This window comes from Intrasporangium sp. Soil_C_50, from assembly GCF_057656595.1.
This window is the reverse complement of sequence record NZ_JBDGKB010000005.1, coordinates 56,270-168,842: the sequence shown is the minus strand read 5'-3', so window position 1 is coordinate 168,842 and position 112,573 is coordinate 56,270. Positions and strand designations below refer to the sequence as shown.

Annotated in this window: 106 protein-coding genes, 1 pseudogene and 1 riboswitch (2 of these 108 cut by a window edge); of the genes and pseudogenes, 57 read left to right on the top strand and 50 right to left on the bottom strand. The window is 73.1% G+C overall.

What is annotated here, in order from left to right; genetic code table 11:
- The 3 genes from AC3A5R_RS13900 to AC3A5R_RS13890 all read left to right on the top strand — a co-directional run.
- Nucleotides 1-876, top strand: the 3' portion of a protein-coding gene (locus AC3A5R_RS13900; RefSeq protein WP_487621356.1) for an ABC transporter substrate-binding protein. Its footprint begins 549 nt before the window's first position; the window shows 876 of its 1,425 coding nt (coding positions 550-1,425); its start codon lies off the left edge, out of view; the stop codon is at nt 874-876.
- Nucleotides 877-956: 80 nt separating this feature from the next.
- Nucleotides 957-1,883 carry a carbohydrate ABC transporter permease gene (locus tag AC3A5R_RS13895; RefSeq protein ID WP_487621355.1) on the top strand — a complete coding sequence of 309 codons (927 nt, stop codon included), beginning with the start codon at nt 957-959 and terminating at the stop codon, nt 1,881-1,883.
- Complete coding sequence (locus AC3A5R_RS13890) at nt 1,880-2,776, top strand: carbohydrate ABC transporter permease (RefSeq protein ID WP_487621354.1); 897 nt, start codon at nt 1,880-1,882, stop codon at nt 2,774-2,776. Before AC3A5R_RS13895 ends, AC3A5R_RS13890 begins: the two co-directional genes overlap by 4 nt.
- Here the strand turns inward: AC3A5R_RS13890 and AC3A5R_RS13885 are convergent.
- Nucleotides 2,769-3,641 carry a helix-turn-helix domain-containing protein gene (locus tag AC3A5R_RS13885; protein WP_487621353.1) on the bottom strand — a complete coding sequence of 291 codons (873 nt, stop codon included), beginning with the start codon at nt 3,639-3,641 and terminating at the stop codon, nt 2,769-2,771. The genes AC3A5R_RS13890 and AC3A5R_RS13885 overlap by 8 nt on opposite strands.
- Nucleotides 3,642-3,682: 41 nt before the next feature.
- Here AC3A5R_RS13885 and AC3A5R_RS13880 point away from each other — a divergent pair, with 41 nt between their 5' ends.
- Both AC3A5R_RS13880 and AC3A5R_RS13875 read left to right on the top strand, forming a co-directional pair.
- On the top strand, nt 3,683-4,633 hold the full coding sequence (locus AC3A5R_RS13880; protein WP_487621352.1) for a phytanoyl-CoA dioxygenase family protein: 951 nt from the start codon (nt 3,683-3,685) through the stop codon (nt 4,631-4,633).
- Between the two features lie 50 nt (nt 4,634-4,683).
- Nucleotides 4,684-6,867: an alpha-galactosidase gene (locus AC3A5R_RS13875; protein WP_487621351.1), complete on the top strand. Its 2,184-nt coding sequence runs from the start codon at nt 4,684-4,686 to the stop codon at nt 6,865-6,867.
- 7 nt (nt 6,868-6,874) lie between these two features.
- On the opposite strand, the gene AC3A5R_RS13870 is transcribed toward AC3A5R_RS13875, so the two are convergent.
- Together AC3A5R_RS13870 and AC3A5R_RS13865 are read right to left on the bottom strand one after the other, a co-directional pair.
- Nucleotides 6,875-8,251, bottom strand: coding sequence for an ATP-binding protein (locus tag AC3A5R_RS13870; protein ID WP_487621350.1), 1,377 nt, complete (start codon nt 8,249-8,251; stop codon nt 6,875-6,877).
- Nucleotides 8,252-8,328: 77 nt separating this feature from the next.
- Nucleotides 8,329-8,865 carry a Fur family transcriptional regulator gene (locus tag AC3A5R_RS13865; protein ID WP_487621349.1) on the bottom strand — a complete coding sequence of 179 codons (537 nt, stop codon included), beginning with the start codon at nt 8,863-8,865 and terminating at the stop codon, nt 8,329-8,331.
- 44 nt (nt 8,866-8,909) lie between these two features.
- Between AC3A5R_RS13865 and tdh the strand changes: the two genes are divergently transcribed.
- Together tdh and AC3A5R_RS13855 are read left to right on the top strand one after the other, a co-directional pair.
- On the top strand, nt 8,910-9,947 hold the full coding sequence (gene tdh / locus AC3A5R_RS13860; protein WP_487621348.1) for an L-threonine 3-dehydrogenase: 1,038 nt from the start codon (nt 8,910-8,912) through the stop codon (nt 9,945-9,947).
- Complete coding sequence (locus tag AC3A5R_RS13855; protein ID WP_487621347.1) at nt 9,944-10,645, top strand: alpha/beta fold hydrolase; 702 nt, start codon at nt 9,944-9,946, stop codon at nt 10,643-10,645. The genes tdh and AC3A5R_RS13855 overlap by 4 nt, the downstream gene beginning before the upstream one ends.
- Nucleotides 10,646-10,797: 152 nt before the next feature.
- Here AC3A5R_RS13855 and AC3A5R_RS13850 read toward each other — a convergent pair whose 3' ends face one another.
- The 4 genes from AC3A5R_RS13850 to AC3A5R_RS13835 form a co-directional block, all read right to left on the bottom strand.
- The gene (locus AC3A5R_RS13850; RefSeq protein WP_487621346.1) at nt 10,798-13,827 is read right to left on the bottom strand and encodes a CHAT domain-containing protein; all 3,030 of its coding nucleotides are present in this window, start codon (nt 13,825-13,827) and stop codon (nt 10,798-10,800) included.
- A 4-nt stretch (nt 13,828-13,831) separates the two neighbouring features.
- Nucleotides 13,832-14,656 (bottom strand): caspase family protein, encoded by an 825-nt coding sequence (locus AC3A5R_RS13845; protein ID WP_487621345.1) that lies wholly within the window; start codon nt 14,654-14,656, stop codon nt 13,832-13,834.
- A gap of 172 nt (nt 14,657-14,828) precedes the next feature.
- Entirely contained in the window at nt 14,829-15,566 is a 738-nt protein-coding gene (locus AC3A5R_RS13840; RefSeq protein ID WP_487621344.1) for a hypothetical protein, read from the bottom strand.
- A gap of 86 nt (nt 15,567-15,652) precedes the next feature.
- Entirely contained in the window at nt 15,653-16,036 is a 384-nt protein-coding gene (locus AC3A5R_RS13835; RefSeq protein WP_487621343.1) for a hypothetical protein, read from the bottom strand.
- Nucleotides 16,037-16,198: 162 nt separating this feature from the next.
- Here AC3A5R_RS13835 and AC3A5R_RS13830 point away from each other — a divergent pair, with 162 nt between their 5' ends.
- Nucleotides 16,199-16,756 carry a dihydrofolate reductase family protein gene (locus AC3A5R_RS13830; RefSeq protein WP_487621342.1) on the top strand — a complete coding sequence of 186 codons (558 nt, stop codon included), beginning with the start codon at nt 16,199-16,201 and terminating at the stop codon, nt 16,754-16,756.
- On the opposite strand, the gene AC3A5R_RS13825 is transcribed toward AC3A5R_RS13830, so the two are convergent.
- Nucleotides 16,741-17,187, bottom strand: coding sequence for a TIGR03668 family PPOX class F420-dependent oxidoreductase (locus AC3A5R_RS13825; protein WP_487621341.1), 447 nt, complete (start codon nt 17,185-17,187; stop codon nt 16,741-16,743). The two genes, AC3A5R_RS13830 and AC3A5R_RS13825, sit on opposite strands and share 16 nt — an antisense overlap.
- 75 nt (nt 17,188-17,262) lie before the next feature.
- On the opposite strand from AC3A5R_RS13825, the gene AC3A5R_RS13820 reads away from it, so the two are divergent.
- Nucleotides 17,263-18,456 carry a glycine C-acetyltransferase gene (locus AC3A5R_RS13820; protein ID WP_487621340.1) on the top strand — a complete coding sequence of 398 codons (1,194 nt, stop codon included), beginning with the start codon at nt 17,263-17,265 and terminating at the stop codon, nt 18,454-18,456.
- Nucleotides 18,457-18,527: 71 nt separating this feature from the next.
- Here the strand turns inward: AC3A5R_RS13820 and AC3A5R_RS13815 are convergent, their stop codons facing one another.
- Nucleotides 18,528-18,959 (bottom strand): pyridoxamine 5'-phosphate oxidase family protein, encoded by a 432-nt coding sequence (locus AC3A5R_RS13815; protein WP_487621339.1) that lies wholly within the window; start codon nt 18,957-18,959, stop codon nt 18,528-18,530.
- A gap of 136 nt (nt 18,960-19,095) precedes the next feature.
- On the opposite strand from AC3A5R_RS13815, the gene AC3A5R_RS13810 reads away from it, so the two are divergent.
- Entirely contained in the window at nt 19,096-21,150 is a 2,055-nt protein-coding gene (locus tag AC3A5R_RS13810) for an NAD(+) synthase (RefSeq protein WP_487621338.1), read from the top strand.
- A gap of 10 nt (nt 21,151-21,160) precedes the next feature.
- On the top strand, nt 21,161-21,673 hold the full coding sequence (locus AC3A5R_RS13805; RefSeq protein WP_487621337.1) for an N-acetyltransferase family protein: 513 nt from the start codon (nt 21,161-21,163) through the stop codon (nt 21,671-21,673).
- Between the two features lie 34 nt (nt 21,674-21,707).
- Here the strand turns inward: AC3A5R_RS13805 and AC3A5R_RS13800 are convergent, their stop codons facing one another.
- Together AC3A5R_RS13800 and AC3A5R_RS13795 are read right to left on the bottom strand one after the other, a co-directional pair.
- Nucleotides 21,708-22,769, bottom strand: coding sequence for a zinc-binding dehydrogenase (locus tag AC3A5R_RS13800; RefSeq protein ID WP_487621336.1), 1,062 nt, complete (start codon nt 22,767-22,769; stop codon nt 21,708-21,710).
- Nucleotides 22,770-22,774: 5 nt separating this feature from the next.
- On the bottom strand, nt 22,775-23,242 hold the full coding sequence (locus tag AC3A5R_RS13795) for an Hsp20/alpha crystallin family protein (RefSeq protein ID WP_487621335.1): 468 nt from the start codon (nt 23,240-23,242) through the stop codon (nt 22,775-22,777).
- Nucleotides 23,243-23,365: 123 nt separating this feature from the next.
- Between AC3A5R_RS13795 and acsA the strand changes: the two genes are divergently transcribed.
- The 5 genes from acsA (at nt 23,366) to AC3A5R_RS13770 (ending at nt 28,787) form a co-directional block, all read left to right on the top strand.
- Nucleotides 23,366-25,192: an acetate--CoA ligase gene (gene acsA / locus AC3A5R_RS13790; RefSeq protein ID WP_487621334.1), complete on the top strand. Its 1,827-nt coding sequence runs from the start codon at nt 23,366-23,368 to the stop codon at nt 25,190-25,192.
- Nucleotides 25,189-26,184, top strand: coding sequence for a pyruvate dehydrogenase (acetyl-transferring) E1 component subunit alpha (pdhA, locus tag AC3A5R_RS13785; protein WP_487621333.1), 996 nt, complete (start codon nt 25,189-25,191; stop codon nt 26,182-26,184). Before acsA ends, pdhA begins: the two co-directional genes overlap by 4 nt.
- Nucleotides 26,185-26,270: 86 nt before the next feature.
- Nucleotides 26,271-27,251, top strand: a complete 981-nt coding sequence (locus AC3A5R_RS13780) for an alpha-ketoacid dehydrogenase subunit beta (RefSeq protein WP_487621423.1) — start codon at nt 26,271-26,273, stop codon at nt 27,249-27,251.
- A complete protein-coding gene (locus tag AC3A5R_RS13775) occupies nt 27,244-28,467 on the top strand; it encodes a dihydrolipoamide acetyltransferase family protein (RefSeq protein ID WP_487621332.1) in 1,224 nt (407 codons plus the stop codon). Before AC3A5R_RS13780 ends, AC3A5R_RS13775 begins: the two co-directional genes overlap by 8 nt.
- Nucleotides 28,468-28,472: 5 nt before the next feature.
- Nucleotides 28,473-28,787, top strand: a complete 315-nt coding sequence (locus AC3A5R_RS13770) for an acyl carrier protein (protein WP_487621331.1) — start codon at nt 28,473-28,475, stop codon at nt 28,785-28,787.
- A gap of 32 nt (nt 28,788-28,819) precedes the next feature.
- Here AC3A5R_RS13770 and AC3A5R_RS13765 read toward each other — a convergent pair whose 3' ends face one another.
- Complete coding sequence (locus AC3A5R_RS13765; protein WP_487621330.1) at nt 28,820-31,021, bottom strand: DEAD/DEAH box helicase; 2,202 nt, start codon at nt 31,019-31,021, stop codon at nt 28,820-28,822.
- 278 nt (nt 31,022-31,299) lie between these two features.
- Nucleotides 31,300-32,043 (bottom strand): VIT1/CCC1 transporter family protein, encoded by a 744-nt coding sequence (locus AC3A5R_RS13760; protein WP_487621329.1) that lies wholly within the window; start codon nt 32,041-32,043, stop codon nt 31,300-31,302.
- 140 nt (nt 32,044-32,183) lie between these two features.
- Between AC3A5R_RS13760 and AC3A5R_RS13755 the strand changes: the two genes are divergently transcribed.
- The gene (locus AC3A5R_RS13755) at nt 32,184-35,411 is read left to right on the top strand and encodes a response regulator (RefSeq protein WP_487621328.1); all 3,228 of its coding nucleotides are present in this window, start codon (nt 32,184-32,186) and stop codon (nt 35,409-35,411) included.
- A gap of 51 nt (nt 35,412-35,462) precedes the next feature.
- On the opposite strand, the gene AC3A5R_RS13750 is transcribed toward AC3A5R_RS13755, so the two are convergent.
- Complete coding sequence (locus tag AC3A5R_RS13750; RefSeq protein WP_487621327.1) at nt 35,463-36,188, bottom strand: hypothetical protein; 726 nt, start codon at nt 36,186-36,188, stop codon at nt 35,463-35,465.
- Nucleotides 36,189-36,347: 159 nt separating this feature from the next.
- On the opposite strand from AC3A5R_RS13750, the gene AC3A5R_RS13745 reads away from it, so the two are divergent.
- The 4 genes from AC3A5R_RS13745 (at nt 36,348) to AC3A5R_RS13730 (ending at nt 41,656) form a co-directional block, all read left to right on the top strand.
- The gene (locus AC3A5R_RS13745) at nt 36,348-37,085 is read left to right on the top strand and encodes a response regulator transcription factor (protein ID WP_487621326.1); all 738 of its coding nucleotides are present in this window, start codon (nt 36,348-36,350) and stop codon (nt 37,083-37,085) included.
- A gap of 10 nt (nt 37,086-37,095) precedes the next feature.
- Nucleotides 37,096-38,850 carry a sensor histidine kinase gene (locus AC3A5R_RS13740; RefSeq protein WP_487621325.1) on the top strand — a complete coding sequence of 585 codons (1,755 nt, stop codon included), beginning with the start codon at nt 37,096-37,098 and terminating at the stop codon, nt 38,848-38,850.
- A gap of 189 nt (nt 38,851-39,039) precedes the next feature.
- Nucleotides 39,040-41,169: an ArnT family glycosyltransferase gene (locus AC3A5R_RS13735; protein ID WP_487621324.1), complete on the top strand. Its 2,130-nt coding sequence runs from the start codon at nt 39,040-39,042 to the stop codon at nt 41,167-41,169.
- Nucleotides 41,170-41,212: 43 nt separating this feature from the next.
- Nucleotides 41,213-41,656, top strand: a complete 444-nt coding sequence (locus tag AC3A5R_RS13730; RefSeq protein ID WP_487621323.1) for a GtrA family protein — start codon at nt 41,213-41,215, stop codon at nt 41,654-41,656.
- 4 nt (nt 41,657-41,660) lie between these two features.
- Here the strand turns inward: AC3A5R_RS13730 and AC3A5R_RS13725 are convergent, their stop codons facing one another.
- Both AC3A5R_RS13725 and AC3A5R_RS13720 read right to left on the bottom strand, forming a co-directional pair.
- Nucleotides 41,661-42,758 (bottom strand): MBL fold metallo-hydrolase, encoded by a 1,098-nt coding sequence (locus AC3A5R_RS13725; protein ID WP_487621322.1) that lies wholly within the window; start codon nt 42,756-42,758, stop codon nt 41,661-41,663.
- A 49-nt stretch (nt 42,759-42,807) separates the two neighbouring features.
- Nucleotides 42,808-44,124: an MBL fold metallo-hydrolase gene (locus AC3A5R_RS13720; protein ID WP_487621321.1), complete on the bottom strand. Its 1,317-nt coding sequence runs from the start codon at nt 44,122-44,124 to the stop codon at nt 42,808-42,810.
- Between the two features lie 186 nt (nt 44,125-44,310).
- On the opposite strand from AC3A5R_RS13720, the gene AC3A5R_RS13715 reads away from it, so the two are divergent.
- The 5 genes from AC3A5R_RS13715 to AC3A5R_RS13695 all read left to right on the top strand — a co-directional run bounded on the left by AC3A5R_RS13715 (nt 44,311) and on the right by AC3A5R_RS13695 (nt 47,257).
- On the top strand, nt 44,311-44,862 hold the full coding sequence (locus AC3A5R_RS13715; RefSeq protein WP_487621320.1) for a toxin-antitoxin system HicB family antitoxin: 552 nt from the start codon (nt 44,311-44,313) through the stop codon (nt 44,860-44,862).
- Between the two features lie 103 nt (nt 44,863-44,965).
- Nucleotides 44,966-45,832 (top strand): DUF4097 family beta strand repeat-containing protein, encoded by an 867-nt coding sequence (locus AC3A5R_RS13710; RefSeq protein WP_487621319.1) that lies wholly within the window; start codon nt 44,966-44,968, stop codon nt 45,830-45,832.
- A complete protein-coding gene (locus AC3A5R_RS13705; RefSeq protein ID WP_487621318.1) occupies nt 45,829-46,095 on the top strand; it encodes a hypothetical protein in 267 nt (88 codons plus the stop codon). The genes AC3A5R_RS13710 and AC3A5R_RS13705 overlap by 4 nt, the downstream gene beginning before the upstream one ends.
- Nucleotides 46,096-46,193: 98 nt before the next feature.
- Entirely contained in the window at nt 46,194-46,850 is a 657-nt protein-coding gene (locus tag AC3A5R_RS13700; protein ID WP_487621317.1) for an FMN-binding negative transcriptional regulator, read from the top strand.
- A gap of 80 nt (nt 46,851-46,930) precedes the next feature.
- Nucleotides 46,931-47,257 carry a hypothetical protein gene (locus AC3A5R_RS13695; RefSeq protein ID WP_487621316.1) on the top strand — a complete coding sequence of 109 codons (327 nt, stop codon included), beginning with the start codon at nt 46,931-46,933 and terminating at the stop codon, nt 47,255-47,257.
- On the opposite strand, the gene AC3A5R_RS13690 is transcribed toward AC3A5R_RS13695, so the two are convergent.
- The 3 genes from AC3A5R_RS13690 to AC3A5R_RS13680 are packed head-to-tail and all read right to left on the bottom strand — an operon-like array spanning nt 47,244 to nt 51,942.
- The gene (locus AC3A5R_RS13690; RefSeq protein ID WP_487621315.1) at nt 47,244-48,962 is read right to left on the bottom strand and encodes an NAD(P)/FAD-dependent oxidoreductase; all 1,719 of its coding nucleotides are present in this window, start codon (nt 48,960-48,962) and stop codon (nt 47,244-47,246) included. The genes AC3A5R_RS13695 and AC3A5R_RS13690 overlap by 14 nt on opposite strands.
- A 10-nt stretch (nt 48,963-48,972) precedes the next feature.
- The gene (locus tag AC3A5R_RS13685; protein WP_487621314.1) at nt 48,973-49,821 is read right to left on the bottom strand and encodes a phosphatase PAP2 family protein; all 849 of its coding nucleotides are present in this window, start codon (nt 49,819-49,821) and stop codon (nt 48,973-48,975) included.
- Nucleotides 49,822-49,830: 9 nt separating this feature from the next.
- Nucleotides 49,831-51,942 carry a glycogen debranching N-terminal domain-containing protein gene (locus AC3A5R_RS13680; protein WP_487621313.1) on the bottom strand — a complete coding sequence of 704 codons (2,112 nt, stop codon included), beginning with the start codon at nt 51,940-51,942 and terminating at the stop codon, nt 49,831-49,833.
- Nucleotides 51,943-52,158: 216 nt separating this feature from the next.
- On the opposite strand from AC3A5R_RS13680, the gene AC3A5R_RS13675 reads away from it, so the two are divergent.
- The 5 genes from AC3A5R_RS13675 to AC3A5R_RS13655 all read left to right on the top strand — a co-directional run bounded on the left by AC3A5R_RS13675 (nt 52,159) and on the right by AC3A5R_RS13655 (nt 57,153).
- Entirely contained in the window at nt 52,159-53,184 is a 1,026-nt protein-coding gene (locus AC3A5R_RS13675; RefSeq protein WP_487621312.1) for a LacI family DNA-binding transcriptional regulator, read from the top strand.
- A gap of 141 nt (nt 53,185-53,325) precedes the next feature.
- Nucleotides 53,326-54,585 (top strand): sugar ABC transporter substrate-binding protein, encoded by a 1,260-nt coding sequence (locus AC3A5R_RS13670; protein WP_487621311.1) that lies wholly within the window; start codon nt 53,326-53,328, stop codon nt 54,583-54,585.
- A gap of 133 nt (nt 54,586-54,718) precedes the next feature.
- On the top strand, nt 54,719-55,834 hold the full coding sequence (locus AC3A5R_RS13665) for a carbohydrate ABC transporter permease (RefSeq protein ID WP_487621310.1): 1,116 nt from the start codon (nt 54,719-54,721) through the stop codon (nt 55,832-55,834).
- Entirely contained in the window at nt 55,831-56,745 is a 915-nt protein-coding gene (locus AC3A5R_RS13660; RefSeq protein WP_487621309.1) for a carbohydrate ABC transporter permease, read from the top strand. Before AC3A5R_RS13665 ends, AC3A5R_RS13660 begins: the two co-directional genes overlap by 4 nt.
- Before the next feature lie 27 nt (nt 56,746-56,772).
- Nucleotides 56,773-57,153, top strand: coding sequence for a VOC family protein (locus AC3A5R_RS13655; protein ID WP_487621308.1), 381 nt, complete (start codon nt 56,773-56,775; stop codon nt 57,151-57,153).
- A gap of 25 nt (nt 57,154-57,178) precedes the next feature.
- Here AC3A5R_RS13655 and AC3A5R_RS13650 read toward each other — a convergent pair whose 3' ends face one another.
- Nucleotides 57,179-57,460, bottom strand: a complete 282-nt coding sequence (locus AC3A5R_RS13650; protein ID WP_487621307.1) for a hypothetical protein — start codon at nt 57,458-57,460, stop codon at nt 57,179-57,181.
- 57 nt (nt 57,461-57,517) lie between these two features.
- On the opposite strand from AC3A5R_RS13650, the gene AC3A5R_RS13645 reads away from it, so the two are divergent.
- Both AC3A5R_RS13645 and AC3A5R_RS13640 read left to right on the top strand, forming a co-directional pair.
- Nucleotides 57,518-58,096: a GNAT family N-acetyltransferase gene (locus AC3A5R_RS13645; protein WP_487621306.1), complete on the top strand. Its 579-nt coding sequence runs from the start codon at nt 57,518-57,520 to the stop codon at nt 58,094-58,096.
- 66 nt (nt 58,097-58,162) lie between these two features.
- Entirely contained in the window at nt 58,163-58,750 is a 588-nt protein-coding gene (locus tag AC3A5R_RS13640; RefSeq protein ID WP_487621305.1) for a DNA-3-methyladenine glycosylase I, read from the top strand.
- A 21-nt stretch (nt 58,751-58,771) separates the two neighbouring features.
- Here AC3A5R_RS13640 and AC3A5R_RS13635 read toward each other — a convergent pair whose 3' ends face one another.
- The gene (locus AC3A5R_RS13635; RefSeq protein ID WP_487621304.1) at nt 58,772-60,346 is read right to left on the bottom strand and encodes a phytoene desaturase family protein; all 1,575 of its coding nucleotides are present in this window, start codon (nt 60,344-60,346) and stop codon (nt 58,772-58,774) included.
- Nucleotides 60,347-60,478: 132 nt separating this feature from the next.
- Entirely contained in the window at nt 60,479-61,570 is a 1,092-nt protein-coding gene (locus tag AC3A5R_RS13630) for an SGNH/GDSL hydrolase family protein (RefSeq protein WP_487621303.1), read from the bottom strand.
- Between the two features lie 223 nt (nt 61,571-61,793).
- Between AC3A5R_RS13630 and AC3A5R_RS13625 the strand changes: the two genes are divergently transcribed.
- Nucleotides 61,794-62,486 (top strand): PH domain-containing protein, encoded by a 693-nt coding sequence (locus AC3A5R_RS13625; RefSeq protein ID WP_487621302.1) that lies wholly within the window; start codon nt 61,794-61,796, stop codon nt 62,484-62,486.
- Nucleotides 62,487-62,546: 60 nt separating this feature from the next.
- On the top strand, nt 62,547-64,289 hold the full coding sequence (locus AC3A5R_RS13620) for an AMP-binding protein (protein ID WP_487621301.1): 1,743 nt from the start codon (nt 62,547-62,549) through the stop codon (nt 64,287-64,289).
- 46 nt (nt 64,290-64,335) lie between these two features.
- Here AC3A5R_RS13620 and AC3A5R_RS13615 read toward each other — a convergent pair whose 3' ends face one another.
- Nucleotides 64,336-66,051: a metallophosphoesterase family protein gene (locus AC3A5R_RS13615; RefSeq protein WP_487621300.1), complete on the bottom strand. Its 1,716-nt coding sequence runs from the start codon at nt 66,049-66,051 to the stop codon at nt 64,336-64,338.
- A 164-nt stretch (nt 66,052-66,215) separates the two neighbouring features.
- On the opposite strand from AC3A5R_RS13615, the gene AC3A5R_RS13610 reads away from it, so the two are divergent.
- From AC3A5R_RS13610 to AC3A5R_RS13600, 3 genes are read left to right on the top strand one after another with little or no spacing between them, the layout of a single operon-like run.
- Nucleotides 66,216-66,413: a hypothetical protein gene (locus tag AC3A5R_RS13610; protein WP_487621299.1), complete on the top strand. Its 198-nt coding sequence runs from the start codon at nt 66,216-66,218 to the stop codon at nt 66,411-66,413.
- A gap of 31 nt (nt 66,414-66,444) precedes the next feature.
- Nucleotides 66,445-67,128 (top strand): histidine phosphatase family protein, encoded by a 684-nt coding sequence (locus AC3A5R_RS13605; RefSeq protein WP_487621298.1) that lies wholly within the window; start codon nt 66,445-66,447, stop codon nt 67,126-67,128.
- Between the two features lie 44 nt (nt 67,129-67,172).
- Nucleotides 67,173-67,652, top strand: coding sequence for an N-acetyltransferase family protein (locus AC3A5R_RS13600; RefSeq protein ID WP_487621297.1), 480 nt, complete (start codon nt 67,173-67,175; stop codon nt 67,650-67,652).
- Nucleotides 67,653-67,768: 116 nt separating this feature from the next.
- On the opposite strand, the gene AC3A5R_RS13595 is transcribed toward AC3A5R_RS13600, so the two are convergent.
- The 7 genes from AC3A5R_RS13595 to AC3A5R_RS13565 all read right to left on the bottom strand — a co-directional run bounded on the left by AC3A5R_RS13595 (nt 67,769) and on the right by AC3A5R_RS13565 (nt 75,367).
- Nucleotides 67,769-68,419 carry a bacterial proteasome activator family protein gene (locus AC3A5R_RS13595; protein WP_487621296.1) on the bottom strand — a complete coding sequence of 217 codons (651 nt, stop codon included), beginning with the start codon at nt 68,417-68,419 and terminating at the stop codon, nt 67,769-67,771.
- An 89-nt stretch (nt 68,420-68,508) separates the two neighbouring features.
- Nucleotides 68,509-71,388: an FtsX-like permease family protein gene (locus AC3A5R_RS13590; protein WP_487621295.1), complete on the bottom strand. Its 2,880-nt coding sequence runs from the start codon at nt 71,386-71,388 to the stop codon at nt 68,509-68,511.
- A 1-nt stretch (nt 71,389) separates the two neighbouring features.
- Nucleotides 71,390-72,118 (bottom strand): ABC transporter ATP-binding protein, encoded by a 729-nt coding sequence (locus AC3A5R_RS13585; RefSeq protein WP_487621294.1) that lies wholly within the window; start codon nt 72,116-72,118, stop codon nt 71,390-71,392.
- The gene (locus AC3A5R_RS13580; RefSeq protein WP_487621293.1) at nt 72,115-72,747 is read right to left on the bottom strand and encodes a PadR family transcriptional regulator; all 633 of its coding nucleotides are present in this window, start codon (nt 72,745-72,747) and stop codon (nt 72,115-72,117) included. Before AC3A5R_RS13580 ends, AC3A5R_RS13585 begins: the two co-directional genes overlap by 4 nt.
- A 90-nt stretch (nt 72,748-72,837) precedes the next feature.
- Nucleotides 72,838-73,449 (bottom strand): hypothetical protein, encoded by a 612-nt coding sequence (locus AC3A5R_RS13575; protein WP_487621292.1) that lies wholly within the window; start codon nt 73,447-73,449, stop codon nt 72,838-72,840.
- A 148-nt stretch (nt 73,450-73,597) separates the two neighbouring features.
- The gene (locus AC3A5R_RS13570) at nt 73,598-74,575 is read right to left on the bottom strand and encodes an NAD(P)H-quinone oxidoreductase (protein ID WP_487621291.1); all 978 of its coding nucleotides are present in this window, start codon (nt 74,573-74,575) and stop codon (nt 73,598-73,600) included.
- Between the two features lie 30 nt (nt 74,576-74,605).
- Entirely contained in the window at nt 74,606-75,367 is a 762-nt protein-coding gene (locus tag AC3A5R_RS13565) for an IclR family transcriptional regulator (protein WP_487621290.1), read from the bottom strand.
- A 113-nt stretch (nt 75,368-75,480) separates the two neighbouring features.
- On the opposite strand from AC3A5R_RS13565, the gene hutH reads away from it, so the two are divergent.
- Both hutH and hutU read left to right on the top strand, forming a co-directional pair.
- On the top strand, nt 75,481-77,076 hold the full coding sequence (gene hutH, locus AC3A5R_RS13560; RefSeq protein WP_487621289.1) for a histidine ammonia-lyase: 1,596 nt from the start codon (nt 75,481-75,483) through the stop codon (nt 77,074-77,076).
- 159 nt (nt 77,077-77,235) lie between these two features.
- The gene (hutU, locus tag AC3A5R_RS13555; protein WP_487621288.1) at nt 77,236-78,891 is read left to right on the top strand and encodes a urocanate hydratase; all 1,656 of its coding nucleotides are present in this window, start codon (nt 77,236-77,238) and stop codon (nt 78,889-78,891) included.
- Here hutU and AC3A5R_RS13550 read toward each other — a convergent pair.
- Both AC3A5R_RS13550 and AC3A5R_RS13545 read right to left on the bottom strand, forming a co-directional pair.
- Nucleotides 78,828-79,001 carry a hypothetical protein gene (locus AC3A5R_RS13550; RefSeq protein ID WP_487621287.1) on the bottom strand — a complete coding sequence of 58 codons (174 nt, stop codon included), beginning with the start codon at nt 78,999-79,001 and terminating at the stop codon, nt 78,828-78,830. The genes hutU and AC3A5R_RS13550 overlap by 64 nt on opposite strands.
- A 34-nt stretch (nt 79,002-79,035) precedes the next feature.
- Nucleotides 79,036-79,581 (bottom strand): aminoacyl-tRNA deacylase, encoded by a 546-nt coding sequence (locus tag AC3A5R_RS13545; RefSeq protein WP_487621286.1) that lies wholly within the window; start codon nt 79,579-79,581, stop codon nt 79,036-79,038.
- A gap of 79 nt (nt 79,582-79,660) precedes the next feature.
- Here AC3A5R_RS13545 and AC3A5R_RS13540 point away from each other — a divergent pair, with 79 nt between their 5' ends.
- The 3 genes from AC3A5R_RS13540 to hutI are packed head-to-tail and all read left to right on the top strand — an operon-like array spanning nt 79,661 to nt 83,459.
- A complete protein-coding gene (locus tag AC3A5R_RS13540; protein ID WP_487621285.1) occupies nt 79,661-80,902 on the top strand; it encodes an allantoate amidohydrolase in 1,242 nt (413 codons plus the stop codon).
- Complete coding sequence (locus tag AC3A5R_RS13535; protein ID WP_487621284.1) at nt 80,899-82,257, top strand: formimidoylglutamate deiminase; 1,359 nt, start codon at nt 80,899-80,901, stop codon at nt 82,255-82,257. Before AC3A5R_RS13540 ends, AC3A5R_RS13535 begins: the two co-directional genes overlap by 4 nt.
- Nucleotides 82,254-83,459: an imidazolonepropionase gene (gene hutI, locus AC3A5R_RS13530; RefSeq protein WP_487621283.1), complete on the top strand. Its 1,206-nt coding sequence runs from the start codon at nt 82,254-82,256 to the stop codon at nt 83,457-83,459. Before AC3A5R_RS13535 ends, hutI begins: the two co-directional genes overlap by 4 nt.
- Before the next feature lie 139 nt (nt 83,460-83,598).
- Here the strand turns inward: hutI and AC3A5R_RS13525 are convergent, their stop codons facing one another.
- On the bottom strand, nt 83,599-83,802 hold the full coding sequence (locus AC3A5R_RS13525) for a DUF1918 domain-containing protein (protein WP_323096268.1): 204 nt from the start codon (nt 83,800-83,802) through the stop codon (nt 83,599-83,601).
- 228 nt (nt 83,803-84,030) lie between these two features.
- Entirely contained in the window at nt 84,031-85,461 is a 1,431-nt protein-coding gene (locus tag AC3A5R_RS13520) for an MBL fold metallo-hydrolase RNA specificity domain-containing protein (RefSeq protein WP_487621282.1), read from the bottom strand.
- Between the two features lie 199 nt (nt 85,462-85,660).
- Between AC3A5R_RS13520 and AC3A5R_RS13515 the strand changes: the two genes are divergently transcribed.
- Nucleotides 85,661-86,935, top strand: coding sequence for a sensor histidine kinase (locus AC3A5R_RS13515; protein ID WP_487621281.1), 1,275 nt, complete (start codon nt 85,661-85,663; stop codon nt 86,933-86,935).
- Entirely contained in the window at nt 86,932-87,654 is a 723-nt protein-coding gene (locus AC3A5R_RS13510; RefSeq protein WP_487621280.1) for a response regulator, read from the top strand. The genes AC3A5R_RS13515 and AC3A5R_RS13510 overlap by 4 nt, the downstream gene beginning before the upstream one ends.
- Before the next feature lie 27 nt (nt 87,655-87,681).
- Here the strand turns inward: AC3A5R_RS13510 and AC3A5R_RS13505 are convergent, their stop codons facing one another.
- Complete coding sequence (locus AC3A5R_RS13505; protein WP_487621279.1) at nt 87,682-88,158, bottom strand: DUF4235 domain-containing protein; 477 nt, start codon at nt 88,156-88,158, stop codon at nt 87,682-87,684.
- Nucleotides 88,159-88,222: 64 nt separating this feature from the next.
- Nucleotides 88,223-88,338, top strand: a riboswitch (TPP riboswitch).
- 69 nt (nt 88,339-88,407) lie between these two features.
- Between AC3A5R_RS13505 and AC3A5R_RS13500 the strand changes: the two genes are divergently transcribed.
- The 7 genes from AC3A5R_RS13500 (at nt 88,408) to AC3A5R_RS13470 (ending at nt 96,453) form a co-directional block, all read left to right on the top strand.
- A complete protein-coding gene (locus AC3A5R_RS13500) occupies nt 88,408-89,022 on the top strand; it encodes an ECF transporter S component (RefSeq protein WP_487621278.1) in 615 nt (204 codons plus the stop codon).
- 107 nt (nt 89,023-89,129) lie between these two features.
- Complete coding sequence (locus AC3A5R_RS13495) at nt 89,130-91,385, top strand: ATP-binding cassette domain-containing protein (RefSeq protein WP_487621277.1); 2,256 nt, start codon at nt 89,130-89,132, stop codon at nt 91,383-91,385.
- 110 nt (nt 91,386-91,495) lie between these two features.
- Entirely contained in the window at nt 91,496-92,008 is a 513-nt protein-coding gene (locus AC3A5R_RS13490; RefSeq protein WP_487621276.1) for a hypothetical protein, read from the top strand.
- 1 nt (nt 92,009) lies between these two features.
- Nucleotides 92,010-92,606, top strand: coding sequence for a histidine phosphatase family protein (locus AC3A5R_RS13485; RefSeq protein ID WP_487621275.1), 597 nt, complete (start codon nt 92,010-92,012; stop codon nt 92,604-92,606).
- Nucleotides 92,599-94,314: a polyprenol phosphomannose-dependent alpha 1,6 mannosyltransferase MptB gene (mptB, locus tag AC3A5R_RS13480; RefSeq protein ID WP_487621274.1), complete on the top strand. Its 1,716-nt coding sequence runs from the start codon at nt 92,599-92,601 to the stop codon at nt 94,312-94,314. The genes AC3A5R_RS13485 and mptB overlap by 8 nt, the downstream gene beginning before the upstream one ends.
- 73 nt (nt 94,315-94,387) lie before the next feature.
- Nucleotides 94,388-94,960: a hypothetical protein gene (locus AC3A5R_RS13475; RefSeq protein WP_487621273.1), complete on the top strand. Its 573-nt coding sequence runs from the start codon at nt 94,388-94,390 to the stop codon at nt 94,958-94,960.
- Nucleotides 94,961-95,238: 278 nt separating this feature from the next.
- Nucleotides 95,239-96,453: a pyridoxal phosphate-dependent aminotransferase gene (locus tag AC3A5R_RS13470; RefSeq protein ID WP_487621272.1), complete on the top strand. Its 1,215-nt coding sequence runs from the start codon at nt 95,239-95,241 to the stop codon at nt 96,451-96,453.
- Between the two features lie 94 nt (nt 96,454-96,547).
- Here AC3A5R_RS13470 and AC3A5R_RS13465 read toward each other — a convergent pair whose 3' ends face one another.
- Entirely contained in the window at nt 96,548-96,853 is a 306-nt protein-coding gene (locus AC3A5R_RS13465; RefSeq protein WP_487621271.1) for a hypothetical protein, read from the bottom strand.
- A 24-nt stretch (nt 96,854-96,877) separates the two neighbouring features.
- On the opposite strand from AC3A5R_RS13465, the gene AC3A5R_RS13460 reads away from it, so the two are divergent.
- The 3 genes from AC3A5R_RS13460 (at nt 96,878) to AC3A5R_RS13450 (ending at nt 99,087) form a co-directional block, all read left to right on the top strand.
- Entirely contained in the window at nt 96,878-97,303 is a 426-nt protein-coding gene (locus tag AC3A5R_RS13460; RefSeq protein WP_487621270.1) for a hypothetical protein, read from the top strand.
- Nucleotides 97,304-97,549: 246 nt separating this feature from the next.
- On the top strand, nt 97,550-98,572 hold the full coding sequence (locus AC3A5R_RS13455) for an LLM class flavin-dependent oxidoreductase (RefSeq protein ID WP_487621269.1): 1,023 nt from the start codon (nt 97,550-97,552) through the stop codon (nt 98,570-98,572).
- 74 nt (nt 98,573-98,646) lie between these two features.
- Complete coding sequence (locus AC3A5R_RS13450) at nt 98,647-99,087, top strand: OsmC family protein (RefSeq protein ID WP_487621268.1); 441 nt, start codon at nt 98,647-98,649, stop codon at nt 99,085-99,087.
- 116 nt (nt 99,088-99,203) lie between these two features.
- On the opposite strand, the gene AC3A5R_RS13445 is transcribed toward AC3A5R_RS13450, so the two are convergent.
- The 6 genes and pseudogenes from AC3A5R_RS13445 to AC3A5R_RS13420 form a co-directional block, all read right to left on the bottom strand.
- Nucleotides 99,204-100,130: a helix-turn-helix transcriptional regulator gene (locus tag AC3A5R_RS13445; RefSeq protein WP_487621267.1), complete on the bottom strand. Its 927-nt coding sequence runs from the start codon at nt 100,128-100,130 to the stop codon at nt 99,204-99,206.
- A gap of 48 nt (nt 100,131-100,178) precedes the next feature.
- Entirely contained in the window at nt 100,179-101,339 is a 1,161-nt protein-coding gene (locus tag AC3A5R_RS13440) for a L,D-transpeptidase family protein (protein WP_487621266.1), read from the bottom strand.
- A gap of 167 nt (nt 101,340-101,506) precedes the next feature.
- Nucleotides 101,507-102,236: pseudogene (locus tag AC3A5R_RS13435) on the bottom strand (thioesterase family protein).
- Between the two features lie 123 nt (nt 102,237-102,359).
- A complete protein-coding gene (locus AC3A5R_RS13430; protein ID WP_487621265.1) occupies nt 102,360-103,031 on the bottom strand; it encodes a TetR/AcrR family transcriptional regulator in 672 nt (223 codons plus the stop codon).
- 73 nt (nt 103,032-103,104) lie between these two features.
- A complete protein-coding gene (locus AC3A5R_RS13425; RefSeq protein ID WP_487621264.1) occupies nt 103,105-104,253 on the bottom strand; it encodes a glycerophosphodiester phosphodiesterase family protein in 1,149 nt (382 codons plus the stop codon).
- Nucleotides 104,254-104,354: 101 nt separating this feature from the next.
- Entirely contained in the window at nt 104,355-105,377 is a 1,023-nt protein-coding gene (locus AC3A5R_RS13420) for an L-lactate dehydrogenase (RefSeq protein ID WP_487621263.1), read from the bottom strand.
- 124 nt (nt 105,378-105,501) lie between these two features.
- Between AC3A5R_RS13420 and AC3A5R_RS13415 the strand changes: the two genes are divergently transcribed.
- On the top strand, nt 105,502-106,263 hold the full coding sequence (locus AC3A5R_RS13415; protein WP_487621262.1) for an NAD-dependent deacylase: 762 nt from the start codon (nt 105,502-105,504) through the stop codon (nt 106,261-106,263).
- Between the two features lie 34 nt (nt 106,264-106,297).
- On the opposite strand, the gene AC3A5R_RS13410 is transcribed toward AC3A5R_RS13415, so the two are convergent.
- The 4 genes from AC3A5R_RS13410 to AC3A5R_RS13395 form a co-directional block, all read right to left on the bottom strand.
- Complete coding sequence (locus AC3A5R_RS13410) at nt 106,298-106,747, bottom strand: MarR family winged helix-turn-helix transcriptional regulator (RefSeq protein WP_487621261.1); 450 nt, start codon at nt 106,745-106,747, stop codon at nt 106,298-106,300.
- On the bottom strand, nt 106,744-107,181 hold the full coding sequence (locus AC3A5R_RS13405; RefSeq protein ID WP_487621260.1) for an EVE domain-containing protein: 438 nt from the start codon (nt 107,179-107,181) through the stop codon (nt 106,744-106,746). Before AC3A5R_RS13405 ends, AC3A5R_RS13410 begins: the two co-directional genes overlap by 4 nt.
- Entirely contained in the window at nt 107,178-107,627 is a 450-nt protein-coding gene (locus AC3A5R_RS13400; RefSeq protein ID WP_487621259.1) for an SRPBCC family protein, read from the bottom strand. The genes AC3A5R_RS13405 and AC3A5R_RS13400 overlap by 4 nt, the downstream gene beginning before the upstream one ends.
- Before the next feature lie 82 nt (nt 107,628-107,709).
- The gene (locus AC3A5R_RS13395) at nt 107,710-109,065 is read right to left on the bottom strand and encodes an aspartate aminotransferase family protein (RefSeq protein ID WP_487621258.1); all 1,356 of its coding nucleotides are present in this window, start codon (nt 109,063-109,065) and stop codon (nt 107,710-107,712) included.
- Nucleotides 109,066-109,215: 150 nt separating this feature from the next.
- On the opposite strand from AC3A5R_RS13395, the gene AC3A5R_RS13390 reads away from it, so the two are divergent.
- Nucleotides 109,216-110,601, top strand: a complete 1,386-nt coding sequence (locus AC3A5R_RS13390; protein ID WP_487621257.1) for an NAD(P)/FAD-dependent oxidoreductase — start codon at nt 109,216-109,218, stop codon at nt 110,599-110,601.
- 7 nt (nt 110,602-110,608) lie between these two features.
- Here AC3A5R_RS13390 and AC3A5R_RS13385 read toward each other — a convergent pair whose 3' ends face one another.
- The 4 genes from AC3A5R_RS13385 to AC3A5R_RS13370 all read right to left on the bottom strand — a co-directional run.
- Nucleotides 110,609-111,421 carry a 2-phosphosulfolactate phosphatase gene (locus AC3A5R_RS13385; RefSeq protein WP_487621256.1) on the bottom strand — a complete coding sequence of 271 codons (813 nt, stop codon included), beginning with the start codon at nt 111,419-111,421 and terminating at the stop codon, nt 110,609-110,611.
- Nucleotides 111,422-111,431: 10 nt separating this feature from the next.
- Nucleotides 111,432-111,677, bottom strand: coding sequence for a hypothetical protein (locus AC3A5R_RS13380; protein ID WP_487621255.1), 246 nt, complete (start codon nt 111,675-111,677; stop codon nt 111,432-111,434).
- A 96-nt stretch (nt 111,678-111,773) separates the two neighbouring features.
- Nucleotides 111,774-112,259 carry a CAP domain-containing protein gene (locus tag AC3A5R_RS13375; protein WP_487621254.1) on the bottom strand — a complete coding sequence of 162 codons (486 nt, stop codon included), beginning with the start codon at nt 112,257-112,259 and terminating at the stop codon, nt 111,774-111,776.
- 101 nt (nt 112,260-112,360) lie between these two features.
- Nucleotides 112,361-112,573 carry the 3' portion of an MmcQ/YjbR family DNA-binding protein gene (locus AC3A5R_RS13370; RefSeq protein WP_487621253.1) on the bottom strand. It continues 195 nt past the right edge of the window, so only the last 213 of its 408 coding nucleotides appear in the window; the start codon falls outside the window, past its right edge; the stop codon is at nt 112,361-112,363.

Genomic DNA, 112,573 nt, shown 5'->3' with positions numbered 1-112,573 from the left:
CAGGACACCGGGCCGATGGCGCTCTTCTACCGCAAGGACATCTTCGACGCCAACGGCATCAAGGTCCCCGCGACCTGGGACGAGTACGCCGCTGCGGCGGCCAAGCTGAAGGCCAAGGGCATCTACATCACCCACTTCCCCCAGCAGGACGCGAACTGGTTCAACGGGTTGCTCTGGCAGTCGGGTGCCAAGCTCTTCGAGACGACGGGCGACTCGGTCAAGGTCTCGCTCACCGACCCCAAGGCCCAGCAGGTGGCGACGTACTGGCAGAAGCTCATCGACGACAAGCTCGTCGCGACGAACCTGCAGGGCTTCTCGCCCGACCTGTACAAGGCCTGGAACGACGGCAAGGTCGCGACCTGGGTCTCGGCCGCGTGGGGATACTCGACGATCCGCGACAACGCGAAGGCCACCTCCGGCAAGTGGGCCGTCGCCCCGATGCCGCAGTGGACGGCCGGTGAGAAGGCGGCCGGCAACTGGGGTGGCTCGACCACGGCGGTCCTGGCGTCGAGCAAGCACCCGGCGGAGGCCGCGAAGTTCGCGCTGTGGCTCAACAGCGACCAGGCCGCGCTGGCCCTCGCCAACGAGAAGGGCGGCCTCTACCCGGCCAACAAGGACGGTCTCGAGCTGCCGGCGCTGACCCAGGGCGTGCCGTTCTACGGCAACCAGAAGATCTTCGACACCTTCAAGGAGGCGTCGGCGAACGTCGACACGAACTTCACGTGGGGTCCGATCATGACCGACACGAACCGGTTCCTCAGCGACGGCTTCACCAAGGCTCTCAACGGCCAGGGCACGCTCAACGAGGCCCTTCAGTCCGCCCAGACCCAGACGGTCGACGCCCTCAAGGCGCAGGGCATCTCGGTCACGCAGTGAGGTCTGCCCGTGCGCGGCGCCGACGGCGCCGCGCACGGGTCCCGACCCGCTCGGACCCACCGCACCCATCTGGAGGAGCCATGGCATCATCCCTCGACGCGGCGGCGGCGCCGCCGACCTCCGAGCGCGTGAGGAGGCGGCGGCCCTGGATCTGGTTCATGCTGCCCTTCCTCGTCCCGTTCGTGCTCTTCTACCTCGTGCCGATCGCCTACGCGATCTACCAGAGCCTGTTCAAGATCGAGCGCACGGGCGGGATCTTCGGCACGACCCAGCAGGTCTTCGCAGGCCTCTCGCAGTACGCCGCGGTCTTCACCGACGCGACGTTCCGCCAAGGCGTCCTCCGGGTGCTGCTCTTCGGCATCGTCCAGGTGCCGGTCATGCTCGGCATCGCCCTGGTCACCGCCCTGCTGCTCGACTCCGCGGTGGCCCGGCTCAAGCGGTTCTTCCGCATCGCCTTCTTCGTGCCCTACGGCATCCCGGGTGTCATCGCGGCGCTCATGTGGGCCTTCCTCTACAGCCCGCAGCTGTCGCCGATCGTGGCGCTGCTCGACAAGATCGGCACCGCGCCGGACTTCCTCGGCAGCAACCTCATCCTGTGGTCGATCGCCAACGTCACGACCTGGACCTACACCGGCTACAACATGCTCATCATCTTCGCCGCACTCCAGGCACTGCCGCAGGAGATCTTCGAGGCCAGCCGCATCGACGGTGCCGGCGGGATCCGCACCGCCTTCTCGATCAAGATCCCGCTCGTGCTGCCGGCCCTCGTCCTCACCACCGTCTTCTCCATCATCGGCACGCTCCAGCTGTTCACCGAACCGGTGGTCTTCCAGACCATCTCGACGAACGTGACGAGCGGCTACACGCCCAACATGCAGGCCTACGCGGTGGCCGCGTCGAACAACTACTCGTTCTCGGCCGCCCTGTCGGTCGTGCTCGCCGTGGCCACCTTCATCCTGTCCTTCGGATTCCTCCGGTTCACCCAACGACGAGGGGAGGCGCTGTGAGCGCGTCGACTCACCCGACCGGCACGTCCACCGCGACCGGGGGCCGCGGTCCACGAGAGGTGTCACGGACCGCCGTCGTCATCGCGGTGGTGTTCCTCGTGATCATGGCGGTGTACTTCCTGCTGCCCGTCTACTGGCTCGTCGTCAACTCGACGAAGACCCAGAGCGACCTCGTCACGACGAACGGGTTCTGGTTCTCCGGCTGGGCCCTCTGGGACAACCTCCAGGCGCTCTTCACCCGCGACGACGGCGTGTTCCTGCGCTGGGTGCTCAACTCGGTGCTCTACGCCGGGGTGGGTGCGGCGGTCGGCACGCTGCTGGCCGCCATGTGCGGGTACGCCCTCGCCAAGTACCGGTTCCGGGGGCGCGAGCTCATCTTCTCCGTCATCCTCGGCGGAGTCCTCGTGCCCGCGACGGCGCTGGCCCTGCCGCTGTTCCTGCTCTTCGCGAAGATCTCGCAGACCGACACGATGTGGTCCGTCTTCCTGCCGAGCGTCGTCAGTCCGTTCGGCGTCTACCTCTCGCGCATCTTCGCCGCCTCCGCGGTGCCGGACGAGATCATCGAGGCGGCCCGCATCGACGGGGCCGGCGAGCGTCGCATCTTCTTCGGCATCGCGTCCCGGCTGATGTCACCCGCACTGGTCACGATCTTCCTGTTCCAGTTCATCGCCATCTGGAACAACTTCCTCCTGCCCCGGATCATGCTCAACGACTCCAAGCTGTATCCGCTGACCTACGGTCTCTACTACTGGCAGACCCAGATCTCGCGCGATCCGCAGCTGCAGACCCTCGTCATCGTGGGCTCGCTGGTGTCCGTGATCCCGCTGATCGTCGTGTTCCTCAGCCTGCAGCGCTTCTGGCAGGCAGGCCTGGCGGCCGGGTCGGTCAAGTGAGGCTGGAGCGCACGAGCCGGCGGTAGGCCGCGGGGGCGAGGCCGACGTCGCGGACGAAGCGTTCGTAGAAGGAGCTGACCGAGCCGAAGCCGGCGCCGAGGGCGATGTCGCTCGTGGTGCCGTCCGTGGAGATGAGCAGGCGCTGGGCCTCTGCGGTGCGGCACTGCGCCAGGTACTCCCCGATGCTGACCCCGAGGTGCCGGCGGAAGGCCGCGGTCGCGGTGCTGGGGTGCACGTGGACGCTGCGCGCGACATCGGCGACCGTCACCGGCTCGCGGAAGTGCGTGCTGATCCACGCGGCCATGGCGGTCGCCAGCCGCTCGGACCGCGAGCTCGGTGGCGGTGGCGCCGTCTCCTGCGCACCTCCGGCCCGGGCTACCGCTCCGGAGGTGCGCAGGAGGCAGGCCTCGACCTCGCGTCGGGCTGCGGTCGCCAGCGTCGGGTCGGTGCCGATCTCGGCGGCCCACGTGGTCATCGACGCGGCCAGGTTCGGCGGGGCGCCCACCGTGAGCATCGTGCCGCGGAGCACCTCGGCGGTGAACGACCCGGGCATCGAGGCCCACGCGAGGACCTCGACGAGCGGGACGGTCACCCATGCCACCTGCACGCCCGCGGCCCCCACGGGCTGGGCCGTCGACGTCACCCGGTGCGGGACGCTCGCCCAGAAGACCGCGCACCGACCCTCCTCGACGAGGTGCGGGCGCCCGCCGTGCTCCATGACGAAACCACCGCCGAGCGCGAGGGCCATCTCGACGTCGTCGTGCCGGTGGGCGCGCGTCATGACGGGAGAGGCGCTCAGCCCGCAGGCGAAGCCGAACCGCTCGTCCCGCGGGGTGGCGTCGATCCCGGAAGTGACGGCTCGCATGGAGGAAGCATGCCTGATTCCACGCGCCTAGCGTCGTGGGCATGACCTCGTCACCCCTCCCCGCCGCCGTCGCTGCCGCCGGGACCCCAGGCTCCCCGTCCGCCTCGACCGACCCGTGGGCGCTGACCCCGGAGCAGGTCGAGTTCTTCGACGAGCACGGCTACCTCGTCCTGCGCGACCGCATCGACCCGGCCCTGCTCGAGCGCCTCCGCCGCGCCTCCGACCGCTGGATGGCCGACGGCCTCGACCCCGGGCGTGCGCGACCCGGCGACTGGCTCTTCGCCGACCGCCCGTCGGGCCGGGTCATGTACCGCGTCGACTACCTGCACGACAAGGGCGAGGTCGCCTCGCTCGAGCTGCTCGGCAGCCCGCGCGTGCTCGCGATCGCCGAGACCCTCGCCGGACCGGACTTCGTGCCCACCTACGAGTCGATGGTCTTCAAGTCGGCCGGCGACGGTGCCCCCATCCCGTGGCACCAGGACGCCGTCCACGCGCGGCGCCACCGCATCTTCAACATCGACGTGTACCTCGACGCCTCGGTGGCGGGGGAGGGTGCGCTCCACGTCGTGCCCGGGTCGCAGGGGCGCCGGACCGACGCGTGCGGGCTCGCCGACCGGCACGGCTGGAACCTGCCCGGCGCCGTCGAGGTCGAGATGCGCCCCGGGGACGTGCTCGTGCACGACGACATGATCGTGCACGGCTCGCCGCCCGGCCGGGGCAACGCCCTGCGGCGCACCATCTACCTCGAGTTCCGTTCCGCCCACAGCATTCTCGAGGACGGGCCGTGGTCTCCTGAATGGATCGACGCCCGCCTCCGCCTGCTTGCGCCGGCGCTGGCCGAGCACGCGCGCCACAGCCGTCCGGACGAGCGCTTCGAGTGGCGGGTGTCGGACGACCTGCGCCCGTCCACGTCGTCGGACCTGGACGCCGAGCTGCGGATCGTCCACGGCGTGCACACCCCGGGCGAGTGGTGCAGTGCGGGCACCGCGTGACCGGGTGAGACGACACGCCCACGTGCTCCGACGCTTTGCAACGATGAGCCATGCCTGAGACCAGTGCCGGAACGGTCGTCGTCGAGTCCGCGGGGACCGCGCTCGTCCTCGAGCCCCGCGCGGAGGGCCTGCCGGAGGTGCTGCACTGGGGCCCCGTCCTCGAGGGCGGGCCCGGCACCTATGCCGCCCTGTCCGCCCTGACGGTCGCCCCCGTCCCGCCGAGCGCTCTCGACGAGCCGTGGCCGCTCACCGTCCTGCCCGGCGAGGGCGACGGCTGGTCGGGCACGCCGGGATGGTCCGGGCACCGCGGCGGGTCCGCGGGCGCCGTGCGCTGGTCGGACGTCACGTGCGCGGCCGTGGGCGGCACCGTCGTGACCCGCGCGACCTCGGCGGACGGCATCCGCCTCGAGCTGCGGCACGCGCTCGACGCGCACGGTGTGCTCCGCGTCGACGCGTCGGTGACGAACGCGTCCGACGCCGACGCCCCGCTCGACGTGTCCGCGCTGCGCGCGATGCTGCCGCTGCCGCTGCGCGCCGACGAGGTGCTCGACCTCACCGGGCGCTGGTGCCGCGAGCGCTCGCCGCAGCGCAGCCGGCTCGACCACGGCACGCACCTGCGCGCGTCCCGACGCGGACGCACCGGCCACGACGCGACGCTCCTGCTCATGGCGGGCACCCGCGGGTTCGACTGGGGCTCGGGCGAGGTCTGGGCCGTGCACACGGCCTGGAGCGGCAACCACGAGCACCTCGTCGAGGCCCTGCCCGAGGGCGCCGGCCGCCACCACGCCGTCCTGGGCGGGGGAGAGCTGCTCGCGCCGGGCGAGGTGCGGCTCGCGCCGGGGGAGACCTACGCCGCCCCGACCGTCGTCTTCGTCCACTCGACCGATGGCCTCGACGGCCTGTCGCGCCGCCTCCACCGGGGCCTGCGCGCTCGTGCCGGTCATCCGTCGCGGCCGCGTCCGGTCGTCCTCAACACGTGGGAGGCCGTCTACTTCGAGACCGACCTCGCCCACCTGAAGTCCTTGGCCGACAAGGCTGCTCGAATCGGCGTCGAACGCTTCGTGCTCGACGACGGCTGGTTCGGCTCGCGCCGCCACGACCGCGCCGGCCTCGGCGACTGGGTCGTCTCGGCCGACGCCTGGCCCGACGGCCTGGCACCCCTCGTCGACCACGTCAAGGGCCTGGGCCTCGAGTTCGGGTTGTGGTTCGAGCCGGAGATGGTCAACGAGGACAGTGACCTCGTGCGGGCCCACCCCGAGTGGGCGCTCGGCCCGGCAGCCGGAGCTCCGCGCGAATGGCGCTGGCAGCAGCTGCTCGACCTCACGAACCCCGACGCGTACGCCCAGCTGCTCGAGCGGATCAGCGCGCTCGTCGCCGAGTACGGCATCGACTACATCAAGTGGGACCACAACCGCGACCTCCTCGAGGCCGTGCACACGGTGGACGGCCCCGGCGGTCGCCGGGTCGACGCCCCTGCGGTGCACGACCACACGCTCGCCTTCTACCGCCTGCTCGACGACCTCCGGGCGCGTCACCCGCGGCTCGAGATCGAGTCGTGCAGCAGCGGCGGCGGGCGCGTCGACCTCGGGGTGCTCGACCACACCGACCGCATCTGGACCAGCGACTGCAACGACGCCCTCGAGCGGGCGAGCATCCAGCGCTGGACGAGCCTGCTCGTGCCCGCCGAGCTCATGGGCACGCACGTCGGCCCGGCCACGGCGCACACGACGCACCGCACCGTCGACCTCGGGTTCCGCACGCTCATGGCGCTGCAGGGGCACGCGGGTCTCGAGTGGGACATCACGACGTGCTCGGACGACGAGCTCGAGGCGCTCACCGCGTGGACGGCGCTCGCCCGAGAGCTGCGGCCGCTGCTGCACACCGGCGACCTCGTCCGCTCGGAGAGCCCCGACGGCACCGTCCTCGTGACCGGCACCGTCGAGGCCGAACGCGGCCGGGCCGCCTACACGGTGGCCCGTCTCGTCACCGGTCGCGACGCCGTGACGGGCGCGCTCCCGCTGCCGGGCCTCGACCCCCAGCGCAGCTACGTCGTGCGGGTGCGGCCCGAGGCGGGGCAGCCTGCGGTCGTCCAGCACGGTGCGCCCTCGTGGTGGGAGCCGGCGCTCGGCGCTGACGGCGTCGTCGTGCCGGGCTCGGTGCTCGGCGTCGTCGGCCTGCCCGTGCCGGTCCTCGGCCCGGCCCAGGGCTACCTCCTCGACGTCCGGGCGGTCTGAGGCCTGCTCAGGCCAGCGGCACCGGCACGTCGATGCCGCCCTCGATCGTCAGCCGAGCACCCATGCGGCCGAACGAGGGAACCGGCACGAACGCACCGGCGAAGAGTGCCTCGCCCTGGTAGAAGTTCGGCGACGACGCCAGCATCGCCTCCGGCGCGAAGCCGAAGAGGCGCGAGAGGTCGGCGACGTCGGACGGCGAGTTCATCCGCATGAGCATGAGGTTGTCGCACTGCGAGACGACCTGCGGGTGGACCTTCGAGGGCCGCTGGGTCGAGAGCAGCAGCCACAGGCCGTACTTGCGCCCCTCGGCGGCGATCTGGATGAGCCGGTCGGTCACGGCGTGCTGCAGCGGGGTCGACGGGTCGGAGGGGCAGATGTTGTGCGACTCGTCGATGACGACGAGCGCCGGCTGCCGCTGCTCGCGCTCGGCCCACAGCCGGTCGAGCAGGTCGAGGGCGACGACGAGCTGCTCCTCGTGGCGGCCGAAGCCGGACACGTCGAGGACCGTCGTGCGGGCGGACCGCTCGTGCATCGGCACCGCGCCGGGCGTGTTGATGGGCCACACCTGCCAGCCCCCGATGCCGAGGTTCTCGACGCGCTGCGCGAAGGCCCGCTCGGACGCCGAGCCGACGGCCATGCGCGCGATGAGCTCGCCGAGGTCGATGCTCGTGTCGTTCGCGTCGATGTGCAGCCACTCGTTGAACTCCCCGCGGTCGGTGACCGGGTTGAGCTGCATCACCGACGCCTGGGCGGCCAGCGAGAGGTGACCGAACCGGACGCGCAGCGCGTCCGCGCCGTCGGCGTCGGCCCGCTGCACGTCGAGGGTGCCAGCGCTGGTGAGCCGGTCACCGGCCTCGGCCGGCGCGTCGTCGCGGGTCGTGCCGAGGTGCACGAAGTCGGCGTTCGGGTCGATGACGAACAGCCGCAGCCGCGTCTGGAGGATGAGCTGCTCGAGGACGACCCCCAGCGCGTACGTCTTGCCGGAGCCGCTCTGCCCGCAGACGAACGTGTGCCGGGCGAAGCCGGCGGGCCGCAGGCGCAGCGCGGCCTCGGCGGCACCGAGCTGCCACGTGCCGACCTCCATCGTGGCCCGTGTGGCCTCCTGCAGCTGCTCGGCCTCCTCGCGGTTCGCCGGGCGGATCGTCGCCTGGTCGAGCAGGTCGCGGCCCTGCGGGCGCACGAGCCGCCCGTCCTTGAGGTGCCCCAGGACGACGCCCGCCGCGACGGCCGGGTCGCCGGACCGGGCCCGCACCTGGGCCAGCAGGGCCTCGTGGTCGGACTCGATGACGGCGAGGTCGCCGGGGCTGAGTCGCTCGGTCGCCGCGACGAAGGTGCGCCCGTCGTCGGACCTGACGTCTGCGCCGAAAGTCGTGTCGTGCGTCATCATCGCCTCCACACCGTCGCCGAACCGCAAGCCTCTCCATGGTGGCCCGTGGACGCGGCCGCTGGCGGCGAATCGGGTCAATCGGCGGCGCAGTCGCGGCAGGTGCCGAGGAGGGCGGCGTGGCCGGTGTCGAGGACGAAACCGAGATCGGTCGCCAGGCGCGCCGCGACGTCGTCGAGGACGTCCGGAGGCACGTCGAGGACGCGTCCGCAGGCGTGGCACTGGACGTGCGCGTGGTCGTGGGCGCGGTCATGCGCGTCGTGCGCGTCGTGCGCGTCGTGGGAGTCGTCGTGGCCGGTCGGCGTCTCGTCCTCGGGCCCGGCGCCGAGGTGGTAGACCGTCGCGGACCCGCCGAGGTGCACGTGCGACAGCGCCCCGAGCTCGGTGAGCGCGGTGAGCGTCCGGTAGAGGGTGGCCCGGTGAACGGCCGGCTCGAGGTCGCCGACCCGCGCGCCGATCTGCTCGGCCGTCAGGTGCTCGCCCGCCGCGTCAGCCGCGTCGACGACCGTGAGCACGGCCCGGCGAGCCGGCGTCATCCGCTCGCCGACGGCGCGCAGCCGGGCGAGGACGTCGGCGACGCGCGGCGTCGGGGTCGTCGGCTGGGTCGGCGGCACGCCCTCATCATCCCGCGTCCGGCGGTGGGTGGCAGACTGCCCCCGTGCGTGCCCTCACGAAGCTGTCCGCCGGCCCCGGTCTCGAGCTCGTCGACCGACCCGAGCCCGAATGCGGCCCCACCGACGTCAAGATCCGCGTGCTCCGGGCGGGCATCTGCGGCACCGACCTGCACCTCGCGGGCTGGGACGAGTGGGCCGAGTCGACCGTCAAGCCGCCGCTCGTCATCGGCCACGAGTTCTACGGCGAGGTCGTCGAGGTCGGCGCGGACGTCACGAGCGTGTCCGTCGGCGACCGCGCGTCGGGCGAGGGCCACGTCGTCTGCGGCACCTGCCGCAACTGCCGCGCCGGCCGCCGTCACCTCTGCATCCGCACGCAGGGCATCGGCGTCAACCGCGACGGAGCCTTCGCCGACTTCGTCGTGCTGCCGGCGAGCAACGTCTGGGTGCAGCCGGCCGACCTCGACCCCGACCTCGGTGCCGTCTTCGACCCGCTCGGCAACGCCACGCACACGGCGCTGCAGTGGCCGATGGTCGGCGAGGACGTCGTCATCACCGGCGCCGGGCCGATCGGCGTCATGGCCGCCGGGATCGCCCGCCACGCCGGGGCCCGGTACGTCGTCGTCTCCGACGCGAGCGACTACCGCCTCTCCCTCGCCGAGCACGCCGGTGCCGACCTCACCATCAACGTGACGCGCGAGTCGCTCGCCGACGCCCAGCACCACCTCGGCATGAAGGAGGGCTTCGACATCGGTCTCGAGATGTCGGGGGCCGCGCCCGCCGTCACCGACATGATCGCCAACATGAACCACGGTGGTCGCATCGCGCTGCTCGGGCTGCCGCACCAGAGCTACGAGCTCGACTGGGGCAAGGTCATCACCCACATGCTGACCCTCAAGGGCATCTACGGCCGCGAGATGTACGACACCTGGTACGCGATGTCGCAGATGATCGCGACGTCCGAGCGCTTCCGGGCCGCGGTCTCCCAGGTCATCACGCACCGGTTCCCGGCCGAGCGCTGGGAGGAGGCCTTCGACACGGCGCGTTCGGGCCAGTGCGGCAAGGTCGTCCTCGACTGGTCATGACCCAGCCGGGGCCGCCCCGCCCGCCCCGCCCGCTCGTGCTGCTCCACGGCGTCGGGCAGTCGCCCATCGCGTGGCAGGACTTCGTGTCGGCGTTCGGCGCCGGTCGGCCGATGACCGCGCCGTGGATGCGCGGCCTGCGCCCCAAGGACCCCGTCGGCTTCGACCTCGACGCCGCGGCCTCGGGCGTCGCCGACGAGCTCGAGCTGCAGGGCGTCCGGAAGGCCGACCTCCTCGGGGTGTCAGTGGGGGCGAGCGTCGCGCTGCGCCTCGCCGTCCAGCGACCCGAGCTCGTCGGACGCCTCGTCGTGGCCGGCGCGCTCGTGCGCCCCTCGAAGGGTGCGCTGCGGATGCAGAAGCTCGCGATGCGCCTCGTGCCCGAGTCGAAGCTCGTCGACGCCGGGGTGTCGCGCCCGCGGATGCTCGCAGTGCTCGACGCGCTGCGCGAGTTCGACGGCACCGACGCGCTGCGACGCGTCGAGGCGCCGACGCTCGTCGTCGCGGGGTCGCGCGACCGCGCCGGGGTCGAGGCCGGGCGTCGCCTCGCCACAGACGTTCCCGGCGCGCGGCTGCACGTCGTCGACGGCGCGGGCGCGATGCTCAACACGGAGTCAGCGCGCGAGCTCGCCGACCTCACCCACGAGTTCCTCGACGCGCCAGCGCTCTCCAGCTCCTCCGAGCTCCCCGCGCCGGAGGCCTGACCACCCTCTCCGCGCCGGCCGCCACGCTCCCTCCTCTCTCGTCGAGTGAGCACTCAGTCACAGGGGTCTCAGGCGTCACGTGACGGGTGGGACGCAGTGCTCACTCGACGGGGGAGGGGGAGGGCAGGGCCGCACCGGTGCACTCGGTCGGCTCACCCGATGGCGTCGAGGCCCTCCTGGAGCGTGCGGAGGAAGGCCGCCTGTGGCGGGTGGTCGGAGTTCGCCATGTCGGAGAGCCAGTCGACCTGGTCGCGTACCTGGCGCAGCTGCTCCTCGCTGCCGATGAGGGCCGCCCGCTCGTAGCGGTCGACGGCCTTGGCGGCCTTGGAGCGCGTCGGCTCCGGCGCCCACAGCGCGGCGAGCGTCACGAGGTCGCCGACCACGGCCACGGTCCAGAACGAGGGGGAGTGGCGCGCCTCCTCGTCGGCCACCTCGGTCGCGTCGTGGAGCAGCCGGCGTGCGGTGTCCGGGTCGACGCCCGCGCGGTCGGGCACCGGGCGCCACGTCAGGGCCAGCTCGGCCGCGAGCCAGTTGGCGAGGGCCCCGTTGCTGCGCCGGTCGTGCGGGCCGGCGGCCTCGTGGGCGCGGCGGTACCAGTCGGCGGCGTCGACGAGGGCGTCCTTGGCGCGTGTCCAGTCGTCGGGTGCCGCCGCGGCGGCGGCCGCGGACCGGGCCGGGCACGTGACGAGGGCGAGCCGCTTGTACGCGCTGGCGACGCGCCACAGCCGGTCGATGCTCGGCGCGGGCGCACCCTCGGCCGCGGTGAGGACCGAGGGACCCGGGCCGCTGCCGAGGACGACCGAGCCGGGGTCGTCGATGAGGTGGCGCAGCGTCACGATCGAGGACTCGATCGTCGCGGCGGCGGTCTCGACGGCGTCGGCGCCGAGCAGGGCGATCCCCGACCCGCCGGGGGCGCCCGAGCCGTGCACCGCGTCGGTCGCCGCGGTGCGCACGGTCTGGTCGATCCACACCTCGAAGTCGCGGACCGTGAGCGCCGTGCCGCCCGAGGCGAGGGTGCGGCGGAAGTAGTCGCGGGCGAGGTCGAAGTTGCCGAACTTGTTGTACGTGCGGGCGATGAGCACCTGGAGCGCCCCGTCGGACAGGTCGCACGCGTCGAGCTGGGCCACGAGGGTGTGCAGCCGCCGCAGGCCGTAGTTCGTGTCGCGGCTGACGTCGACCGACTGGCCGAGGTTCTCGATCTCGACGCGGGCCTGCTCGGTGCTCGCGAGGCTTCGCGTCGGTCCGGCCGTCAGCTCGACGCCCTCGCGGGCCAGGCGGTAGTCGGGGTCGCCGTAGCACTGGTAGGCGCCCCACGTGTTGACGTCGGGGTGCAGGCTCCAGGTCTCCGCGCGGGCCCGGGTGACGGCGTCGCCGAAGGTCTCGCCGGCGAGGATCGCGTCGTAGAACGTCGTCGCGAACGTCGACGCCGCCTCGTCGTCGACGGCCCAGCCGCACGCGACGACGGCGCGGACGCCGATGTCGATGAGCTCGGTGGCGACGCTCGCGGCGAGCCGGTGGTAGCGGCCGCCGAGGGTCGGTGCGGCCGTGTCGCCCTCGGGCACCGCGCCGAGGTGGCAGCAGTTGACGAAGACGAGCTCGGGCACCTGGCGCAGCTGCCCGATCTCCCCGGCGGTGAGGAACATCCCACCGCCGAGGACGAGCCCGGTGACGCGTGCCGTCCCGTCGACGCCGTCGGTCCCGGCCGCCGGCACCGGCCAGTCGAAGACGCCGTGCCCCGCCAGGTGCACGATGCGGTAGGCGCCGTCGAAGAGGCCCTGCACCACCTGTGTACCCGACGCGGTGATGAGCGGGTCGCACTGGAATCCCTTGTCCTGCAGGGTCTTCGCAACAGCGCGGGCCTCGTTCTGGGCGGCGGGCAGCGGACCGAGGCCGCTCTCGGTGTCGCCGATGACGAACGCGCGGCCCGTCGTCGCCGACAGCACGTGGCTGCGCATCGTCGTGCCCTCGAGCTGGCGCACGAGGCCGCGCCGCACCCCGAGGGGTGTCCGGCGCTCGCCGTCCCCTGCGCCGATCCGGTCGGCGCCGTGGTCGTCGAGCAGCTCCCACGGGAAGTGCGCCGAGCCACGGTCCACGACGAGCACGATGTTGTCGGTGTCGGGTGCCTGCGCCTTGAGGTCGTTCGGGAAGAGCAGCTCGAAGAGGGTGTGGGCCGACACGGCGTCGGGCGAGGGCGTGTCGACGAGCGACTCGACGAGGCGGTCGACGAGGGCCCGCTGGGTGCCCACGGTGCGCGTCGGCGTGCCGGCCCGGCCCACCGACGCCTCGAAGGTGAGGGAGCCGTCGGAGTCGCTGCGCACCCGCACCTGCTGCCACCAGCCGTCGCGCTCGGTGAAGACGAGCCGTCGCTGTCGCCCCGGCATCTCACGCAGGCGCGGGTCGAGGACGAAGCACTCGGCGAGCTCGCCCGTCGACATCGACGCACTGACGGCGTCGAGGGCCTGGAGGGCGCGGTCCTGCCACAGCTCGATGACCTCGAGGTCGCTGATGTGCACGCCCATGCCGGTGTCGGCGAGGCGGTCGTTGGCCCGCTGGATGCCGGTGAGCAGCGCCTGGACGCTGTCGCGCACCGGCAGGCCGCCGGCGCCGGTGGCGATGAGCAGGCTCGAGAGTCGCATCTGCAGGACGCCGCCGGTGCGGCGGGATGCCTTGCGGGGCCGGGCGATCGACAGGTGGCCGAGGGCGGCGGTCAGGGCCGCGTGCGCCACAGCCCGGGCCAGGGACGCCGCGCTCAGCTGGCCGATGGGGCCCAGGCCCGCGACGACCGCACCGGGTGGCGTCGACCACTTGTCGGGGTCGGTGAACACCTGGCACGTCTCCAACGCGCCCGGGTAGATGCCGAGCATCGCTGCGCGGGAGAGCCGCCCGTCGAGCAGCTGGTCGAGGGCGGCCTCGCCGCCGACGAGGGTGCTGCCGGCGTAGTGGCCGACGATGAGGTGGTTGCGGGCGAAGCGCAGGTCGCCGTGGGCGACGTGGACGGTCGGCCGGGGTCGCGGGTCGGACGCATCGGATGCGGCGGACGCGTCGGACGCGTCGGGAGCGACGGACGCGTCGGGTGCACGGGACGGCGTGGACGGTGAACCGGTCGTGGAGGGGGCGGGCGGCGTCGGTGTCGCCGGGACGGTCCCCGGCGGCGTCGGGACGGGCCCGTCGAGCGGGGACACGACCTCACCCCGCGGGCGACAGGAACGGGGCGTCGAGGCGGACGCCGCGGCCCTCGAGCTGCGGCACCTGCGGGTAGGCGCCGCGCAGCCCGACCAGGGTGCGGCGGTGCACGTCGCGGTAGGACGCGGTCGGGTCCTCGCGCATCGCCTTGACGAGGTAGTACGTCAAGGCGCCGTTGTACGAGCCGTCGATGTGTGCGTCGGCCGAGGTCTGCGTGTCGCGGCAGCCGCTGACGAGGGTCTCGATGATGTCGACGTCGTGCACGTCTCCGTCCCGGCGCCGGCCGGCCCGACGCGGGGTGCCGGTGTGGGCGCCGCCGCGGTCCTCGTCGTCCGGGTTGGGCAGGAACCGGTCGACCACCTCCGGCTGCGGCATGCCCGGCGGCGGGAGCGGCTCGCGGGTGTTGGTGCCGGAGTGGCAGCAGTCCATGACGACGGTGAGGCTCGCGGCCGGGTCGAGGCGGTCGAAGGTGGTGCGCAGCCAGTCGTCGGTGAGCGGGTCGTCCCAGTCGAGGTCGTGCGGGCAGAGGATCTCGTCGCGGCCGTCGGCCTCGTCGCCGTTGGTGTCGGGCACGTTCGAGCCGTGACCGGAGTAGTGCAGGTAGAGGACGTCGCCCGGGGCGGCGCCGTCGACGAGGCCGGAGATCGCCTCCTGCATCGCCGCCTTGGTGGCCGCCGCGTCGGTGAGGAGCGTGACGGCGGCGTCGGGGAAGCCGTAGAGGTCGCGCAGGACGCCGGCGGCGAGCTCGACGTCGTTGACGCAGCCGCGGAGGTCGGCCCCCGGGATCGCGTACTGGTTGATGCCGATGAGCAGGGCGCGCCGGGCCATGAGGAGCTCCTTCCGCCGAGCGCACGGGGCAGGGTGGGGGCCCCACCTCCCAGAGTCCTCCTGCGCAGGCGGTGATACACCCGGTTCGGGCGTCTTGGGTGCTCACTCGGGCAGACGGCACCGCCCGGCCCGAAGGTGTGCCGGGCCGGGCGGTGCCGTGAGGTCCGCGCCGTCAGACGCGCTTGATGGTGTACGTGATCCACCACTCGTTGACGAGCTTGATGTCACCCTGGCTCGAGGAGGACCGGTAGATGGCCCCGCTGCCGGTCGTGACGCGCGGCGTGAAGTAGCCGCTCGGGTAGGTCACCGGGACGCCGACGGAGTAGACGAGGTTGCAGTCCGTCCGGTCGTCGGGAACGAGCTTGCTGCCCAGCCAGGCTCCGACCGCGACGTACACCTTCGCCGGCAGGGGGAGGCCGAGGACCTCCTTGAGGCCCGTGAACAGCTCGGGACGGTGGCACACCGTCGTGCCCACGGTCAGGGTGCCCCGGGTCAGCTTCTGGGCCAGCGTCGCGAAGCCGCGGACGTAACCCGACGCGAGGCCGATCGTCGTCCCGTTCCGGGTGAGGCCGTTGAAGTAGGGCGTCTCGTTGAACGGCGACATCGGGACCCACACCCCGTTGGACAGGCACGTGGTGACGACGAGGTCGGTGTGGCCGCCGTCCCAGTAGTAGTTCTTCTCACCCGTCCTCCGCGGCATTCCCCCACCGCTGTACTGCTCCGCATAGCGGTACTCGCGCACGGAGGCCGAGACACGGACCTTCTGGTTGTACTTGCAGACGAGCGCGTCCGCCTGCGGCGCGGCCACCGCGAGCGAGGTCGCGGCCACGAGCGAAGCGAGCACGGTCGTGCCGGTCAGGCGACGGAACCGGCGCGGCCGGGCAGGACGGAGCGAACGCAGAACCTTCATGTGAACCCCTGTTTGTCGTCGGTGGTGCGGACAGCGCGAGTCTGCACGGCCGGGCTCAGGGGTGTGACCGTTTTGGGCTGTTCAGCTCAGCAGAGGTTGATGCCGCCGGCGTCGAGGAGCTTGCCGGCCGTGGCGTCGTCGGGCACCAGGGGCACGAGCCAGTCGTCGCCCGAGATCGACTTGACGCCGGTCTTGCACTGGAAGGTGCTGACGGTGCGGTCGAGGTCGACGGCCTTGTCGTAGAAGGACGCCTCGACCTGCTGGCCCTTGGGACCGGTGCACGTCACCTTGTGGTCGTCGACCGATCCCCTGGCGTCGGAGTCGGGCGGGCAGACGACCTGGGCCACCGTGATCCACGCCGGGTGCGCGCCCGCGACCTCCTTCGTCGCGCTCGGGCCGCCGTCGCCGCAGGCGGTGAGGGCGAGAACGGTGGCCGCGGTGGCGCAGCTGAGGGCGAGTCGTCGATGCACGGGAGGTCCTGGCGTCCTGGTGGGAGGGCTGGTCCGGCGGGCCTCGTGGGCCGCGCAAACCCCGCCACTGTAGTGGCGCAAAGAGCTTCGCACCGACTCGAGCGGACGTCAGGGCGGTCTCTGCCGGGCCCGCTGAGCATGCCGGCGTGACATTGTCGACACATGGGACGCCTCGTCTACACGACCATCTGCTCCCTCGACGGCTACGTGGCCGACGCGTCGGGGAGCTTCGAGTGGGCCGCCCCCGACGCCGAGGTGCACGGCTTCGTCAACGACCTCGAGCGCGGCGTCGGCACCCACCTGTGCGGTCGGCGGCTCTACGAGGTGATGCGGTACTGGGACACCGCGCCGACGGAGGACCCCGAGGGGTCGGTCGCCGACGACTACGCCCGCGTGTGGCAGGCGAGCGACAAGGTCGTGTACTCGACGACGCTCGACGCGGTCTCCGCTCCTCGCACGCGCCTCGAGCGGTTCTTCGACCCCGAGGCGGCCAAGGCCTGGGTGCAGGAGCAGCCGCACGACGTCAGCATCGGCGGCCCGTCGCTCGCGGCCCAGGCCCTGCGGGCCGGCGTCGTCGACGAGGTCACCGTGTTCCGGGTGCCGCACGTCGTCGGGGGAGGCACGCCGATCCTGCCGACCGACGTGCGGATGCAGCTGCGCCTGTGCGACTCCCGCACGTTTGCCAACGGCACGACGTACGCCCGCTACGACGTGCTCTGACGCCCGGGTCGGCCGGCCGACCAGCCGCGCCACGCGTCGACGCCGACGGCGACGAACGGACCCGCGGGCGGGCGTTCGGCGTACTGGGGGTAGCGGGCCACCAGGGCGTCCCGGCCGGCACGCGTCGCAACGTCGGTGGCGTCGGTGGCGTCGAGGACGCGGGCGGTGCCGTCGGCGCGGACCCACCACAGCTGCGTCCAGTCGTCCTCGTAGTGGTCGACGAGGAGGCTGACGCGGGGGTGCGCGGCGATGTTGGCCAGGCGGCGCAGGGCCCGCGTCGACTTGGGCTTGTCGTCGACCGCCGACCACACGACGTCGCCGACGACGGCGAAGACGACCGGCACGAGGTGCGGCGACCCGTCGGGCGTGACCGTCGCGAGCCGGGCGACCCGCGCGGCGGCGAAGCGCGCCCTCGCCTCGTCCGCGTCCACCCGGCCCACGCTAGTCCGCCCGCGCGGCAATACGCTGGGGGACGCCACACGCCCGACCACGCGCGAAGGACGACCATGTACGGATCGGTCAAGGACGAGATCGCAGCGACCCTGCAGGAGATCGAGGACGCCGGCCTCTACAAGAACGAACGCGAGCTGACCTCACCCCAGTCGGCCCACGTCACCACCCTCAAGGCCGAGGCGCTCAACTTCTGCGCCAACAACTACCTCGGCCTGGCCGACGACCCCGCGATCGTCGCCGCCGCCAAGGCCGCGCTCGACGACTGGGGCTTCGGCATGGCGTCGGTCCGCTTCATCTGCGGCACGCAGACGCTGCACACCGACCTCGAGCGCACCATCAGCGAGTTCCTCGGCACCGAGGCCACGATCCTCTACTCCTCGTGCTTCGACGCGAACGGCGGCGTATTCGAGGTGCTCTTCGGCGCCGAGGACGCCATCATCAGCGACGAGCTCAACCACGCCTCGATCATCGACGGTGTGCGCCTGTCCAAGGCGATGCGCTACCGCTACAAGAACGCCGACATGACCGACCTGCGGGCCCAGCTCGAGGCCGCCGTCGCGGCCGGCGCCAAGCGCAAGGTCGTCGTCACCGACGGCGTCTTCTCGATGGACGGCTCGTACGCCCCGCTCGACGAGATCTGCGACCTCGCAGACGAGTTCGGCGCTCTCGTGTTCGTCGACGACTCGCACGCCGTCGGCTTCGTCGGCGACGGCGGCCGCGGCACGCCCGAGCTGTTCGGCGTCCAGGACCGCGTCGACATCATCACCGGCACGCTCGGCAAGGCCCTCGGCGGCGCGTCCGGCGGCTACGTGGCCAGCCACCGCGAGGTCGTCGACCTGCTGCGCCAGCGCTCGCGCCCGTACCTGTTCTCCAACTCCGTCGCGCCGGCCGTCGCGGCCGGCTCGAAGGCCGCCATCGAGCTCGTCGCGAGCTCGGCCGAGAAGCGCGAGCAGCTGCGCCGCAACACCGACCTGTTCCACTCGCTCATGACCGAGGCCGGCTTCGAGCTGCTGCCCGGCACGCACCCGATCCGCCCGGTCATGTTCCCGGGCGAGGACGGCGCCCGCCGCGCCGCGCAGGTCGCCGACCACATGCTCGGCAACGGCGTCTACGTCATCGCGTTCTCCTACCCGGTCGTGCCCAAGGGCAAGGCGCGCATCCGCGTCCAGCTCTCTGCCGCGCACTCCGAGGACGACGTCCGCGCCTGCGTCGACGCCTTCGTCAAGGGCCGCGACGCCGTCGGCTGACCCCCGCGTCGATGACCCGTCCCGCGACGCACTCCTGGAGGAAGTGCGCGTCCGTGGCCGGACGCCGTCGCTCAGACGTCGACGCGGGCGTGCAGCCAGGGGCGGTGCAGGTCGAAGCGGCGGCCGGTGATCTCGTCGACGACGATCTCGACGACGACCGTCTTCGGGGTGTTCACCCACGGGCGCAGGGGCAGCGACTCGGTGGCCCACGTCGTGTCGCCGGTCAGCTCGTGGGCGCGGCCGCGGCAGATGACGCTCGTCGCGTGCTCACCCTCGAGCTCGTCGACCTCGAAGGCGACGTCGCAGTTCATCGCGACGCCGAGCAGCTTGCTGCCCTCGGCCGTGAGGAACAGGAGCCGGTGGTCGACGACGGCGTAGTTGATGGGGACGAGGTGGACCTCGTCGGCGAGGTGGTAGGCGAGGCGGCCGAACTCACGGCCGTGGAGGAAGTCCCAGCTCTCCTCGGGGTGCAGCTCGTGCACGGGGCTGTCGGGCGTGTTCATCGTCGTCACCTCTCTCGGGTTCCCGGGTCGGTCGGGTCCCGCCTCGGACTACTACTGATTGTAGTAAGGACTGTGGCCGACGGACCCGCATCGTGGCGAGGCTCGCGTCACAGCCGCGGTGCGATTGACTGTGGCCATGGACTTCTGGAGTGCGTACGCCCAGGGCTTCGCGCGCGTGGCCGCCTGCACCCTCCCGATCACCGTCGCCGACCCCGCCCGCAACGCCGACGCCGTCCTCGAGCAGGTGCGCGACCTGCACGACGAGGGCGTGGCGCTCGCGGTGTTCCCCGAGCTGTGCCTGTCCGGCTACGCCATCGACGACCTCCTGCTGCAGGACCCCCTCCTCGACGCCGTCGACGACGCCATCGCGCGCATCGCCGAGGCCACGGCCGACCTGCGCCCGCTCGTCGTCGTCGGCGCACCGCTCGATCGTGACGGCCGCCTCTACAACTGCGCCGTCGTCATCCACGCCGGACGCGTCATCGGCGTCGCCCCGAAGTCGTACCTGCCGAACTACCGCGAGTTCTACGAACGGCGCCACTTCGGCGCCGGCGACGACCAGCGCGGCGGCACCATCGAGGTGGCCGGTGACCGAGTCCCCTTCGGCCCCGACCTGCTGTTCCGCGCCACCGACGTGCCCGGCCTCGTCGTGCACGTCGAGGTGTGCGAGGACATGTGGGTGCCCATCCCGCCGAGCCACGAGGCGGCGCTCGCGGGGGCCACGGTGCTCGCCAACATCTCCGGCTCTCCCATCACCGTGTCACGCGCGGACGACCGGAAGCTCTTGTGCCGCAGCGCATCCGCCCGCTGCCTCGCCGCCTACCTCTACGCCGCGGCCGGTGAGGGCGAGTCGTCGACCGACCTGTCGTGGGACGGCCAGACGCTCGTCTACGAGAACGGCGCCCTGCTCGCCGAGTCAGACCGGTTCCCCGAGGGGCCGCGCCGGTCCGTCGCCGACATCGACCTCGACCTGCTGCGGCAGGAGCGCCAGCGCCAGGGCACGTTCGACGACAACCGCCGCACCCACGCCGCCCGCACCGGCCAGTTCCGCACCGTCGAGGTCGAGCTCGCGCCCCCGACCGGCGACCTCGGCCTGCTCCGCAAGGTCGACCGGTTCCCGTTCGTCCCCGACGACCCCGAACGCCTCGCCCTCGACTGCTACGAGGCCTACAACATCCAGGTGTCCGGCCTCGAGCAGCGACTGCGCGCGATGTCGACGGACGGCTGGCGGCCCAAGGTCGTCATCGGCGTCAGCGGCGGCCTCGACTCGACCCACGCCCTCATCGTCGCCGCCAAGGCGATGGACCGCCTCGACCGGCCGCGCAGCGACATCCTCGCCTTCACGATGCCCGGCTTCGCCACGAGCGAGCACACCAAGCGCAACGCCGTCGCCCTCATGGAGGCGCTCGACGTCACGTGGGAGGAGCTCGACATCCGCCCGGCCGCCACGCAGATGCTCGACACCATGGGCCACCCGTTCGGGCGCGGCGAGGAGGTCTACGACGTCACCTTCGAGAACGTCCAGGCCGGCCTGCGCACCGACTTCCTCTTCCGCATCGCCAACCAGCGCGGCGGCATCGTCCTCGGCACCGGCGACCTGTCCGAGCTGGCCCTCGGCTGGTGCACGTACGGCGTCGGCGACCAGATGAGCCACTACGCCGTCAACACCGGCGTGCCCAAGACCCTCATCCAGCACCTCGTGCGGTGGGTCGTGTCGTCGGGCCAGTTCGAGGACCACGTCGACGAGACGCTCCTGTCGATCCTCGACACCGAGATCAGCCCCGAGCTCGTGCCGGCGAGGGAGGGCGAGGCGCCGCAGAGCACCCAGGCGAAGATCGGTCCCTACTCGCTGCAGGACTTCACGCTCTTCCACGTGCTGCGCCGCGGCTACCGGCCCTCGAAGATCGCCTACCTCGCCTGGAACGCGTGGCACGACCCCGAGGCCGGCGAGTGGCCGCCCGGCTTCCCCGACGCCGACCGCGTCGCCTACGACCTGTCGACGATCCGCCGCTGGCTCGAGGTGTTCGTGACCCGGTACTTCGCCAACCAGTTCAAGCGCTCGGCGCTGCCGAACGGCCCGAAGGTCCTCGCCGGCGGCTCGCTGTCCCCGCGCGGCGACTGGCGGATGCCGTCCGACGCCTCGGGCGCGGCGTGGCTGGACGAGCTCGACGCCAACGTGCCCGACGCGTGAGGCTGTGCCCGTGACCGAGCGTTCCCGAGCCGCCGTGATCGTCCGCGAGTACACCGATGCCGACTGGCCCGCCGTCTGGGCCGTCGTCGAGCAGGTGGTCCGCGCCGGCGACACCTTTCCCTACCCGGTCGACCTCGACGAGGCCACGGCCCGCACGATCTGGCTCGACAACGGCCCGGGCGGGCGGGCCACCGTGGCCGTCGCGGGTGACGAGCTGCTCGGCACGGCGAAGATGGGCCGCAACCGGCCCGGGCCCGGCTCGCACGTGGCGACGGCGAGCTACATGGTGACCGACGCGGCCCGCGGGCGTGGCGTCGGGCGGGCCCTCGTCGAGGACTCGCTCGCGTGGGCGCGCGAGGCCGGCTTCGCCGCGATGCAGTTCAACGCCGTCGTGGAGACGAACCGCGGCGCGGTCAGCCTCTACGAGAGCCTCGGCTTCACCATCATCGGCACGGTGCCCCGCGCCCACGAGATGCCCGACGGGACGCGCGTCGGCGCGCACGTCATGCACGTCGACCTCTGAGGGCCCACCGCCTCCGCCGGCTTGCTCAGCCTGCTCAGCCGGAGATGGCGACCTTCAGGGCGCCGGTGTCGGCCGCGCGGGCGAAGGTGTCGTACGCGTCGAGGAACTCACCCATCGCGAAGCGATGGGTCACGAACCTCGCCAGGTCGACCTGACGCGTCGAGAGCAGCTTGAGCAGCGTCGGCGTCGAGTACGTGTCGACGAGCCCGGTGGTGATGGTGACGTTCTTGATCCAGAGCTCCTCCAGGTGCAGCGTGGCCGGGCCGCCGTGCACGCCGACGTTCGCCACCCGGCCGCCCGGTCGCACGAGGGCAGCGCACTGCTCGAAGGTCGCCGCCACGCCCACGGCCTCGACGGCCACGTCGGCGCCGAGGCCGCCCGTCAGGCCGCGCAGCACCTCGACCGCGTCCTCACGAGCAGGGTTGACGGTGATGTCGGCCCCGAACTGCTTGGCCGCATCGAGTCGCGCATCGGCCAGGTCGATGGCCACGACATGGGAAGGACTGAAGAGCTTGGCACCCATGATGGCGGAGAGGCCGACCGGGCCGGCGCCCACCACCGCTACGACGTCACCGGGTGAGACCCGGCCGTTCAGCACACCGACCTCGTAGCCCGTGGGCCCGATGTCGGCGAGCATGAGCACCTCCTCGTCAGTCACGCCGTCGGGGACGGCGTAGGTCGAGGTGTCCGCGAAGGGCACCCGGACGTACTCCGCCTGGGTGCCGTCGATCTTGTGGCCGAGGATCCAGCCGCCACCGCCGACGCACTGGCCGTAGCTGCCGTCACGGCAGTAGCGGCACGACCCGCACGCGGTGATGCAGGAGACGAGCACGCGGTCGCCGGGGCGGACGTTCTTGACGCCCGACCCGACCTGCTCCACGGTGCCGACCGCCTCGTGGCCGAGGATCCGCCCGTCGGTGACGGCGGCGACGTCACCCTTGAGGATGTGCAGGTCGGTGCCGCAGATGGTGACGGTGTCGACCTTGACCACGGCGTCGGAGTCCTCGCGGAGGGTCGGCTTCGGCACCTCCTCCCAGGCCTTCCGGCCCGGACCGTGGTAGACGATGGCGCGCATGGTGCCTGCGTCGGTGGCCACGGTGATCAGCTGATCTCGATGTGGGTGGTCTTGGCCTCGCCCGCCTTGGGCATCGTCACGAGCAGGACGCCGTCGGACAGCGTCGCGGTGACGGCCTTGTCGTCGACCGGTACGGGCAGGATCGCCTCGTAGACGAAGCTGCCGGAGGTCCGCGTCGTGTGCCGCAGCGTCCCCTTGCCCTCCGTCTCGGTGGACTTCGTGCCGCGCACGCTGAGCCGGCGGCCGGAGAACTCGATCGTGACGTCCTTCTTGTCGACGCCGGGCAGGTCGAGCTCCAGGGTGAAGGCGTCGTCCGTCTCGCGCAGCTCGCCGCCGGGCGAGAAGTCGCTGCCGCCCAGTGCCGGTGACCACATCTGCTCGATGAGGTCCTGCATGCGACCGGCCCACGGCCCGAGCTCGCTCCACGGCAGCAGGTCTCCACGCGTCTGCGTCGGACGGCGCTCCGGGGCCTTGGCGCCCGAGTTCGTGCTCATCATTCCTCCTCAAGACCGCCGCAACGGGTCTGCGGCTCCCCAACCAGTGGATGCCGCCGAGCCGGACTGAAACAGGACCGTTGGTCCCTACCCGTGAAGACGCGGGGCCGCGACGGTGATCTCATGGCCGAGCCGGCGGTGCAGGGCGAGGCGCGAGGGCGCCCGATCGAGCACGTGCCGACCCTGGAGCCGCTCGTCGGCGACTACGACGCCCGGCGACACACCTTCGACTGGGAGCAGGCGCGGGCCTGGCTCCGCGGTGACGGCTCGGGCCACCTCAACATGGCGAGCGAGGCGGTGGACCGGCACGCGGCCGGCCCCCTCGCCGGCCGCGTCGCCCTCCGCTTCCTCGACCGCGGCGGCCCGGCGACCGAGCTGACCTACGCCGAGCTGAGCGAACGCAGCTCGGTCGTCGCCGTCTCGCTGCGCCGCCTGGGCATCGGGCTCGGCGACGGTGTCTGCACGCTGCTGCCCCGCTCGCCCGAGCTCTACCTCACGGTCCTCGGGACGCTCAAGGCCGGCGGCGTCTACTGCCCGCTCTTTCCCGCGTTCGGTCCGGTTCCCGTCGTCGAACGGCTTCGCCTGGGTCACATCCGGGTCCTCGTCACCGACGCGCTCTCCTACACGCGCAAGGTCGCCCCGCAGCGCGCGTCGCTGCCCGACCTGCGGCACGTCGTCGTCACCGACGCCGGCGCCGGGGTCGGTGACGGAGCCGGCCCCGGCGCCGTGCCCGAGGGGACGATCACGTGGGCGGAAGCGGTCGCCGCCGCGCGCGACGACGCGGCGACCTTCACCGTCGCACCGACCCGCCCCGAGGACCCGGCCCTGCTGCACTTCACGAGCGGCACCACCGGCACGCCGAAGGGCGCGGTGCACGTGCACGAGGCGGTCCTGGCCCACCACGTCACCTCCGAGTACGTGCTCGACCTGCGGCCCGGCGACACCTACTGGTGCACCGCCGACCCCGGGTGGGTCACCGGCACCTCCTACGGCATCCTCGGCCCGCTCAGCTGCGGGGTCACGGTGGTCACCGACGCCGCCGACTTCGACGCGAGGCGCTGGTACCGGATCCTGCAGGACGAGGACGTCAGCGTCTTCTACACCGCCCCGACCGCACTCCGCATGCTCATGCGCGCCGGCGTCGGGCTCGCCCGCGAGCACCACTTCGCGGCGCTGCGCCACGTCGTCAGCGTCGGCGAGCCACTCAACCCCGAGGCCGTCCTGTGGGGGATGGAGGCCTTCGGCCTGCCGATCCACGACACGTGGTGGCAGACCGAGACCGGCGCCATCATGGTCAGCAACTTCCCCGGGATGCCGGTGCGCCCGGGCTCCATGGGGCGTCCGGTCCCCGGCGTCGATCTGGCGGTCCTGCGGCAGGGCCCGGACGGCCGGGCGGAGGTCGTCGACGGTCGGGTCCGGGTGCTCGGCCCGGGTGAGGTCGGCGAGCTGGCCCTGCGTCGCGGCTGGCCCTCGATGTTCCGGGCCTATCTCGACGACCCCGACCGCTACGCCCGTGCGTTCGCCGACGGGTGGTACCTCAGCGGCGACCTGGCCCGGACGGACGCCGACGGCTACGTGTGGTTCGTCGGACGCGCCGACGACGTCATCAAGTCGGCGGGCCACCTCATCGGTCCCTTCGAGGTCGAGAGCGCGCTCATGGAGCACCCGGCCGTCGCCGAGGTCGGCGTCATCGGCAAGCCGGACCCGCTCGCCGGCGAGGTCGTCAAGGCGTTCGTCACCCTCAAGGTCGGGCACGAGCCGACGCCGGCCCTCGCCCGCGAGCTCATCGCCTTCGGGCGCCACCGCCTCGGGTCCGTCGCCCCGCGCGAGATCGCCTTCGACCCGGCGCTGCCCCACACCCGCAGCGGCAAGGTGATGCGGCGCCTCCTGCGGGCGCGCGAGCTCGGCCTCCCCGAGGGCGACCTGTCGACCGTGGAGACGCCGTCATGACCCCCGACGCGCGCCTCGACCACCGGACCGGGCTGCTCCGGCAGATGATCCGGATCCGGCGGTTCGAGGAGAAGTGCGCCGAGCTCTACAGCGCCACGAGGATCCGCGGCTTCCTGCACCTGTGCATCGGCGAGGAGGCCGTGGCCGTCGGCGTCGTCGGCGCGCTCTCGGAGGCGGACGCCGTCGTGTCGACCTACCGCGAGCACGGCCACGCGCTGGCGCGCGGTGTGCCGATGGAGTCGGTCATGGCCGAGATGTTCGGACGCGTGACGGGGTGCAGCGGCGGCCGCGGGGGCTCGATGCACCTCTTCGACGCGTCACGACGGTTCTTCGGCGGCAACGCGATCGTCGCGGGAGGGCTGCCCCTCGCCGTCGGTCTCGCCCTCGCCGACCACCTGACGGGCGACCGCGCGGTCACGGCCTGCCTCTTCGGCGACGGGGCCTTCGCCGAGGGCGAGTTCCACGAGAGCGCCAACCTCGCCGCCCTCTGGCACCTGCCCGTCCTCTTCGCCTGCGAGAACAACCGCTACGCCATGGGTACCGCGCTGGCCCGCGAGCACGCCGCCACCGACCTCGCCCTGCGCGCAGCCGGCTACGGCATGGTGTCGTGGGCGGTGGACGGGATGGACGTCCTCGCCGTGCGGGAGGCGAGCGAACGGGCCCTGGCCTACGTCCGCGACAGCGGCCGGCCTTGCTTCCTCGAGCTGCGCACGTACCGGTTCCGGGCCCACTCGATGTACGACCCCGACCGCTACCGCGCCAAGGCCGAGATCGACCAGTGGCGCCGGCGCGACCCGATCCCGGCGCTCGCGGGCCGGCTCGTCTCGGACGGCCTCCTGACCGCCGCCGAGGTGGAGCAGTGGCAGGCGCGGGCCGAGGCCGAGGTCGACGCGGAGATCGCGGCGGCCGTCGAGTCGGCGGAGGCCGCGCCGCTCGAACCGGTCGAGGACCTGGCCAGGTACGTCACGACCGAACCGGTGGGCGCGCCATGAGCCGGCGCACCGCCGCCACGGCGAGCCGGCCGCCTGCGGTGTCACCGGCGTCCCCGGAGACGGCGGACTCGGTGACGGCGGACTCGGTGACGACCACCTACCGGGAGGCGCTCCGGGAGGCCCACCGCGAGGCGCTCGCGAGCGACCCGCGGGTGCTCCTGCTCGGCGAGGACGTCGGGCGGTACGGCGGGTCCTTCGCCGTGAGCCTCGGGCTCCTCGAGGAGTTCGGCGAGGAGCGCATCCGCGACACGCCCCTGTCGGAGGCCGCGTTCACCGGCGCCGGCATCGGGGCCGCCCTGCGTGGGCTGCGCCCCATCGTCGAGATCATGACGGTCAACTTCAGCCTGCTGGCGCTCGACCAGATCCTCAACAACGCGGCGACCTTGCGGCACATGTCCGGTGGCCAGCTCTCGATCCCACTCGTCATCCGGATGACCACGGGTGCGGGGCGCCAGCTGGCCGCCCAGCACTCGCACAGCCTCGAGGGCTGGTACGCCTCGATCCCCGGCATCCGCGTACTGGCACCGGCGACGGTCGAGGACGCGCGGGGCATGCTCGCGCCGGCCCTGGCCGACCCCGACACCGTCGTCATCTTCGAGCACGGCTCGCTCTACAACCTCTCGGGCACCCTGCCCGCCGGGCCGGTGACGGTGGACATCGCCTCGGCCGCGGTCCGGCGCCCCGGCTCCGACGCCACCGTCATCGCGTACGGCGGCGGCCTCGGCAAGGCGCTCGACGCGGCCGAGCTCCTTGCAGCGGAGGGCATCTCGACCGAGGTCGTCGACCTGCGGGTGCTGCGCCCCCTCGACGACGCGACGGTCCTCGGCTCGGTCGCCCGCACCCACCGGGCGGTCGTCGTCGACGAGGCGTGGCGCACCGGCAGCCTCGCGGCGGAGGTCTCGGCCCGCATCGCCGAGCAGGCCTTCTACGAGCTCGATGCGCCGGTAGAGCGGGTCTGCGGCGCAGAGGTTCCCGTGCCCTACCCCCACCACCTCGAGGAGGCCGCGCTGCCCCAGGTCGCCGACGTCGCGGCAGCGGTCAGACGGGCGGTCGGGGCTCATGGGTGAGTTCCGGATGCCGTCGCTCGGCGCCGACATGGAGCAGGGCATCCTGCTCGAGTGGCTCGTCAAGGTCGGCGACCCGGTGCGTCGCGGCGACATCGTCGCCGTCGTCGAGACCCCGAAGTCGACCGTGGAGGTCGAGTGCTTCGAGACCGGGACGGTCGAGGAGCTTCTCGTCGAGGAGGGGCGCACCGTACCGGTCGGGACGGCGCTCGCGCGGCTCGGCGACGGCACGCCACCGGCAGCCGCGACCCCACCGGTCGTCACGCCCCCACCCGCCGTCGCGGTCCCACCCGCCGTCGCGCCCCCACCGGCGCCGACGGCCCTCGAGCCGGTGACACCCGGTCGAGCGCCCGTGCCTGCTCCCGGCACCCGCGTCCGGGTGTCACCGCTCGCGCGACGCGTCGCCGTGGAGCTGGGGGTCGACCTCGCGGCCGTCACCGGGACCGGCTTCGGCGGTGCCGTCCGCGTCGAGGACGTGCGTCGCGCCGCCGGCGCGGGGCCGGCTCCGCAGGAAGAGGGCGCCACCCGGCCAGAGACCAAGCCCGAGAGCCGGGCCGCTGCCGACATGCGGGCCGCCATCGCGCGCCTGATGAGCCGGTCCAACCGCGAGGTGCCGCACTACCACCTGACCCACACCGTGGACCTCTCCCGCAGCCTGCGGTGGATGAAGGAGCGCAACCGCGAGCTCGAGATGTCCGAGCGGCTCGTGCCGGCCGCGCTGCTGCTGGCCGCGACGGCCCGGGCGGCCGCCGCCGTGCCGGAGCTCAACGGCCACTGGGTCGACGACGCGTTCCGCCCGGCCGCCGACGTCGACCTCGGGCTCATCCTTTCGCTGCGCACCGGCGGCCTGCTCGTGCCGGTCATCGCCGGGGCGGACCGGCTCAGCGTCGAGGAGACGATGGCCCGGACCAAGGAGCTGACCCGGCGGTCCCGGTCCGGTCGGCTGCACGGCTCGGACCTCGCGACGCCGAGCATCACGGTCTCCAACCTCGGTGAACAGGGCGTCGAGAGCGTCCTCGGCGTCATCTACCCACCGCAGGTGGCCCTCGTCGGCTTCGGGGCGGTGCTCGACCGGCCGTGGGCGGTCGACGGCCTGATCGGGGTCCGCCCGCTGGTCACCGTGACGCTGGCCGGCGACCACCGGGCCACGGACGGTGCGACCGGCTCGCGGCTGCTCCGGACGATCGACCGCCTCCTGCAGATACCCGAGGAGCTCTGAGGCCCATGACCGACAACGCACCGACCGACAACGCACCGACCGACAACGCACCGACCGACAACGCACCGACCGACAGCGCACGCAGCATGCTCGAGAGCGTGCTCCGCGAGATCGTGCCCGACGCGAGCCTCGAGGGGGTGGCGGGCAGCACCGACCTGCGCGACGCCTTCGAGCTGGACTCGCTCGACGTCGTCGAGCTCGTCGAACGGCTCGGCAAGCGGGCCGGCATCCGCATCGAGGACGACGACGCCCGCGAGCTGCTCACCATCGACTCCGCGACGGCCTACCTCGACCGGCGCTCGCCGTCCGTGGGTCGCTGACGCGTCAGGCCCGACGCGTCAGGCCCGACGCGTCAGGCCCACGTCTGCGTGAGCGACTCGCGCAGCAGCGCGACGAGAGCGTCGCGCTGGAGCGTGTCGCCGGACGTGATCTCCTCGTCGCTGCCGTCGAGGGCCCGGGCGGCCAGGCCCTGCTTGGCGTCGATGAGCTCGGCGATCTTCGAGTCGATGGTGCCGGCGGCGAGGATGCGCCACGCGGTGACCGGCTCGTCCTGGCCGATGCGGTGCACGCGGTCGATGGCCTGCTGCTGCTCGGCCGCCGTCCACGACAGCTCGGCGAGCACGACGTTGGAGGCGGCGTGCAGGTTGAGCCCGACGCCTGCCGCGGTGAGCGAGCAGACGGCCACCGACACCTCGGGGTCCTTCTGGAACCCGTCGATGGCCTCCTGTCGCTGCTTGCCGGTCTGGTCGCCGCGCACCGACACGGTCGTGAGCCCCGCCGAGGCGAACACGGCCTCGGCGGCGTCCATGACGTCGATGTGCTTGGCGAAGAAGACGACCTTGCCGACCGAGTGCGACAGCTGCACCGCGTAGTCGGCGGCGAGCGTCGACTTGGCCTGGCCGATGCGCCGCACGAGGCTGAAGACGTTCTCGCCCTTCTCGCCGCCGTCCGACGCGTGCCGCAGCTCGGCCGCGGCGACCCGGCGCAGCAGCGCCTCGTCGGGCTCGCCGTCGTACTCGTGGCCCTCGCCCTCGGCGAGCAGTGCCCGGTAGCGCTGCGCGAGGCGTCGGCCCAGGGCCTGCTCGGCCTCGCGGATCGAGCGGCCGAGGTCGTCGTCGAGCTCGACGGTGATGTCGGCGATCCGCTTGTCGGGCAGGTCCTTGGCGACGTCGACCTTGCGACGGCGCACGATGCCCTGCTCGATGACGACCTTGCGCGCCTCCGGGTAGAAGCCACGGTCGGCCGGGGTCAGGCCGATGCCGTCGAGCTCGCGCAGGATCGGCGAGGCCGGCTTGCCGTCCTTGATCCAGCCGAGGAAGCGCCAGATGGCGTCGAAGTCCTTGACGTCGTTGATGAGCGGCGTGCCGGTGAGCGCGAGGAGCAGCGGGTCGCCGCCCGGCGTCGTGGCACGCAGCCGGTCGCCGAGCGCGAGCACCTGCTGGGAGCGCTGCGAGGAGAGGTTCTTGATGAAGTGCGCCTCGTCGACGACCATCGAGCGGAAGCCGAACGAGGACAGCCAGCCGAAGTGCCGGTCGAGGATCTCGTAGTTGACGACGAAGACGTCGGCGAAGGCGTCGACGTCGTCGCCGTCGCCGTGGATGACGGTGACCCGGCGCTGCGGCGTCCACCGCTCGACCTCCCGGGCCCAGTTGATCTTCACGACGTTCGGCACGACGGCGAGCATCGGGTAGGCGTTCGCGACCGACGCGGCGAGCACCGACTGCGCCGTCTTGCCGAGGCCCGGCTCGTCGGCGAGCAGGAAGGTGCGGTGCCCCTCCTGCACGGCCTGGAGGAACTGCGACTGGTGCACCATGAGCTGCTGGCCGGCCGGGGAGAACCGGTCGATGCGCGGCTTGGGCGGCAGGTCCATCGACGCGGCCTCGCCGCCCGCACCCTGCTCGAAGGCGCGGTAGAGCGGCGAGAGCAGCTCCCACCCGGCCAGGCGCGTCGGCAGGTACTGGCGGCGGGTCGCCGCCTCGACGTCGGGCACGAGGAACGGGTTGGCGCGGGCGCGGGCCGGCACCGAACGCGGCAGCACCTGGCGGGCCGCGATCTGCGGCGGGACGACCGGGCGGTCGGGCTCGGGTGCGGGCTCGGCGGGCTCGTCGGCCACCTCGGCGCCCGACTCGATCAGCCACTCGCGGCGCATCTGCTGCGCGGCCGGGCCGGGCTTGACGCCGGCGTCGAGAAGGGAGATGAGGCTGGTGTCGCGCGCGGCGATCTGGGCGAGGATGCCGGCGATGCCGTCGAGCCGCTTGAGCAGGTCGGCACGGGTGCCGGTCGGCAGCGTCGCGTCGTCGCGGACCCGGGCCCGCTCGGAGCGCATGAGGAGGGCGACGACGAGGAACTTGGTCCGGTTCGTCGGGCTCGCCTTGCCCTTGCCCGCCACGCGCGACTCGACCTCGCGGACGCGTCGGGCGAGGACGGGGATGAGCGGGGCCGGCTCGTCACGGCGGGAGCCGTTGGAGCCCGAGCTGTTCGAGCTCTTCGAAGCGGTCGATCCCTTCGAAGAGGTCGAGCCGTTGCCGGCCCGGGTGCGCACGCGCGTGGGCATGTTCCTCCTGGTGACGCGTCGGACGTCGTGACGACGACCTGACGATGCCGGGGCGATGCCGCAACGACCCGAACGGTGCGACCCGCCGGCCGTGACGGCCTCGACTCGAGTGCGGGGACGCGCACTCACGCGGCCCCGGTGACGTCCCGGTGGGCCCGAGCCGGAGCCCGTCGGAGGCGGGAGTCGGCGGGTCGGGCCGCGCCTCATCGGCGCGGGGACCCCTCGACTGTACAACGCCGCGGGGCGCGACGCGTCGTCGACGGGACAATACGGACGCGTCAGCCGACCTTGACGCCGACGAGGGCCCCGATCGCGTAGGTGACGCCCATCGCCACGAGGCCGCCGGCGACGTTGCGGGCCACCGCGCGGCCGACGTCGGCGCCGCCCATGCGGGCGCTGACCCAGCCGGTGACGGCGAGGGCCGCCGCGACGCTGGCCACCGTGACCCAGAGACGGGCGGCCTCGGGGCTGAACGAGATCGTCAGCAGCGGCAGGAGGGCGCCGACGAAGAAGGCCAGCATCGAGGCGCCCGCGGCGTGCCACGGGTTGGTCAGGGCCGAGGGGTCGATGCCGAGCTCGGCCTCGGCGTGCGCCGTGAGGGCGTCGTGGTCGGTCAGCTCGCGGGCCACCTGCTCGGCGAGCGGGCGGCTGATGCCCTTGGCCTCGTAGAGCTGCGTCAGCTCCTCGAGCTCGCCGTGGGGGTCCTCGTGCAGCTCGCGCCGCTCGAGGGCGATGAGCGCCCGCTCGGTGTCGCGCTGGGTGCTGACCGACACGTACTCGCCGGCCGCCATCGACAGCGCACCGGCGGACAGGGCGGCGATGCCGGCGACGATGATCGCCGTGCGGCTCGTCGTCGCGCCCGCGACCCCGACGACGACGCCGGCCGTGGAGACGATGCCGTCGTTGGCGCCGAGGACGCCGGCCCGCAGCCAGTTGAGGCGGGCCCCGACGCTGTCGTCGTGCGGCTCCTCGCGGTCGTGCCCGTTGTCGGCGAGGGGCTCGGGGTGCTCCGGCTGGCTCATGGGCCCGATCGTCGCACCGTGTCGCGGGCCTGTCACCGTAGGCGAGCCTCGCCTTTCCTCTGCGCGGAGACCGGAGCAGACTGGGACGGAATTCGCGAACTGCCCGGTACGACACCGGGCGATGGGGGAGGATTCGCACCATGTCGGACATTCCGGGCCTGGGAGACGCCGCCGCCGGCGACCTCGCCAGGTGGATCACCGCTGCGTCGCCGGACGGCCTCTGGCTGTTCGACGGCGAGGGGCGCACCACCTACGCGAATCCGCGGATGGCGGCCATGCTCGGTCGCACCGTCGAGGAAATGGTCGGCTTCAGCGTCCTCGACGCGGTCGACGCCGTCGGCCAGGAGCAGTTCCGGGCGCACCTGGCCGAGCTCCGGTCGGGCACGGGCGACGGGCGCGGCGACAACATCGAGTGCAGCCTGCTCGACAAGCAGGGCAACCGGTTCTGGGCCCTCGTGTCGCACACCCCGCTGCTCGACGACGACGGCGTGTGCCGCGGCTGGTTGCACCGCGTCAGCGAGCACAGCCGCCAGCGCGAGCTCGTCGACCTGCTCGCCGAGGCCCAGTCCATCGCCATGCTCGGCAGCTGGGGCTGGGAGGTCGGCTCGGACTCCGTCACGTGGTCGGAGGAGATGTTCCGCATCTACGGCATGGACCCCGCCGGGCCGGCCCCGACGTACGAGGACTTCCTCGCCGTCATCCACCCCGACGACCGGGCGCACGTCGCCGACACGATCCAGCGCGCCCTCGCCGAGGGCGACACGTGGGAGTTCGACGCGCGTGTCGTGCGCGGCCGGGGCGACAGCATCTGGGTGCGCGGGCGCGGCATCGTCAGCCGCGACGCCGACGGCACCGTCGTGCGGATGGGCGGCACGACCCAGGACATCACCGAGAAGAAGGACGCCGAGCAGGCGCTCGCGCTCATCACCGCGATGGCCACGGCCGCCAACGAGTCGGCAACCCTCACCGAGGCGCTGCCGGCGATCCTCGCCGAGGTGGCCGCGCACACGACCTGGCGGCCCGTGCTCGCCGCGGTCGTCGACGCCGAAGGGCACGTCGGCGGCATCGTGCCGCCGCCCCGCGGCGTCGAGCCGAGCGCCGTGCCGCAGCACGAGGGCCTCGAGCTGGCCAACCGCGCCGTCAACGCCCGCGAGACCCGCCTCGAGCTGGCCCGCACCGGCACCTACGTGGCCGGCATCCCCGTCCTCGCCGAGAACCGCGTCGCCTGTGTCGTCGTGCTCGACACGCGGGCCCCGACGCCGCCCGTCGCCGACGACGCCACGACGATCCGGCAGATCACGGCGCTCTTCGAGCGGGTCGCCGAGCGGGAGTGGACCGCCGAGCGGCTCGCGCAGGCCCGCGACGAGGCGATGAAGGCCTCGCGGGCCAAGTCGGAGTTCCTCGCGACGATGAGCCACGAGATCCGGACCCCGCTCAACGGCGTCATCGGGCTGTCCGAGCTGCTCGCCCGGTCCGACCTCACGCCGCACCAGCGTCGCCTCTCCGACGGCATCGACCAGGCCGGGCACGTGCTCCTCGAGCTCGTCAACGACATCCTCGACCTGTCCAAGATCGAGGCCGGCCGCCTCGAGCTCGAGTCGGTCGACTTCGACCCGGCGGCGGTGCTCGACCGGAGCGCCATGCTCGTCGCCGAGCGCGCCCGGGCCAAGGGCCTCGAGCTGACCGTCGCGCACGGCGGCGAGGTGCCGTTCATGGTGTCCGGCGACCCGGTCCGCTTCGGCCAGGTCGTCGCCAACCTCACGACCAACGCCGTGAAGTTCACCGACAACGGACGCGTCGACGTGCGGATGTCGCTCGAGCGCGTCGAGGTCGGTGGCCCGGTCCTGCGCGTCGAGGTGCGCGACACCGGCTCCGGCATCACGCCCGAGGTGCGCGACCGGCTCTTCGAGTCCTTCACCCAGGGCGACTCCTCGACGACACGCCAGTACGGCGGCACCGGCCTGGGCCTGGCCATCTCGCGCCAGATCGTCGCGGCCTTCGGTGGCGACATCGGCGTCGAGAGCGTGCCGGGCGAGGGCAGCACGTTCTGGTTCACGGCTTGCTTCGCCGGTGCGTCGTCCCGCTCCGTCGGCCGGCCCGAGGCGCAGGTGGCGGCCGTGTCGTCGCTGCGCGTCCTCGTCATCGGCCGCGACGCCGGGCACCGCCAGCGCATCGAGGACCAGCTCGGCGCGTGGCAGGTCGACGTGCGGTCGGCGTCCTCCGGGGTCGAGGGCATCGTCGAGATGCACCGCGCCGACCGCTCCGGGGCGCCGTTCGACGTCGTCGTGTGCGACGACCCCGGGCCCGGCACCGGCGGACTGCAGATCGCCTCGATGATCCGCTCGGACCGCAACTTCACCGACGGCCGGATCCTGCTCGTCACCGACACCCCGACGCCCCCTGACCCCGACACGCTGCGCGCCGCCGGCATCGAGGCGGGGCTCACCTCCCCGGTCATGCCCTCCGCGCTCTTCGACGCCATGGTCAACGTCGCCGGGGCCCACCTGTCCGACGACCCGCGGCCCGACCAGCGCCAGCGTGACGCCGCCACCCCGGCCACGAACAACGGCACGGTCCTCGTCGTCGAGGACAACGAGATCAACCAGCTCGTGGCGCAGGGGGTCCTGGAGAGCCTCGGCTACGACGTCGTGCTCGCCGTCAACGGCGTCGAGGCCGTCGACCTGCACCGCCGGCGCGCCCGCGACTTCGTCGCCGTCCTCATGGACTGCCAGATGCCGCAGATGGACGGCTACGAGGCCACCCGCCGCATCCGCGGGCAGGAGCCGCCCGGCACCCGGCTGCCGGTCATCGCCATGACCGCGGCCGCCATCGCCGGCGAGCGAGAGCGCTGCCTCCAGGCCGGCATGGACGACTTCCTCACCAAGCCGATCGACGTCGCGCTGCTCGGCACGACGCTCCAGCGCTGGACCGGGTCACGCGTGGCCCGGCGCCGACCGAACCACGTCCGGGCGGCGATGCCGGTCGCGGCGGGCTCGGGTGCGCCCGCGGTCGTCGACGTCATCGATCACCAGCGCCTCGAGGAGCTCGGCGGCATCGACCCCGAGGACACCGAGCTCCTGCTGCGCTTCATCGCCCGGTTCGGCGAGGGAGCCCGCGAGAAGGTGGTCGAGCTGCGCGGCGCCACCCGGGAGGGCGACGCCGAGGAGCAGCAGCGGATCGCCCACGGGCTCAGGGGGACTGCGTCGAACCTCGGGGCGGCGGCCCTGGCCGACACGTGCCGCACCATCGAGGACCTCGGCCGGGACGGGCACGTCGCCGGCGCCGACCTCGTGGCGCGTCTGGAGGACGACGTCGAGAGGGCCACCAGCGCGCTCGAGCGCTACGCCGACCGGCTCCGCGCCGGCTGAGCCCGACCGGCCGATTCGGCCGACCGGGCCCAGGTGGTGAGCCGGCTCGGCTCAGGTCGTGCTGCCGGACGAGCCGTCGTCGCCGCCGGTCAGCTGGTTCAGCTGCTTGAGCAGGTCCTGCGGGTCCAGCTGGCTCAGCTGGTTCGGGTCGATGCCGCCGAGGTTCGGCAGCTGGCTGCCTTGGTTGTTCAGGCCCTGCCCGCCCTGCTGGCCGTTCTGGTTGCCCAGACCCGGCAGCTGGTTCTGCAGGTTGCCCTGCCCGTTCTGGTTGCCGAAGCCCTGGTTGCCGCGACCGAACGGCGTGAACCCGTTCTGGCCGCCCTGGCCGCCGGGCCCGAAGCCGCGCCCGAAGCGGCCGGTGTCGCCACCGGTCGAGCCGGCCGGCATCGCGGCGGCAGCGCCGATGGCCCCGACCGAGGCGAGCACGATGGCCAGGCCCGCGGTGACCGCGGTCTTCTTCGCGCTCCAGCGCGGTCCGTCGCCGGCCGGCGCCACAGGGACCACCGGCGTCCCCTCCGGCCCGGCGGGCACGGGTTCCGCAGCACCGGTCCGGTCGTCGGGCGCCGGGTCCGGCGTCGCGTAGGAGTACGGCACCTGCGGTGGGGCGATGGGGGACGGCGTCGCGGACGCGACGGGCAGCGCCGCCGTGTCGGCGGCCCCGGACGTGGGGATCTCACGCGTCACGTCGGCGGTCGGGACCTCTCGGGTCGCGTCGAACTGGGGCAGGGCCGAACGCCCCGGGGCGACCGGGACCGGCGTCGTGGCATCGGTGCTCATGGCCAGAACGGTCGGGCCGCAGGCTGTGCAGGTGCTGTGCGACAGCCGTCGGCGTGCCGTGACTTGGCCGACGCGGACCGACCCGCGCACCGGGACTCCACAGGAATCGCACAGGAAGGTACTGGCGGTCGCACAGTCCCCGGGGTTTCACTGGATGACATGAGCGAGAAGACCAAGCCGGCCGCAGCCCGACTCCAGCGACTCGATGGCTCGCCGGTGCGCGTCCTCGTCGTCGACGACGAGGCCAACCTCACCGAGCTGCTCGGCATGGCCCTTCGCTACGAGGGCTGGGAGGTGCGCTCGGCCGGCACCGGCATGGAGGCGGTCCGCGCCGCCCGCGAGTTCGACCCCGACGCCGTCGTCCTCGACATGATGCTGCCCGACTTCGACGGCATGGAGGTGCTGCGACGGATGCGCGGCGACAACCCCAACGTGCCGGTTCTCTTCCTCACCGCCAAGGACGCCGTCGAGGACCGCGTCTCGGGCCTCACCGCCGGCGGTGACGACTACGTCACCAAGCCCTTCTCGCTCGAGGAGGTCGTGGCCCGCGTCCGCGCCCTGATGCGGCGCACCACCGTGGCGGTCTCGGCGTCCGACTCGGTGCTCGTCGTCGGTGACCTCACCCTCGACGAGGACAGCCACGAGGTGACCCGCGGCGGCGAGGAGATCCACCTGACCGCCACCGAGTTCGAGCTGCTGCGCTACCTCATGCGCAACCCGCGCCGCGTCCTGTCCAAGGCGCAGATCCTCGACCGGGTGTGGAACTACGACTTCGGCGGCCAGGCCAACGTCGTCGAGCTCTACATCTCCTACCTGCGCAAGAAGATCGACGCCGGCCGCGAGCCGATGATCCACACGATGCGGGGGGCCGGGTATGTCCTCAAGCCGGCGGCCTGAGGCCGCGCCGTTGGACGACATCACGACAGAGGTGCCCGTCGAGGTACCGGCGACCCGTGCCGACCTGCCCGAGGCGGTCCCGGGCCCGATGCCCGGCCTGGACGCGCCGGGCGTCGACTTCTCCGACGAACCGGAGGATCCCGAGACCGGGCGTGATGCGCGTGCGCTGTTCGGCGACCCGCGCGTCGTCCTGCCGGCCGGGCCGCACGCGTCGGCCGCGGACGAGTCCGAGCAGGCCTCCCGCGAGCCGACGCCGACGCTGCGCGAGCGACTCACCCAGGCCCGTACTCGTGTCCGGCCGCTGTCCACGTGGACGCTGCGCGCCAAGCTCGTCGCGTCGATGCTCGTCCTCTTCACGGTCATCGGGGTCGCCACGGGAGCCTTCACCGTCGTCGCCCTGAGCCGCCAGCTGACGAGCCAGGTCGATGACCAGCTGCGCTCGTCGGTGGCGCAGATGTCGGCGCCCCGACCCTCGAACGACCTCAGTGGTGACGACGGCGGCCCGCGCGGTCCGGGCGACGAGGGCCTCGTCGCCTTCTTCCCCACGACGCCCACCAGGGACTTCCCGTCGGCCGCCGGCACCGCCTCGGCCCCCGGGCACCAGCGCGTCAACCTGACCAGCGCCCAGCTGGACCGCCTGCTCGGCGCCGGACTCGGTTCCCAGCCGAGCAGCCTCACCATCGACGGCCTGGGCCCGTACCGGCTGATCTCCGGGGCCGGGTCCTACATCAACCGTCAGCCGGGGAGCTTCTCGATCACCAATGGCACGTATGTCGTCGGGCTGCCGATCTCACAGCAGCAGAGGACGATCCAGCAGATGGTGCTCGTCGCCGTCATGACCCTCGGCGCCGGCATCATCCTCGTCGCCGTGCTCGGCACGTGGCTGGTGCGACGCAACCTCGAGCCGCTGAGCCGGCTCGCTGCGACGGCCACGAAGGTCTCGCGGATGCCGCTGCGGTCGGGCAAGGTGGCTCTCGCCGAGCGCGTCGATCCTGCCGACACCGACACCCGCACCGAGGTCGGCCAGGTCGGCGCGGCCTTCAACGAGATGCTCGACCACGTCGACGAGGCCCTCAACGCCCGCCACCAGAGCGAGCAGCGGGTGCGCCAGTTCGTCGCCGACGCCTCGCACGAGCTGCGCACCCCGCTGGCCTCCATCAAGGGCTACGCCGAGATCTCCCGGCGCGAGCCCAACCCGGTGCCCACGTCGGTGACCCACGCGATGGGCCGCATCGAGTCCGAGGCCAACCGGATGAGCTCGCTCGTCGAGGACCTGCTCCTGCTCGCGCGTCTCGACGCCGGACGCCCCCTCGACAACGCCCCGGTCGACATGTCGATGCTCGTCATCAACGCCGTCAGCGACGCCCACGCCGCCGCGCCCGAGCACCGCTGGGACCTCGACCTGCCCCCCGAGCCGGTCGAGGTGCGGGGCGACGCCGCACGGCTGCACCAGGTGGTCGCGAACCTGCTCGCCAACGCCCGCACGCACACGCCGGAGGGCACCCGCGTCACGACGTCGGTGCACCCGGAGGGTGACTGGGTCCGCGTGGCCGTGCACGACGACGGTCCGGGCATCCCGAACTCCCTGCAGCCCAACGTGTTCGAGCGCTTCGCCCGCGGCGACGACGCCCGCAACCGAGCCGGCGGCAGCACCGGTCTCGGCCTGTCGATCGTCGCGGCCGTGAGCAAGGCCCACGGCGGGCGCGTCGAGATGGACAGCCGCCCCGGCGACACGACCTTCTCGCTCATGCTCCCCGCCGCCTGAGTACCCGCTGACGCCCCCGGGTCCCCCTCTCTTCCATCGAGTGAGCACGCAGCCCCACCCGTCACACGACGGGTGGGGCTCGTGGTGTTTCGTGCTCACTCGACGTACGGGAGGAAGGGGCAATCCACTCATCAGCACGCCAAAGTCATGTCATAGGAACGGCACAGCGACCGGCTCGACCGTTGAGCCATGGACACCATGACCCTCACCTCACCGGGCTCCTCGGCCCCCGCGGCCCCGGAGACCACCGGGCAGCCGGGGCGCCGGCCCACCGACGCCCCGCCGCCCGCCGGTGCGGGCCGTGGCACGCACCGGCTGCACCGCCTCTGGCGCGGTGCCGACTCCGACCCGAGCTGGGCGCGCCCCGCCCTGCTCGGCCTGCTCCTCGTGACCCTCGTGCTGTACACGTGGAACCTCACGGCGAGCGGCTACGCCAACTCCTTCTACTCCGCCGCGGTCCAGGCCGGCAGCGCGAGCTGGAAGGCGTTCTTCTTCGGCAGCTCCGACGCCGCGAGCTCAATCACCGTCGACAAGCCGCCTGCCTCGCTGTGGATCATGGCGCTGTCCGTGCGGGTGCTCGGGCTCAGCTCGTTCGCCATCCTCATCCCGCAGGCGCTCATGGGCGTCGCGACCGTCGGCGTCGTGCACACGACCGTCAAGAAGCACTTCGGTGCGGCCGCCGGCCTCATCGCCGGCGGCGTCGTCGCGCTGACACCCGTCGCGGCGCTGATGTTCACCTTCAACAACCCCGACGCGCTCCTGACGCTGCTCATGGCGCTCGGTGCGTGGGCGACGATGAAGGCCATCGCGCAGGCCTCGCCGAAGTGGATGATGATCGTCGGCGTCTTCATCGGCCTCGGCTTCCTCACCAAGACGCTCCAGGTGCTGCTCGTCGTGCCGTTCTTCGGGCTCGCCTACCTCATCGCGGCCCCGACGACCCTGCGCAAGCGAATCATCCACTCCCTCATGGCAGTCGGTGCGATGGTGCTGTCGGCCGGCTGGTGGGTCGCGATCGTCGAGCTCATCCCGGCGTCGGCCCGCCCCTACATCGGCGGCAGCCAGAACAACTCCTTCCTCGAGCTGACCTTCGGCTACAACGGCCTGGGCCGCCTCAGCGGCAACGAGACCGGCTCGGTCGGCGGCGGGGGCGGTGGCGCGACCGGCGGCGCCATGTGGGGTTCGACCGGCCTCTTCCGGATGTTCTCCAGCAGCGTCGGCGACCAGGTCTCCTGGCTCATCCCGAGCGCGCTCGTCCTGCTCGGCGTCGGGCTCTACCTCCGCGGGCGGCGCCCGCGCACCGACCTGCGTCGCGCGGCCTACCTCGTCTGGGGTGGTTGGCTCGTCGTGACGATGCTCGTCTTCAGCTTCATGGCCGGCATCTTCCACGAGTACTACACCGTGGCCCTCGCCCCGGCGATCGGGGCGCTCGTCGGCATGGGTGCCGTCGAGGCGTGGGAGCACCGTCGACGCGCCATCGGCACCGTCGCCCTCGCGGTGGCCGTCGCCGCGGCGTCGGTGTGGAGCTTCATCCTGCTGTCCGGTACGACGGCCTACGGCGACTGGCTGCGCATCATGGTCCTCGCGGTCGGCATGGCCTCGGCGCTGCTCCTGCTCGCCACGCAGTGGCTGCACGTCAGGGCGGTGCCGTTCGTCCTGGCCGGGGCACTCGTCGCGGGCCTCGCCGGACCGGCGGCCTACACCCTCTCGACGACGGCCCAGGGCCACACCGGCTCGATCGTCACGGCCGGCCCCGCGGGCTCGAACCGCGGCGGCCCGGGCGGTGGCGGGGGCTTCGGCGGCCCGGGCCGGTTCGGTGGCCAGCAGCAGCCCGGTGGCACGACCCAGGGCAACGGCACGACGCAGCAGGGCCTTCCGCAGGGTGGCCCTGGCGGTGGTGGCGGCATGGGCGGACTGCTCGACGCGTCGACGCCGAGCACGGCCGTGGTCGCGGCGCTGTCGGCCGACGCGGACAAGTACACGTGGGTCGCCGCAGCCGTCGGCTCGCAGACCGCAGCCGGCCTCCAGCTCGGCACGCAGCTGCCGGTCATGGCGATCGGCGGGTTCAACGGGTCCGACCCGAGCCCGACGCTCGCGCAGTTCCAGCAGTACGTGGCCGCCGGACAAATCCACTATTTCGCCTCGGGCGGCGGCTTCGGTGGACAGAATGGCGGCAGCAACGCGTCCTCCCAGATCGCGTCGTGGGTCGAGCAGAACTTCACGAGCGTCACCATCGGTGGCTCGACGTTCTACGACCTCACCCAGCCGGTGGCGGGCTCGATGTCCTCGGCGTCCGGCTCGGGCACGACCACCGTCCAGTGACACCGACCCGCCGACCCGCACGACCGCACCAGGAGGAGTGACCATGACGACCATGTCCGCCCCGCGAGTCCGCCTCTCGCAGCAGGTGATCCGGTTCGCGGGCGTGGGCGTCGTCTCCACCGCCCTGCACCTCGGCCTCTTCGCGGCCCTGGTGCGGAGCGGCGTCGGGTCGATCCTCGCGAACGGTCTGGCCCTCGTCGTCGCGACGCTGTTCAACACGGCGCTCAACCGGGCCTGGACCTTCGGGGTCACCGGGCGGCAGGGGCTCGTCACCCACCACGGCCAGGCCCTCGTCGTCTTCGGCATCACCTACGCCGCGACGACGGCGGCCCTGGCCGTGCTCGGGGCCGTGGCCCCCGACGCCGGCACCGCGGTCCAGACGCTCGTCGTGGCCGTCGCCAACGTCCTGTCCACGGCGGCGCGCTTCGTCGCCATGCGCCGCTGGATCTTCCGACCGGTGGCCCCGGCCGACACGTTCGACGCCTGACCCGTCAGTCGTGGTCCTCGGGGCCGGCGACCGGCTCCCACCAGGGGTCCTGGTGCTCGGCCACGGCCGCGTCCACGTCGGCGCCCGACAGGTCGACGCGCGCACCGACCACCGGGGCCACGAGGCGGACGCCCTTGTCGGCCGCGACGCGTCGGGCCCACCGGATCGGCTCGCTCCACCAGTGGTGGGCCAGGTTGAAGGTGGCCCAGTGGATCGGCAGCATGACCCCCTCGGTGGCGCCGCGGTTGACGTCGAGGTGGGCGGAGATCGCCTGCTCGGGGTCGAGGTGGATGTCGGGCCAGTGCACGCTGTACGCGCCGACCGGGATGATCGTCAGGTCGAACGGGCCGAGGTCGGTGCCGATGTCGGCGTAGCGGTGCGTCGGGCCGGAGTCGCCGCCGAAGAACACGGCGTGCCGGGGGCCGCGCAGCGACCACGCCGCCCACAGCGTCTGGTCGCGGACGAAGCCGCGCCCGGAGAAGTGCCGGGCCTCGGTGCACGTCAGCGTGACGCCGGCGACGACGGTCGACTCGCGCCAGTCGAGGCAGGTGATGCGCCCGGCGGGAACGCCCCAGGCGCGCAGGTGCTCGTCGACGCCGAGCGGCACGACGTAGTGCGGGCGGTGGGTGCGCTCGAGCGTCACGATCGACGGCTCGTCGAGGTGGTCGTAGTGGTCGTGGCTGATGACGACGGCGTCGAGGGGCGGCAGCTCGGCGATGGTGCCGGGCACCGGGTGCAGGCGCTTGGGCCCGACGACCCCGGACGGCGAGGCCCGCTGTCCGAACACCGGGTCGAGGAGGAAGCGCGCGCCGTCGATCTCGACGACCGACGTCGCGTGGCCGTACCAGGTGACCGCGAGCTCGGCGGGCTGAGCGGGGTGCTGCGGCCGCACGAGGGGGACGGGCCCGGCCGGGCGGCCGCGCCCCCGCTCGCGCCACATCGTGCCGAGCAGGCTGCCCGGCCCCTCGGCCTCCGGCGTCGCGACGACGTGGGCGGGCTCGTGCGCCCGGAACTTGCCGTCGCGGTAGTTGGGGGAGGCGGTGACGCGGGCGCGGACGGTGGTCGTCGTGGCGCCCATGCGTCGCAGGATCGGCAGCTGCACCGGGTGTCCTCTCGGGTCCGCGGGGGACCGGCTGGTCGGTCGGCGGGGCTCAGTCGCGGTCCTCGGGGGCCGCGCACTCCTCCCACCACTGTTCGTTGAACTTCCGGGCCACCTCGTCCGGTTCCCCGATCGTCAGGTCGACCCGTTCGCCGACGCGTGGGCAGGCGACGGGCACGCCCGCAGCGGCCGCGGCCGCCCGGGTGCGGCGCACCGGCTCGGACCACCAGTGCATGGCGAGGTTGAAGGTGGCCCAGTGCACCGGCACCATCACGGAGCGACGCGCTGCCGTCGGGACGCGGTGCCCGTCCGAGGCGACCACACCCTCCTCGTACCGGCCACCGGGAGTGTCGACACGGTGCTCCTCGGGCAGGAACTCGTCGGCCTCGCCCGCCGCGTCGACGGTGATGCCGTCGGCGTCGGAGCCGATCCGGTTGACGTCGCGGTGGGCGGCCACGGCCTGCTCGGGGTCCATGTGGATGTCGGGCCAGTACGGGTCGTAGGCGCCGACGGGCATCAGCGTCAGGTCGAAGGGCCCGAGGTCGGCGCCGATGGCGGCGAACCGCTTCGAGGTTCCCGAGTCGCCGGGGAAGTACGCCGAGTGGCGCGGGCCGCGCAGGGCCCATCCGGCCCACAGCGTCTGGGAGTCGATGAACCCACGGCCCGAGTTGTGCCGCGCCTCGGTGCACGTGACGTGGACGGTGCCGACGTCGGTGGACTGCCGCCAGTCGAGGGCGGTGACGCGGTCCTCGTCGACGCCCCAGGCGAGCAGGTGGGCATCGACCCCGAGGGGGACGATGTAGCGCGGGCGGTGGCTGCGCTCGAGCCGGGCGATGGACGGCTCGTCGAGGTGGTCGTAGTGGTCGTGGCTGAGCAGCACGGCATCGATCGGCGGGAGGTCCTCGATCTGCCCGGGCACGGGGTGCATCCGCTTGGGCCCGGTGCGCAGGACGGGCGAGACGCGCTCGCCGAAGACCGGGTCGACGAGGAACCGCACGCCGTCGACCTCGAGGACGCTCGTCGCGTGGCCGTACCAGGTGACGGCGAGGTCGCCCGCCTGGGCCGGGTGCTCGGCGGGCACGATCGGCACCGTGCCGACGGGCCTCCCACGCTTGTGCACCCGCACCGCGGCGAGCAGGGCGCTCGTCTGGGCCTTGACGCGGGGGCGCAGCGACGGCTCGGCCGACTGGAAGCGTCCGTCGCGGAAGTTCGGGGATCCCTGCACCCGCGGCACGATCGACGCGGGGGCCGCTCCCATGCGCCGCATGACCCGGGAGAACTGCCGAGCGCGTCCGCCGGAGGACACGGTGCCGATGAACGCCGACACCGCCCGGACGGTGGGGTGTTCGGAGGTGGCGAGGCTGCGCATCGGCACCCTTTCGTGAGGGGTCCACGGCCCGAGGGGAGGAGCCGCGGTCGGGGACCATTCTGCGTCCCGACGACGCCACCGACGTACCCGTTTCCAAGGCTGCTCCGTGCGTGACCCGCGCTCGTGACGCAATGTGGTGGCGTCATGGTGTTGACGTGACACCACAGTGGTGCCATAGTGATGCACATGGACATCACGGAGCACGTCGACGCACTGCGTCGGGATCTCGCCCAGGCGGCCAGGGCGATGGGTCCGGAGCTCGAGCAGGCCGCCGAACGCCTCGGGTACGCCCTCGACTCCTCGGCGCGGCTCGCCCTCATGGACGCCCTCTCACATGCTGCGGCCGAGATCACCAACGAGCTCGACGGCACGTCGGTGGAGGTGCGCCTCCAGGGCCGCGAGCCCGTCTTCGTCGTCGTCGGTGGCGGCCCCGCGGCCGTGGCCGCCGACGACACCCAGGCGGTTCGCACCGACGACACGACGACGCTGTCTGCCGACGACGAGGGCGCCGAGACCTCGCGCATCACGCTGCGTCTGCCCGAGGCCCTCAAGGGCCGGGCCGAGGAGCTCGCGGGCCAGCGCGGGCAGTCCCTCAACACGTGGATCGTCAACGCCGTCCGCGCCGCGACGAACCCCGGCTTCAGCGTCAACGTCGGCCCGACCGGCGTCCAGTTCGGCCCGGGCGCCCCGGGCCGCAACCGCTCCTCGAACAAGCGGGTCCAGGGCTGGGTCCGCTGACCCGCTGACCCGGACCTGCCGAACCGCTTGACCCACTGACCTGCCACACACCGCCCACGCACCGCCCACCGGCTACCGAACGACATCACGAAGGGGAACCACCATGAGCGACACCCTCGAGACCCGCTTCGATACGACGGGTCCCATCAACCTCAAGGTCGAGCTGCTCGTCGGCGACGCGACGCTCACCGTCACGCCCGGCACGACCACGGTCGTGCGGCTGATCCCGCGCGGCCGCAGCGGCGCCGAGATGGCCGAGAAGTTCACCGTCGAGGCCCGCGGCAACGACGTCGTCGTCATCGCCCCGAAGAAGGAGGGCTTCTTCGGCCTCGGCAGCAAGGGCTCCGTCGACGTCGAGATCGAGCTGCCGTCCGACAGCACGGTCGAGGCCAAGACCGGGGCCGGCGACGTCACCGCCTCGGGCCTGCTCGGCGACGTCCGGGCCAGCACCGGTGCCGGCGACCTGACCTTCCACGAGGTGGCCTCGGCGCACCTCAAGTCCGGCTCGGGCGACCTCACCCTCCAGGCGTCGCGCGGCGACGTCAACGCCAAGACCGGCTCGGGCGACGTCTCCATCGGCACGGCCGGCGGCCGGCTCGACCTCGTCTCCGGCAGTGGCGACATCGCGCTGCGGCGCTCCGACGCCCCGGTCAAGGCCAAGACCGGCTCCGGCGACCTCCACGTCGACGCGAGCACGGGCGACCTCGAGCTCATGACCGGCACGGGCGACGTCGTCCTCGGTGCCGTCCACGGCGGCCAGATCCAGGCCCGCACCGGTACCGGTGACGTCACCATCGGCATCGCCCACGGCGTCGCCACCTACCTCGACCTCAACAGCGTCACCGGCGACGTCGACGTCGACCTCGAGTCGACCGACGCCCCCGGCGACTCCGAGGCCCGGGCCAGCCTCACGGTCCACTCGGGCAGCGGCGACATCCACGTCAAGCGCGCCTCGGTGAGCCTCGCATGAGCACCGTGAACGGGGCCATGACCCTGAGCCCGCAGGAGGCGCTCGCCCGCGACCTCATCGTCCAGCGCTCGGCCGCGCGGCACCACGCGCCCCGACGCGTCACCCGCCACGTGCGCGCCGCACTCCTGCTGCGCCGGCTCGCCGAGCGGCTCGACCCGGAGGCCCGACACGACGCCGAGTCGGTGCGGCCCCTCCACGCCGACCGCACCGCACCCCGGCCGTGGACCGCCAAGCCCCGGCGGGCACCGCACCGCCACTCCTGACCTCTCCTGCGCCCCTCCCCGGACCGCCCGCCCGACACCCCTCGGGCGGGCGGTGGTGTGTTCGGGGCGTCCTTCCGGCCGCGTGCGACGATCGAGCCATGTACGTGCCCCGCGCCAACGCCATGGCCGACGAGGAGCTGCGCCGCTTCCTCGACGCTCACCCGTCCGGCCACCTCGTCACCGTCGGGCCTGACGGGCGTCCCGACGCGACGCTGCTGCCGGTCATCGTCGACGACGCGCCTGACGCACCGGCGGGCCTGCGGCTCGTCGGCCACCTGGCCCGCTTCAACGAGCAGTGCGCCCGGATCGCCGCCGGCTCACCGGGCCTCGTCGTCGTCACCGGAGCCGACGCGTACGTGTCGCCGGGCTGGTACGCGAGCAAGCGCGAGCACGGTCGCGTCGTGCCGACGTGGAACTACAGCGAGGTGCACCTCTCCGGCGCGGTCACGGTCCACGACGACCCTGACTGGGTCCTCGACGTCGTCACCCGGCTGACGCAGCGGCACGAGGCGGGGCGGGCGCAGCCGTGGGCCGTCACCGACGCCCCGGCGTCCTACGTGCGAGGCCAGCTGCGAGCCATCGTCGGCATCGAGCTCGTCGTCGAGAAGGTCGAAGGCAAGGCGAAGCTGTCGCAGAACCGGTCCGACGCCGACCGCGAGGGTGTCGTCGCCGGGCTGCGTGACGAGCCGGGCGGGCTCGCCCACGCCGTCGCCGACGACATGGCCGGCGAGCTGGAGCGGGCCCTCGAGCGCTGACCACGCCGCTGCCGCAACCCCTTCGGTGGCTCAGTGGATCGCCACAGACGGTGCACAGCCACCGGCCCGAGGGTCGGGACATGGACACGACACACGGACCCCGGCCCACCGACCTCCCCGCCCTGCCGACGGACGCGCGCCGCGCGACGCGTCATCCCGTGCGGTCCTCGCTGCGTCGGGGCCTCGGAGCCGCAGGGGCCGCGGTGGCCGTGGCCTTCGTCGGCACCACCGGCCTGGGAGCAGCCCAGGCGCACGCGGCCGGCGTCGCCGGTGGGCTGACCTACGCGGCCGACACCTCGCACCGTCCGCACCCGCCGCGGCACGCGGCGCACCCGAGCACGCTGCCGCCGGCCACGACCACGGCAGTGCGCTACACCTTCGACTCGGGCCACCTCATCGAGCTGTGACGCGTTCGTCCGAGGGCGCCCACCGCGTCGGTTCGAGCCAGGCGTGCACGAGCGGCACGACCGACGCGCCCTCGCCGCTGGCCGCGGCCACGCGCTTCATCGACCCGGCCCGGATGTCGCCGGCGGCGAAAACGCCCGGCACCGTCGTCTCGAGGCTCTCGGGCGGCAGGTCGCCGGTCCAGCGGTCCTGCGGCACGTCGCGTCCGGTGAGGACGAACCCGCGCTCGTCGCGGGCCACGGCGTCGGGCAGCCAGTCGCAGTAGGGCGCCGCGCCGATGAGCAGGAACAGCCCCCGGCACTCGCGGCGCGTCTCGGTGCCGTCGCGGGTGTCGCGGACGGTGACCCAACCGAGGCGGCCGTCGTCGCCGGCCCCGCCCCCGGTGACCTCCGAACACCCCTGCACCGTGATCCGCGGGTTGAAGGCGATCTCACCGACGAGGTAGTCGGACATCGTCTCGGCGAGGGTCTCGCGTCGCACGAGGATCGTGACGGAGCCGGCGAAGCGGGCCAGGTGGATGGCCGCCTGGCCGGCGGAGTTGCCGCCGCCCACGACGACGACGTCGTAGCCCTCCATCTCGCGGGCGGCCGTCATGGCGCTGCCGTAGTGGACGCCGAGGCCGACGAGCTTCTCGATGCCGGGGGCGTCGAGGCGTCGGTACTTGACCCCGGCCGACACGACGACGGCCCGGGCCAGCACGTCGCCGCCCTCGGTGCAGAGCCGGTGCGGCGTCGGGACGCCGTCGTCACCGACCTCGCCCGGCACGAACGCCGTGACCGGCCAGCCGGTGAAGAACTGGGTGCCGAAGCGAATGGCCTGGTTGCGGGCCCGCTGGGCCAGGCGCATGCCCGAGATGCCGCGCGGGAAACCGAGGTAGTTGCGGATCATCGAGGACGTACCGGCTTGTCCACCAACGGCTTCGGCCTCGAGCACGACAGTCGTCAGGCCCTCGGACGAGGCGTACACGGCTGCCGCGAGCCCTGCCGGGCCGGCGCCGACGATCGCGACGTCGACGACGCGGTCGACCGTGACGTCGGCAGGGCGGCCGTAGATGCGCGAGGCGACGTCGCGGACGCTGCGTGCGCTGCCCACCCGCTTGCCCAGGTCCATGACGAGCGGGAACTCGGCCTCGCCGCCCTCGGCCGCGACGAGCTGCAGGACGTACTGGCCCTTCTCGCTCTCGGGCGGGTACACCCGGTTGGGCATGCCCATGCGGTCGAGGTAGTCGCGGATGCTGAGCGTCAGCGCGTCCTCGACGGGCGAGACGATCGCGACGGCGACGACCTCCGGCTCGGCGACGGTCGAGCCCCAGTCGGAGAGCAGCTCGCAGATGGCCGTGTGGAACTCCTCGTCGCGGGCGCCGCGCGGCATGAGCAGGTAGGCGTCGTACTTGCCCTTGGCCATGCCGCCGCGCAGGCGCTCGGCGTCGTCGCGGAACGTCGACACGTGGGCGGCGATGACGCGTCGGGCGGTCGGGACGGTCTGGCGCCACCAGTGGAAGGCCTGGTGCACGTCGCCGTCGGGCAGGCGCGACTCGGTGACGAACATCGCCACCTGGCCGCCCTCGGCCACGACGCGCCGGGCCTGGAGCTTCGCCTCGTGCGCAGAGGTGGCCGTGGGCAGCTCGTAGTCGCGCTCGTAGCGGCTGAACTCGTCGCGCAGCTGCTCGCAGCGGGTCTCGGACACGAGGATGATCGCCGGCTTCACCCTGTCGATCCTAGGAGCCGCGCGGCGCCTGCGGTATGGCCTCGGGACGCTCGCGCAGGGTGAGCCAGAGACGGTGCGCCGTGATGACGGCGAGGGCCCAGGCCAGGCCGATGAGCCAGCCGGCCAGCACGTCGGTGAGCCAGTGGTGGCCGAGGAAGACCCGGGACAGGCCCATCGAGACCACGAAGAGCGTGCCGACGGCGACGGCGACCACGCGCTGCCAGGCCGCCGTCGTCTCGATGAGCACGAGGTAGACGACGATCGTCGTCAGGACCGTGGCGTTGAGGGTGTGGCCGCTCGGGAACGACGCCGACACCTCGAGCGGTGGCACGGCGAGCGACGCCGGCGGCCGGGCGCGGTCGACGAATCCCTTGCCGACGATCGTCATCGCGAGCGAGCCTGCAGCCGCGACGAGCATGAGCACGAGCGGCGTCCACCGTCGGCGGCACCACGTGATGACGGCGACGGCCACGAGCGCGAGGATCGGCATGCCGACCGGGCCCCCGACGTCGGTGAAGGCGGTGACGGCGGAGTCGAGCCCGGGGGAGCGCAGCGAGGCGGCGGCGTCGAGCACCGGCTGGTCGACGACGGTGATCCCGTCGCGTCCGACGACCGCCTCGTACACCGTCTCCACGCCCTCGACGAGCGCCATCATGACGACGACCGCGACCACGGCGAAGACGACGAACGCCACGTGCGCCGACGACCACGAGGCGACGCGTCGGGCGGCCGGCCGCGAGGCCCGGGCCAGCGCCGCGAAGACGCCGACGAGCCACCGCCCGGCGCGGGTGTGCCACGCGGTGAGGTCGCGCGCGCCGATCGTGTCGTCGGGCGTGCGCGGTCGCGAGGGCTGCGTCATGCCCCCTTCTTACCCGGCTCGGTGCACCTCGACCGTGACGCCCTCCGGGGCGGTGAGCCCGATGACCTCGCCCGCCGCGTCCACCTCCACGTCGAAGCGTCCGCCGAGGAAGCGCAGCCCCTCGACCCGCATCGGCCCGAACGGCGCCGGGCGGGCCGGCGTCAGGTGCAGCGTGCGTGTCGACGCGTCGGCCCGCAGGCCGAGCGCGATGGTGACGAGGGCGGCCGCCGAGGCCGCCGACCATGCCTGCGGCCGGCACGAGGCCGGGTAGGGCGTCGGGGCGCCCGCGAACGGCACCCCGGAGTACAGCTCGGGCCAGCGGTAGCCGAAGGCCTCGGCCGAGGCGAGCAGGGTGCGCCCGACCGCGACAGCCTCGGCGGTGAGGCCCTCGCGGGCCAGACCGATGGCGGCGATCGCGGTGTCATGGGTCCAGATCGAGCCGGTGTGGTAGCCGATCGGGTTGAAGCCGCCGTTGCCCGTGCCGAAGGTGCGCACGCCGAAGGTGTCGAGCAGCTCGGGGCCGGTGAGGCTGGCGGCGACCTGTCGCGCTTCGTCGCCGGTGAGGGCGCCGGTGCCGAGCACGTGGCCCATGTTGGAGGCGAGGCCGTCGACAGGGCGACCGGCGCCGTCGAGGGCGATCGCCAGGTGGTGGCCGGCGTCGGTGTCGACCCAGAACCGCTCTCGCAGAATGGATTCGAGCCGGTCGGCGGCGGCGTCGGCTTCGGCCGCCTCGGCGTCCGGCTGGCCGAGCGCGCGGAGCAGGCCGGCCGCAGCGCGGAGCGCCTCCACGGCGTAGGCCTGGGCCTCGACGAGGGCGATCGGGGCCGTGGCGACGAGGCCGTCGCGCCCGCGGATGGAGTCGCCGGAGTCCTTCCAGCCCTGGTTGGCCAGGCCCGTGCCCGACGCGTCGACGTACTTGAGCACGCCGTCGCCGTCGGGCTGCCCGTCGCCGGTGAGCCACGCGACGGCGGCGCGCAGGGCCGGCAGGAGGTCGACCACGTCGGCGTCGGGGAGGCCCCAGGTGCGCGCCTCGGCGAGGAGGCAGACCCACAGCGCTGTGGCATCGACGGTGCCGTAGTAGACCTGCGGCAGCGTCATGCCGGTGTTCGCGTCCCGCAGCACGTGTCGGCGCAGCTCGTGCGGGATCTTGCCGGGCGCCTCGCCGGTGAGGGGGTCGGTGGTGCGCCCCTGGCGGCGGGCGAGGGTGCGGAGCGTGCCTGCGGCGACCTCGGTGCCGAAGGGCAGCAGGAGCCGGGCGGACCACAACGAGTCGCGGCCGAAGAGCGTCAGGTACCAGGGGGATCCGGCGGCGGTGAACACGTCGGACGGGTGCTCGGGGTCGCGCAGCAGCAGGTGCTGGAGGTCGTCGAGACCGGCCCGCACGGTGGTGCCGAGGCGGTGGTCGCCCGCGGTGACGACGACCTGGGACCACGGCACGGCGTCGGCGCCGGCATCGGCGTCGAACGCGGAGGGTGCGACGCGCTCGGTGCGGACCGTCAGGGCGACCGACTCGGTGGCGCCGGGAGCCACCGCGACCTCGACCTCGAAGGCGGCGGTGCCGTCGGGCATGGCCTCGACCACTGCGCGCGCCGAGCCGTCGAGGGACACCGTCGTGCGGTGCCACTCGTCGGCGAGAACCACTGTGGCGCGGTCGATCTCGGGCTCGACGGGCGTTCCGTCGACGTGCCCGGACTTGACGGCGGCGATGTCGCGGCCGTCGCCGCCCACGACAAGCCGCAGGACCGTCGAGACGGGCGCGTCGGCCCGCGACGTGACCGCGACGACCTCGGTGAGGCACCGGCCCGCAGACGAGGAGAGTGTGCGGGTGCGAACCACCTCGACGGTGGGGTCGGGGCCCGGGTTGCCCAGTGCCCGAGCGGCGCTCGCGTAGTGGCCGACCGCACCTGATGCCCGCTCGGCGACGGGGGGGGGCCGTTCGCCAGAAACCTCGAGAAGCAAAGTGTGCAGCACGCGGCGGTCGTCGACGTACAGGCCCTGGGCGGTGCCCGGCAGGACGTCGCCCGACCGGTCGGCGAGGACCGTGGCGTTGCCGTCGACGAGGATCGACAGCTCGTGCAGCCAGGGCTGGCGAGCCGGGGTGGACGCGTCGGGCTGGGGCACGGCGTGAGCCTTCCATGGGGCTGGGTGGGGCGGTGTCGGTCGTCCGGGTCTCGGGCGGGGATGTCGATGCCGGCCGCCCCTCAACCTGCCACGATCCGGTGTCGGGCGCTTGACCTCGTCGGCAGGACAGAGCATGCTCCGTCTCGTATGAACGTTCAAGTCCCGGTTTGTCCGGCCGCTTGAACGATCCAAGCCAGCGGGCGCGAGGGAGCGGTCATGGTCGACGAGGCGACGATGGTGCCGGGCACGCGCCCGACGATCGTCGACGTCGCGAGCGCCGCCGGCGTGTCCCGCCAGACCGTGAGCAACGTCCTCAACCGGCCCGACCGGGTCGCTCCCGACACCCTCGAACGGGTGCAGCGCGAGATCGACCGGCTCGGCTTCACGCCGCACGTCAGCGCCCAGCAGCTGCGCCGCAAGCGCGCCTGGGCCTACGGCTTCGAGGTCAACCCGTCCGGTCACCGGCGCATGGGCCACATCCTCGACGAGTTCCTCGTCGAGCTCACCGTCTCGGCCCCGAGCCACACGAGCCACCTGCTCGCCTTCGCGCCCGACCCCGACGACGTCGTCGCCGGCTACCGCCAGACCCTCGCGAGCGGCCTCGTCGACGGCTTCGTCCTCGCCGACACCCGGCCGTCCGACCCGCGGCCGCCCTGGCTCATCGAGCACGACGTGCCCTTCGTGTCGTTCGGACGCGTGTGGGACCAGCCCGAGCTGACCCGCTGGGTCGACGTCGACGGCCACGCCGGCGTCGGCAGCGCGGTGCACCACCTCGTCGACGCCGGGTACGGCCAGGTCGGGTTCCTCGGCTGGCCCGCCGGCTCGCCCGTCGGAGACGACCGCCGACGCGGCTGGCACGACGCGCTCGCCGAGCTCGGCCTCGACGCGTCGGCACCCGCAGCGGCGTCGGTGCAGGACATCGACGAGGCCACCGAGGCCGCCGAGGAGGTGCTCGACCACCTCGGCCCGGACGCCGCGGTCGTCTGCGCCTCCGACCTGCTCGCCCTCGGCGTGCTGCGCGCCGTCCGCAACCGCGGGCTGCGTCCGGGCGCCGACATCGGCGTCGTCGGCTTCGACGACACCGACGTCGCCGCTGCGATGGGCCTGAGCAGCGTCCACCAGCCTGTCGCCGAGGCCGCCCGCATCGCGTGGGACATGCTCGTCGACCCCGTCCGCCACCCCGGCCCCGTCCTGCTCGAGCCGACGCTGACGATCCGCGCGTCGAGCCTGCGCGAGCCCTAGCGACCAGACCTCCGGGACCCACCCGGACAGCACCGCCCGAGCACCACCCCTGCACCACCCCTGCACCACCTGAGCAGCACCCAGCACGATGCACCACCAGCACCGACCAGAGATGCCGACAGCGCAGTCAGGAGAACAACGATGTCACGCAGGACCAGGCGCACCACCGCGGCCCTTGCCGCAGGCCTCGCCGGAGCCCTCGCCCTCGCCGCGTGCGGCGGTGGCAGCGGTTTCGACAACGGATCCGGAAGCGGCTCCACCCAGTCGGCCAAGAGCGGCCCCGTGACGCTGAAGTTCATGATCACCTCGAACGGCCCGGCCGACGTCAAGCTCCAGCAGGACACGGTCAAGCCGTGGGAGGACAAGACCGGCAACAAGGTCGAGGTCGTCGCGGCCTCGGACATGAACCAGCAGCTGACCCAGGGTTTCGCCGCCGGCAGCCCGCCCGACCTCTTCTTCACCGACGCCAACGTCTTCCCGACGTACGCCAAGGCCGGCAACATGCTCGCCTACGGCGACCAGCTCGACATGAAGGGCGACTTCTACCCCAACCTCGTGCAGACCTTCACCTACGGCGGCAAGTTCTACTGCGCTCCGAAGGACTTCTCGACGCTGGCCCTCGTCATCAACACCGACCTCTGGCAGCAGGCCGGGCTCGGTGTGGGCGACGTGCCCAAGGACTGGTCCGCGCTCGAGTCGGTGGCCCAGAAGCTGACGAAGGGCAAGGTCAAGGGCCTCGTCATCGGCGACACGCGTGACCGCGTCGGTGCGTTCATGAAGCAGGCCGGCGGCTGGATCGTCAACCCCGACCAGACGAAGATGACGGCCGACACCGCGGCCAACCTCGCCGGTCTCGCCGAGGTCAAGAAGCTGCTCGCCAGCGGCTCCACCTCCTTCCCCAAGGGCGTCGACGCCGGCTGGGGCGGGGAGGCCCTGGGCACGGGCAAGGCCGCCATGACGATCGAGGGCAACTGGATCAAGGGCGCCATCAAGAGCGACTACCCGAACCTCAAGTGGCAGGCCGTCGAGCTTCCCGCCGGCCCGGTCGCGAAGGGCACGCTGTCCTTCACCCAGTGCTACGGCATCGCCTCGGCCAGCAAGAACCAGGCCGCCGCGATCGACCTCGTCAAGTACCTGTCGACCGAGAAGCCGGCCATGCAGCTCGCGACGGGGCTCGGCGTCATGCCCTCGATCAAGTCCGCGGCCACGGCCTACAAGGGTGCCTTCCCGAACGACGCCGCGTTCCTCGCCGGGGCCGAGTACGCCCAGGGTCCGGTGACCGTCGCCGGCATGGACCCCGTCCTCAAGGACTTCGACACCCAGCTGGCGAGCCTGCCGGGCGGCGACCCCAAGGCGATGCTCGAGCGGCTCCAGAAGAACGGCGAGGCCGTCCTCAAGTGACGCGCTGAGCCCCACCCGCCGCGGTGGCCGGTGCCGCACACACCCCTGCCCGCACCGGCCACCGCAACCCCGACCCGACGCCCGGGACACCCACCCCTCACGACCTCACCGCCCCGTCATCGAGGAGAGTCCAATGAAGCTGGGACGCAACAGCGCCCGCGCAGCAGAGACCCGATCGGGCTGGTTGTTCGTGTCGCCCGTCATCATCATCCTCGGGTTGTTCCTCGTGCTGCCGATCCTGCTGGCCTTCTGGGTCAGTCTCAGCGACTGGCAGGGACGCGGCTCGCCCCTGAGCCCCGGCGTGAACTTCGTCGGCGGCCAGAACTACCAGCAGCTGCTGACGCAGGACTCGCTGACCCGCAGCGACTTCGCCACCTCGCTGCGCAACAACTTCTACTACGTGCTGCTCGTGGTGCCGGTCCAGACGGTGCTCGCGCTCGCCCTGGCGCTGCTGCTCAACCAGCGACGCCTCAAGGGCCTCAGCTTCTTCCGCACTGCGTACTATTTCCCGTCCGTGACGAGCTCGGTGGCCATCGCGTCGGTGTTCCTGTTCCTCTTCGCCGGCGGCGGCAGCATCAACGCCCTGCTCGGCATCTTCGGCATCGACGGGCCGAACTGGTTCGCCGACCCCCGCGGCGTGCTCCACATCGCGCTCGGCTGGGTGGGGATCGGCAGCGGCCCGGACGGCCCGGGGCCGGCGTTCATGACGTCGCACGACTTCCTCGGGCTCACCTGGTGGGACTGGGTGTCCGGCCCATCGGTGGCGATGCTGACGATCATCGCCCTCGTCATCTGGGTGTCGGCCGGCGGCTACATGCTCCTGTTCCTCGCCGGCCTCCAGAACATCTCGTCGGACGTCTACGAGGCCGCCTCGATCGACGGGGCGTCGACGTGGCGCACGATGCGCTCGGTCACGATCCCGCTGCTGCGGCCGACGCTCTTCACGGTGCTGACGCTCGGCCTCATCGGCACCTGGCAGGTATTCGACCAGGTGTACATCATGAGTAAGGGCAACCCGGGCAAGACGACCCTGACCCCGGCCTTCCTCTCCTACGACCAGTCGATCAACAACGGTGAGTGGGGGACCGGCACGGCGATGTCGTTCATCCTCTTCGCGATCATCATCGTCTTCACCGCGGTCCAGACCATCGTCCTGCGCGACAGGGACCGTGAGTCCGGTGGTCTCTACAGCCGGATGCGGGGCTTCGGCGCCGCACAGAACTCTTCCCAGGGGACGGGAGTCTCATGAGCCAGGCCTCGACGACCACTCGACCCGCGGTGTCCGCCCGATCCGCGGCACCGACGCCGCCGGCCGCGCCGCGTCCGCACGCGACGCGCACCGCGATCCTCAAGGCGCTGGGCTACTCGGCCCTGACCGTGTTCGCGCTGCTGTACCTGTTCCCGTTCGTCATCCAGGTCGGCACGAGCTTCAAGACCGACCCCGACGCGACGGCCAACCCGCTCAACCCGATTCCCTCGCACTTCACGACCGCGGCCTACCAGGCGCTGTTCCAGCAGGACTTCTCGCTGTGGTTCGGCAACTCGGTGGTCGTGGCGGTCTTCGTGACGCTCGGACGCGTCTTCTTCGACTCGCTGGCCGGCTACGCGCTGGCGCGGCTGCGCTTCCGCGGCCGTGGTGCCGTGACGATCGCCATCGTCGCGACCATGGCGGTGCCGGGCGTCGTGCTGCTCATCCCGAAGTTCCTCATCATCAAGCAGTTCGGCATCTACGACACCTACGCCGGCATGATCGTGCCGCTGCTCGCCGACGCCGCGGGCGTGTTCATCATGAAGAACTTCTTCGAGTCGGTCCCGGTGAGCCTCGAGGAGGCCGCGAAGCTCGACGGTGCCGGGGTGTTCCGCACCTTCTGGTCGGTCGTGCTGCCGATCGCCCGGCCGGCCCTCATCACCATCACGATCATCGCGTTCCAGTCCTCGTGGAACGAGCTGCCGCACTTCCTCGTGTCGCGGCAGTCTCCCGAGACCAACACCCTGACCACCGGCGTCGCCGGGCTCCTCACAGGCGCCCTCGGGTCGGGCAACCGCTACCCGCTCAAGCTGGCGGCGGCCGTGCTCATGACGATCCCGGTGGCCGCGATGTTCTTCGTCTTCCAGAAGCGGATCATCTCCGGCTCCCTCGAGGGCGCCGTCAAGGAGTGACGGTGGGGCGGCCTAGGGTCGGTGACCATGACAGCCCGTGTCGCCCCGCTCGCGTCCATCTCCATCGACTGCCCCGACCCCGACGCGCTCGCGCCGTTCTACCGCGCGCTGCTCGGCCTGGAGGAGGCGTTCACGACGCCCGACCGTGGCGTCGTGTGCCTGTCCGGTGCGGGGCCGATGCTGACGCTGATGCGCGTCGACGAGTACGAGGCCCCGACGTGGCCGCACGGCCCGCAGCGCCAGCAGCTGCACCTCGACCTCGCGGCGGACGACCTCGACGCGTGTGTCGCGGCCGCGCTCGAGATCGGGGCGCGCGAGGCCGAGCACCAGCCGGCGCCCGACCAGTGGCGCGTCATGCTCGATCCGGTCGGACACCCGTTCTGCCTCAGCGCGGTGCGCCCCGACTGACGGCGTCGGCGCGCTGCGTGCTCCCTCACGACGCCTGGCTCGTAGCCCGCGGGCGCCGCCGTCCGATCCAGAAGCCGGCGAGCCCGGCGAGCAGCACGAGCCCGCCGGTGGCCAGTCCGAGGGCGAGCTGCATCCGGGGCGTCAGCATCATGAAGCTGGGCGACACCACCTCCTCGGCCAGCGGCGCGTAGGCGAACCACCCGAACGTGGTCGGGCCGGCCGTCGCCCACAGCACGCACCCGGCGACGACCAGGGCCACGGCCAGAGCCAGGGCGGACACGAGGACGACGCGGACACGGAGGGACATGCCTGCACCGTAACGCCGCGAGCGGCCGGCGTCGGTGCTGCGGGCTAGGTTCGCAGCATGACCTTCGAGGTGCGGCCCGCGAGCGCCGAGCGGTTCGACGACGTCGCGACGATGCTCGGCCCGACCAACCCGGCCTCGACCGTCTGCTGGTGCCTGAGCCACCGCCTCCCGTCCAAGGAGAGCCGGTCGCTGCTGGGGCCGGCCCGCGGCGAGTACGTGCGCGGGCTCTGCGCGCGTGACGTCGCCCCCGGCGTGCTCGCCTACGACGGCGACACGGTCGTCGGGTGGGCGGCCGTGGCCCCACGCGCCGAGTTGCCGTTCGAGCGCTCGCGCCTCATCCCGCACGTCGACGACCTGCCCGTGTGGTCGGCGTGGTGCATCCGGGTGCGCCCCGGCCACCGGCGGCGCGGGATCTCGCTGCCGCTGCTCCAGGGCGCGGTGGCGTATGCGCGGGAGCACGGCGCCCCGGCCGTCGAGGGCTACCCGGTCGACAACCGCGGCGAGAAGGTCGACCAGACGATGGCCTACGTCGGCACCCGCGGCCTCTTCGAGCGGGCCGGTTTCACCAAGGCGGCCGACACCGAGAGCATCTCGGGTGGGTTCCCGCGCGTCCTCATGCGGCTCGACCTGCGCTGAGGCTGGGGTCGCCCGGGGCGGGCGACCGCAGGCGCCGCTGTCGGGGTGGGGTCGTAGGGTCACGCCATGACGGTCGTCGGAACTGACGGTCTGGCGCGCCCGGTGTGGGCCTCGTCCGACCCCCTGCTCATGGAGTACTACGACACCGAGTGGGGCATGCCGGTCCGCGACGAGGCCGGGCTCTACGAGCGCATCTGCCTCGAGGGCTTCCAGTCCGGGCTGTCGTGGGCCACCATCCTGCGCAAGCGTCCCCGTTTCCGGGAGGTCTTCGCCGGCTTCGACCCTGATGTCGTCGCCGGCTACACCGAGGCCGACGTCGAGCGCCTCCTCGGCGACGCCGGCATCATCCGCCACCGTGGCAAGATCCAGGCCGCGATCACCAACGCCCGGGCCACCGTGGCGCTGCGCGAGGAGGGTGGCCTCGTCGACTTCGTGTGGTCGTTCCAGCCCACCGACACGCCACGCCCCAGTGACCACTCCGAGGTGCCGACCGTCTCCGCCGAGAGCAAGGCGCTGTCGAAGGCGTTGCGCAAGAAGGGATTCGCGTTCGTCGGGCCGACGACGATGTACGCCCTCATGGAGGCCGTCGGCATCGTCGACACGCACCTGGTCACCAGCCACCGGCGCGCCAGCAGCGGCGTCTGGCCCGCCTGACGCGTCCGACGGCGGCGCGCGTCAGCGCCCGAGCACGGCGCGGGCCGCGTTGTGGCCCGGGATGCCGCTGACGCCGCCGCCGCGTCGGGCGCCGGCGCCGGCGAGCAGCAGCGACGCGTGCGGCGTCTCGACGCCCCACGTGCCCACCTCGGCCTCGCGCTCGGCCCACGGCCACTGCAGCGAGCGGTGGAAGATGTTGCCGCAGGGCAGCCCGACCGACTGCTCGAGGTCGAGGGGGCTCTTGACCTCGAGGCACGGGTTGCCGTCGCCGTCACGCAGGAGCACTTCCTCGATCGGCTCGGCGAGCACCGAGTCGAGCGAGCGCAGGGTCGCCTCGAGCGCCGCCTTCGTCGCCGCCGCGTTGTCCTCGCGGAAGAGCCGGGCCGGCAGGTGCAGCCCGAAGAGCGTCAGCGTCTGCGCGTCGGTCGCCGCGAGCTCGGGCCCGAGGATCGAGCGGTCGCTCAGGGTGTGGCAGTAGATCTCGCACGGCGGCAGCTCGGGCACCCGGCCCGCGGCGGCCGCGGCCCACGCGTCCTCGAGCTGGCGGTAGCCCTCGTTGATGTGGAAGGTGCCGGCGAACGCGGCCCGCGGGTCGACGCCGGGCTCGCGCAGCCGCGGCAGGCGCGTCAGGAGCATGTTGACCTTGAGCTGCGCGCCCTCGACGTCGTCCTCGGTGGGCACCGGGTCGGCACCCGCGGCCGCGAGCAGCCGGTTGAGGACGGTGGGCGCGCAGGCGGCCAGGAGCGTCGTGGCCCGGGCACTGCCACCCGCGCTGCCGGCGTCGATGCCGCTGCCACCGGCCCAGGTGACCTCCCCGGTGGAGGGGTCGACGGCCGTGACATCGGCACCGGTGACGACCGTCGCGCCGGCATCGACGGCAGCCTTCGCCAGGGCGTCGGTCAGGGCGCCCATGCCGCCCACCGGCACGTCCCAGTCGCCGGTGCCGCCGCCGATGAGGTGGTAGAGGAAGCAGACGTTCTGGCGCAGGTCCTGCCCGCGCATCGAGGCGAAGGTGCCGATGAGCGCGTCGGTGGCGATGATGCCGCGGAGGGTGTCGTCGTCGGTGACCGCCTCGACGAGCTCGCCGACCGGCCGGGTCGTCAGCGCGTCGAACAGCTCGGGGTCGCCGGAGAGGGCGCGCACGTCGTCACGTGACCGCAGCGGGTCGAGCACGGTCGGGAACACCTTCTCGGCGAGCGAGCCCATCCGGCCGTAGAAGTCGGTCCAGCCGGCGTACGCCGAGTCGCCGCCGGTCAGCGCACGGAAGGCCGCCCTGGTCGCGTCGGCGTCGCCGTGGTCGACGAGCAGTCCGCGGGCGGGGTCGGCGGGGACCGGCGTGTACGAGGAGTACCGGCGGCGGATGAGGCGCAGGTCGAGGTCGAGGTCGGTGAGGACCTGCCGCGGCAGCAGCGAGATGAGGTAGGAGTAGCGCGACAGGCGGGCGTCGACGCCGGGGAAGGCACGGGCCGACACCGCGGCCCCGCCGACGTGCTCGCCCTTCTCGAGCACGAGGACCCGTCGGCCCGCGCGGGCGAGGTAGGCGGCGGCGGTCAGGCCGTTGTGGCCGGCCCCGATGACGATGTCGTCGTAGTGCACGCGCGCCACCCTAGCCACCGCCTCTGATCGAACACCACGTCCACAACACCGGGACATGGCCAACCCCCGCTGGAATGACCAGCAGGGGTCGGCACTGCTCGGAGTGTTGCGGTTAAGGCAGGAGCCTCGGGGTCAGCGGGTGGCGGGGCCCGATGTCATCCGGGCGTGCTCGGCCGCCTGGCGGGCGCTCCAGGCGCGGTCGGCGGCGTCGATGCTCGCACGGCTCGACAGGTCGACCCCGGCCCGTCGCGCGGCGGCCTTCGCCCTCGCGGTCGTCAGGTCGGGTGCGCTGAACCGCTCGGGCGGGATGGTGCGGTCGACCGACGCGTACCGTGCGGCGTCGCGGGCCAGGGCCGGCCCGGACGCCTCGGCCTGGGCGAGCGCCGCCGACGGCGACAGCCGCGCCGTGACGCCGAACGCCGGCTTGGTGACGACCGCGTAGCCGTCGCGGTGGCCGGCGACGTTCGGGTGGTAGCTCTCGGTGACGGGGTTGGACAGGCCGTTGAGCCACTCGGGGCTGTCGCAGACCGCGTGCCCGACGAACCTCGAGGTCGGGTTGACGAAGGTGAAGCCCTTCGAGCCCGCGATCGAGGACGTCTTGCTGTTGAGCAGGTCGGCGGTGGCGTTGAGGCGGGTCTCCTCGACGGGGCTGAACCACGTGAAGGCGTTGCAGTCCTCGCCGTTGAAGATGCGCGGGTAGCCGACGACGATGACCCTGGCGTTCGGGGCCTTCGAGCGGATCGAGGTGTAGAGCGTCGTGAGCCGCCCCGGCAGGGTGTTGTTGATGATGTTCTGCGCACCGTCGATGGCGCCGTTGCAGTTGCTCATCCAGCCGGGTTGCGCGCACTCGGTGAGCACGTCGGCGAACCCGGCGTCGTTGCCGCCGACCGAGATCGTCACGTAGGCAGTGCTGCTCGAGAGCGACGAGAGCTGGGTGTTCGTCACGTCGGCGACCGTGGCGCCAGAGCAGGCGCGAAAGGTCAGGGCGAGCCCGAGGCTCGACGCGTCGAGCGAGGGGTAGGCGTACACCGAGCGCTGGCACGAGGTGCCGTCGCTGATGTACGTGCGGGTACCGGTACCCGACGAGTACGAGTCGCCGAGGGCGACGTAGCTCGCTCCGGCGGCGGACGCGGGCGCCCCGAGCGCCAGGGCGGTGGCTGCTGCGGACAGGGCGATGACTCCGGCACCGGCGAGGCGGCGACCGAGGGAAGACCTGCTACTCACGACACACTCCTTCGTGGATCGATCACTGGGCAGAGCGCGGGCGTCGACCTGGTCCTCCGGCACGTCGTGTGTGCCCCTGTGTCACACGTCCATACCGGACGCTAGGGCCACGGGGTCGGCCCCGCGCGCCGAAGTGTCGCGGGCTCGCCCGGCGCCGAGCGCCTACGCTGACGGCAGGGGTCGCTGCGCACCCGTGACAGCGACCGTGACCACAGGAGAACCGATGGGCTTCCCCGAGAACGTCCTCGCCCGGGGCGAGAAGGTCGAGCGCGACCTGCACCCGCACTGGCTGACGGTCGTCGGCCCCACGCTCGTCGGCCTCGTCGTCGCCGCCCTGTGCGTCCTCGCCGTGGCTGCGACGCCGAACGACGGCACCGGCAACACGATCCAGTGGGTCGCGGTCGGTGTGCTCGTCCTCGTGGCGCTCGTCGCCGTCGTCGTGCCCTACCTGCGCTGGCGCACGACGCACTACGTCATCACCTCGCACCGGGTCATGGTGCGCCGCGGCATCCTGACGAAGACCGGCAAGGACATCACGCTGTCGAAGATCACCGACGTCAGCTTCGAGCAGACCCTCCTCGACCGGCTCATCCGCTCCGGCTCGCTGCACATCGAGTCCGCGGGCGACAGCCCCGACGAGAACCTCCGCTACATCCCGCGCAGCAACGAGGTGCAGCAGCTCATCAACCGCCTCATCGACGAGGACGACCTGCGTCGCCGCGCCCACGGCCGCGGCGAGGTGGAGGACGCCTACGACGCCGGGTACGACGACGCCGCCTACGAACGCGGCGCGACCTCCGTCGACGACACGCAGGTGATCCGGGAGGGCGGGCGCGACCGGCGCGACCCGCGTGACCGGCCGCCGCTCGCCGAGGAGCGCCGCCGCTCCGGCACCGCCGACGACGAGACGTACTGACGCGTCCCTCACGCGTCCGACCCCTTCTGGAGCGGGCGTGCGCGTGGCACAGTCGGTCCCATGACGAACCCGACCGACGCCTACCGCGCCTCCCGCGACCAGCTGCTCGACCTGCAGGGTGACCACGCCCGCGCCGTCGCCGAGTTCGCCTGGCCCGAGCTCGGCGAGCAGTTCAGCTGGGCCGTCGACTGGTTCGACGCCATCGCGCGCGGCAACGACAAGCCGGCGCTGACGATCGTCGAGGAGGACGAGTCGTCCGCCACGGTGAGCTTCGACGAGATGGCGCGCCGCTCGGACCGGGTCGCTGCGTGGCTCGGCTCGCTCGGCGTCGGCCGGGGCGACTCGGTCGTGCTCATGCTCGGCAACCAGGTCGAGCTGTGGGAGACGATGCTCGCCGTCATGAAGCTCGGCGCGGTCATCGTGCCGACGACCACGGCCGTCGGGCCCGGCGACCTCGCCGACCGCATCGAGCGGGTGCAGGCCCGCGCCGTGGTGACCAACGCGTCGGAGGTGCACAAGCTCGACGACCTGCCCGGCGACTACGTGCGGGTCGCCGTCGGCAGCGACCCCGCCGGCGGCACCCTCGAGGGCTGGCACGCCTACGCCGACGCCCACGCGTCCGACGCCGGGCCCGCGCCGCACCCGGGCACCGGGCCCGACGACCGGCTCCTGCTCTACTTCACGTCGGGCACGACGAGCCGGCCCAAGCTCGTCGAGCACACCCAGCGCTCCTACCCGGTCGGCCACCTGACGACGACGTACTGGATCGGTCTGCGGCCCGGCGACGTGCACCTCAACATCAGCAGCCCGGGGTGGGCCAAGCACGCGTGGTCCTCGTTCTTCGCGCCGTGGATCGCCGAGGCGACGATCTTCGTGTACAACTACGCCCGCTTCGACGCCGCCGCCCTGCTCCGCGTGCTGCGCGAGCACGAGGTCACCTCGATGTGCGCGCCGCCGACCGTGTGGCGGATGCTCATCAAGAGCGACCTGACCGGCGGGTCCGGCTCCCTGCGCGAGGTCATCGGTGCGGGCGAGCCGCTCAACCCGGAGGTCATCGCCCAGGTCGAGAAGGCGTGGGGCCTGACGATCCGCGACGGCTACGGCCAGACCGAGATGACGCTGTCGGTGGGCAACACCCCGGGGTCGGTGGTCAAGCCCGGCTCGATGGGCCGGCCGCTGCCCGGCTACCCGGTCGTCGTGGTCGACCCGGTCACGAACGAGCCTGTCACCGAACCCGATTCGGAGGGCAACCGCGAGGGTGAGATCTGCCTCGACCTGTCGCAGCGGCCCGTCCCCCTCATGACCGGCTACCAGGGCGACGAGACCCGCAACGCCGAGGCGATGGCCGGCGGTTTCTACCACACCGGTGACGTCGCGTCGGTCGACGCCGAGGGCTACATCTCCTTCGTCGGGCGCACCGACGACGTCTTCAAGGCCAGCGACTACAAGATCAGCCCCTTCGAGGTCGAGTCGGTGCTCATCGAGCACCCGGCCGTCGCGGAGGCCGCCGTCGTGCCCTCGCCCGACCCGGTCCGCCTCGCCGTGCCGAAGGCCTACGTCGCGCTCGCACCGGGCCACGAGCCGGGCGCCGAGACGGCGCGCTCGATCCTGGCCCACGCCCGCGAGAAGCTCGCCCCGTGGCAGCGGGTGCGCCGCATCGAGTTCTACGAGCTGCCCAAGACGATCTCGGGCAAGATCCGCCGCGTCGAGCTGCGCGGCCGCGAGAACGACCTCGACGCGTCGGGCGCGGGCCAGCCAGAGAACGAGTGGCGCGACGACCAGTTCCCCGACCTCAAGGGCTGAGCATCAGGGGATGAACGCCACGGGCTGAAACCCCGGGTGCGCAGCCTCAGGGGATGAGCTGGGGCGGGAGCGTCACCGTCGAGGTCGTCGGCGCCGGTGTGGCCGGCGTCGTCGCCCCGCCCGGGGCGGTCGTCGCGACGGCGCCCTCGGGAGCCGGCGCGGGCAGCGTCCGCAGCGTCGTGTCGTCGATGCGTCCGCACGTGCGCTTGGCCGGCGTCGTCTCGCCCGGCTGCGGCGTCGACTTGTCCGGCTCGTAGGAGTCGACCCGGCTGCCGCTGATGACCTCGACGCTGTCGTAGGCCGGCCGGCCCTCGAGGAGGTTGCGGAAGGTGTAGCGGGTCAGCGAGTTCAGCTCGCAGGCATTGCCGAACGCGAGGATGTCGAAGGCGTACGGCTGGCCGTTGAGCTCCTGGCCCTGACCCTCCGCGTAGTGGGCGACGACGCCGCCGCCGGTGAAGGTGCCCACCTGGATCCGGTTGCCGTCGAGCTTCGGGGTGTGCATGTGCCCGTTGACGAGGATGCGGCCCTTGTCGATGCCCTGCGTCGCGTACGGCTCGTGCGCCACGACGACGTCGGGCTCGGGCTGGTCGGCCATCGTCGCGTTGTAGCGGTCGACCGAGGGCTTCTCCTTGCCGACGGGGTCCTGGTTGTCGTCGCCGAAGTAACGCGGGTCGTTGAAGCCGGTGATGCGCAGGCCGTGGAACGACAGCTCGCGCAGCGCGCCCCCGGCGTCCTCGAGCAGCACGACGTTGGCGATGCGGCCCAGCCGCGCCACGAGCGCGCGGTCGGTCGGCGAGGACTGGTCGTGGTTGCCGCTGACGAAGACGTACGGCACGCCGAGGCCCTGGATCGACCGGAAGATCCCGGCCGCCTCGGCCTCCTGCACCCGGCCGAAGTTGATGAGGTCGCCGCTGTCGATGACGGCGTCGATACCCTCCTCCTCGACGATCGTCTTCATCAGCGCGTACTGGTTGGCGCCGTGGATGTCGGACACGAGCAGGATGCGGGCCGACACCGGCTCGTTGACGCTGCCCTGCACGTACTTCTGCTGCAGCGCCTGGGTGACGGCGAGCAGGTTGCGGAAGTACGGCGTCACCTGCGCGGCCCGCGCCTCGACGTCGGCGAGCAGGCCGGCGTTGCGCTGCACGACGCCGAGGACGCCGGTGGTGCGGTACTCGGCGAAGCGCGCCGGCTGGTACGTCAGGGCGATGCCGCCGAAGGTCGCCACGGAGGCCACGACCATCGCCGAGGCGACGAACGCGACGTGGTGTCGGCGGGTGGTGCGCTGGCGCATGTAGTGGGAGGCGAGGGACAGCAGCACGGCGATGGCGAGGGCGCCGAGGAGGAAACGCACCCCGACGCCGACCGCGGCCTGGCTGATGGCCGAGGAGATCTCCTCGTTCGAGGGCTGCAGCGACCGGATGTCGACGTTCGGCCGGGTGAAGAGGTTGGTGATCTCCTCGCGCACCGCGACCTGCACGTCGAGCCCCGGCGCGATGATCGGCGAGGCGAACGCGACGTCGACGTCGCCGATGATCGTGGGGGAGTGCAGGACCGGCGTGTGCCGCGGGATCGGGTCGAGGCGCAGGACCGCCCGGTACTGGGAGGTCTCGACAACGGTCGGGGCGAGGTTCGTCGCGGCGACCCCGCCGAGGTAGCAGGCCGCGAGGACGGCGACCCACTTGAGCACGTGCGAGCCCCGGCGCAACCAGGGGTTGTCGCCGGACCTGAGATCCCGCACGAGGTCCCGCACGTGTCGCACCGTTTCACCCTAACTGCCGGACGCGTCCGGCTTGGTGACGCGTCCGCTTTCGGGCGAACGGCGCTGGTGCGGTGAAGTGTCCGGCTGAACTCCGACGCGCCGACACCGCGCCGGCACCGCGCGTTCACCTGCGCCTGCTGCCATCGGGGCGGAAGGGAGGAGCCATGGGTCCAGCTGCTCGCCGCCACGTCGTCGTGGTCCTGCTCGTCGCGTACGTCCTGCTGCTCCTCTTCGGCCACCGGGTGCTCGGCAGCGGTGCAGGGGTCGCGGTGCTCGTCGGCAGCTTCGTCGTCGGGTTCGCCTGGCTGCTCCTCCTCGTCGCGCCGTGGGCTGCCCGGGGACGGCCTCGCCGGCATCCGTGATCGGCCGGCTGCCCGGCCCTAGGGTGGGGGCGTGGGTGTCGAGCACCGGCCGAACCGGATCATCCTCGTGCGTCACGGCGAGTCCCTCGCCAACGTCGACGACACGATCTACGAGACGGTGCCCGACCACCGGATCGGCTTGACCGCCAAGGGGATCGAGCAGGCGCAGGCCACCGGCGCCGCAGTCCGCACGATCCTCGACGGCGACCGCGTCGACGTCTACGTCTCGCCGTACCTGCGCACCCGCCAGACGCTCGAGGCGATGGCCCTGCCCGTCGCCGACCGGGACGTCCGCGTGGAACCCCGTCTGCGAGAGCAGGACTGGGCCAACTTCCAGGACCCCGCGGACATCGCGGAGCAGAAGGCGCTGCGCGACCGCTACGGCCACTTCTACTACCGCTTCAGCCACGGCGAGTCCGGCTCGGACGTCTACGACCGCGTCTCGACCTTCCTCGAGTCGATGTTCCGCAACTTCGAGACCCAGCAGGCGCCGGGCGAGGTCGTCATCGTCACGCACGGCCTGACGATGCGCCTGTTCTGCATGCGGTGGTTCCACTGGAGCGTCGAGTACTTCGAGTCACTCGAGAACCCGGACAACGCCGAGGCCGTCGTGCTGTCCCGGCAGCCGGACTTCCGCTACCGGCTCGAGCGCCCGTTCCGGCAGTGGGACGCGTCGGTCAACCCGACCGAGCGCGAGCGCTCCTCCTGGCTCTGACGCGTCGACCCGGCTCTGACGCGTCGGTGCCCTAGGGTCGGCGGGTGCCGGTGCTGCGAGAGCTGACCCTCGACGACCTCGACGAGCTGCTCGTCGTGCAGCGCGACGGCGCGGTGGCCGGGATGGGCCACTTCTTCCCGCAGGAGACGCACCCGTTCCCGACCGATCGGATCCGCGAACGGTGGACGCGGGAGGTCGAGGGCCCCGACGTCGAGTGCTTCGCCGTCGTGGATGACGGCCGGCTCCGCGGTTTCGCGGCCCTGCGCGGCGCCGAGCTGCTCCACTTCGGCACCGCCGTGGACACGTGGGGGACGGGCCTGGCCGGGCGCGCCCACGACGAGCTGCTCGACCGGCTCCGGGCGGCCGGCCACGCCGAGGCGTCGTTGCGGGTCTTCGACGAGAACGAGCGGGCCGTGCGGTTCTACGCCCGACGCGGGTGGGTGCGCACCGACGTCACCTCACGCTCGTCCTTCGCCCCGTTCCCCGTGCTCCGACGCCTCGAGCGCCGGCTCGACGACGCCTGACCGGCGCAGGACGTCGGCCGCGCCGCCACACCGCGTCACGTGGCGTCGTGTTGCGCCCGAACCACGCGCCGCGCCGCCACACCGCGCCATCTGGCGCCTTGTTGCGGTTGCGGCCGTCAGAGGTACTGGCCGGTGGGGCCGGGGTCGCCGGTCTCGGGCGGGTGCGGGCCGTCCTGCGGGTGCAGCCCGGGCGGCGTGCCGTAGGAGGCGCCGGGGCCGGGCGGCAGGGCGCGCATCTGCTGCAGCTGCTGCTGCGCGGCCATCTGCTGGGCCACGAGTGCCGTCTGGATGCCGTGGAAGAGGCCCTCGAGCCAGCCGACGAGCTGCGCCTGGGCGATCCGCAGCTCGGCGTCGCTCGGCTCGCCGTCGCGGAACGGCAGGGCGATCCGGTCGAGCTCGGCGACGAGCTCCGGGGCGAGGCCGTCCTTGAGCTCCTCGATCGAGCGGTGGTGGATGTCGGCGAGGCGACGCCGGCCGGCGGCGTCGAGCGGGGCGTTGCGCACCTCCTCGAGCAGCTGCTTGATCATCGAGCCGATGCGCATGACCTTGGCCGGCTCCTCGACGAGGTCGGCCGGGTTGGCCGGCTCGCGGTCCTCGCGATCGTGGCCGCGGCGCTCGCCGGAGCCGTCCGACGCGTCGCCGACCGGCGTGGCGGAGACGCCCATGCCGTCGGGGGTCACGACGACGACGCGCTGCTCGTCGACCGCCGCGACCGAGTCGCTGCCCGGGTCCGTGCTCGAGCTGGTGGTGGCTGCGTCGTCACTCATGCCGACCATCCTGCCTCACGGCCACGGGGTGGGGCCCGCGCGTCCCCCGTCGGTTCGCGCGGGCCCCGGTCCTCGGGGCAGGGCTGCGGTCAGGTGGTCCGGCGGACCACGACCGGCGCCGTGCGGATCGACGCCCACGCCAGCGCCCCCGCCACGACCGGCACGAGCAGCACGGGCAGCAGGATCTGCAGCCACGGCACCACCAGGGGCGCGACGGCGACGGTCTCGCCGGACTCCAGGGTCCGCGTCAGCAGGACGTGGGCGAGCCCCAGCCCGGGCGGCAGGCCCACCAGGAGGCCGAGGACGGCCCCGAGCAGCGCCAGATAGCCCGCCTGGGCTCCGGCAAGGGCTCGGCGGGTGCGACGGGTGGCTCCCACGGCCGCCAGCGTGCCGAGGAGTGGTGCGTTCTCGGCCTGGCCCAGCGCGGTGGCGATGAGCGTCGCTACGAGCATGACGAGACCGATGACTCCGAAGACGACGGCCAGGGCGAGAGCGTCATCGCGCTGGTGTCCCCGTTCGACGACGAACTCCGCGTCGGACTGCACGGCCCTGACGGCATCATTCAGCCGACCCTCGAGGTCTCGGCTGATCCCGCCGTCCGCCCGCGCCAGGACCCCAGCTGGACCGGTCCGGATCCCGAGCCGTGCGGCGGTGCTCGTCGTGATGACCGCCCCGGGCACGTCGTAGAGGCGGACGATGCGGGTCCACTGGTCCATGGAGAGGTGCACGACCGGCACCCGCAGCGTGGTGACGGCGGCGGGCGCCGGCGTGACGAGACCGCCGTTCGCGTCGGAACGGACCGTCCACCGCGCGAAGGTCGCGACGTCACCGGTCTCGTCGAGCACGACCGGTCGGACGTGGTCGACGTCGCGGAGCAGGGACGGGGCCGTGCTCGGAAGGGGCAGGCCGCGCACGGCCTCGGGGTCGACGACCGCGACCGCGCCACGATCGAGAGCCTGCCGCTGGTCCGGCGTGAGGGACAGGAAGGGCGACAGCTGGTCGAGGGAGGCGACGACGAGCGAGGCCCCCGGCACGTCGCGACTGAAGGTCGCGACCGTCTGGCACCGCGCGTCGGGCCGCGTGGCCACATCGCCACCCACCAGCTGGGGGAGTGTTGCAGCGAGCGAGCACCCGGGCCGTTGGGCGACCACGGCGACGTCGGCGCTGTCGGTGTCCGGTCCGGCGTCCGAGGTCGTTCGGAGGACGAGGGGGTGGACCGAGGCGTCGGTGCTGCTGATGACCTCGGCGAGCTCGTCGATGCGCGAGCCCGACATCCCCCACGTGACCTGAGCCTGCCCGGTCCGCACGGTCGGGGAGTACTGGGCGGCCGCCCGGGCATCGTCCGCCTGGAGCCCGATGCACACCACCGTCAGTGCCGAGGCTCCTGCCATGATCGCCGCGACCGTGGGCGTTGCGCGACCTCGCTGGCGGCCGGCCTGCCGGGCCGCCATCCGGACGGGCAGCGACGCGGGCTGGGCCAGCCGGGACCCGAGGCTCAGCGTGAGGGGAACGAGGAACAGGGAGCCGACGACCACCGCCAGGGATCCGCCGGCGAAGAGCAGGAACTCCTGCGTCGGTCGTCGGGTGGCGGCCCAGGTGATGAGGAGCGAGCCGGCGACGACGAGGATCACCCCCACCACGGGGACCCGGCGTCGCAGTCGTGGTGAGACGCTCTGCCCGCGCAGCACGGACACGACGTCGAGCCGTCCGAGGCCCCGGCTCGGCACGAGCGCCGCGACCACGGAGCTGGTCACGGCCGCGAGAGCCACGAGGCCGACGCTGCCCCAGTTGACCTGGAGCGGTCCCCACAACAGGTCGGGTCGCAGCCACCGGGTCACGACGACCGCACCGACACCGCCCACGACGCCGGCCAGGGCACCCACGACTGCCGAGAGGACGCCGAGCACCAGGGCTTGGCCGAGGACGGCTCGGCGCAGCTGCTGCCTGGGCGCGCCGTTGGACGCTGCGAGCGCCAGGGTGTGGCGCTGGCGCGCGGCGCTGACGGCGAACGCGGGCCCCGCGAGCAGGGTGGTCAGGGTGATGAGGCCCACCGTGGCGAGCGCGGTCAGCAGGGCGACGTCGGAGCGCGGGGTGCCGCCCCCGCGTCGGGTCATGGTCTCGGGGTGTTCGGCGACGTAGCGGCTGAAGACGCCGATGCCGTAGGTGTTGAGCCGCTCCACCTCGCCCCAGCTGACTGGCCGGTCCCGGACGACGAGCCACTGTCGGTTGGCGTACTCGGACTCGACGGACGTGGTCACGAGCTCGACCGGGAGCACGGAGGAGGCGCCCTGGACGTCGTAGCCCCGCCCCGTGCCGACGACGGTGACGACCTTCTCGGCGCCTTCGCCGTCCGGGCCGACGGTGCGCACGCCCACGGTCCCGGACGTGGGCAGTCCGAGCTCCACGCCCTGTGGGGTGACAACGGCCTCGTCCGGCCCGGTCGGCCACCGTCCGGAGGTGAGCGAGACGCGGGCCCCGAGCACCTCGGGCGCCGGAGTCGTGCCCAGCGCGTGGCCGGAGAGGAAGTGTGACCCGACGCGGAAGGTCGCAGGCGCCGTGGTGACCTCGTGCACCCGAGCCCCGAGCAGGCGGGCCAGGGCGGTCCCCTCGGTGCCCTTGGCCATGCCGGGGACCTGGCGAGAGGGCGGCGGTTCGCCGGGGGTGGGGTCGCCCCACTCGGACGGGTCGACGAGCTGCTGGACCTGGATCGGCTGCGGTGGCAGCAGGTAGGCCTGACTCGTTCCCAGCTGGAACGGCAGCCGCTCAGCCGCGTCGACGTCGTCGGTGAACCACAGGGTGGTCGCCGCGGTGAGCAGCAGCACCGGCAGCCCGACGAGGATGACGACGAGCAGGCTGCGGCCACGGTGGCGTCGGACGTCGCGGCGCGCCATCCGCAGCGACACCCGCCAGCCGGCGCGCCAGCGGTCGAGGCGGCCCGCGTCGTGGCCGCCCGTCTCGGTCCTGGCCACCTCAGCGGGCCTCGGCCAGAAGGGACTCCGCGCTGTCGGCAGAGCCGGTCTCGTCGACGATGACGCCGTCGCGCAGGAACACGACGCGGTCGGCCCAGGCGGCATGACGCGCCTCGTGGGTGACGAGCAGGCCCGCAGCACCGGCGTCGCAGCGCTGCCGCAGCACCTTGAGGACGCCCTCGCCGGTGTGCGAGTCGAGGGCCCCGGTGGGTTCGTCGGCGAGCACGAGCGTCCGTTCGCCGACGAGGGCGCGCGCGATGGCGACGCGCTGCTGCTGGCCACCGGACATCTGGTCGGGGTAGCGGTCGGCGAGCTCGCGCAGCTTCAGCTGGTCGAGGGCGTCGAGGGCTTGGGTGCGGGCGCGCCGCACCGACCACCCGTCGAGCTCGAGGGGCAGCCCGATGTTCTCGGCGGCGGTGAGGCTCGGGATGAGGTTGAGGTCCTGGAAGACGAAGCCGATGGACCGGCGCCGCAGCGCCGCCAGGCCCGACGCGTCGAGCGAGGCGACGTCGACGCCCTGGACGACGACGCGTCCGCTCGTCGCCCGGTCGAGGCCGCCGGCGAGGTTGAGCAGGCTCGACTTGCCGGAGCCCGAGGGGCCCATGACGGCGACGAGCTCGCCGCGGGTCACGGTGAGCGAGGCGTGGCTCAGGGCGACGACCTCGGTCTCGCCCGAGCCGTGCACCCGCGAGACGTCGTCGAGCACGAGGACGGGAGCGTCGGCGGTCACGACCGTGCCCCCTTCCCGGCCGGCGCTGCTTCGGGCGCATCGGGCGCATCGGGCGTATCGGACGCATCGGCCTCCGCGTCGCCCCGGCGTCGGAGCGAGGCCGGCGGCATCCGGGTGATCGTCGCCTCGACGTGGTCGAGCCAGCGCACCTCGGACTCGGCGGCGAAGAGGAGGTTCTCGAGGACGAGGAGCCACGCGAGGTCGTTCGCGTCGGGCTCGTCGCTCGCGCGGCTCTTGAGGCGGGTGAGGTCGCGCAGGTGCCGCAGCGTCGCGGTGCGCTGCGTCTGTACGACGCGGGGGACGTCGACGCCGGGAGACGTGACGGCGAGCGCCAGCTTGATGACGAGCTCGTCGCGTGGCGTCGAGTCGCGGGCGACCGGGGTCAGCCACCACGACGCGATGGCCTCGCGGCCCGCGTCGGTGAGCCGGTAGGCGATGCGGCCTTCGTCGTCGGCGCCCCCGACGGCCTCGACGAGCCCGTCGCGCTCGAGCCGGGCGAGGGTCGTGTAGACCTGCCCGACGTTGAGCGGCCACGTGCCGCCGGTGCGTGCCTCGAACTCGCTGCGCAGCCGGGCGCCGTACATCGGCTCCTCGGCGAGCAGCGCGAGCAGACCTTGCTTGACGGACATCTCCGCCTCCCCTGAATACTCGGTATCCCCTGTGGTGTGGTGAATGTATACCGAGTATCAAGGGCGTGCAAGGAGGCGCAGGACGACCGGTCAGCGGGCCCCGGCCGTGGCGAACCACGGGTGGTGGAGGTCGTGGTAGCTGACGTCGGTCATGAGGGAGGACATCTCGTCCATCATCTGCTGCCCGTCGGGCGGAGGCGTCTGGGCCTCGCCCTCGCGCGCGGCGCTCTCGGTCGTGAACGCGATGGTCTGGGTGAAGAAGCCGCTGCGGTCGATGGCGATGGTGCCGCCGATGATCTCCGGCCGCATCTCGTGCAGCCGGTCCATCGGCTGCTCCATCATGTGCCGGAACCTGTCGGCGTCGCTGAGCTGGCCCTGGATCACCTGGACGAAACCGGCGTCGTCGCGGCCGCCGTCGAGCATCATCGTCACGTCGTCGCAGTCGTGGAAGGTGACGTCGCCGTCGAAGAGCTTCGACGTCTCCTGCCACCACGCGCCCTGCTCCGCGCGGTTCGAGTTCTGCTCGGCCGCCTCCTTGGAGTCGAAGCGGACGACGCCGACGAACTCGCCGTCGTCGGTCACGCCGTACGTGCCGCCGAGCCAGCCGGTCGCGCCGGGCTCGAGCTCCTCGCGCCACCGGTCCATCTGCCGGTGGAGGGCGTCGGCGTCGGTGCACCTGCCCTGGATGACCTGGATGAACACCTGGGGACCTCCCGTCGGTCGGGGGCCGCTTCCTGGCGAAGTGGTCCACCTGTCGACGGTACGCCGGGGCGACGGGGGCGTCACCGGGACGAGTCGGACTCGGTCGGATCGTCCCGGGCCGCAGGCGGACCCGCGGTTGCGGGGCCGCTCAGGTGGTGAGCAGCACCTTGCCGATGTGCCCCGACGCCTCGAGCTCGCGGTGCGCGCCGGCGGCCTGCTCGAGCGGGAACCGGCCGTGGATGACGGGCCGGACCACGCCCGACTCGACGAGCGGCCACACGTGCTCGCGGACCGCGGCGACGATGGCTGCCTTCTCGGTGGCCGGGCGCGCGCGCAGGCTCGTGGCGATGACGGCGCCGCGCTTGGCGAGCAGCTGGCCGAGGTCGAGCTCGCCGGTGCGCCCGCCCTGCAGGCCGATCGTGACGAGGCGGCCGTTGACCGCGAGCACGTCGACGTTGCGGGCCAGGTACTTGGCCCCCATGTTGTCGAGGATGACGTCGGCGCCGTGGCCGTTCGAGCCGGCGCGGACCTCCTCGACGAAGTCCTGCTCCCTGTAGTTGACGAGCACCTCGGCGCCGAGCTCGCGGCACGCGTCGAGCTTGGCCTGCGACCCGGCGGTGACGGCCACGTGGGCGCCGACGGCCTTGGCCAGCTGGATCGCCATGGTGCCGATGCCCGAGCTGCCGCCGTGGACGAGGAGCCACTGGCCGGGCTGGATGTTCGCCGTGAGGAAGACGTTGGACCACACGGTGCACGCGACCTCGGGCAGGCCCGCCGCGTCGACGAGGTCGACCCCCTTCGGCACGGGCAGCAGCTGGCCCGCCGCGACGACGACCTGCTCGGCGTACCCGCCGCCCTCGAGCAGCGCGCAGACCTCGTCGCCGACCGACCAGCCGGTGACGCCCGCGCCGAGGGCGGCGACGCGTCCGCTGACCTCGAGCCCGGGCAGCTCGCTCGCGCCCTTCGGCGGTGGGTAGTGGCCCATCCGCTGCATGACGTCGGCACGGTTGACGCCGGCGGCGACGACGTCGACGAGCACCTGGCCGGGCCCGGCCACCGGGGCGGGCACCTCGGCGGGGACGAGGGCGTCGGCGTCTCCGAACTCGGGGATCGTGATGGCGCGCATGGTGTCGAGCCTAGCGACGCGGCCGCGCGCTCAGCGGGCCGGGCTGAGGCGTCGGGCGACGTCGTCGGCGGCCGACCTGGCGCGAGCGACGAGCTCGGCGACGTGCTCGGGGGAGGCCTCCGCCGTGCGGAAGGTGACGGCGATCGCCGCGAGGGGACGCCCGCCGCGGCCGAGGACCGGCACGGCGACCGAGGAGAGGTCGGGCGTCACGGTGCCCTCTTCGCGGGCGTGGCCGTCGGCCCGGGCGCGGGTCAGGACGCCCTTCAGCTCCGCGAGCGAGCGCGGCCCGGTGCTGTGACGCTGCGTGAACGCCCCGCGGTCGGGGTAGAGGGCGCGCACCTGTGTGGCCGGGAGCGCAGCGAGCATCGCGAGGCCCGACGCCGTGAGGTGGGCCGGCAGTCGGACCCCGACGTCGGTGACGAGCATCGGCTGCCCGGGCGCCCGCTCCTCCAGCAGGTAGATGACGTCCCGGCCGTCGAGCGTCGCGAAGTGGGCGTTGCGCCCCGACCGGTCGACGAGGCGTCGCATCGGTCCGCGGGCCACGCGTGCGAGGGGTGCCTGGCGCTGGTAGGCCGACCCGAGCTCGTAGGCGGCCTGGCCGAGCCCGTAGCGGCGCTCCTCGACGTAGTGGGTCACGTAGCCGCGCTCGAGGAGCACCTTGAGCAGGTGGTAGACCGAGCTGCGGGGCAGGCCGAGGTCACGGGCGATCGACGCCGCGGGCACCGGTTCGGCGTGGCGTGACAGGTGCTCGAGCACATCGAGCGCGTTGGCGGCGGCCGGGGCGTTCGACACGCGTCCACCACCTCCTCCGGGGCCGGGTGCGAGGCCGGCGAACGTCTCGCATCCGAGACGATTGTGCTCCCCGGAACGCGTTCGCACCAGTCGGGACGCGGTTCCATGGAGCCATGAACGCAGCGCTGCCCGGTTCCCCCTCGGTCGCCCCCGCCCTGGTGTCCGCCGTCCTCACCGTCACCGTCGGAACCGGACCGCTCACCATCGACGAGGTCGTCGCCGTGGCCCGCCACGGCGCGCGCGTCGAGCTCTCGCAGGAGGCGCAGGCCGAGATCGCGCGCAGCCGCTCCGTCGTGGAGGCCCTGGCCGACGACCCGATCCCGCACTACGGCGTGTCCACCGGCTTCGGCGCCCTCGCGACGCGGCACATCCCCACCGACCTGCGCGCCCAGCTGCAGCGCTCCCTCGTGCGCTCGCACGCCGCCGGCACCGGCGACGAGGTCGAGCGCGAGGTCGTGCGCGCGCTCATGCTGCTGCGCCTGTCGACCCTCGCCACCGGCCGAACCGGCGTGCGCCTCGAGACCGCACGTGTCTACGCGGCGGTGCTGTCCGCCGGAATCACCCCCGTCGTCCACGAGTACGGCTCGCTCGGCTGCTCGGGCGACCTCGCCCCGCTGTCGCACTGCGCGCTCGCCGTCATGGGCGAGGGCCCGGTCCGCCTCGCCGACGGCACGCTGGCCGACGCCGCGGCTGCCTTGCGTGACAACGGGATCGAGCCGATCGTCCTTGCCGAGAAGGAGGGTCTCGCCCTCATCAACGGCACCGACGGCATGCTCGGCATGCTCTGCCTCGCCATCGACGACCTGCGCCACCTGCTCAAGGTCGCCGACGTGTCGGCGGCCATGAGCGTCGAGGGCCTGCTCGGCACCGACGATGTGTTCGCCGCCGACCTCCACGCACTGCGTCCGCACCCCGGCCAGGCTGCCGCAGCCGCGAACATCCTTGCGGTCATGGCGAGCTCGCCGATCCGCGAGTCGCACCGCACCGAGGAGTGCACCCGCGTGCAGGACGCGTACTCGCTGCGCTGCGCGCCCCAGGTCCACGGCGGCGCCCGGGACACCGTCGAGCACGCCGTCCGCGTCGCGTCGGCCGAGCTGGCCTCCGCCGTCGACAACCCCGTCGTGACGCCGGACGGGCGCGTCGAGTCCAACGGCAACTTCCACGGTGCCCCGGTCGCCTACGTCCTCGACTTCCTCGCCATCGTCGCCGCCGACGTCGCCTCGATGGCCGAGCGCCGCACCGACCGCTTCCTCGACGCCGCCCGCAACCACGGGCTGCCGCCGTTCCTCGCCGATGACCCCGGCGTCGACTCCGGCCTCATGATCGCCCAGTACACGCAGGCCGCGATGGTCTCGGAGATGAAGCGCCTCGCCGTTCCGGCGTCGGTCGACTCCATCCCGAGCTCGGCCATGCAGGAGGACCACGTGTCGATGGGCTGGTCGGCGGCGCGCAAGCTGCGCCGGTCGGTCGACGCGCTCGGCCGCGTCCTCGCCGTCGAGCTGCTCACGGCGGCCCGCGGCATCCAGCTGCGCGCCCCGCTGACGCCGGCCCCGGCGTCGGCCGCCGCCATCTCCGCCCTCGACGCGGTCGCCACGACGGCCCCGGGCCCCGACCGTTTCCTCGCGCCCGACATCGAGGGCGCCCACACCGCGGTGGTCGACCGCTCGGTCCTCGCCGCCGTCGAGGCCGTCACCGGCCCCCTGAACTGACCCCCACCCCGCCGACCCCAACCCCCCCCAACCGTCGAGAGGCCACGTTCGGTGGTCTCGATGAGGTCGAAAGGCCACCAGAGGTGGCCACTCGACCGCCGAGAGGCAACCAAACGTGGCCACTCGACGGTTGGAAGAGAAACGAGAAGGGAACCCGCCATGGAAGGTGCACGCCCCGTCCGCGCCGCGCGCGGCACGCAGCTGACCGCGCAGTCGTGGGCCACCGAGGCCCCGCTGCGGATGCTCATGAACAACCTCGACCCCGAAGTGGCCGAGCGCCCCGACGACCTCGTCGTGTACGGCGGCACCGGCCGCGCCGCGCGCGACTGGAAGTCCTTCGACGCCATGGTCCGCACCCTGACGACCCTCAAGCAGGACGAGACGATGCTCGTCCAGAGCGGCCGCCCGGTCGGCGTCATGCAGACCCACGAGTGGGCGCCGCGCGTGCTGATCGCCAACTCCAACCTCGTCGGCGACTGGGCCACCTGGCCCGAGTTCCGCCGCCTCGAGCACCTCGGCCTGACGATGTACGGGCAGATGACCGCCGGCTCCTGGATCTACATCGGCACCCAGGGCATCGTCCAGGGCACCTACGAGACCTTCGCCGCGGTGGCCGAGAAGCGCTTCGGTGGCACCCTCGCCGGCACGCTCACCCTCACCGGCGGCTGCGGCGGCATGGGCGGCGCGCAGCCGCTCGCCGTCACCCTCAACGACGGCGCCTGCCTCATCGTCGACGTCGACCCCGCGCGCCTGCACCGCCGCGTCGAGCACCGCTACCTCGACGAGGTCGCCGACAACCTCGACGACGCGGTCGAGAAGGCCCTGGCCGCCAAGCGCGAACGTCGCGGCTGGTCGGTCGGCGTCGTCGGCAACGCCGCCGAGGTGTTCCCCGAGCTGCTGCGCCGCGGCGTCGAGATCGACATCGTCACCGACCAGACCTCGGCTCACGACCCGCTGTCCTACCTGCCCGAGGGCGTCGCCCTCGAGGACTGGGCCGAGTACGCCGAGAAGAAGCCGGAGGACTTCACCGACCGCGCCCGCGCCTCGATGGCCAAGCACGTCAAGGCCATGGTCGAGTTCCAGGACGCCGGTGCCGAGGTCTTCGACTACGGCAACTCGATCCGCGACGAGGCCCGCCAGGGCGGCTACGACCGCGCCTTCGAGTTCCCCGGTTTCGTGCCGGCCTACATCCGCCCGCTCTTCTGCGAGGGCAAGGGCCCGTTCCGCTGGGCCGCGCTCTCGGGCGACCCCAAGGACATCGCGGCCACCGACAAGGCCGTCCTCGACCTCTTCCCCGACAACGACCGCCTGCACAAGTGGATCCGCGGCGCGCAGGAGCGGATCGCCTTCCAGGGCCTGCCTGCCCGCATCTGCTGGCTGGGCTACGGCGAGCGCGACAAGGCCGGCCTCGCCTTCAACGAGCTCGTCCGCACCGGCGAGGTCAGTGCCCCGATCGTCATCGGTCGCGACCACCTCGACTCCGGCTCGGTGGCCAGCCCCTACCGCGAGACCGAGTCCATGGCCGACGGCTCCGACGCCATCGCCGACTGGCCGCTGCTCAACGCGCTCGTCAACACGAGCTCGGGCGCGTCGTGGGTGTCGATCCACCACGGCGGCGGCGTCGGCATCGGCCGCAGCCTGCACGCCGGCCAGGTCTCCCTCGCCGACGGCACCGACCTCGCCGCGCAGAAGCTGGCCCGCGTGCTGACCAACGACCCCGGCATGGGCGTCATCCGGCACGTCGACGCCGGCTACGAGATCGCCGACCAGGTCGCCCGCGAGCGGGGCGTCCGCATCCCCATGCAGGAGAGCTGACGCGCCGTGACGAGGCGCCGCGCGGCCACCCGCGCCGGCTCCAGCAGCTCGCGCCACGACTCCGGGTCGTCGTCGGTGGTGCTCCCTCCGCCGGCGACGGCCCGGGCCACCACGCTCGGGCACGCCGACGCGTCGCGGGCTGCCTCAGCGGTCCTTGCGGACCTCCTCGTCGGAGATGTCGGCGACGGTCGCGTCGAACACGCGGATGACGTCGTCGCCCGCGACCGTCAGGCCGACGCCGTGCTCGCCGCCGCCGATCGAGATGCGGCGCCCCACGAGGTGGCTGTCGGCGATGACGGGCAGGGCCGTGGCGGACCCGAACGGGGTGATGGTGCCGCGCTCGTAGCCCGTGACGGCCTTCGCGGCGTCGGCGTCGGGCATCGAGATGCGGTTGGTGCCGAGCAGGGCGCGCACCTTGGCCCACGAGAACGTGCGGTCGCCGGGCACGAGGACGAAGACGTGGTCGTCCTCCGCCCGGCGCACCACGAGCGTCTTGATGAGGTCGCGCGGCTCGATGCCCCGGGCGGCCGCGGCCTCCTCGAGGCTGCGCACCCGGCCGTGCCGCGTGGCCGTGAACTCGATGCCCGCGGCGCGCGCGGCGTCGACCGCTGGCGTGCGGATCTCCTCGGACTCACTACGCTCGGCGGTGTCATCACGGTCAGGGGTGTCTCGGGCGGCGTCGGAGGACATGTTCGACAGCCTAGTTTTCGAAGGTCGGGTGCACGGCACCGGCGACGCAGGACTGACGCAGGAATGACGAGGTGACGAGGTGACGACGAGCTTCGACCGGATGTGGGCCGACCTCCAGCCGGTGGGCCGGCACGAGGGGACCGGTGGGTACCGGCGCTATGCGTGGACCCGCACCGACGACGACCTCCGCGAGTGGTTCGCCGCCGAGTGCCGGGCCCGCGGGCTCGCGGTCGTCGAGGACCGCGCCGGCAACCAGTGGGCCTGGTGGGGCGACCCCGACACGACCCCGGGCGTCGTCATCGGCTCGCACCTCGACTCGGTGCCCGACGGCGGCGCCTTCGACGGCCCGCTCGGGGTCGTCAGCGCCCTCGCAGTGGTCGACGACCTGCGGGCGGCCGGGGTCGAGAAGCCCGACGTGCCCCTCGGCGTCGTCAACTTCGTCGACGAGGAGGGCGCCCGCTTCGGCGTCGCCTGCGCCGGGTCGCGCCTCATCACCGGCGAGCTCGACGCCGACCGCGCCCGCGGGCTCGCCGACGGTGACGGCGTCACGATGGCCGAGGCCTGGCAGAAGGCCGGCCGCGACCCGGTCGCGATGGGGCCCGACCCCGAGGCCGTCCGCCGCGTCGGCCGCTTCGTAGAGCTGCACATCGAGCAGGGCAAGGCACTCGCGCTCGCTCCCGACGGCACCGACGACCTCTCCGACGACGCGCGTGCCGTGGCCATCGGCACCGACATCTGGCCGCACGGCCGCTGGCGCATCGACCTGCCCGGCGAGGCCAACCACGCCGGCACGACCCGCCTCGAGGACCGCCGCGACGCGATGATCGCCCTCGCCGACGTGGTCCACGCCGCCCGGTCGTACGCGACGGCGCTCGGCTGCGTCGCCACGGTCGGCAAGCTCGTCGTCGAGCCGGGCGGCGTCAACGCCGTGCCGAGCCACGTCACGGCGTGGCTCGACGCCCGCGGCCGCTCCGAGCACGCGGTGCGCGCCGTCGTCGAGGCGGTCGGTGCCGACGCCATGCGCACCGGCGGTGAGACGACCATCGAGTCGTGGACGCCGCCGACGACCTTCGACGCCGGACTGCTCGACGAGCTACGGGACGTCCTGCCCGACGCGCCGCTCCTCGGCACCGGTGCGGGCCACGACGCGGGCATTCTCGCCACCCACGGCGTTCCGTCGGCCATGCTGTTCGTGCGCAACCCCACCGGGGTGTCGCACTCGCCGAAGGAGTCGGCCTACCTCGACGACTGCCACCACGGCGTCAGCGCCCTCACCGCTGTGGTCTCTGCCCTCACCACCCGGAAGGACACCCCTCGATGACTTCGTTCTGGTGCGAGAGCGCTTGGCTGACAGGTGGTTTCGCCCACCGTGTCCGGCTGGTCACCGCCGACGGCTACTTCAAGGAGGTGCTCGTCGACGCCGACCCCGAGCCGGGCGACGTCCGCCTCCCGGGAGTCACGCTGCCCGGCATGGCCAACACGCACAGCCACGCCTTCCACCGGGCGCTCCGCGGGCGCGTCAACGGTGGCGGCGGCAACTTCTGGAGCTGGCGCGAGCAGATGTACGCCGCCGCCGAGAAGCTGAACCCCGACACGTACTTCACGCTCGCGCGGGCGGTCTTCGCCGAGATGGTGCAGGCCGGGTTCACCGTCGTCGGCGAGTTCCACTACGTGCACCACCGGCCGGGCGGCCACGCCTACCGCGACCCCAACGCCATGGGCCTGGCCGTGCGTCAGGCCGCCGAGGAGGCCGGTATCCGCCTCACCCTCCTCGACACGTGCTACCTCGAGGGCGGCCTCAACGGTGGCGGGCACGTCGAGCTGCACCCCGGGCAGCTGCGGTTCAGCGACGGCACCGTCGACGCGTGGGCGGAGCGGATGGCCTCGCGCCCCGGCCCGACCGACCGCGTACGGCTCGGCGCCGCGATCCACTCGGTGCGCGCCGTGCGCCGCGAGGACCTGCCCAAGGTCGTGGAGGCCACCGGCGACCTGCCGCTGCACGTGCACCTGTCCGAGCAGCCGGGGGAGAACCTCGCCTGCCAGATGTACTACGGCTGCACGCCCACCGAGCTGCTCGACGGCGCCGGCGCGCTCGGACCCGACCTCACGAGCATCCACGCGACGCACCTCACCGAGCACGACGTCGAGCTGCTCGGCGGCACCGGCACCGGCGCATGCATCTGCCCGACGACCGAGCGCGACCTCGCCGACGGCCTCGGGCTGTCGCGGGCCCTGCACGACGCCGGCAGCCCGATCTCGCTCGGCTCGGACCAGAACGTCATCATCGACCCCTTCGTCGAGCTGCGCGGCATCGAGATGCACGAGCGGCTCCTGACCAACGAGCGCGACCGCTTCTCGGCCAACGACCTGCTCCTCGCTGCCTCGTTCAACGGCTACCGGGCCCTCGGCTGGTCCGACGGCGGCCACCTGAGCAAGGGCGCCCTCGCCGACTTCGTCACGGTACGCACCGACACGGTGAACACGGCGGGGTCCAACCACGACCAGATCATCTACTCGTGCGTGGCCTCCGACGTGTCGACGGTCGTCGTCGGCGGTGAGGTCGTCGTCAGCGACGGGCGGCACCGCATCGGCGACGTCGGCCGCCTCCTCGGAGGTGCCATCGAGCGCCTCAGTGCCGGGGTGCCGGGCGGTGTGCACGGCGGGGTGCACGCGTGAGCGTGCTCCTCACCGGGATCGCCGAGCTGACGACGAACGACCCCGCGGTCTCGGACTCGTTCTCGGCACAGGCAGACCCGGGTGACCGGCTGCTCGGCGTCATCCGCGACGCCGCGGTGGTCGTGTCCGCCGACGGCGTGCTCGAGTGGGTGGGACGCTCGGCCGACGCGCCGCCCGCCGACGCGTCACGCGACCTCGGCGGTCGGGCGGTGATCCCCGGTTTCGTCGACTCGCACACGCACCTCGTCTTCGCCGGCGACCGCTCGGCGGAGTTCGCGGCGCGGATGACGGGCACGCCCTACGACGGCGGCGGCATCCGGGTGTCCGTCGAGGCGACGCGGGCCGCCTCCGACGACGAGCTGCTCGCCCTCGTGCGCGGCCGCGTCGCCGAGATGCGGGCACAGGGCACGACGACCGTCGAGATCAAGAGCGGCTACGGCCTGACGCTCGAGGACGAGGTGCGGGCGCTTCGCATCGCGCGCGAGGTGACGCCGCACACGACGTTCCTCGGCGCCCACGTCGTGCCCCCGGAGTACGCGTCCGACCGGTCGGCCTACGTCGACCTCGTTGCCGGCCCGATGCTCGATGCCGTTGCGCCGCAGGGCGGCCCGGCTCTTGCCGAGAGCATCGACGTGTTCTGCGAGCCGCACTCGGCGCACGCCTTCGACGGCGAGGAGTCGCGTACGGTCCTGAACGCCGGCCGCGACCGGGGTCTGCGGCTCCGCGTCCACGGCAACCAGCTCGGCCACGGACCCGGCGTCCGGCTCGCCTGCGAGCTCGGCGCGGCGAGCGTCGACCACTGCACCTACCTCGACCACGCCGACGTCGATGCCCTGGTGGACGCGCGTGGCACGACGGTCGCGACGCTCCTGCCCGGCGTCGAGTTCTCGACCCGCTCGCCCTACCCCGACGCCCGCCGGCTCCTCGACGCCGGCGTCGACGTCGCGCTCGCCTCGGACTGCAACCCGGGCACGTGCTACTCCTCGTCGATGCCGTTCGCCATCGCGCTCGCCGTGCGCGAGATGGGGATGACCCCGGCCGAGGCGCTGCACGCGGCCACGGCGGTGTCGGCGCGCTCGCTCGGCCTCGACCGACGCGTCGCCCCCGGGCAGCCCGCCGAGCTCGCCGTCATCGACGGTCCGAGCCACCTGCACCTGTCCTACCGCGCCGGCGTCCCCATCGTCCGAGCCCTCGACCCCTGAGGGGACCCCCGTCACGATCGAGTGAGCACGCAGTCCCACGCGTCACACGCGTGGTGTGACGGGTGGGACGAACTGCTCACTCGATGGGAAGGGGAGGGGAGACGTGAGGGAGGGAAAGTGAGGGGCGACGGCGCCTCCGTCAGCCTGCGGCATCCTCCGGGTGCTCGCACTTGAGGACGGACCCCGGGCCGGGGTGGATGAGGCCGGTGTGGCCGTCGGACCACTCGACGACGTACGGCGGGCCGCCACCCTCGCCCTTGACCTCGCGGATCACGCCGGTCCGCGTCGTCTGGCCGACGTGCTCGGCCGCCATCGTGATGCGGTCGCCCACCTTGGCGTCCATGGGTCCACCTCCTCGTGCAGTGCCTGGGTACTCGTGACCGGGCCCGTCGCCGGTCCGGTCCCAGCACACCACCACCGGCCCCCGTGCGGGAAGGGTTCGGCCGCGATCCGCCGCACCCGCGCGTCCGGGGCGTTCACGATGACGACCACGAACCGGGTCCGGCCGGGCACCCGAGCGCGACCCACCCCAGCCGTCACCGATGGTGGTCGTCATCTTGGACGCTGCCGGTCAGTCGAGCAGGACGCGCTCGCCGAGGCGCGCGACCGACACGGCGCAGTCGAGCTCGTCCCGGACGCGTCGGGCCAGGGTCCGGGCGGCCTCCGGCTCGCCGTGCACCACGTGGACGGTCCGGGGAGCCTCGGGCAGCTCGTGCAGCCACGCGAGCAGCTCGTCGGCGTCGGCGTGGACCGACAGGTCGTCGAGGGTCACGACCTCGGCCCGCACCCGCACGTACCGGCCGCCGATCTTCAGCTCGCGCGCCCCCTCGAGCAGCGACCGCCCGCGCGTGCCGACGGCCTGGTAGCCGGTGAGCAGCACGGTGTTGCGCGCGTAGGGCAGCAGCGAGGCGAGGTGGTGCACGACGCGCCCGCCGGTCGCCATGCCCGAGGCCGACACGATGATCGACGGGGTGCCCGGGGTGTTGAGCCGGATCGACTCCTCGGCGGTGCGGGCCTCGCGCAGCTGCCGCAGCCCGCGCAGCACCTCGAGCGCCTCGGGGCGCACCTCGCCGGTGTGCGAGGCCTCGCGGTAGATCCGCAGCGCGGCCAGAGCCATCGGGCTGTCGACCCAGATCGGCACGTCGGGCACGGACCCTGACGCGACGAGCTCGGCGAGCGCGTGGAGCACCACCTCGGTGCGGTCGACGGCGAAGGCGGGGATGACGACCGAGCCACCCCGCGCGACGGTCCGGCGGATCGCCTCGGCCATGACGGTGTGCCCCAGGTCGACCGGCGGGTGGGCACGGTCGCCGTACGTCGACTCGACGACGACGGTGCGCGCCGCCGGCGGTCGGGCCCGCGGCTGCAGGACCGGGTGCGTCGGGCGCCCGAGGTCGCCGGAGAAGAGCACGCTCGACGCGCCGCTCTCGAGCAGGATGCTCGAGGAGCCGAGGATGTGCCCGGCTGGGACGAACCGCAACCGGGTGGCGCCGTCCGCCGAGACGGGCACCGTGGTGTCGTACTCGGTCGGGCGCAGCAGCGCCACGGCCCGCTCGGCGTCCTCCCCGGTGTAGAGGGGGAGCGGCGGGTCGTGCTTGGACCACCCGCTGCTCCGGGCCCACTCGGCCTCCTCCTCCTGCAGGTGGGCGCTGTCGCGGAGCACGACGGCCGCGAGCTCGGTGGTGCCCGACGTCGCGAGCACCGGGCCGCGGTAGCCCTCGCGCACGAGCGCCGGAAGGTAGCCGCAGTGGTCGAGGTGCGCGTGCGTCAGCGCCACGGCGTCGAGGCTCGCCGGGTCGACCGGGGCCGGCCGCCAGTTGAGCTCGCGCCAGCGGCGCTCGCCCTGGTAGAGCCCGCACTCGACGAGGACGCGGCACCCCGCGCCCCGGCCGGCCCGGGCCTCCCCGGCTGCGTCGACGAGGAACATGCTTCCGGTCACCGTGCCCGCGGCCCCGAGGAACGTCAGCGTCGGTGTCCGGTGCCCGCGGCTTCGCGCGCCCATGACGACTCCTTCCCACCTCCATCGTCCGCTGCCGGGGCACGCGGCGTCAGCGAGTCGACGCGGACCGGTGACGTGACGCTCGACGCATCCCCGGGGTGCCGTGGGCGCTCGCGTCCGCCCGTGGTCGCACCTCGGCCCCGACGCGGGTGCGACCTCGGTGGGACGCGCCGGGGTGCTCGGCTCGCCTAGGCTCCGACGCATGAGGGAGGGGTCCGTGTACGACTGGCTGCAGCGGCGTCCCCTCCTGCTCGACGTGCCGCTCGCCCTCCTCTTCGGCGGGGTGGGCACCATCGTGCTCGGCTCGACCAGCTCGTCGGCGGCCTGGGCGCTGCTCGGGCTGCCGAACCTCGCCCTCGCCGTCCGACGCCGCCGCCCCGCCCTCGCCTTCGGCGTCGTCAGCGTCGGGCTGGCCCTGCGCACGATCCCCGAGCCGAACATCCTCTTCGGTGACCTCGCCTTCCTCGTCGCCCTCTACTCGCTGGCCGCGTACGAGCCGCGCAGGCGGGTCCGGTGGGCCGGCCTCGGCGTCGCGGCCATCGGGGCGGGCATCGCGGCGCTGCGCTTCACCGGTGAGGTCGACCGCTCGCCGAGCGTCGTGGCCATGGTCTTCACGTTCGTCCTGTGCGCCACGGCCGCGCTCTCGGCGTACACGCTCGGCGACCTCAAGCGCGCCCGGCTCCAACGGCTCGCGGACCTGCAGGACCGCGCCGAGCGGGTCGAGCGCGAGCGCGAGCAGGAGCTGCTGCTCGCCGCCCAGCAGGAGCGGGCGGCGATCGCCCGGGAGATGCACGACGTCGTCGCGCACGCCCTGTCGGTCATCGTCGTGCAGGCCGACGGTGCCGCGTACGCCGCGACCCGCCACCCCGACGGCGCCCTCGAACAGACCGTGCGCACGCTCGAGACCGTCGCCGCGACGGCCCGCGACGCGCTCGGCGAGACCCGACGCCTCGTCGGCGTGCTCCGCGACCCGGAGTCCGGCGCCGAGCTCGTGCCGACCGGAGGCCTCGACCAGCTCGACGACCTCGTCGCCGGCGTCCGCGCGGCCGGGGTCCCCGTCACACTGAGCGTCCGGGGCACCGACGCCTCCCGCCCGGTCGCGCTCGACCTCGCCGCCTACCGCGTCGTGCAGGAGGGGCTGACCAACGTCATCAAGCACGCCGGGCCCGGGGCGCAGGCCGCCGTCGACGTCGTCCAGCAGGACGGGCGCCTGCGGGTGCGCGTCAGCGACGACGGCATCGGCGCCGGCAGCCCGGACGACGGCCGTGGGCACGGGCTCGCGGGGATGCGCGAGCGGGTCGCCGTGCACGACGGCACGCTGACCGCCGGGCCATGCGGCGTCCGCGGGTTCGAGGTGCTGGCGACGATGCCGCTGCCGGGCCGCCCGGCGGTGGACCCGACCGTGCCCGTCACGACGACAACCACCCGCGCGGTGCCGACGGACGGCCCGGACCGCGTCGACGAGAGGACCCGATGACGACCCCCACAGCCCTCGAGCCGACGGTTCCCGCCGGTCCGGCCCGGGTCATGATCGTCGACGACCAGGCCCTCGTGCGGGCCGGGTTCCGGATGGTCCTCGACGCCGAGCCCGACGTCGAGGTCGTGGCCGAGGCCGGGGACGGTCAGGCGGCACTCGACCTGCTGCCCGGTCGAGACGTCGACGTCGTGCTCATGGACATCCGGATGCCGCGTCTGGACGGCATCGAGGCCACTCGCAGGATCGTCGAGAACGCTTCTGCCGCAGGCGCGTCCGGCCCGCGGGTGCTCGTGCTCACGACGTTCGACCTCGACGAGTACGTCCTCGCGGCCCTGCGCGCCGGAGCCGCCGGGTTCCTCCTCAAGGACGCCGGCCCGGCCGAGCTGCTCGCGGCGATCCGGGCCGTGCGCACCGGCGACGCCGTCGTCGCACCCGGGCCGACGCGTCGCCTGCTCGACCGCTTCCTGCCGGTCCTCGACGAGCCCGGGCGCCCCGAGGGGATCGAGCGCCTCGACGTGCTGACCGAGCGCGAGCGCGAGGTGCTCGTCGCCGTCGGTCGCGGCCTCAACAACACCGAGATCGCCACGTCGTTCTTCCTCGCCGAGGCGACGGTCAAGACCCACATCGGGCGGATCCTGGCCAAGCTCGGCCTGCGCGACCGTGTCCAGATGGTCGTGCTCGCCTACGAGACCGGGCTCGTGCGCGTCGGCGACGCGTAGGGCGGGCCGCCCTGAGCAGCCCCGCCCTCAGCCGTTGCCGGTGGCCTTGTCGATGGCCTTCTGGGTCGCCTTCTCCGCCTTGTGCTTGGCCTTGGCCAGCTTCTTGGCGGCCTTCTTGTCCACATGGGTGACCTGGTCGTCCTCGAGGGCCTGGGGAAGGTGGCCGGCCGAGCGGCGGTAGTACGTCGCCGCACCGCGCTCGGCGGCGACTCGCGCGGCGGCCACGGCCATGGCGGAGATCGCCGTGAAGAGGATGACGTCGCGGGTCTTCTCGCGCTCGTAGTCGCCCTTGACCGGCACGTTGCGGCCGGTCGCCAGCTTCCAGCCCTTCTGGACCGCGTCGGTGGCGAGCTTGGTCGCCACGAGGGTGGTGCCGACGCTCAGCACCTTCCACATCGCGCCGCCTGCAGCGGTGTGCTGGGTGGTCGCGTCGTCCGCCTTCGCCACAGCCCTGGAGGCTGCCCCCTTGGCCTTCTTCGCGCTCTGCTTTCCACTGCGTGCCATGGCGTGACTGTACCCACGGCGTCGGGGGTAGCATCACCCCCGACAACTGAAGAGCACCACCACACCCATACGACAGGGGAGCGCGAACGCGCTGAGAGTGCGGCAGCCCGGAGGGCGGAGCCGCAGACCCTCGAACCTGCTCCGGTTAGCACCGGCGAAGGAAGTCGGTATCTCAGGCCACCCGCCGGCGTCACGGACGTCGCGGCGTGTCCTCCCCGAGGTATCCATCGGAGACCCGGGAGTCACACCATGTCCAGCACCATCACCGCGAGCGGGCCGCTGACCCGCTGGCGCACCATCGACCTGCTCACCTGCGCCTTCCTCGGGGTCGCCTTCGGCGTCGCCTACTGGGCCTGGGGGCTCGTCTACGCCATCCCGTCCAACGCGGTGTCGGCCGGCTTCCCGCCGCTCGGCGCCCTCCTCAACTGGCCGTGGCTCGTCGCGGGCCTGGTCGGGATGCTCGTCATCCGGCGTCCGGGCGCGGCCGTGTTCACCGAGCTGCTCGCCGCGATCGTCTCGGCGCTCATCGGGACGCAGTGGGGCATCACGACCGTCGTGTCCGGCCTCGCGCAGGGTCTCGGCGTCGAGCTCGGCTTCGCCCTCTTCGGCTACACCGTCTACCGGTGGGGGCCGCTGCTCCTCGGTGGCTTCCTCGGCGGCGCCTTCGAGGCCGTGTACGAGTGGTACTCGTACTGGACCGACTGGGGCTGGGGCTACAAGGTGGCCTACCTGTTCCTCCTCGGTGGCTCGGTGGCCCTCTTCGGCTCCGCGCTCGCCCTCGGCCTGACGCGGCTGCTCGCGCGGGCCGGTGCCCTCGCCGCGTTCCCGCCCGGCCAGGAGGCCCGGGAGCGGACCGCGTCCTGAGGTCCGTCGTGCACGAGCTCTCTGACGCCGGTTCGAGGTCTTCGGCGACCACATCCGGTCGTCCAACACCTCGACCCGATGCAGACGCCTCGGGATCGCGCATCGAGGTGCGCGACCTGACGTGGCGGCCGTACGGCCGCTCGCGCCCGGTCCTCGACCACCTCGGCCTCACTGTCGAGCCCGGCGAGCGCGTGCTGCTCGCCGGGCCGAGCGGGTCGGGCAAGTCGACGCTGCTGCGCGCCGTCGCGGGCCTGCTGCTCACGGCCGACGCCGGTGACCTGTCCGGCGAGGTCACCGTGGGCGGCGCTGCGCCGCAGACGGTTCCGGGGTCGGTGGGCCTCGTGCTCCAGGACCCGGGCGCCGGCATCGTCGCCTCCACCGTGGGGCGCGACGTCGCATTCGGGCTGGAGAACGTGCGGGTCCTGCGCGACCGGATGCCGCCCCGGGTCGCGGCCGCCCTGGCCGAGGTCGGCCTGACGATGCCGCCGTCGAGCCCGCCGGCGACGCTGAGCGGTGGCGAGTCCCAGCGCCTGGCTCTCGCCGGTGCGCTCGTCATGGAGCCGTCGGTGCTCCTGCTCGACGAGCCGACCGCGATGCTCGACGCCGCCACCGCGGCCGAGGTCCGACGCGTCGTCGCCGACGTCGTGACCCGTCGGGGCCTGACGCTCGTCGTCGTCGAGCACCGGCTCGACGGCTGGGTCGACCTCGTCGACCGGCTCGTCGTCCTCGACGCCGAGGGCTCGGTCGTCACCGACGGTCCGCCGCACGCCGTGCTCGAGCGCGAGGCGGACGCCCTTGCCGCGCAAGGCATCTGGGTCCCCGGCGTGCCCGACCCCGCACCCCAGCACCTCGACCTCCCGCCGCTGCCCGACGCGTCCGCCGGGCTCGTGCCGGCCGGTGGCGTCGTCGCGTCGGCGGTCGGGATCGGGGTCGAGCACCGCACCCGCCGCCTCGGCGAGCCGGCCCGCACCACCACCGCGGTCGTCGACGCCGACCTTGAGGCGCGCGCCGGCCGCGCCCTCGCGCTCGTCGGCCCCAGCGGTGCCGGCAAGTCGTCGCTCATGAGCGCTCTGGGCGGTCTCGTCGAGCCGGCCGCCGGACGCGTCGAGCTCGCCCTGCCCCTCGTGCCCGGCGACGCCTCGCGCGCCCGCGTCGACCCGCCGCACGACTGGGCCTCCCGCGACCTCGCCCGCGCCGTGGCGTGGGTTCCCCAGCGCGCCGCCACCGCCGTCGTCGGGCGGACCGTCCGCGACGACGTGCTCACCACCCTGCACGCGCTCGGCGTCGACGCCGCGGCAGCCGGGGCCCGCACCGACGCGCTGCTGACCGCGCTCGGCCTGGCCCACCTCGCCGGCGCCGACCCGCGTCAGCTCTCCGGGGGTGAGCAGCGCAGGCTCGCCATGGCCTCGGCCGTCGCCCACGGCCCGGCGCTGCTGCTCGCCGACGAGCCGACCGTCGGGCAGGACCGCCTGACGTGGGCCGCCGTCACCGGCGTCCTCGAGGCCGCCCGCCGGGAAGGCTCGGCGGTCGTCGTCACGACCCACGACCCCGGCGTCGTGGCCCGTGCGGACCGCGTCCGTCAGGTGACCCGTCCGGAGCAGCCGCCGCCCGACCCGGTGCCCGAGCGGCGCACGCTCGTCTCCCGAGCCGGGCCCCTCTCGCTCGTCGTCGCCGCGCTCTGCGTCCTGCCGCTGCCGGCCCTGCTCGACACGTGGCGCCAGGGCCTGGCCGTGCTCGGCGTCGAGCTGCTCCTCACGGCGGTCGCCCTCCTCGCGCCCGCCGTGGGCGGGGAGGGGCGTCGCCCGGTCGGGCGGGTCCGGGGTGTGCTCGCCCGGCTCGCCCCGGCGGCGCTCGCCGTCGTCGGCGTCGCGTGGTCGGCGTGGCTGCTCGGCGGGCGTGACCTCGAGGTCGCCGCCGGGGCCGCCCTGCGCGTCCTCTGCCTGCTGCTGCCCTCGGCGGTCGTCGTCGGCGCCGTCGACCCCGACGCCCTCGGCGACCACCTGGCCCAACGGCTCCGGCTGCCGGCCCGACCGGTCGTCGCCGCCACTGCGGCCCTGCAGCGGCTCCAGTCCTTCGACGCCCTGTGGGGCGAGCTCATGACGACCCGTCGGGTGCGTGGCATCGCCGGTTCGAGCCTGCTGGCCCGGGGCCGGGAGGCGGTGGTCGTCACCGGTGGCCTGCTCCTCGGGGCTCTCGGGCAGGCGGCCGCGCTCGCCCTCGCCATGGACGCGCGCGGGTTCGCCGAGGCGCGCCGTCGCACGTGGGCCGGCCCCGCGCCGTGGCGCACCCCCGACACCCTGGCCGTGGCCGCGGGCCTGCTCGTCATCGCGTCCGGCGTGGCCGCGCGCCTGCTCCTGCCCTGAACAGGCACGCGGGGCACAATGGGCGCGAACCGCGCCCGGGCGCCGCGTCGACGCCTCGTCGACCCGCACGTGGTGCACCCGTCGACGCACCCGCAGGAAGAGGTGGACCCGTGCCGCGTCCCCGACGTCTGGCCCCGAGGCCGCTCGCGCTCGCCGTGCCGCTCGTGCCCGGCGCCCTCGCCGCCCTCGCCACCCTCACCCTCGGGGCGTGCGGCCAGCCGACGCCATCGGCCCCCGACGACGGCGCCACGGTGAGCGTGCCGGTGCAGCCGACGATCCTGCCCGACACCGCCACCACCGCTCCCGACGACGCCACCCCGTCGGCCGCGGGCGACGGCGGCCTCTTCGACGCCAGCTCGAGCCTGACCGGCGTCGCGTGCGCGCCCGGGGCCGGCGACGTCTGGAGCCTCACCGGCACCCTGAAGAACCCCGACACGCAGCAGCACACGTTCACCCTCGGCGTCTTCATCGTCAAGTCCGCCGACGGCTCGGAGGTCGTGAGCAAGGAGGTCGACGTGCCACTCGCTGCCGGCGCGACCGCCCCGGTCTCGGTCCAGAAGTTCTGGACCGGGGCCAAGACCGGCGTCGAGTGCCTCACCGGCGTCACCGTGAAGGACCAGTGACGTGCGGCTCTTCCTCGTGCGCCACGGCCAGACCCACACCAACGTCGCCCGCCAGCTCGACACCGCCGTGCCCGGCCTCGACCTCACGGACGAGGGCCGTGCCCAGGCCCACGCCCTCGCCGAGCGCCTCCGCGGTGAGGACCTCGGCGCCATCTACACCTCCGACCTCGTGCGCACCCAGCAGACGGCCGCACCGCTCGCCGCCGAGCTCGGCCTCGAGATGGTCGTCCTCGCCGGCCTGCGCGAGATCCAGGCCGGCGACTGGGAGATGTCGACCGAGTGGCAGCCCTACATCGACGCGCTCGTGACGTGGCGCGAAGACCCCTTCCATCCCATCCCCGGCGGTGAGAGCGGGGCCGAGTTCCTCGCCCGCTACGACGCCGCGATCGCCCGGATCGTGGCGGGCGGCCACGAGTCGGCGCTCGCCGTCAGCCACGGCGCCGCGATGCGCGTCTGGTGCGCGGCCTCGCTCGGGCTGCCGGGCTCCTTCTTCGACGACCGGCGGGTCGACAACACCCACGTCGTCACGCTCGAGGGCGACCCCGACGCCGGCTGGCGGCTCCTCGCGTGGGGTGACGAGCCGGTCACCCATGGCTGAGGCGGTGCCGCCCCGCGGCTGGTCGGCACGCCTGTCCGACGCGTGGGGCCGGCTCGTGCGCGACGATCCCGACCGCGTCGCCGCCCTGACCTCTGCCGCCGCACGGTCCAACCCGGCGCGCTGGCGCTGGGCCGGCGTCGCCGCGTCGCTCGCCCTGGCCGCCGCGTCGTGGGGGGCCGGCGCGCGCCCCGAGCTGAACCAGCACGTCCTCTGGCCGGGGGTGGCCTGGTGGCGCGATGCGGGCGGCTCGCCCCTGCTCGCGACCGTGGCGCTGCTGGCGATGGTCGGGCTCGTCGTCGCGTGGTGGCGGCTGCGGTGGGCCAGAGTCGGCGTCGGCTGGTGGCAGACGACGGCGGCGCTGTGGTTCGCGCCGCTCGTGGCGTCGGTGCCGCTCTACAGCCGCGACCTCTACTCGTACGCGGCGCAGGGCCTGCTGTGGTCCGAGGGCTTCAGCCCCTACGACCACACGGTCCGCGAGCTCGACTCCGACTGGCGCCTCTCGACCGCCCCGACGTGGCTCGACACCCCGACGCCGTACGGCCCGGTGTGGCTGCTGCTCGCTCGCGGTGTCGCGTCGGTCTCGGGTGGTCACCTCTGGGTGGCGCTGCTCCTGCTGCGGCTGATCGCCGTCGTCGGCGTCGTCGTCATCGCGTGGGCCGTTCCCGACGTCGCCCGACGCCTCGGCACCGACCCGGCGCGCGCGTCGTGGCTCGCCGTCGCGTGCCCCCTCGTGGGCGTGCACTTCGTCAGCGGCGCCCACAACGACGCGCTCATGGTCGCGGCCGTGCTCGGCGGTCTGGCGCTCGCCCTGCGTGGGCGGTTCGTCACGGCAGCCGTCGTCGTGGCCCTCGGCGCGATGGTCAAGGTGACCGCCGTCGTCGCGCTGCCGTTCCTCGCGCTGCTCTGGGCCCGACGCGTCCTGCGACGCTCCGGGCGCGGCGGCCCGCTGCAGTGGCCCGGTGTCGTGCGTGCCGGAGCCCTGACGCTGCTCACCGCCGCGGTCGTCATGGCCGCCGGTGGGATCCTCACCCGGCTCGGCTTCGCGTGGCTCAACCCCGGCGCGACTCCGGGCCGCAACGAGCAGTGGACCTCGCTGCCCACCGGCGTCGGGATCGCGGTGCAGGCGGTCGGCACGGTGCTCGGGCAGGACGGCTGGCGCGAGCCCGCCGTCGACCTCGCGCGCACGGTCGGCCTCGTCGTCCTCGCCGTGCTGCTCGTGCTCGTGTGGCTCGGGGCCGCCAAGACCGCCGCGCCTGCCGGAGCCACCGGACGTCGCGCGTCGGGGCGTCGTGGCCCCGGGCGGCGCGCCGCGTCCGACGACACCGCGCGCACCGTGCGTGGCCTCGGGTGGGGCCTGCTCGCCGTCGTCGTGCTCGCCCCGGTCTTCCTGCCCTGGTACTTCCTCTGGGTGCTGCCGGTGCTCGCCGTGTCGCTGGCGCCGACGTGGGAGCGCGCCGAGAAGCCGCTCGCCGTCGTCGCGACCGTCGTGTGCTTCATGACGCTGCCGGAGGGCTACAGCCTCGGCCTGTCGACGACCGCGGTCGGGGTGCCGCTCGACCTCGTCGCGCTCGCACTGCTCCTGGCGCTCGCGTGGCGCACCGGCCGACGCGTCGACCCGCGCCTGCTCGACCTCTCCCGCCCGCTGCTGCGCCGCCGGCCGACGCCGGAGCGGGCCGACCGTCCGACCGTCAAACCGGTGGGCGGCTGATCTCCGGTTACGGAATGGAGACGGTTCGGGTCGGGTCGTGACGCGCAGGCCGGAGCTGTCCCACACTGTGCCGGTGAGCGACTCCGGCTTCGTCGACGAGGCCCCGAAACGGGCCCGTCCGCGGCATGGTGCCCCGGCGTCGGGCGGCGGACCCGCAGCACCCGAGCCGCCGCCCACGACAGAGACGGACGGCTCGCGTGGCACGCGTCGACCCGGCCCGGCGGCCACCGTCTTCGTCGTCCTCCTGCTCGCCTTCGTCGGCTTCGCCGGCTGGGCGTGGGCCGCGCGCGTGCACGCCGACGACATGGCCGCGTTCTCGGCGCTGGAGCAGGACATCACCGTGATGGACCGCCTGCTGACGCCGCAGGGGCACGGGGAGGCGCCGCCGTGCCGCGACTCCGACGACGGCGTCGTGACGCGGACCTACCCACCCTCCACCGGGCCCGCCGCCGCGCAGATGGTCGGCTACCTCCAGCAGGACGGCTGGGCGTCGTCCGCCCCGAGGCCGCCGGCCGTGGCCCACCTGGCTCGCACCGTGAACGGGCGCCCGCAGACGATCGACCTCGTCGCACCGAGCCTCGACCAGCTGGTGGACACGCTGACGGCCCGCAGCGCCGCGTCGGCGTTCGGCTGCCTGGGCCGCTGACGCGTCCGTGTGACGCATGGGACTGAGTGCTCACTCGACGAGGATGGGGCTGAGTACCCCCATACCGTCGAGTGAGCAGCTCGTCCCACGGGATGGGGCTGAGTACCCCCATACCGTCGAGTGAGCAGCTCGTCCCACGGGTCACACGCGTCGGGCGTGCGTCCACGGGCCGGACGGGGCGTCCACGCCTCGGGACGGTCGGCGACGTGACGGACGCGACGGGCCACATGGTGGGAATCTCCCGGGAAGGCGGCTGCGGCGGTGCGACGCTTGGTCGCATGCGCGCGGTGAGCCAGAGCAAGAAGCTGCAGGACGTCTGCTACGAGATCCGCGGTCCCGTGCTCGCCGAGGCCAAGCGCCTCGAGGAGGAGGGCCACCGCATCCTCAAGCTCAACATCGGCAACCCCGCACCGTTCGGGTTCGAGGCGCCGGAGGACATCCTCGTCGACGTCATCCAGGAGCTGCCCCGCGCCCAGGGCTACAGCGACAGCAAGGGCATCCTGTCCGCGCGGCGGGCCATCGTGCAGCACTACGAGGTGCGCGAGTTCCCGCACCTCGGCGTCGAGGACATCTACCTCGGCAACGGCGTCAGCGAGCTCATCGTCATGGCGATGCAGGGCCTGCTCGACAACGGCGACGAGGTGCTCCTCCCGGCGCCCGACTACCCGCTGTGGACCGCGGCCACGAGCCTCGCCGGCGGCAAGCCCGTGCACTACGTGTGCGACGAGCAGGCCGGCTGGGCCCCCGACCTCGACGACATCCGCAGCAAGGTCACCGACCGCACCAAGGCCATCGTCGTCATCAACCCGAACAACCCCACCGGCGCCGTGTACCCGCGCGAGGTGCTCGAGGCCATCGTGCAGGTGGCCCGCGAGCACGAGCTCATCGTCATGGCCGACGAGATCTACGACAAGATCCTCTACGACGACGCCACCCACACCTCGATCGCCGGCCTCGCGCCCGACCTGCTGTGCCTGACGTTCAACGGGCTGTCCAAGGCCTACCGCGTCGCGGGTTTCCGGTCCGGCTGGCTGGCCATCACCGGCCCCAAGGAGCACGCCCGCAGCTACCTCGAGGGCCTCGACATCCTCGCCAACATGCGCCTGTGCGCCAACGTGCCGGCCCAGCACGCGATCCAGGTCGCGCTCGGCGGCTACCAGTCGATCAACGAGCTGATCCTGCCCGGCGGCCGCCTCCTCGAGCAGCGCAACGTGGCGTGGGAGATGCTCAACCAGATCGACGGCGTCTCCTGCACCAAGCCCGAGGGCGCGCTCTACCTGTTCCCGCGCCTGGACCCCAAGGTCCACGACATCCGCGACGACGAGCGGTTCGCGCTCGACCTGCTCCGTGAGCAGCACCTGCTCGTCGTGCACGGCACCGGCTTCAACTGGGGCACGCCCGACCACTTCCGGCTCGTCTTCCTGCCCCGGGTCGAGGACCTCGAGGACGCCGTCGGGCGGCTCGGCAAGTTCCTCTCGACGTACTCGCAGTGACGCCTCGCGGCGCGGCGGTCCCGCCGTGGCGGGATCGTGGTGATCGAGCGGGGGCCGTCACCACAACCGTCCAACCGTGGCGGGACCGTTGTGCTCAGGGCGAGGTGGCCCACCACTTGAGCAGGAGCGCGAGAACGACGCCCCACAGGACGGTCGTCAGCAGCCCGAGCCCGATGCCGACGAGGGCGCGGCCGCGACCGTTGGGCTCGCGTCGGGCCAGACTGAGGCCGCCGAGCGCGAGCGCGAGCAGCTGCGGCACGAAGAGGAAGCCGACGATCACGCCGGCCAGCCCGGCTGCCACCGACCCGGCCGCGAGGGGGGTGTCGGAGAACCGGCCGACCTGCGGAGCACCGGCGCGCGTGCTGCCGCCGAGGTCGTCGGGACGATCCGCGTCGCTCACGCGTTCAGGGTAACGATGGACACCGTGACCCGCCTGCGACGCCGCGCCCACCCCCTGCGCGCGACCGCCCTCGCCGTGGCGGCCGTCGCCACGCTGACGACGCTCGCCGGCTGCGGCAGCGACGCCCCCACGCTGCAGGACCTGCCCTCCGACATCGCGAGCGCCCGGCCGACCATCACCCAGCAGGAGGCGACGTTCGTCCTCGACGCGCGCAACCGCGGCGTCGACATCACGGCCGCGACGCTGACCGACGACCTCGAGACCGGCACGACGACGTGCTGGGCGCTGAAGAACGGCGGGGTGACGCTCAAGCAGATCGCCGTCGACGACGCGGGCAAGCCGCTCGGCAACACCGGCGACGCACTGCGCACCAAGCAGCTCATGGCCGCGGGCGTCAACGCCTTCTGTCCCGACCACGGCGACCAGATCGTCCAGCTCGCCCTCCCGTGAGAAAAGTCGAGGATCGGTGTCGAACGGCCCCGGGGCAGGAGTTCGCCGAGCTGCGCACGAGGCACTGGCCCGAGGTCACGGCGGGCGCCACGCTTCGCCAGATCTCCGACGGCCCGGAGGCGCCCGCCGACTGACCGGGACCCACGGCACGCGTGTCGTGCCGACGTCCGCCGCACCCGGTCCCGCCCCGTCACGGGGTGGGACCGGTCCGGAATACCTCGACCCGGGGCGTCGGTTGGCACCCTCGTGAGCTCCTCCAGCGCCAAGGCGACCGCCCAGCTGAACATCCTCGACCTCGTGCCCGTCGCCGACGGCGGCACCGCCGGCGAGGCGATCGCCGCGACCGTCGACATCGCTCGGCACGCCGAGAAGTGGGGCTACGGGCGGTACTGGATGGCCGAGCACCACAACATGCGCGGGGTCGCATCGAGCTCGACGGCGGTGCTCATCGGCCACGTCGCCGACCACACCGAGACGATCCGCGTGGGTGCCGGCGGCATCATGCTGCCCAACCACGCGCCGTACGTGGTCGCCGAGCAGTTCGGCACGCTCGCGACGATGCACCCCGGCCGTATCGACCTCGGGCTCGGGCGCGCCCCCGGCACCGACCCGTTCACGACGCGCGCGCTGCGTCGTAACGAGGCCGCCGCGATGAACTTCGCCGGCGAGGTCGAGGAGCTGCTCGGCTACCTCGGCGAGCCCGACCCCGACGCCAAGGTGCGGGCCGTGCCCGGCGAGGGCACCCACGTGCCGGTGTGGATCCTCGGCTCGAGCCACGGCGGCGCCCAGGTGGCAGCCGCGCTCGGCCTGCCCTACTCGTTCGCGTCGCACTTCGCGCCCGCCGCGCTCATGAGCGCGCTCGAGGTGTACCGGTCGCGCTTCACGCCGTCGATCCTGCCCGGAGGGCTCGACGCGCCGCGCACCATGGCCGGCATGAACGTCATGGTCGCCGACACCCAGGCCGAGGCCGAGCGGCTCTACACGAGCGTCCTCGCCCGCTTCCACAGCATCGTCACCGGTCGCCGCGGCGGGGTGACCAAGCCGTCCGGCGACATCGACAGCCTTCTGTCGCAATGGAGCCCCGCTGAGCGGCAGGCCGTCCTGGACATGACGCGGGTGTCGCTCGTCGGCACGCCCGACTCGGTGCGCGAGGGCCTGTCCGGCTTCGTCGAGGCCACCGGAGTCGACGAGGTGGTCGTCACGTGCGGCGCCTACGACCCGGCCGACCGGCTGCACACCTACGAGCTGCTCGCCGACGCCTGGCTCTGACCACCGCACCACGACCGGCGCTCGACCCCGGACGCGGTCGTCTGCCCCCCGCGACCTCTGAGAGGCTGCACGACATGAGCGAGAGCACCAGCGAGAGAAACCCCGACGACCTGCGTCGCGTCACCCTGACCCGCGACAGCGTCGGTCGGTACACGGTCCGAAACCAGCGCGGGGGCTCGATCAGCGTCAGCTCCGGCACCGACGAGCTCTCGCCGGTCGAGCTGCTCCTCGCGGGCATCGCCGGCTGCACCGCGGTCGACGTCGACACCGTGACGACGCGTCGGGCCGAGCCCGAGCAGTTCGAGGTCGAGGTGACCGCCGACAAGGTCAAGGACGAGAACGGCAACCACCTGCAGGACATCGAGGTGCGCTTCCGCGTCCGCTTCCCCGAGGGCGACGGCGGCGACGCCGCACGGGAGATGCTGCCCAAGCTCGTCAAGCGCTCGCACGACGAGTGGTGCACGGTCAGCCGCACCGTCGAGCTCGGCAGCGAGGTCACGACGACCGTCGAGTGACGCCCGCCCGATGCCGCCGGTGGCGCGACACCGCGCCACGTGGCGCGTTGTCGCGGCTGCCCGGGCGTCTGGGCCGCAACAGGACGCCAGATGGCGCCCCGTCGCGGCCCGCGGCCTCAGCGTGACCTGACCTCGGCGTCGATCCACTCGATGGGGTCGCCCCACCCGAGTCGCCCGACGCCGTGCTTGTCCAGGGCGAGCACGGCCAGGGTGCGCCGGTGCGCGGCGAACGTCAGGACGTGCGCGACCATCGCGCCGTAGCTGCACACGTACGGCGGGTCGCTCGCCGCGTCGACGAAGACGTCGTCGAGCTGGCCCTGCTCGACGGCGCCGCGCACGTGCGCGACGAAGACCGGGGCCGCCTCGGCGAGCCGGCGCCGAGCCGACGTCAGCGACTCGTCGACCTCCACGGAGAAGTCGTACTCCTGGCTGGCCATCGTCGCGTTCCACATCGCCATCTGCCCGACCAGGCGGCTGATGAGGCGGCGCAGCGTCGACGGGTCGGGGTCGTCCTCGAGCGACAGGACGATCGGCTCGTCGAGCTGCTCCTCGGTCAGCTGGGTGGCGCACTCGACGATCTCGCCGACGAGCCACACGTGGTGCTCGACCATCTGCTGCAGGAGGTCCATGGCGGTGACCCTTCGCCGGGCCGGCAGGCGGATCCCCGCCGGCGGGTGGAAGTGGATGCCGTTGCCTGCCTCGACGCGGATCACGCCGGGGCGCTCGCGCCACCTGGTCGGCGTCCGGCCGTACGCGCGTCGGAAGGCGCGGGTGAAGGCCTCGTGCGAGCCGTAGCCGGCCTCGACGGCGACGTCGAGGACGGACCGACGGCTCGCCGCGAGACGGAAGGCGGCGCGCTCGAGGAGCACCCGGCGGCGCAGGGTCCTCGGCGCCTCGCCCGCCGCAGCGCTGACGACCCGGTCGAGGTGGTACCGCGACAGGTGCAGCCGCGCCGCGATCTCCTCACCCGTCAGGCCGGGCTCGTCGAGGGTGTCGACGAGCACGTCGAGCCAGGCGGCGAAGGTGTCGGTGGCGCTGCTCACGACGTGATCCTCGCCCGCGCCCGACCCGCGCCGCCTGACCGCGATTGCTCAGCTGTAGACGACGACCTTGTCACCGACGCGCACCTTGAAGAAGAGGCTCTTGACCTGCGCGTGGTCGGCGATGTTGACGCACCCGTGGCTCGAGCTGGCGTAGCCGAGGCGTGCGAAGTTCGACGAGTAGTGCACGGCCTGGCCGCCGGAGAAGAACATCGAGTACGGCATCGGCGTGAAGTACAGGTTCGAGATGACGTACTCGTACTTGCGCGAGACGCGGAAGGTGCCCTCGCGGGTCTCCCGCCCGGGGCCGCCGAAGCGGGCCCACATGACCATGAGCGGCTTGCCGCCGACGACCCACGTCAGGGTGCGGGTGTCCTTGCTGACGCACATGACGCGTCCGGTGCGGCAGCGGACGTCGAGGGAGGACGCTGAAGGCAGGAGCGGTCGCGAGCCCGCCTGGTAGCGCAGCTGGTCCCACGTACCGGGCCGGTGGGTGCTCGCGACGAGGTGGTTCCACGTGCGGGCGTCGACGGCTCCGGACTGCGGCAGGGACCGACCCCGCTGGTAGACGAGCACCCGCTGGGCCAGCGTGGTGCTCCACGTTCCCGAGATCGAGAAGCGCCACAGGCCCGACGCGCGCAGGCGCAGCTGCAGCTCGCGCAGCGTCGCCGGCGACGACGACCGGGTGACCCTGGTCGGGGTCGCCGTCAGGGAGACCAGGCGCGACCACGTGCGCTGGTCGACGACCCCGTTGGCCAACAGCTTCTGGTCGCGCTGGAAGGCCAGGACCTTCTGGCCGAGCGTCGAGCCGTAGACGCCGGAGATTGCGTACGGCCAGTACGTCGGGCGCACGAGGCGCAGCCGCACCTGCAGGTCCTTGATCCTCCAGACGCCGCTGGTCGCCGACACGACCGCGACGGGCGGCGGCGGAGGCGTGGTGGTCGTCGGGGGCGGTGTGGTCGGCGGAGTGGTGGCCGAGGCCGACGTCGTCGGCGGGGCCGTCGACGTCGTCGTGGTGCCGGTGTCCGTCGTCGTGTCGGTCGAGCTCGTCGCCGAGGTGCCTGACACGCTCGTGGACGTCGCGGGCGGCGTCGGTGTGCCGGTGGCGTCGTCGGCGCGGGCGACCGGAGCGGACACGACGAGTGCCGTGACGACGGCGAGGACGGCCGTGGCCCCCGCGATCCGAGTCCTGCCGAGGTCGAGCTGCCTCATGGTGTCCCCTGTCTCGTGCCCCGCGGCGTCGCGGTGGCTGGATCGGCGCGAGCGCGCCCTTCATTGTGGCAGCGCGCACCGTTCTCGGCGCGCGCAACCACCCACCCTGACGCGTGGAGCGGGCCGAAGGTTGTCGCGGCGTCGGGATGCCTGTGCCGGAGCTGGTTTCAGCGCGTCGGCAGTCGGCGGACCGTGAGAACCTGCTCGGCCCGCCCGACCGGTCCGGCGGCGTCGTGCAGCGTCGTCGCGGTGAGGCCGAGGCCGGTCGTGCCCATGCTGACGCGGGTGTCGAACCCGACCCAGCCGCGCACCGGCTCGCGGAACAGGTGGACCGTCAGGTCGACGTTGGGGAACATCCACTCGCGTGGCGACACGCGAACCGCGATGCCGTTGGCGGTGTCGACGAGCCGGATGAGATCCGTGGTGGGGGAGCAGGACTCGCCGTCGACCAGCGCATTGTCGGTGCGGATCCAGGTGCGGGTGCGGCCGGGGCGACGGGCCGGGTCGGTGCGGAACTCGAGGCCACGGATGTAGCCGCCGTCCCACGTGTCGATGCCCTCCCACGGCTCCAGCTCGTCGGGCCCGGGGATCGGGTCGAGCTCGACGCCGGCCACGGCGGTGGAGTCGTGCCGCGCCAGGCGCCAGGCCTCGGCACGGGACCACGGGCCGGTCATCGACGCTGAGCACCGCCTCGACGAGCTCGATGGTGCGGCCGGGGCGGATCGTGCGGACCTCGACGCGGCTCGGCCGTGCCGGGATCATCCCGAGGATGTCGTAGGAGACGCGGGCCAGCTGCATGCCCTCGCGCGGCTCGTGCCGGTCGATGGCGTGCGCCATGATCCCGCTGACGGGCGCCATGTGCTGCTCGTCCTCGCGCCAGGCGCCCTGGGTGTGGATCGTCGGCGCGTAGAGGTCGGGTCCGAGACGCGTGTAGAACGCCGGTGTCGTGCGGTCGAGGACGAAGGGCTGGTCGTCGGTCTGCTCGGCCTGCTGGGTGGTCTCGCTCGTCACGCCCCCACCCTAGGAAGGCGCGTCGGCGGGCTCGGTCGTCGGGTCGGTCGTGAGCCCGAGGCCGAGGTCGACCATCGTCACGAGGCGGGGCGCCAGCTCGGCGACGGCGCTCGCCGGCAGGTCGCGCAGCGGCCCCTCGAGGGCCAGCATCGCCAAGCCGTGCACGGCCGACCACGCGAGCAGCTCGGCACCGGGCCGCTGCGCCTGCGACAGGACGCCGGTGTCGACCATGGCGTCGAGCGACTCGGCGAGCAGCTGGAAGGGGGTGCGCCCGGCGCGTCCGGCGGCCTCGGGCGAGGCGGCTCGGGACAGGTCGACGGGCACGGCGAAGGCGGTGCGGAACAGCCCGGGCTCGTCCATGGCGAAGCGGAGGTAGCCGACGCCGACGGCGCGGAACCGGGCGCGGGCCCGGGCTCCGGCGTCGAGACCGGGGTCGACGGCGTCCATCGTGTCGCTGATGACGTCGGCGGCGCGGGCCTGGGCGAGGGACACGACGTGCCCGAGGAGCGCGTCGCGGTCGGCGAAGTGCCGGTAGGCGGCGTTCGCGGAGACGCCGACCCGGCGCGTCGCCTCACGGAGCACGACGGCGTCGGGCCCACCCTCCTGCGCGAGCTCGAGACCGGCGTCGAGGAGGGCGTGCCGCAGGTCCCCGTGGTGGTAGGTCGCCCGCGCGGTGCTCACCGCCCCATCATGGCGCGATCCGGACCGCGGTGCGGCGAGCATCCACGCACGCTCGCCCGGGTCGGGGCCCCGGTCAGGTCGTCGGTCGGGCCGCGGGGTAGGCCGCGGGCAGCTGCATGGCGTGGTCGGCCATGACGGCGCGCAGCCGGTCCGGGTAGTTCGTGATGATGCCGTCGACGCCCATGCCGATCAGGGCGGTCATCGTCGCCGGGTCGTCGCACGTCCACGGGATGACCTCGAGTCCGTGCGCGTGCGCCTCCCGGACCATGCCCTGGGTCACGTAGAACCGGAAGCCCGGGTCGCCGACGGCGCCGCTGGAGGGGAACCCGTAGATCGGTGAGAGGGCGCTGACGCCGGGGATCGACGCGGCGGCCCTGACGACGTCTCCCCCGAAGTCGTCGACGTCGAGACCTCCGAGCCAGGGAGACCGTCCCGGCTTGCCGACCTCCAGCTGGGCCGGCGTCGTCAGTGCGACCAGCGGGATGCCGGGCGCGAGCCGGTGAAGAAGCCTCAGGGCTGCCCAGTCGAAGGACTCGATGGTCACCTGGTCCTCGAGGCCAGACGCGTGGATCTCCTGCCAGACCCGGCGGACGAAGACGTCGCGTGGAGCGGTCTGGCTGGGCTGGTCGGCCTCGACCCGCGTCTCGATGTTCATGGTGACGTCGGTGGCGTGGTGCGCCTTGACCACGGCGAAGACCTCGCGGAGCAGAGCCGGATGGACCCCGTGCACGACCTGCTGCTGCGGGAAGCCCGGCACCTGCCGGTAGCCGCAGTCCAGGGTGCGGATCTGGGCGAGAGTGAGGTCGACGACGTACTTGCCGACGTACGGGTACTGGGGGTCTCCCGGCGTGACGGGACCGGTGTCGCGGCACGTGTCCCCGACGATCCGGTGGTCGTGCCACACGATGACCTGGAGGTCCTTGGTCACCTGGGTGTCGAGCTCGAGGGTGGTGACGCCGAGCTCGAGGGCCCTCGCGAAGGCCTGCGGTGTCTCCTCCGTCGTCAGACCCATCCCGCCGCGGTGCGCCTGGAGGTCGAAGTGCGCCCGCTGCCGGGCCACGGTCGCGGGATCGGGCGTGATGGTGGACCCGGAGCCGGTCGTCCACTGCACGGCGGAACCGCCGGAACCGCCGGAACCGCTCGACGCGCAGGCAGCCAGCGTCCCCACGGCCAGGGCGGTGAGGCAGCCGATGGCGATGGTGCGGACCCTGGGTGTCGTCATCACAGGTGGGCCTCGCGAAGGGTGCGCCGTGTCGTGTCCCTCGAACCGTAGGAGGCGCCCCTTACAGGGAACTGGGGTTCTCCTGCTGACTCGCCTGCGGCTCAGAAGCCGAAGCGGCGGGCCGTGGCCCGGACCGCCTCGGCGGAGCGGCGCAGCCCGGCCAGCTCGGCGTCGGTCATCGGCACCTCGACGCGGTCGCCGACGCCGCCGGCGTGCACGATCGCCGGAACGGACAGGCACACGTCGCTGATGCCGAGGTAGTCGGTGAGCCGGCTCGAGACCGGCAGGATGCGTCGCTCGTCGTTGAGGAGGGCCTCGACGACACGGGTCGCGGCCAGCCCGATGGCGTAGTTGGTGGCTCCCTTGCCCTCGATGATCCGGTACGCCGACTGCACCACGTCCTCGGCGATGCGGTCGCGAGCGGGCTCGTCGAGGGCCGGTCGGCCGTCGGGCCCGGGCCACGACAGCAACGGCACCGAGCCGACGCTCGCCGAGGACCACAGCGGCAGCTCGGAGTCCCCGTGCTCGCCGACGACGTACGCGTGCACGCTCTGAGCCGCGACGCCGAGGTGCTCGGCGAGGAGGAACCGCAGCCGCGACGAGTCGAGCACCGTGCCCGAGCCGAAGAGCTGCGTGTCGGGCAGGCCAGACACCTGCAGGGCCGCCCACGTGACGACGTCGACGGGGTTGGTCACCATGACGTGCACGGCATATGGCGCCACCTCGACGAGCCGGGGCAGCAGCGAGCGGACGATGCCGATCGTCGACTCCGCGAGCTCGAGCCGCGACTGGCCCGGCTTCTGCTTGGCCCCGGCCGTGAAGACGACGACGTCGCAGCCGGCGAGCACGGCGACGTCGTCGGAGCCGACGACGTGCGCCATCGGCACGAACTGGATGCCGTGGCTGAGGTCGAGCGCCTCGGCCCGCACCTTCTTGGCGTCGATGTCGAAGAGCGCGACGGTGTGCGCGGTGCCGCGCATCAGGGCGGCGTAGGCGAGCGTGGCGCCGACGGCTCCGGCGCCGACGATGCCCAGACGCGTCGTACGTCGCGCGGCGGGTGCCGGGGCGGCTGCCCGGGCCGGCGTCGGGGCGGACGGGGTGGGGGACGGCGGCGTCGTGCTCAACGGGACTCCCTGATCGGGCGGGATCGGCTGGTCGGCGACGCGTGCGGTGGGGCGTCCCTCGCAAGGCTAGCCACGGGATCCCGGGCCGTCAGGCGGTGCACGCGGACTGTGCGACGCTGTCCGCATGGTGGTTGCGCCCGAGGTCGTCGACGCAGTGCGCGGGGCCCGTCGCCTCGCCGTCGTCACCGGCGCGGGCATGTCCGCCGAGAGCGGCGTGCCGACCTTCCGTGACGCCCAGACGGGCCTGTGGGAGCAGTACGAGGCCGAGGACCTCGCCACCGTCGAGGCGTGGGAGCGCGACCCGGCGTTCGTCTGGGCCTGGTACCTGTGGCGCTTCGAGCGGGTGCGGCACGTCGAGCCGAACGCCGGCCACCGGGCCGTCGCGGCGCTCGCGGGGGTCCCCGGTGTAGAGGCCGTCACGGTCGTGACGCAGAACGTCGACGACCTGCACGAGCGCGGCGGCAGCGGCGACGTCGTGCACCTGCACGGAGCCCTGTCGAGCTTCCGCTGCGCGTCGTGCGGCACTCCGTACGACGCGCCGGTTGCCTTGCCGCACAGCGAGACCGAGCGCATCGACCCACCGACGTGCGACGGGTGCGGTGGGCTCGTGCGCCCCGGCGTCGTGTGGTTCGGCGAGATGCTGCCGCAGGATGCCTGGGAGCGCGGGCTGGCGGCGGTCGAGGCCGCCGACGTCGTGCTCGTCGTCGGCACGTCGGGGATCGTGCACCCGGCTGCGGGCCTGCCGGTCCTGGCCCGCGGCGCCGGGGCGGTCGTCGTCGAGGTCAACCCTTTCGACACCGATGTGTCGGACGTCGCGCACCACCGCGTCCGCGAGACCGCGGCCGTCGCGCTGCCCTCGCTCGTCGAGGCCCTGCTGCGCGCCTAGCCGGACGCCCTCCGGCCTCGGACGTCCCTGCGCCTCAAGCGTTCTGGAGCCGGTCCAGCGCCTCTCGCAAGCGCGGGAGCGCATCGCCCGCCGCGGCGAAGAAGCGCGCGTCGCAGTCCTCGACCGCGACGACGGCCCGGTTGACGACGTCGACGCCCGCGGCGGTCGGCACGAGGTCGCGGGCCCGGGCGTCATCGGGGTGGGGGCGACGCTCGAGGAAGCCCTTGCCCTCGAGGGCGCGCAGCACCTGGGAGGTCATCATGACGTCCGTGCGGGCGTGCTCGGCGAGGTCGCGCTGGCTGACGGGGTCCTCGCGGTCGCCCCGCAGCCACGTCAGGGACGCGAGCAGCACGAACTGCGTGTGCGTCAGGTCGAACGGGGCGAGAGCATCGCGCACCGCCGCCTGCCACCGGGTGCTGACCCGCCACAGCAGCAGCCCCGGGCTCTCGGCCTCGTCGGCGAAGCGGGTGTTGAGGCCGGTCATGCCCCGACGCTACGTGACCGGCGGTACGCCGCCGTCATGGCCTGCTCGACGAGACGGAAGTCGGCCTCGTCGAGGGGGAGCAGGCCGCGGCGCAGGCCGTACCCCCAGCCGGGGGACCGGGTCAGCAGGAGCCGGTCGGTCAGGGCGGCGATCGGCACCGGGTCGGCCTGCTCCCAGTCGACGCGGCGGCGGTACGGGCGGAAGTCGCCCTCGTCGGCCTGCCAGATGTCGTCATCGGTGACTCGCCCGACCGCGGTGAAGGCCCGGCACGGCGCACCGCCGCCCATCTCCTCCCGCGGCGAGTAGTAGACGAACCCGTCGCCGGCGGCCATCCGGGCCAGGCCCGGCCGCCTGCCGTGCTGCACCTGGGCGATGCCGAGCTCGACCCCGCGCCGCACGTGGACGGCCGAGACGACGGCGAGCCAGCACCTCATCGCACCACCTCCGGTACGACGGCCGGCGCTGCGACGAGGGCGAGGAGGTTCGCGAGGTCCTTCTCGACGCCGCGGCGCACGGCGTCGGGGCCACCGAGGACGCGGGCCCAGAGCCCGCGCAGAGGGCCCTCGAGGCTGACGCTGACGGTGACCACGGAGCCCGTCGGCACCGGCTCGGCGTGGTGGCGGAAGGTGAGCCGAGCCCCGGGGAGGTGGGTCGTGTCGGCGAAGGTGCGGTCGGGGACGAGCTCGGTCACGGTGAACCGGGAGCGAGGGCCGCCCTTGGGGCGCAGCCGGCCGGCCGCACCGAGGCGGACCGGCTCCTCGAGGCGGACCCAGGCGAGGTCGGTGCTCCACTCGGGGTGGGTGTCGCAGTCGACCCACCGGGCGAACAACCGGGCCGGGGTGGCGGGGACGGTGGTCGTGTACGTCGTGAGGGTGGTCATCAGCCAATAATAAGCGCGCTTACTAAAGTGTCAACGGTCTCGGCACCTGGTGGGGGTCCCGATGCCGAGAAGGCACGACGCCTCAGGCGAAGAGCTCCTCGAGGCAGGCCCGGAACATCGTCGTGTGCGCCTCGACGTCGGCCGCCGTCGTGTCGGGGCACATGAGGGCCATGTTGTGGAACGGGGTCAGCAGGATGCCGCGGTTGAGGGCGTAGAGGTGCAGGTACTGCTGCAGCTCGAAGTCGTCGGAGTCGTGTGCCTGCTGGCCGTTGCGCGACGGCTGCCTCGAGAAGTTGTACTCGGCCCGCGCGCCGAGGCGCGTCACGTGCCAGTCGGCACCGACCGCGTCGATGCCGGCCTGCACGCCGTCGGCCCACGCGTCGGCGAGCGGCACCATGTGCTCGAAGGCTGCCGGCGTCATCACCTGTTCGAGCGTCGCCTTCATCGCGGCCATCGACAGCCCGTTGCCGGCGAGCGTGCCGCCGATGCCGCCCACGTCGATGTCCTCGAGGTCCACCGACCGGGCGATGCGGTCGGCGACGTCCTGCGTGAATCCGAAGGTGCCACAGGGGATGCCACCACCGATCGACTTGCCGATGACGAGCAGGTCGGGCTGGAGGCCGTGCGCCCCGGTAAAGCCGCCGGGGCCGGCGCAGATCGTGTGCGTCTCGTCGTTGATGAGCAGTGCGCCGTACTTCGTCGCGAGCTCGCGCACGCCGGCGTTGTAGCCGTCGTCGGGCAGCACGATGCCGATGTTCGTCAGCGCCGGCTCCACGAGGATCGCCGCGACGTCGCCGTGCGAGAGGGCCTTCTCGAGGGCGTCGAGGTCGTTGAACTCGACGACGCGCGTGGTCTCCGCGGTGTCGACCGGGGCGCCGATGTTGTGCCGGCGGTCGACGGTGGTGCCGCCCTCGCCGATCGTCGCGAAGGCCTCGTCGACCGACCCGTGGTAGCAGTAGTTGTGCACGACGACCTTCGACCGGCCGGTCAGGTGGCGCGCGTAGCGGATGGCGTGCCGGTTGGCGTCGGTGGCCGTCAGGGTGAACTGCCAGTACGGCAGGCCGAAGCGGTCGGCCAGGTTGCCCGAGACGGCGATGGCGTCCTCGGTCGGCAGCATCGTCGTGATGCCGCGCCCGAGCTGTCGGGTCACGGCCTCGACCGTCGGGACCGGCGAGTGGCCCATCATCGCGCCGGTGTCGCCGAGGCAGAGGTCGACGTGGTCGATGCCGTCGACGCACGTGAAGTGGGCGCCTGCCGCGAGGTCGACGAAGACCGGGAAGTCTCCCGGCCACTTGACCATCCAGCTCATCGGGACGCCGCCGGGCATGTGGGCCCGAGCCCGTTCGGCCAGCTCGCGGGACCGGGGGCGGGCTGCCGTGAACGCGTCGCGCTCGCGCGCGTGGAGGTCGGCGAGGCGGGCGCGGTCGACGGTATTCATGTCGGCATGATGCCGTGTCGCACGATCCTGCGGAAGGGGCCGGTCAGGGTGTGACACACCTACGGAATCCGTAGGTGTTGGAACCTGATTCCAATGAGATGGGCCCTCGGGAGGGGTTGCATGAACAGGTCGCCGTGGCATGATCCCGGCATGCTACCGAGCGGTTACCGGGGCCTGAGCCTGTGGCACGACACGTGCGACGACGACTTCACGCCGCGCCCGTCCCTGCCCGGCGACGTCGACGTCGACGTCGCCGTCGTCGGGGCCGGCTACACGGGGCTGTGGACCGCCTACCACCTCGTTCGTACCGACCCGTCGCTGCGCGTCGCGGTGCTCGAGAAGGAGGTCGCGGGGTTCGGGGCATCGGGCCGCAACGGTGGCTGGTGCTCGGCCCTCTTCCCGGCCTCGCTGCACCGGATGGCCGCCGAGCGCGGCCGGGACGCCGCGGTGCGGATGCAGCGTCGGATGTACGAGACGGTCGCCGAGGTGGGCCGGATCGCCGTCGAGGAGGACATCGACTGCCATTTCGACCAGGGCGGCTACGTGTCGGTCGCTCGCAACCCCGCGCAGCTCGAACGGGTGCGCGCCGAGGTGGCCGAGAGCCGCGAGTGGGGCTTCGGCGACGACGACCTGCGCCTGCTCGACGTGCACGAGGTGTCCGACCACGTCCGCGTCGGCGACGCGCTCGGGGGCGCCTGGACCCCGCACTGCGCGGCGCTGCACCCGGCCCGGCTCGTGCGCGGGCTCGCCCGGGCCGTCGAGCGACGCGGCGCCGTCGTGCACGAGCAGACGCCGGCCACGGCCGTGGGCGCCCACCGCGTCGTCACGCCGCACGGGACGGTGCGCGCGGAGCACGTCGTGCTCGCCACCGAGGGGTACACCCCGACCGTCGCCGGGCGTCGCCGGGCCATCGCCCCGGTCTACTCGCTCATGACCGCCACCGAGCCGCTGCCCGACGACGTCTGGGACCACATCGGGCTCGAGCGGCGCGCCACCTTCGCCGACAACCGGCACCTGACGATCTACGGCCAGCGCACCCGTGACGGCCGGATCGCCTTCGGCGGCAGGGGTGCTCCCTATCACTACGCCTCGAAGGTGTCACACGTCTACGACCGCGACGACCGCGTGCACGCGCGGCTGCGGACCATCCTCACCGAGCTGTTCCCCGCCCTGGCCGGCGCAGCGTTCACCCACTCCTGGGGCGGCAACCTCGGGGTGCCCCGCGACTGGTTCCCGTCGGTGCGCCACGACCGGCACACCGGCCTCGCCTTCGCCGGTGGCTACGTCGGCGACGGGGTCGCCACCTCGGCGCTCGCCGGTCGGACTCTCGCCGCCATGATCAGCGGGGAGGACCCCGAGGACCTCACGAGCCTGCCCTGGGCCGGGCGCACCTCGCGCAACTGGGAGCCCGAGCCGCTGCGCTGGCTCGGCGTCAACGCGGTCACGGCGCTCATGACATCCGCCGACTGGTCCGAGCGGCGCACCGGGCGCCCGTCGCGGGCCGCGTCGGCGTTCTGGTCGGCGATCGGCCAGTGAGCCCGGCTCAGGCGGCGACGAACACGCCCTCGTGCAGCACCGGGACGACGTCCGACGCGTCGAGCTCGGCGGCCACGACGACGTCGTCGGCGTAGCCCTTCGCCTCGAGCTCGCGCCCGCTCGAGCACGCGTGCAGGTCGGCCTCGACCGACCCGGCCACCGCGTCCCACGCGGCGACCGCCACCCGCGCCTCCGGGCTGAGCAGCAGGGGCCCGGCGCGGTGCTCGAGAAGGCGTGCGAAGGCGTCGGCCACCGCGCCGACGCCCCAGAGGTCCTCGACCGCCGGGCGCAGCGAGTCGTCGGGCCACCGCTCACCCGCCGGCACGAGGAGCACGACGGGCGGCCGGTTCGGGCTCGCCGTGAACCGGCCCGCGAGGTGTCGGGACACCGCGGTGCGGTTGCGCAGGCACGCGGCGACGACCTCCGCCCCGGCGTCGGCGAGCCCGGCACAGACCGTCGAGCCGTTGGGGGAGGGCAGGACGAGGTCGGTGAGACCTTCCGCGGTGCGGATCGACCTGGGGGACAGGCTCACCCGGCTCGAAGCGTCCCCGTCCGGAGCCACCGGTCCGCGTGGCTGCGCGAGCACCGCACCGTGCGCCTCCGCGAAGACCGCGGCCGAGGCGTCCTTCCACCGGTAGGGCCGTACGCGCACCCCTCGGTCGACGCCGACCGACACGCACGTCGTGAAGCTGAGCACGTCGGCCACGACCGCTACGACCTGCGATCCGGCCTCACGCGCGTGCCGCGCCAGGGCGACCGACGCGTCCGGCCCCCACTCGAGGCGCACGAGGTGCCGGTCCTGGCTGTGCCATGCGTCCATGGCGGACACGCTAGCCGGAGGCGGCGTGCGGAGTCCGGGCCTGCCCCGATGCGCCGTCCGCGCCGTCCGCGCCGTCCGCGCCGGCCCCGGCGGGTGAGGAGGTGGCCGTCGGCGTGGGAGGCGGAAATCGCGGCAGGTCCTCGTCGATCGACCGTTTGAGCGCGAGCAGACCACCGGCGACGAGCAGCACGGACGCCACGAGGGTCACGACGACGGCCCGCCGACGTGACGGCATCTGGTCGGTGTCACCTGCCACCCGCAGACCTTTCGACGGACGTTCCCGACCACGGCGCGTGGCGGACGGAGCCACACCCTACGGCCGCGCGAGGCCCGATGGGGGGGGCGGGGCGGGTCAGCCGCCGAAGTCCTGCGTCCAGTAGACGCCGTACGGACCGCCGGAGGCGACGCCGATACCGATCGCCGTGTAGCGGCAGTCGAGGATGTTGGCGCGATGGCCCGGGCTCTTCATCCACGCGGTCATGACGGCGCTCGGCGTGCGGTAGCCGGCGGCGATGTTCTCGCCGAGGCGCCGGCCGGGGTAGCCCTGGGCGCGGATCCGGGTGACGAACGTGCGGCCGTCGAGGCTCGTGTGCGAGAAGTACCGCCGCTTGGCCATGTCGACCGAGTGCCCGAGCGCCGCGCGTTGCAGGCGCAGGTCGACGCGAAGGGCACGGCAGCCCACCTTGGCGCGCTGGGCGTTGACGAGCGTCAGCACCTGCTGGGCGGGCGTCGGGGTGGCGGCGCCGGACGCGGTGGCGGTGCCGACGAGCCCCGACGCGGCGAGCGTGAGGGCTGCTGCGGCGGTGGCAGTCCGGGCGGTGAAGGGGCGAGGACGCATCGGTGCACCTTTTCTGGCTTTTGTCCGTTTTCCGGTACGACGGTAGGCCGCGCAGGGCTGCCGCGGGCCGGAATGGGCGGAACGCGCCGGTGCGACGGCGGTCAGGACGCGTCGAGCCGGGCGACGAGCCGCGCCGGCGCGGTGCGCCGGTAGGAGGCGTCGACGAGCTCGCCGACCTCGTCCCAGTCGACCCCCTCGACGCCCGCCCGGTGGCGCAGGTCGAGCATCAGCCAGCCGTACGGGCCGTAGTAGCCGGGCACGACGAACCGTTCGTCCTCGAGCAGCGCGAGCCGGTCGGCCTCCTCGGGCAGGAT

Bases quoted from the DNA above. Each gene is read 5' to 3' on its own strand.
- acsA (WP_487621334.1), top strand. From the start codon at position 23,366: ATGGCCGAGCCGGCGGTGCAGGGCGAGGCGCGAGGGCGCCCGATCGAG.
- AC3A5R_RS13520 (WP_487621282.1), bottom strand. From the start codon at position 85,461: ATGGGCGCGCGAAGCCGCGGGCACCGGACACCGACGCTGACGTTCCTC.
- AC3A5R_RS13505 (WP_487621279.1), bottom strand. From the start codon at position 88,158: ATGGCACGCAGTGGAAAGCAGAGCGCGAAGAAGGCCAAGGGGGCAGCC.
- pdhA (WP_487621333.1), top strand. From the start codon at position 25,189: ATGACCCCCGACGCGCGCCTCGACCACCGGACCGGGCTGCTCCGGCAG.
- AC3A5R_RS13665 (WP_487621310.1), top strand. From the start codon at position 54,719: ATGAAGCTGGGACGCAACAGCGCCCGCGCAGCAGAGACCCGATCGGGC.
- AC3A5R_RS13760 (WP_487621329.1), bottom strand. From the start codon at position 32,043: ATGAGCCAGCCGGAGCACCCCGAGCCCCTCGCCGACAACGGGCACGAC.
- AC3A5R_RS13535 (WP_487621284.1), top strand. From the start codon at position 80,899: ATGACTTCGTTCTGGTGCGAGAGCGCTTGGCTGACAGGTGGTTTCGCC.
- mptB (WP_487621274.1), top strand. From the start codon at position 92,599: ATGGCTGAGGCGGTGCCGCCCCGCGGCTGGTCGGCACGCCTGTCCGAC.
- AC3A5R_RS13570 (WP_487621291.1), bottom strand. From the start codon at position 74,575: ATGCGCGCCATCACGATCCCCGAGTTCGGAGACGCCGACGCCCTCGTC.
- AC3A5R_RS13610 (WP_487621299.1), top strand. From the start codon at position 66,216: ATGGGTCCAGCTGCTCGCCGCCACGTCGTCGTGGTCCTGCTCGTCGCG.
- AC3A5R_RS13500 (WP_487621278.1), top strand. From the start codon at position 88,408: ATGTCCAGCACCATCACCGCGAGCGGGCCGCTGACCCGCTGGCGCACC.
- AC3A5R_RS13750 (WP_487621327.1), bottom strand. From the start codon at position 36,188: ATGAGCACCGATGCCACGACGCCGGTCCCGGTCGCCCCGGGGCGTTCG.
- AC3A5R_RS13715 (WP_487621320.1), top strand. From the start codon at position 44,311: ATGGACATCACGGAGCACGTCGACGCACTGCGTCGGGATCTCGCCCAG.
- AC3A5R_RS13775 (WP_487621332.1), top strand. From the start codon at position 27,244: ATGGGTGAGTTCCGGATGCCGTCGCTCGGCGCCGACATGGAGCAGGGC.
- AC3A5R_RS13855 (WP_487621347.1), top strand. From the start codon at position 9,944: ATGACCCAGCCGGGGCCGCCCCGCCCGCCCCGCCCGCTCGTGCTGCTC.
- AC3A5R_RS13845 (WP_487621345.1), bottom strand. From the start codon at position 14,656: ATGGCCCGGCGCGCCCTGCTCATCGGCATCAACCAGTACGCGATCCCG.
- AC3A5R_RS13840 (WP_487621344.1), bottom strand. From the start codon at position 15,566: ATGAAGGTTCTGCGTTCGCTCCGTCCTGCCCGGCCGCGCCGGTTCCGT.
- AC3A5R_RS13795 (WP_487621335.1), bottom strand. From the start codon at position 23,242: ATGAGCACGAACTCGGGCGCCAAGGCCCCGGAGCGCCGTCCGACGCAG.
- AC3A5R_RS13820 (WP_487621340.1), top strand. From the start codon at position 17,263: ATGTACGGATCGGTCAAGGACGAGATCGCAGCGACCCTGCAGGAGATC.
- AC3A5R_RS13400 (WP_487621259.1), bottom strand. From the start codon at position 107,627: ATGACCACCCTCACGACGTACACGACCACCGTCCCCGCCACCCCGGCC.
- AC3A5R_RS13885 (WP_487621353.1), bottom strand. From the start codon at position 3,641: ATGCGAGCCGTCACTTCCGGGATCGACGCCACCCCGCGGGACGAGCGG.
- AC3A5R_RS13695 (WP_487621316.1), top strand. From the start codon at position 46,931: ATGGACACGACACACGGACCCCGGCCCACCGACCTCCCCGCCCTGCCG.
- AC3A5R_RS13810 (WP_487621338.1), top strand. From the start codon at position 19,096: ATGGACTTCTGGAGTGCGTACGCCCAGGGCTTCGCGCGCGTGGCCGCC.
- AC3A5R_RS13640 (WP_487621305.1), top strand. From the start codon at position 58,163: ATGACGGTCGTCGGAACTGACGGTCTGGCGCGCCCGGTGTGGGCCTCG.
- AC3A5R_RS13410 (WP_487621261.1), bottom strand. From the start codon at position 106,747: ATGACCGGCCTCAACACCCGCTTCGCCGACGAGGCCGAGAGCCCGGGG.
- AC3A5R_RS13425 (WP_487621264.1), bottom strand. From the start codon at position 104,253: ATGACGACACCCAGGGTCCGCACCATCGCCATCGGCTGCCTCACCGCC.
- AC3A5R_RS13660 (WP_487621309.1), top strand. From the start codon at position 55,831: ATGAGCCAGGCCTCGACGACCACTCGACCCGCGGTGTCCGCCCGATCC.
- AC3A5R_RS13580 (WP_487621293.1), bottom strand. From the start codon at position 72,747: ATGTCCGTCAAGCAAGGTCTGCTCGCGCTGCTCGCCGAGGAGCCGATG.
- AC3A5R_RS13440 (WP_487621266.1), bottom strand. From the start codon at position 101,339: ATGAGGCAGCTCGACCTCGGCAGGACTCGGATCGCGGGGGCCACGGCC.
- AC3A5R_RS13755 (WP_487621328.1), top strand. From the start codon at position 32,184: ATGTCGGACATTCCGGGCCTGGGAGACGCCGCCGCCGGCGACCTCGCC.
- AC3A5R_RS13510 (WP_487621280.1), top strand. From the start codon at position 86,932: ATGACGACCCCCACAGCCCTCGAGCCGACGGTTCCCGCCGGTCCGGCC.
- AC3A5R_RS13390 (WP_487621257.1), top strand. From the start codon at position 109,216: ATGCTACCGAGCGGTTACCGGGGCCTGAGCCTGTGGCACGACACGTGC.
- AC3A5R_RS13765 (WP_487621330.1), bottom strand. From the start codon at position 31,021: ATGCCCACGCGCGTGCGCACCCGGGCCGGCAACGGCTCGACCTCTTCG.
- AC3A5R_RS13655 (WP_487621308.1), top strand. From the start codon at position 56,773: ATGACAGCCCGTGTCGCCCCGCTCGCGTCCATCTCCATCGACTGCCCC.
- AC3A5R_RS13645 (WP_487621306.1), top strand. From the start codon at position 57,518: ATGACCTTCGAGGTGCGGCCCGCGAGCGCCGAGCGGTTCGACGACGTC.
- AC3A5R_RS13525 (WP_323096268.1), bottom strand. From the start codon at position 83,802: ATGGACGCCAAGGTGGGCGACCGCATCACGATGGCGGCCGAGCACGTC.
- AC3A5R_RS13700 (WP_487621317.1), top strand. From the start codon at position 46,194: ATGTACGTGCCCCGCGCCAACGCCATGGCCGACGAGGAGCTGCGCCGC.
- AC3A5R_RS13745 (WP_487621326.1), top strand. From the start codon at position 36,348: ATGAGCGAGAAGACCAAGCCGGCCGCAGCCCGACTCCAGCGACTCGAT.
- AC3A5R_RS13595 (WP_487621296.1), bottom strand. From the start codon at position 68,419: ATGAGTGACGACGCAGCCACCACCAGCTCGAGCACGGACCCGGGCAGC.
- AC3A5R_RS13735 (WP_487621324.1), top strand. From the start codon at position 39,040: ATGGACACCATGACCCTCACCTCACCGGGCTCCTCGGCCCCCGCGGCC.
- AC3A5R_RS13545 (WP_487621286.1), bottom strand. From the start codon at position 79,581: ATGTCCTCCGACGCCGCCCGAGACACCCCTGACCGTGATGACACCGCC.
- AC3A5R_RS13870 (WP_487621350.1), bottom strand. From the start codon at position 8,251: ATGACGCACGACACGACTTTCGGCGCAGACGTCAGGTCCGACGACGGG.
- AC3A5R_RS13830 (WP_487621342.1), top strand. From the start codon at position 16,199: ATGGGACGCCTCGTCTACACGACCATCTGCTCCCTCGACGGCTACGTG.
- AC3A5R_RS13415 (WP_487621262.1), top strand. From the start codon at position 105,502: ATGGTGGTTGCGCCCGAGGTCGTCGACGCAGTGCGCGGGGCCCGTCGC.
- AC3A5R_RS13625 (WP_487621302.1), top strand. From the start codon at position 61,794: ATGGGCTTCCCCGAGAACGTCCTCGCCCGGGGCGAGAAGGTCGAGCGC.
- AC3A5R_RS13895 (WP_487621355.1), top strand. From the start codon at position 957: ATGGCATCATCCCTCGACGCGGCGGCGGCGCCGCCGACCTCCGAGCGC.
- hutH (WP_487621289.1), top strand. From the start codon at position 75,481: ATGAACGCAGCGCTGCCCGGTTCCCCCTCGGTCGCCCCCGCCCTGGTG.
- AC3A5R_RS13375 (WP_487621254.1), bottom strand. From the start codon at position 112,259: ATGCGTCCTCGCCCCTTCACCGCCCGGACTGCCACCGCCGCAGCAGCC.
- AC3A5R_RS13395 (WP_487621258.1), bottom strand. From the start codon at position 109,065: ATGAATACCGTCGACCGCGCCCGCCTCGCCGACCTCCACGCGCGCGAG.
- AC3A5R_RS13450 (WP_487621268.1), top strand. From the start codon at position 98,647: ATGAGCGAGAGCACCAGCGAGAGAAACCCCGACGACCTGCGTCGCGTC.
- AC3A5R_RS13710 (WP_487621319.1), top strand. From the start codon at position 44,966: ATGAGCGACACCCTCGAGACCCGCTTCGATACGACGGGTCCCATCAAC.
- AC3A5R_RS13670 (WP_487621311.1), top strand. From the start codon at position 53,326: ATGTCACGCAGGACCAGGCGCACCACCGCGGCCCTTGCCGCAGGCCTC.
- AC3A5R_RS13770 (WP_487621331.1), top strand. From the start codon at position 28,473: ATGACCGACAACGCACCGACCGACAACGCACCGACCGACAACGCACCG.
- AC3A5R_RS13515 (WP_487621281.1), top strand. From the start codon at position 85,661: ATGAGGGAGGGGTCCGTGTACGACTGGCTGCAGCGGCGTCCCCTCCTG.
- AC3A5R_RS13620 (WP_487621301.1), top strand. From the start codon at position 62,547: ATGACGAACCCGACCGACGCCTACCGCGCCTCCCGCGACCAGCTGCTC.
- AC3A5R_RS13650 (WP_487621307.1), bottom strand. From the start codon at position 57,460: ATGTCCCTCCGTGTCCGCGTCGTCCTCGTGTCCGCCCTGGCTCTGGCC.
- AC3A5R_RS13685 (WP_487621314.1), bottom strand. From the start codon at position 49,821: ATGACGCAGCCCTCGCGACCGCGCACGCCCGACGACACGATCGGCGCG.
- AC3A5R_RS13675 (WP_487621312.1), top strand. From the start codon at position 52,159: ATGGTCGACGAGGCGACGATGGTGCCGGGCACGCGCCCGACGATCGTC.
- AC3A5R_RS13385 (WP_487621256.1), bottom strand. From the start codon at position 111,421: ATGGACGCATGGCACAGCCAGGACCGGCACCTCGTGCGCCTCGAGTGG.
- AC3A5R_RS13880 (WP_487621352.1), top strand. From the start codon at position 3,683: ATGACCTCGTCACCCCTCCCCGCCGCCGTCGCTGCCGCCGGGACCCCA.
- AC3A5R_RS13815 (WP_487621339.1), bottom strand. From the start codon at position 18,959: ATGAACACGCCCGACAGCCCCGTGCACGAGCTGCACCCCGAGGAGAGC.
- AC3A5R_RS13875 (WP_487621351.1), top strand. From the start codon at position 4,684: ATGCCTGAGACCAGTGCCGGAACGGTCGTCGTCGAGTCCGCGGGGACC.
- AC3A5R_RS13730 (WP_487621323.1), top strand. From the start codon at position 41,213: ATGACGACCATGTCCGCCCCGCGAGTCCGCCTCTCGCAGCAGGTGATC.
- AC3A5R_RS13720 (WP_487621321.1), bottom strand. From the start codon at position 44,124: ATGCGCAGCCTCGCCACCTCCGAACACCCCACCGTCCGGGCGGTGTCG.
- AC3A5R_RS13470 (WP_487621272.1), top strand. From the start codon at position 95,239: ATGCGCGCGGTGAGCCAGAGCAAGAAGCTGCAGGACGTCTGCTACGAG.
- hutU (WP_487621288.1), top strand. From the start codon at position 77,236: ATGGAAGGTGCACGCCCCGTCCGCGCCGCGCGCGGCACGCAGCTGACC.
- AC3A5R_RS13705 (WP_487621318.1), top strand. From the start codon at position 45,829: ATGAGCACCGTGAACGGGGCCATGACCCTGAGCCCGCAGGAGGCGCTC.
- AC3A5R_RS13405 (WP_487621260.1), bottom strand. From the start codon at position 107,181: ATGAGGTGCTGGCTCGCCGTCGTCTCGGCCGTCCACGTGCGGCGCGGG.